We start from the raw sequence: 115,343 nt of genomic DNA, 5'->3' as shown, positions 1-115,343 counted from the left end.
TCGGCGAAAATCACCACGTCGTTGCGCAAGGTTTCGCGGTAATGCTTTATTTGGTTATAACTGGTGAGTCCGGCAGACACGATGAGTGACAAGGTGGCAATGGCCATCACAACCCAGAGAAAAAGGCTTCTTATCGATAGCTGCACGGTTGGCTGTGACATTTGTTATGAATGATTATAATTTGCGCACTCTTACGCTAAATATGGCTGAAAGAGGCGCAAAAATAAAGCGGGATGATTATTTATCTTTTTCTAATGGCTCATTGAGGCATAAAGAGCGCGATAGGCTTCCGCGGCGGTTTCCCAAGTGAAACGGGTATTCATACCGCGAATTTGCATCTCACGGAACTTCACGGGGTGCTCATAATAGAATAATAAAGCGCGACGGATACAGCTTAGCAGTGCCGCTGGACTCGGCGCATTAAACACAAAACCCGTGGCGTTGTCTTTGTCTTGATTGGTGTCGACTACTGTATCTTTTAAGCCGCCCACTGCACGTACAATAGGCAGTGTGCCATAAGCCAGACTGTACATCTGATTCAGTCCACATGGCTCGAATTGAGAAGGCATCAGGAAAAAGTCTGCGCCAGCTTCAACCAGGTGCGCATGATGAACACTAAAGCCATTGATGAAAGCAAACTGGGAAGCATGGTTTTGGGCAAACTCATCCAAATCCATACACACCTTCGGATCGCCGGTGCCTACAATAACGAGCTGCACATTGTGGTGCATGAGCTCTTGAAGAATAGGCACTAAGTAGCCGAATCCTTTTTGGTCTGTCAGGCGGCACACCATGCCGAGCAGGGGCACGTCTGCATTAAGCGGCAAATGACTGATTTCCTGTAGCGCCAGCTTACACATTTTCTTATCGTGTAAGGTGTCGGCTGAATAATTTTTGGGAAGGTATTGGTCGTCTTGCGGATTCCACTGGCCATAATCACATCCGTTTAGAATGCCGCTTAAATCTTGCTGGCGGGTAACTAACCGGTCGTGTAGCCCGTGCGAACCTAAATCGGTAAGCAGTTCCTCGGCGTAATTCGGGCTCACCGTAGTAATTTTAGTGGCGAACTCGATACCCGACTGCAGCATGTTGATATAGCCACCATGCACTTGTGAGGCAATAGCAGGGTGATGGCGTAAGTAAGGAATATCGTCTAACTTGGTTACGCCCTGAAAAGCCGCATTGTGAATAGTGAATACGGTTTTAGTGGTGTTGAAAAAACCAGAATGATCATTGTGAAGTAGGAATGGCAGCATTGCCGTGTGCCAGTCGTGGCAATGAATGACATCGGGCTGAATGCTGAGTGCTTGCAACGCATTGAGTGCCGCACCGCAAAAGAAACTGAAGCGTTCTGAATTATCGGCGTAAGCTTCATAAGTGCTGGTGTACAGGCCTTCACGGTCGAAGTATTCAGGGTAATCTATGAAATAAACGTCAATGTCATTCCAGGACAACTGCTTAATGTTGTAGTGGTAAACCTTGCCTTCTGTGAACAGCGTTTGCTGGGCGCAGGCGTCAGCAAGTTTGTACTGCTCGGCAATGGCTTTGTAATATGGCATTACAATGCTGACCTGTTCACCGGCTTTTTTAAGCGCCAGTGGCAATGCCTTTCCAACGTCGGCGAGACCGCCTGTTTTAACTAAATCTTCTACTTCCGAAATGGCGAAAACAATATTCACGGCAAGTCTCCAAACAACCCAAAGCCACGGTGCGTTTCGTACACATGCTATGTAAGTATGACACCGGTTACATTCAACTAAACGTTATCACACAGAACTAAATCTGCCTAACCTGATGTGCTCATGTAAAGGGAAAAGCGGGTGTCTTGCGCCACGGTGTGCGTTTGAGGGAACACATCGCCTAGCAAGCCAGGGTAGGGTAAAAATCGATTAGCTACCATTTGCAGAGTGCCACCAGAGGCAAGACGTCGCTTACTGTCTTCAATAAATCTGCGGGTAATGGTGTAATCGGTTTTTACGCCTGTGTGGAACGGCGGATTCGTAACAATGTGCGAAAAGTTACGCTCGATGCCATGCAGGCCGTTTGCGGCCAACAAACAAGCAGACTGCTGGTTGGCGTTTAAGGTACGCGCGGCGCAATAGATGGCCAGGGCGCTCACATCCAGCAGTTGCATATCGAGGTGAGGGAAGCGCTTAAGTAAATAAGCCCCAATAACGCCCGCACCGCACGCGAAATCCAGTACCCTGCCACGTAAACGGTCAGAGCCTTTTTTCAGCAACATGCGGGTACCTTCATCGAGCTCGCCATGGCTGAATACACCCGGTAACGACACCACTTCCCAGGTAAGTTCGTCCACTTCGTATTCTGATTCGACGAGCCAGTCTGCCGGAGAAAAAGCCGGGCCTGTCGTTTCTGGCATTACCGTAACCAAGCTGCAATGGCGGGCAGAGTCGATTTTTTGGTTAGGGCCAATTTTGTCGGTGAGTTTGGCAACGCTTTTTATGCCGCCTTTGTTTTCACCTACGATATGAATTCTGCCACCTTCAGATAACGCGCTATGGGCCATTGCCAGCAGCATTTGTGTGTGCGGCTTCGACTTGGGCATAAATATCAGAATATCTGAAAACGTCTTTTCAGCAGGAATAAACGGTGAGAACCAGTGCATATGACCACTGGCTTTTTGTTCAATACAAAACCCATGTTCCCGTTGGCTTACATCGCGACTGTCGAATTCGCAGGATGGGATCACCCGCACGCTTTCTGCAAAAATATCGAAATACTGATGCAAAAAGGTGGCTGGTTTGTTGTCGAGTAAATCAGCGAAATAGGCATCGCTGGGATTAATGAATAACCAGTTTCCAGTATCAAAAAGCTCAAGGTTCCGTTCTAATAACTGGCTTTGCGGGCTCAACATGTGGTTCTAGGTTCCGTTAGTTTTATTTATTGTTTTGTATTAATTTGCGCGCTGGTAAATCAGGTCCCAAACACCGTGACCCAGCTTCTGACCACGTACTTCAAATTTCGTGATAGGACGATAGTCCGGGCGCGGCACGTAATCGCCGTCGTTGGCGGTATTTTCATATCCTGGGGTCGCATTCATGACTTCAGCCATATGCTCAGCGTACTGTTCCCAGTCGGTTGCCATGTGAAATTTACCGCCAATAGCAAGCTTTTCACGTACCATCTGAACAAATTCAAGCTGTACTATACGACGTTTATGATGACGTTTTTTGTGCCATGGATCAGGAAAGTAGAGTTGAACCCGGGCAAGGCTGCCGTCGGGAATCATTTTCTTGAAAACTTCTACCGCGTCGTACTCCATGACACGTAAGTTTGTCAGGCCGCGTTCTCCAGCCTCAGACAAACAAGCGCCCACGCCAGGGCGATGAACTTCAATACCAATAAAGTTGGTGTTTGGGTCGTTCTCTGCCATTTCTACCAGAGATTTGCCCATTCCGAAACCAATTTCCAACACTACCGGGTTGTCGTTGCCAAACAATTCAGTAAAAGAGAGTAAGTTTGACTGAAAATCTACCCCCATGGTTGGCCAGAAGGATTCAAGCGCTTTCGCCTGACCGTTCGTTAATCTGCCTTCCCGTTTTACGAAGCTGCGAACTTTGCTGACGTAAACACCAGCCGCTTCTGCTTCTTCCTGATTTTTGTATTGACCCATGCTACGCCCATTTCTTTAGCTGTTGAAACCGGGCGGCATTATGCCCACTGCCCGGCTGATTGCAATAATCTCTGCTGTATTTTACTGCAAATCCGTGAGAAGTGGGGTGCGTTAGCCGCAAATCGCCTGAATTGATTGCGCCAGCGTGTCTGGTTGCTCTAAAAGGCACATATGTCCTGCACCTTTTACTGTGATCAGATGACAAGATGGGATTTCATCCGCGGCCTGTTGTAATGAAGAAAACGGCACCACCTCGTCATCTTCGGCGGCAATGATGTTCACCGGGAAAGTACAGGTTTTTAATTTGTCGATAATGGCTGGTCTGGGAGTAGTTGCATTAGTATGGGCAAGTAATGTGGCCGCGCCCAAATCTTTGCCCATCTCCCGTACTACACCAGCGATGTCTGGGTTGTTCTGGTGAGAAGGATGCACAAAGCGTGAAACATAAGCGGCTTTATCTGGCTGAAAACTGCCTTTTTTCAGCATAGTTACCAATTGGCCGCGGCGCTTTTCTTCTTCAGCGGTAAGGCCATAGGGTGATGCGCCAATCATAGTGAGCGACGCCACCTTAGATTGATTCTGCAAAGCCCAGGTTGCTGCCATATAACCGCCCATCGAGAAACCCACTAGGTGGACTTGCTCGTTGTCGAGCACCCGGTCTGATGTTAGTGCCAGCATGTCTTCTTTTGAGCTCGCCCACTGTAGCGGCACGTAACGGCGCTGATAAATAGAGAGTTGCCGCCATACTGGCAGCCACACGCGCTCGTCACAAAGAGTACCGGGGAGAAACAACGTAGGCTTTGACACAAAAGCTCCTGACTGGGTTTGGTATTTACTTGTGCATGTTATCATACACCGCATCAAGACCGACCGATTTTAGTATTCGATGACAAAGCCATTTTCCCGCCTCGTGCTCGACTGGTTCGATAAGCACGGCCGCAAGACATTGCCTTGGCAGCAGGATATTTCTGCTTACCGGGTGTGGGTGTCTGAAACTATGTTGCAGCAAACTCAGGTGACCACAGTAATTCCGTACTTTGAGCGCTTTATGGCGCGATTTCCTACCGTGGTAGATTTAGCTCAAGCGCCACAGGATGACGTGCTACATTTATGGACCGGCCTTGGTTATTACGCCCGAGCCCGAAACCTGCATAAAGCCGCACAGCAAATCGCCAGTGAATACGGCGGTGAATTCCCGCAAACGTTAGAAGAAGTCATGGCACTACCCGGCATAGGCCGTTCTACTGCAGGGGCGATTCTCTCTATTGCGTGTGGGCAGAACCATCCTATTCTCGATGGCAATGTAAAGCGTGTACTGGCACGCTACTATGCCGTAGAGGGCTGGCCAGGACAAAAAGCAGTAGAAAATCAGCTATGGGAATATGCCACAGCCAATACGCCGGATGAGCGCTGTAATCACTACACGCAGGTGATGATGGATTTAGGCGCTATGGTTTGCACCCGTTCGAAGCCTCGTTGTGATGAGTGCCCACTGCAATCAGGTTGTCTGGCCTATGCGCAGGGAAGACAAGCCGAATTCCCCGGAAAGAAACCAAAGAAAACGTTGCCGGTTCGCACTACGACTATGCTGGCCGTGTTCTATAACGGCAGCGTATTAATGGAACAGCGCCCACCAACCGGATTGTGGGGGGGACTGTTTGGATTTCTGGAAACACAGCTTCCTGTGGAAGATGCTATTAAAGCACTGCCTTTTGAAATATCAGACCATAAAGCGCTGGAAGGCTTTCGTCATACCTTCAGTCATTTTCACCTGGATATTCAGCCTTATCTGTTGTTTGTTAATGCTCCTGGCGGCTTGCAAGTAAATGAAAGTAATCAGCGCTGGTTCAATATTAATGAATCATTGGGAGTAGGTACCGCAGCACCAACGCAAAAAATTATCTCGCAGATAACACAAATCCTTTAGACTATGCCCATTATTGCCTGTGCATAGTGAATGGCGCAGGCATCGCAGCGCTCAGACCCGATTTAAGGAGACACCATGAGCAGACAAGTATTTTGCCAGCACTTCAATAAAGAAGCCGACGGCCTGGATTTTCAGCTTTACCCCGGCGAACTGGGCAAGCGCATCTTCGACAATATCTCCAAAGAGGCATTTTCTGAGTGGCAGAAGAAGCAAACCATGCTGATCAACGAGAAAAAGCTCAATATGATGGAACCAACCGACAGAAAATTTCTCGAAGAGCAGATGGAAGCATTTTTATTTGAAGGTAAAGAACCTTCCATTGAAGGCTACGTGCCCCCGAAAAAGTAATCTAAACCGGATGAAAAACGCGCGGGTTGCTGTTTTTTTCTCGGAATTGCGCAACTAATGCGCAGTTGAAAAAAATATGAAGAAAAACGGTTGACTTGAAGCACGGAAATCCGTTTAATACGCACCCACAGCAGGACAGGCTTCAAAAAGCCACCCGCTAAACAGTTTCAGCCTCGATAGCTCAGTTGGTAGAGCAGCGGATTGAAAATCCGCGTGTCCCTGGTTCGATCCCGGGTCGAGGCACCATTATTCAGAAAGCCCTTGCAGAAATGCGAGGGCTTTTTTGTTGTGCTGATTCGAGCCCAGCAGTCAGGTTCGATGTAGTGCTCCTTCCTAATTGCTTATCTGTTTAAGCGCAATTCGCTCAGCCTGCCAATAACTACGTTAACGTCAAGCTCACCACTATTTCATCCTCTCCCCCACTAGGGTATTGTTTTTACAAACAAGGAGATCCTGAAATGAACAAATTTTTGAAAACAGGTGTGTGTCTGGCGGTGTTAGGTTTTAGTAGTGCCAAGGCACTAGCTGAGCCGGTGGCGGTTGAATCTGCAATTCAGGATGACCTCCCTCAGCTAATGGAGCTGTATAAGCACCTCCATGCGAATCCTGAACTGAGTGGTTATGAAGTAGAAACCGCCAAGTTACTGGCAGACAAAGCGCGCAAGCTTGGCTTTGAGGTCACTGAAAAAGTGGGCGGCACCGGTGTTGTGGCAGTGATGGAAAATGGCCCTGGCCCAGTGGTACTTATTCGCGCTGATATGGATGGCTTGCCCGTGGTAGAGCAAACCGGGTTACCTTTCGCTTCTACGGTTACAGCAACGACCGATGACGGCGTGGAATCCGGCGTAATGCATGCTTGCGCTCACGATACCCACATGTCTGGCTGGATGGGCACCGCTCAGCAACTGGTGAAGTTCAAAGATCAGTGGTCTGGCACGGTGGTAATGATTCTGCAGCCCGCCGAAGAGCGGGGCAAGGGTGCACGGGATATGCTGGCTGATGGCCTTTTTGAGCGCTTCCCCAAACCTGACTACGCGTTTGCCTTCCATAACTCAGCTGCCATTCCGGCAGGCGTTATTGGTTACACCCCTGGTTTTACCTTTGCTAATGTGGATAGCGTAGATATCAATATTAAAGGCATTGGCGGCCACGGTGCGTATCCTCAGGCAACCAAAGATCCAGTAGTACTGGGCAGTCGCATTGTTACTTCACTGCAAACATTGGTAAGCCGTGAGCTGGATCCACTGGATTCTGCTGTGGTAACTGTGGGCAGCTTTATCGCTGGTTCCAAGCACAACATCATTTCTGACAAAGCCACGCTGCTGTTAACAGTAAGAAGCTACTCTGATGAAACTCGTCAGAAGTTGCTGGATGGCATCGCCCGTATCGCCAAAGGTGAGGGAATTGCCGCTGGTTTGTCTGATGATATGCTGCCGGAGGTGGTGGTGAAAGACGAATACACCCCAGCGGCCTATAACAACCCTGAATTTGCTGTTGAAATGACGGATTACTTCAAGGCCGAGATGGGCGATGAAATGGTTACCGAGGTGCCGCCAACCATGGCTGGTGAGGATTTCGGTCGTTACTACCGGGCAGATAAATCCATTAAGAGTTTGCTGTTCTGGGTAGGCGGTGTGCCAGAAGAACGCTGGGAAGCTGCGCAGAGTGGTGAGCAGAAGCTGCCGTCATTACACAGCCCGTTCTGGGCACCAGATGCTGAAAAGGTGATTAGTAGCGCCACCGAAGCGCTGACACTGGCTACGATGAAGGTGTTGGCGAAGCCTGAGTAAATTGAATGAATTTAGGAGTTGGCGGAGACCTGGTGCTTCAGTTACCTGCGGGCTCCCCACTTTTTAAGCCACTAAAAGACATACCGCAATTAATGTAAAAGCGTAGAAAGTCGCAAAAATCCATTCCCGCCGTGATTCACGTTTCATATCTACTTTGTGTTCGTTCCAACTTTTCATTACGCCCTCCGTCTGCTGCCTGTTTACCTGAAGACTAGTTCAGTGGTCAGATTAAAGCGAAAAAATATTTGCAGGTAAAATTACATTAACTACTCACAGTCCTGGTCTAGTGGCGAAAACAGACCATAAGCCCAGTTAAATTTGGTGAATGGATTAAATAGCCTGTCTAACGAAAATGACTTCTTGGCAGTTCGCAGAACAGAGGATTGTTATGAATGCGAAAACCAGCGTTACTAATATTTTGATAATATTTTTCTTTCTAACCGTTGCCGGGGTTTTGCTGGTGGCTTCAGGCTACGCGCTTGCAAAACATCAACGCTTAGCATCTGCGAGTGTTGCCGGTCTTGCTGTTATAGTATGTTTGGTTGCAACACAACGTATTGAATCCTTGAAGCTGAATAAAGAATTCTTCAAAAGGTTTATCCAGCTTATCGCTTTCCTCATTGTGTTCTTCAGTATTATTTCAACATTTACGGCGAATTAGTTAATGCCGTATTTCTCCAAATTGCGAAATCAATTCAGACAGAGCGGTGCACTGTTTATGGATACGCTCAACAGCCTGATCAATTTGCGGTATCTGTTTCCCTTCAGCCATTAACTTAATCAAATCAGCCTCAAGAGACACAACATTCAGGTCGTTTCTCATTTGATGAAGTTTTTTACGTATAGACTGTGCCTTCTGATTTGCAGATTCAGTGGGCGAATTAAAAGAGGTGTATTTCATGGCCGCTGACGGAGCAGCAAGACTGAATAAAGGCTCTTGTTTCTGATACAACACTGCATTGTTCTTACCTTTCGATTTCGCTTCATACAAAGCCGAATCTGAAGCGGAATAAAGTGCGTCCAGGGTTTGCGCGTGTTGGGGGAAACAAGCAATACCAATGCTGGCAGAGATTTTCACTGGTATTTTATTTATTGAATAAGGGGCCGAAATCACTTCAAGCAATTTATCTGCTATCCGGGTAATTTCGTCTTCAGACTCCAATGCTTCACATAGCAGAAAGAATTCGTCTCCTCCGCCTCTGGCCACATTGTCAGTAACCCGTACAGCACCTTCAATCCGTTGGGCACATTGTTGTAACAGTGAGTCTCCAGTGGGATGACCATGGGTGTCATTTACGCCTTTAAAGCCATCCAGGTCTAAACTGAACAGAGCCAAGTGAGGCTCTGCTCCACTGCCGCTCTGGGCCAGTTTAACGCTCGCTGCCGCATTAAAACCCCGTCGGTTTAACAGCCCGGTAAGGGGGTCGGTATTTGCCTCCTGTTTAAGCGAGTTAATACGCTGGTTGCGCTGAACAGCAAAGCGGAGAACTCTGTCGATGGCATCAGGGCGGAACTCCCCTTTTCTGATGAAGTCCTGTGCACCCATTCTCATGATGTCTGAGGCCAGGCGTGAGCTTGACTCACCAGTATAAATAACGACTGCCAGTTCAGGATATAGTTTGCACAGGCTAGCCGGCGCCTGCTCACCCTCTGCATCTGGCAAACCCAAATCAACCAGCGCAATGTCAAACGCAGTAGCTCCGGCGTTAAGGTGACTGAGTGCCTCTTTAACGGTACTAACATGCGTAATCTGATAATTGTGGTCAATTTCTTTTAATGCCCTAATTAAAGAATCAGCCGTAGGTTTCTGATCTTCTATTAGTAATAAGCGCAAAATACGCCTCCGTCTGGCCAATTACAGGCTGTGATACATACCTGATGTTTAACAGGGAAATAAGAACGCCACATAAGCCGTTTAAGCATAGCGTCGATATTAATGAAAGTTAATTTATAGCAACTTGCATGCAAATAAAGCGGAAATTTACAAAAAAATATTAAATTCAATGGTTTGCTACGCTTTCGTGAAAAAGTGAGACTGGTAAATGCAGAATGAGCTTATGCAATCAGGTAAAATATATACATTTTTGAGTAAGATATTTATCCCACAGCCGGGAAGCAAGCTGAGCTATCATCCCAGATCATTACATCCACCAGACAACCTGAACCAATCCATCCTCCTTCCAGTAGTAAACAGAAAGTTAAAACAATACCAACAGCACGCAACTTATCTGTCACTGACAAGGATTCTTCATGAAAGGCAAAGCGAATAGCTCTACCATTCTTCTTCCTGTATTTCTTCCGGCTGTAGCCATTATTTTATTGTTGGTGATTGGTACCATCAGTAACCCCGATATGGCGGGGGAGGCATTTGATGCCACGCTCGCCTGGATCACCAAAACCTTTGGCTGGTTCTACATGCTGTCTGTGGCCATTTTTCTGGTATTCATTGTTGCTGTGGCGTCATCGAGTTGGGGGAATATTAAGTTGGGCCCTGACCACGCCGAGCCCCAGTACAGTTTTCCCGAGTGGTTTGCCATGTTGTTTTCTGCTGGCTACGGTGTGGCGTTGCTTTACTTTGGTGTTGCGGAACCGGTTTTGCACTATTCCTCACCGCCCGCAGGTGCGGCTGAAACAGTAGACGCTGCCAAGCAGGCCATGCAGATTGCATTCTTTCATTGGGGTTTCCATATCTGGGCGATTTATGGGCTGGTGGGCCTGGTGCTAGCTTACTTTGCCTTTCGTCACGGCTTACCGCTTTCCATTCGTTCTGCGCTATATCCGCTTATCGGTGACAAAATTTACGGCCCGATTGGGCATGCTGTCGACGTGTTCGCGATTCTGGGCACACTGTTCGGTATTGCCACTACGCTTGGCTTATCGGTCACGCAGATAAACGCGGGCTTGCATTATCTTTCTGACGATATTCCCATCGACATCATGGTGCAGGTGGGCACTATTGCTATTGTCACTGTTGCGGCGACGGTTTCGGTAATTGCGGGTATGGATAAGGGCGTAAAGCGCTTATCTATTTTGAATATGATCCTCGCTGTTGCATTGATGACCACGGTGTTTATCTTCGGTGAAACGGTACATATTCTTGAAGCGTTTCTACAGAACACGGGCAGCTATCTAAGCGGCATTGTAGAGCGCACATTCAACATTCAGGCGTATAGTCGAAGCGATTGGATTGGTAACTGGACGCTGTTTATCTTTGGCTGGACCATTGCTTGGGCGCCTTTCGTCGGCATGTTCATCGCTAAAATCAGCCGCGGCAGAACCATCCGTCAGTTTGTCTTCGGAGTGATGCTGGTGCCTACCATGTTCACCTTTCTTTGGTTCTCCGTATTTGGCGATACCGCGCTGAACGCTATCATGAACGAAGGCGTGAATACATTGATCACCGATGTGCAGGATAACGAGGCCATAGCGCTATTTAAGCTTTACGACTTACTGCCGGGCTCGTCGATCATGTCTGGCCTTACGGTGCTGCTTATCATCACATTCTTCGTGACGTCTTCAGATTCTGGTTCTTTAGTCATCGATTCCCTGGCTTCAGGTGGTAAAGAAGAAAGCCCGGTATGGCAGCGTATTTTTTGGGCGTTTCTGGAAGGAACGGTTGCCGCAGTGCTATTGCTGGCAGGCGGGCTGAGTGCGTTGCAAACCATGACAATAACCAGTGCATTGCCGTTCGCCGTAATCATGCTAATGGCTGCTGCCGGGTTGTGGCGTGCGCTTATCATCGAAGGTTATCGCAACAACAGCCTGCAGGCGAACACGCTGAACCGCAATCGTGGGCGTTCTGCAAACCTCAAAGGGCGTCTGGCAGCCATGGTGGAATACCCGACCCGCAAAGAGGTGCACGAGTTTATTGAAACGACCGTGATTGAAGCCATGAAAGAAATGCAGTCTGAGCTTAAACACAAAGAGTGGGATGCAAACGTGGAATTCGATAGCGAAATGGGCCGGGCACTCTTTACCGTTGAGCGCCACGAGCACATGGACTTTATTTACGACATCCGCATGACCGAGCATCTGGTTCCAGGATTCAGCTATGCTGAGCTGCGTCACGAAGACGATGAATCAGAAAAGTACTTCCGCGCAGAGGTATTCCTGCGTCGGGGTGGCCAGGCTTACGACATTTACGGATATGACAAACAAAGTATTGCGAAGGATATTTTGGATCAGTTCGAGAATTATCTTCACTTCCTCGATACCAGCCCTGGTGAGTTGCCTTGGGAGATGGACGCACATGACGAAATGTTGAATAAACCAGAAAGTTAAACCACCAAAGCCACTGCACCTGTTATTGGTGTTCATAAGGCGCTTCATCTACGGAGCGCCTTCACTTCAAACCACACGCTCACGCCGACAACCGCATCATCTACCGCTTTCATCAGAAACCCGCCCTTTACGCACCCGTAACAGTGCTAGACTGCGTTCACGCTGCCCATACGTGCATTGGCGGCGAACCAACTCTGAACGATTACCCGGAGATAACTATGACAATAAAGGTAAAGTTGCCAGCATTTTTGCTGGCGCTAGCGGTACTGTTTTCCGCTTTTAGTGCCACGGCGGCGACGGAAGACAAACGGGCGGAATATATTCGCTCACATTATGCAAAGTATGAGTACAACGTGCCCATGCGCGATGGCAAAACCCTGTTTACCTCAGTGTATGTGCCCAACGACCAATCGAAGAAATATCCCATGCTGATGCAGCGCACGCCTTATCGTGTTGCGCCATACGGCACCGACAAATATAAAACCCGCTTAGGCCCCAGTGAGAAGTTTGAGCAGGAAGGTTTTATCTTTGTATTTCAGGACGTGCGCGGTAAGCAAATGTCCGAGGGTGAGTTCGTGAACATGCGTCCTCAGGATGCTTACAAGCGCGGCAAGAAAGCTGTGGATGATGCGACCGACGCCTACGACACCATCGACTGGCTGGTAAAGAATATCCCTAACAACAACGGCAAAGTAGGCCAGTGGGGCATTTCTTACCCCGGCTACTACACCTCTGTGTCTGCAATTAACAGCCACAAAGCATTGAAAGCGATTTCTCCACAAGCCCCGATTGCTGACTGGTTCTTCGATGATTTCCACCGTAACGGTGCGTTTTCCACACCCATGGCATTTATCTTCTTTGATTCATTCGATAAGCCTCGAGACGGCGTGTTTCCGTGGTCTGAAGAACGCCGCGATTTGCCTACACAAGACGGCTACCAGTTTTATCATGAGTTAGGTTCTCTGAAGAATGTAAATGAGAAATACTTCCACCATGAACGTCCGTTCTGGGATGAGCTAACGCAGCACCCGAACTACGATGATTACTGGAAAGCCCGTGATGTACTGCAGCATCTTGATAATGTGAAACCGGCCGTACTGGTTGTGGGTGGCTGGTACGACACCGAAGATCTGTATGGTCCTCTGGCGACTTACAAAACCATGTCTGACAACAACAATAAAGACAATGTACAACTGGTCATGGGCCCCTGGTATCACGGTCAGTGGATTCGTGACAAAGGTGAAAACCTGGGACTGGCACAGTTCGGTTTTGAAACCAGCATCTACTTCCAAGACAACATCTTGCTGCCATTCTTTAATCAACATTTAAAAGACGACAGCAAAGTGGCCTACAAGCCGCAAACCACCATGTTCGAAACCGGTGCAAACCGTTGGCGTACCTTTGAAACCTGGCCGCCAAAGCAGGTGAGCGAGAAAACCTGGTACCTAACGGCAGATGAATCAATTTCTGATAAGCCGTCTGCCGACAAACAAGGCTTTGACGAATACCTCAGCGACCCGAATAAACCGGTTCCACATTCTGCAAGTATCAGCCGCGGTTGGGATCGCCCGTACATGGCGGAAGATCAGCGTTTTGCTGCACGCCGTCCTGACGTACTGATTTACAACTCCGAGCCCATGGAATCGGACATGACCATTGCCGGTCCAGTAGATGTATCGCTGTGGGTATCTACCACCGAATCTGCGGCAGACTTCGTGGTGAAAATTGTTGATGTGTTCCCGGGTGTTGATGAAAACACCAATAAGGTCGACCGCGAGACCGACAACCGCCATGAACTGGTACGTTGGGGCATTATCCGTGGCCGTTTTCGTAACAGCTTCAGTGAGCCTGAGGCATTTACGCCAAACTCGCCTACTGAAGTGAAGTTCCAACTGTACGATGTACTGCACGACTTCAAACGCGGCCACAAACTGCAAATTCAAGTACAGAGCAGCATGTTCCCGTTCATGGACATGAACCCGCAGAAGTACGTAGAAAATATCTTTGAAGCCGATGACAGTGATTTTGTGAAAGCCTTCCACCGCGTGTATCGCACGGAAGACATGCCAAGCAATATCTCGTTTACCGTGTTGGAGAAGTAATATCTTGTTCGGTTAGCGCTTGTCCACAGCGCTAACCGTCATGATCTAAATGCTGCCTACATTAATATAAACGAGACGTTATATTTTTAGGCAGTACCCCATGCAAGTAAGAGCTTTCAAGGCGGAAGGTTTCGCTCAGCTTTCATACCTTATTTCTGAAGGAACAAAGGCCATTGTTGTCGACCCTCATTTGGATATCGGCACATACCTGAATGCTGCGGAAGGCCTTGGGGTGAAGATATGCTTTGTGTTGGAAACGCACAGAAGCCTTGATTTTGTCTCTGGGGGCCAAGCGCTCGCCGAGCTTCTGGGTATTCCTGTTTATCACGGCGTTCGCAGAGATTGCATCAATAACTACACAACAGCCGTAGAGGATGGTGACGTACTTCACGCAGGTAAGCTGAAAGTGACTGTACTTGAAACACCAGGCCATACCAAAGACAGCGTGTGTTATCAGGTTGCCAATACCCGTATTTGCGATAAGACCGAAGTCATATTTACCGGTGATACTCTTTTCGTAAATAGTGCCGGTCGAAACGATATTTACCCTGACGAAAAAGCCTACATTTCCCCAGCACTCTTTCAAAGCTTAAATAAACTTATGCACCTTCCTGATCACGTAGTCGTTTACCCCGCTTATGGCGCAGGCTCGGTGTGTGGTGGCGAACTGATGGAGCGGGAGTTTTCTACGATAGGTTATGAAAAGCAGTGTAATCCTCGTTTGCAACTCGGCATTCACGACAACTTTGCCAGAAGTGCAATTAACGGCTAACTAAATAAAAAACGGAGACCAGGCGGCCTCCGTAAAACGCTGCAGGCTTAGCTCAAAGCCCATCGCAACGGGTTCGTAACGTGCGCTTACTTCGCAATTCCCGGCATACCATTAAAACCAGGAAGCGCCTTGATGCGTGCTATCCATTTATTAATCGCAGGATAGTCGGCAAGTGAAACGCCACCTTCTGGAGCCAGTGCGACATAAGGCATAACAGCACAGTCGGCAATGGTCGGGCGAGCCAGTGCCAGCCAGTCGTTGTGCTGCAGGTGGTCTTCCAGCAGTGCCAAGATCCTTTCAGAATTCGCAATAGTGGTAGGTTTGTGAAGTTCGTAGCCAAATTTATCCACTAAGCGTGCTGCATTAGGGCCATGCTGAATTTCATTCGATGCGGTAGACAACCATTGCTGCACTTCTGCCATTTCTACTGCATTAGAAGGCAGCCAGCTTTCCAGCTCATGGAAGCGTGCCAGGTAAACAAGAATTGCCTGCGCGTCACGTAATACCACATCGTTATGCTCGAACACCGGCAGTTCGCCGAAGGGGTTCAGCGCCAGCATTTTTTCAGATTTGTGCTCGCCGCCGAGAAAATCAACGGGAATAATGTCGAGGTCGATGTTAGCCAACGCGGCGAACAGTCTTACTTTAAAGCAGTTGCCAGATAATTCTAAATCGTAGAGTTTCATCATTTTCTCCCCCAGGCGGGTGTCTTTTTAACAAGTTTCAAACAGATTAATCGGTCCGCTTTTCGCAAAAAATATGCAATAGTTGATTTCTGTAAACCGTTTTTCGCACTAATTGGAAATTCGACAAGAGGAATTGCACGTTGGACAAACTAAAAGCCATGCGGGTGTTTGTTGAAATTGCTGACGCCAATAGTCTCACCGGGGCGGCGAAAGTGCTCAGTATGTCGCTGACTTCTGTAGTGCGGAGTTTAGCCGGGCTTGAAGAGAACCTTGGGGTACGTTTGTTCAATCGAAATACCCGCAAAATTGTGATTACAGACGAGGGGCGTGAATATTACCAACGGTGCCGCACCATTCTCAGTGAAATTGAAGATGCTGAATCCATGCTGTCAGAGCGACAGGCTGAGCCCCTTGGACGTGTTTCTGTTACCGCACCGGTCACGTTTGGCAAGCGCCATGTGGCACCCAAAATAAATGCCTATCTGGGGAAGTATCCGAAAATGACGGTGGATCTGATTTTTGTCGATCGCACGGTGGATATGTTGTCTGAGGGGATTGATATTGCGGTGCGCATTGGTCGCATAGGTAATCACGACTTAGTTGCCCGGCAGTTAGGTAAAATGCGACACGTATTATGCGCTAGCCCCGATTTTCTGGCGTCGAGAGTGATGATTCGCTCCCTTGAGGACATCCGCAACCAGCCTTCTATTCAACTAAGCGCACTGGATCACAACGACGAATGGTCTTTTGAGACTAATGGAGAAGCGGTTAAAATGCCATTGCAGAGCCGACTTTCAACCAATCAGGTAGACGTTGCCTTGAATGCCTGTATTAACGGTGTCGGGCTTTGTCGTTTTTTGCACTATCAAGTCATAGATGCAGTTAAACGCGGTGAGCTTTGTATCTTGTTGGAAGACTATGAGCCACGTCCATTACCCGTGCATCTGCTGTATGCGCCAGTAAAGCTACAGACTAAGAGATTGCGCTCGATGACAGAGTGGCTAACCCGTTCGCTTCAGCGGGATCTGGAGCTTGTCAGTAGCTCTTAAGCGGCAAGTGCTGTTTTCTCTTTTGCGTCTATTGAAAAATTGGGGGCGCAGTGAAAAGCCGCCCATCGTTGTTTAACGTTAGACGGCTGTAATCTCAGTAAAAGTGTAAAGCTTCCGCTTGCGCTTTGTATCTTTCAGCCATGGCATTCGCGGCAATCATTGCTTGATAAACATCGTCTTCAGAGACTTCCATGGTCATGTTGCCCATGGTATCGCCTTCGGCACAGGCAATTTTAGCCACTGTGCGCCATTCTTCCTCAACGAAGTTTTTCAGCCCCATGTCGGACAGTGTCAGCGGTAGACGAGCGGTTTTAATGATGCGAACCACCTCATCAATTTCTGCTTTGGGCGCGTTTTCCAACACCAGTTGCGTTAACAAACCAAACACCACTTTCTCGCCGTGTTGAACTCTGTGTAAATCAGACACTGCAGACATACCGTTATTCACCGCGTGCGCTGCTGCCAAACCACCCGCTTCGGCACCCACACCGCTAAGATAAATGGTCGCTTCAACAATTTGCTGGAGTGCTGGTGTCACAATCTTATTGTCGATGGCATCCATTGCCGCATCAATGTTTTCGCGCAGCATGGTGTAACAAAGTTCTGCCAGACCAAGACCAGTGCGAGATGGCTTTTTCAAAACCAGGTTCACCCCGTCTGAGGCATAACAGGTGCGGGCTTCGAAGTAAGTGGCAAGGGCATCACCCACACCGGCAGAGAAGAATCGAGCCGGGGCTGCACTTAGAATATTCATATCCGCAATAACCGCATCTGGGTTCTGTGGCAGGAACAAATATTCGTCGAATTCGCCATCTTCTTTGTACAGGACTGCCAGCGCAGTACAAGGGGCATCAGTAGAGGCTATAGTGGGATAAAGCACAACGGGTAATTTCAGGTGATAAGCTGTGGCCTTGGCGGAATCCAGCGTTTTCCCGCCACCTATTCCCACGATTACGTTGGCATGATTTTCCTCAGAAAGCGCCGCCAGGCGTTGTACTTCCTGCTTGGTACATTCGTAATTAAATTTTTCAACGTGAGATTTAATGCTGTTTTCATTCAGGCCGGGAACGGCTTCTTCTTTTACGCGATTAAGAATGAATTCATCACTGATAATGAAAGCATTATCACCGAAGTCGCTCACATATTCACTGAGCTGACCAAGAAGGCCTTTACCGATATAGAATTTTTTAGGTGAGGTGACAGTGCGAGGTGTAACGGACATAAGTCCTCCTGATGGATTTGTAAGAAGCGTCTCCCTGAAAGGGGAGGTAGGATACAAATAACCAAATAAGGTCACCTGTACCATTTTCCATCATAAGGTGCGGTGAGTTGCCGGTATTTGACGAAGAACAAATAATCAGCAGCTTTAGGGCCGCATTTCAAGGTAGGAGCGCGAGATAAGCTGGTTATAAACCCCTTCGATATTCAGTCCTACCCATTCATCGTACATTTTCAAATCTGACCAGGCAGAAAGGGCATCTGTTTTTTGAATCTCAGAGAGGCTTTTCCCAGCAAGAATTCCGTCGAGTACGGTTTGGTGAAGGGTAACCAGATATTCGTGATAGTTTTCCACATCTTCGTAGTTGCCTGTATCTGCATGCCCGCCAACGAATTGATCGAAGGGTTCACGCAAAATGGTTTCGGTTGACGTGATCATGCCTTCAATATCGTAACCCATCAGGTTTTTATAAGGCAGGCGACCGAGCGTTATCCAATCCACCACCATCAGTAAGTTGTCTGGCTGCACTCGCACCGCAACATTGCCGTAGCCATTATTGGGGCCAAGGTATTCTAGGTTGATCTGTTTCTCCCCTGCATACAGGGTAAAACTGTCACTGAATACGTTTGAAGGAATTGTGGTTTCAGCCTGGGTTCGCACCAGATTAGCCCTCGCGTCCTCGTGACTAATGAAGACCGTTTGGCCATTATCAAAAACGTCACCTCCATAACTGTGATCAGGATGGCTATGGCTGTAAATGACGTATTTCACCGGTTTGTTAAAGCGTGTTTTCACCGTGTTTTTAAGCCACTGCGCTGCATCATGATTGAGAGGATCAACCAGAACAACGCCATCAGCCGTGTTCAAAACCAATGCGCGGTAATTGCCAGCGACATAGCGATAAACATTGTTACCTAAGTCTTCAAGCCTATATTCCTCGGTTTGCGCAAAAACAGAAAGCGAAGTAACGGCACAGCATACTGCAATGGAATATTTCATGGTGGTCCCTGTTGGTAAATGAAAAGCGTCAGAATTCTTATGGTCCACACGACGTAAAGATCAAAACATGCTACCGCTTCTTATTTTCTTTTAAACACTCACTGCAATTCCTCGTTAATACGGTCTTAATGTTATGGCTTTGTATAACTTTGTATGGGCAGGCATCCCTGCTTGCCAGCTGTGAGCTCAAAAACAACGGTTATGTTAATTTTTCTAATTAAAACAGCTTTTTATGCAGATCTATATGCTGGTGTCGCAAATGTCGCATTAAGTCTTAATGTCGCTAAGTGGTCAAAAGTATAATTTCGGAATTACACATTCAGATCATACTTTGTTTCGATGCATTATCAGAGTGAAGTGCGGGCAGTATTCAAAGTGGAGAGCACACAATGAAAGCACGGGTTTTAGTGGTAGACGACTCCGTCTCTATTCGGCAAATGGTAGAGATGACATTACGTTCGGCTGATTTCGACGTGACATTGGCCGAAGATGGACAGCATGCCCTCGAGGTCTGCTCAAACAAAGCCTTCGACTTTGTGTTAACCGATCAGAATATGCCACGCATGGACGGCCTAAGTCTTATTCGCGCGTTGCGGACTAATCAAACCTTTCAGCGTACGCCCATAGTGATGCTGACTACCGAGTCTAGTGATGACATGAAGCAGCAGGGGCGGGCAGCCGGTGCGACAGGTTGGATGGTTAAGCCCTTTGACCCCAATAAATTGATTGCGGTTTTAGGCAAGCTAATGAGCCGTTAACGGCATGTACTACGCATCTTTTTTATACCTAAATTTTACCGGAAATCAGGTGCTTTTTATTTGCTAAGCATCTTTCCTCTAGCATTCATAACGTATGTGCAGCTGCCCGAACACAGAGATCGCGGCAAATTTATTGTTATCGCGACAACAAAAATAATCCATAAAAATCAAGCGAGTCAGCTGTTTGTGATGAATCCGGCGAAGTAGGTATAAATAAACTTACCATTAAGGGTCACTTTGAAAGTCGCATTTTTTCGATTCCTCGACTAAATACTATTGAGGCACAAAAATTAAACAACGTCGTGTCAGTACCTAATCAGTAAAAAATGAGCCCAGTGGTCCCGCGAGCTTTATCACCAGTTCGCACTGGCTATGATCCCCAAGATCCAGCGCTACGACCACTCATGGCTTGGGCTGAAGTGTGAATGAGTGATTTTTAACTAACGTTAGCAAGCGCGGAAGAGGAGCTGAATGTATGAGCGAAGCCGCCGTACAACAAACCGATATGGCAGGTGACGACCGTGAGTTTCTGAGTTTTGTCCTGGGCGACGAGCATTACGCCCTCGATATCACAACGGTTAAAGAAATTCGCGGTTACGAGCAGGTAACAAAAATCGCCAATGCCCCTGACTTCATAAAAGGGGTCATGAACCTGCGGGGCGATATTGTTCCAGTGGTAGACCTGCGGATTAAGTTCAACGTTGGTGAAGCTACTTACAACGAATTCACCATAGTAATCATGCTGAATGTCGATGAGCGAATCGTCGGCATTGTGGTGGATGGCGTTTCCGACGTTATCCGCCTGTCAGATGAAGAAATGTTGCCACCCCCGGAATTTGGTGTGGCATTTGATAGTCGCTATTTACATGGTTTGGCGGATGTGGACGAAACCATGGTCATTCTTGTCAATATTGAAAGCTTAATTAACAGTAATGAACTCGGTCTGGTTGAAATTGGTCAGGCTGGCGTAGGAGAGTAATCGATGGGTGTTTTTAAATGGTTGAGTGGTGAAGATAATGCGGTCATCGGGTCGCTGGAAAGCATGCAGACGCTGGACGCATCGACTTCCAGCCTACTGATCCTAGACAGCCAAATGAATATTGTTGTGGCCAACAGAGCGTCGAAATCGCTGTTAGCGAACATTGAAGGTGATATACGCGCCAAGAACGGGGGCTTCTCTGCAGCGATGGTGGTGGGTAGCAACATTACTGCATTAGGTATACAAGCTTCTGCTGTACAACAGGCAGCCAACGCGTCTCCCGAAGGTGGTGTTACTGCATTGTCACTGCCTTCTCGAAGCGTGAAACTTAAAGTGACGCCGCTAAAAAATATTCGCGGTGAAGCAACGGCATACAGTGTCGAGCTTATCGATAACGAAGCTGACCAGCTAACCAAAGCGCTGACAGACTCACTCAATCGCGTTCAGGCTGTGATTCAGTTCGAGCCCGACGGCACCATCATTACTGCGAATGAAAACTTCTGCGGTGCGGTAGGGTATGAGCTCGAGGAGATTCAAGGTCAGCATCACCGTATGTTCTGTTTACCTGCCTATGTTTCTTCTGCGGAGTATAAAGATTTCTGGCGCAATCTGGCTAAAGGGCAAGTGTTCGCCGGTGAATTCTGTCGAATTCGCAAAGACGGCTCTGAAATCTGGATCAACGCATCTTATAATCCCGTTTACGACGAACACGGCAAAGTAATTCGGGTCGTGAAGTTTGCTACAGACATTACTGACGAAAAAATAAAGAATGCCTACTTGGGCGGGCAAATCGAAGCGATAAATCGTGCACAGGCGGTAATCGAATTCAACCTTGATGGCACCATAATTAATGCGAATGATAACTTCTGCGGGGCTATGGGCTATAAATTGGACGAGATTCAGGGCAAGCATCACAGCATGTTTGTTGATGCCGAATATCGCAAGAGTGCAGAGTACCAATCTTTCTGGGAGCAGTTGAAGAAAGGTATTTATTTCTCAGATGAGTTCCGCCGCATCAATAAAGCAGGCGATGACGTCTGGATTCAGGCGTCTTATAACCCAATTCTCGATCAGAACGGCGAACCCTACCGGGTGGTGAAATATGCTGTTGATATTACAGCCAGAGTTGAGGCGGTGCAGGCTATTCGTGCAACCATGAAAAAGCTCGTGGTGGGCGATTTGGATACGCCGCCGCTACACCTTGATGGTGATTTTGCCGAATTGGGTAACTCTATCAACCAGTTTGTGAGTGATATTAAGACCATTATCAGCCGCATCAGCGATGTGATGTCTGCTATGTCGGCGGGTGACCTTACACAGCGACTCACTGAAAATTACGAGGGAGAATTTGCGGTACTGGGAGATGCCATCAACTCCTTCTCGGAAGAAATCTCTGGCACCATTCGTTCCATTAACGATGCCGTAGATACCATTAATACCGCCTCTTCTGAAATTGCTACAGGTAACGCTGACCTCTCAAGTCGTACCGAACAGCAGGCTTCGAGTCTGGAAGAAACGGCGTCGGCCATGGAAGAGCTTACTGGCACGGTGCGCCTGAACGCAGAAAATGCAGAGCAGGCCAATATGCTGGCATCTCAGGCATCGAAAGTTGCCAACGAGGGCGGCGACTTGATTCGTCAGGTGGTTACCACCATGGGCGAAATTAATGCGTCTGCGCAGGAAATTTCCGACATCATTGGGGTTATTGATGGTATCGCTTTCCAAACCAACATTCTGGCACTGAATGCCGCGGTTGAAGCCGCAAGAGCCGGTGAGCAAGGTCGCGGGTTTGCCGTGGTTGCTTCCGAAGTTCGTACTCTGGCCCAGCGCTCAGCCGAAGCCGCGAAGGAAATTAAAGAGCTGATTTCCGACTCGGTATCGAAAGTGAACGGCGGTAACCAATTGGTGAACAAGTCTGGTGACACCATGGCAGAAGTGGTCACCGCGATTCAGCGGGTTAACGACATCATGTCCGAAATTTCCGCAGCTTCTTCTGAGCAAGCAACCAGCATCGAAGAAGTGGGTAAAGCAGTTAATAGCATGGATGAGATGACACAGCAAAACGCGGCTCTGGTTGAAGAGGCGGCAGCAGCGGCTGATAGCCTGCAACAGCAAGCCATTGGTCTGTCTGAGCGCGTGGCGATGTTTAAGCTGGATGGCGGTAGCATGCTTGCGCCACCACCTAAGCCTTCATCTAACGTTACCAGTAAACCCGCAATGCGCGTGGCTGCGAACACCGGGCGAGCGCTCAAGCCGAGTACACCTAGCGAAAACGAGTGGGAGTCGTTCTAAATGGCAACAGCATCCGCGGAGAAGACCGACAGAGAGTACGCATATAGTCAGGACGACTTCGAACGGGTGCGCGCCACCGTGTTTAAAATTGCTGGGATCAGGCTAGCAGACTCGAAAGAAACCATGGTGTATAGCCGCCTTTCCCGACGCCTTAGGGCGTTGGGAATTAAAAGCTTTCGAGATTATCTGGAGAAAGTAGAAAGAGACGATATTGAGCAGCAAGAGTTTGTGAACGCGCTCACTACCAACCTCACATCGTTTTTTCGTGAGGTGCATCACTTTGTTGCGCTGGAGAAGTTTCTCCGCACACATAAAAATGTGACCGCTATTTGGTGTGCAGCAAGCAGTACCGGTGAAGAGCCTTATTCTATTGCGATGACGGTGGCACAAGTGTTCGGTACGTTTCGCACCGGTATTAAAATTTATGCATCAGATATCGACTCTAAAGTGCTGGCGACGGCGAAAAACGGCGTTTACAAATACTCGTCTATTGAAAAAATGGACAAGAGTTTACAGAAGCAGTTTTTCTATCGCGGCACAGGGCCTAAGTCCGGTATGGTGAGAGTGGTTGATGAAGTGCGGGAAATGGTCGAGTTTCGTCAGATTAACTTGCTTCACGATGACTATGGCTTCAAAGAGAAAATGGACGTAATTTTCTGCCGTAATGTAATGATTTATTTCGATAAACCCACGCAGTACAAAGTGTTGAACAACCTTGTGGGCAATATGAAGCAAGACAGTTTATATATTGCGGGCCATTCTGAGCATTTTCAGGAGGCAACCCACTTGCTTAAACCGGTTGGCAAAACCATTTATGCACCCGTTCGGTAGACGTAACCGAACGTGCCTGACCACGATTTTAGCCGTCCACCCTCTTATTACGACTCTCGCTTCGGACGAGATGCAGTAAAGATTTTGCCCGGGCAATACTACGTTACCAGTGCAGATAAACTTATTGTTACCGTATTGGGTTCTTGCGTGGCGGTATGTTTATACGACCCCATCACCGAAGTAGGAGGCATGAATCATTTCATGCTTCCTAGCAACAATACGGTTAGCGCCGCATCGTTTGAGGCAAACCGCTACGGCGTGCATGCTATGGAAGTGCTGCTGAACGACTGCCTACGATTGGGCGCTGAAAAGAAACGTCTGGTGGCAAAGGTATTTGGTGGCGCACGGGTGCTACCAGGTTATGTGAGCAACGATATTGGGGCAACCAATGCGGCCTTTGGGCTTGAGTTTCTGCAAACAGAAAACATACCGGTACTCGCGCACGACTTATTGAAAAACTACGCCCGCAAGGTGTACTTCACGCCGTCAGATGGCTCTGTCATTATGAAACGCATATACGATATGCATAACAACACCATTTATGAGCGCGAAGCGGAATTGTCTGTAAAGGTAAATGCGGATACGAGCAAAACAGGAAGCGTGGATCTCTTTGATAACTAACGCGCGTTCCCTCACGCATTTAGCTTCTATTCAATGCAACGTCGCGCTTTAGGCTGATATACCCAACTTACTGACAAACTCACCCATTCGTTTAATGCCCAGTTCCAGTTCTTGTTCGGCAGCGGCAAATGATAAACGCACATAATCATCTCCGGTGGCCTGACCGAAGTCATTACCCGGGGTGAGGGCAACATGATGCGCTTCGAGCAATCGCTCGCAGAAATCCATGGCAGTTAGCCCCGTGGGCGTTACGTTGATGTACGCATAAAAGGCACCATCAGGTTCCACATCCACCGACAGCCCGATTCCTGCCAGACCTTCTAACACCAACTGGCGGCGATGCAGCAAAATATCACGACGACGTTCACATACATTCAGGGTTTCGGGCGTGAAACAGGCAAGAGCCGCATATTGCGCGGGTGTAGACGGGCAAATGTAGAGATTCTGCGCCAAACGCTCCATTACCGGTACCATTTCGTCTGGCACGACGCACCAGCCAAGACGCCAGCCTGTCATGCCGAAGTACTTGGAGAAACTGTTTATCACAATGGCGTCGGGATCAAATGCCAGGGCGGTTTGCCCATCATCATGATGGCTGAGGTTTAAATAGATTTCATCAACGATACGCCAGCACCCTTTTGCTTTGGCGAATTCGCAGATGGCTTGTAAATCGGCTTGGGAAACAGACGTACCGGTTGGATTAGAAGGGGAGGCCAACATGACGCCTTTGGTGGAACTCCGCCAGTTTGCTTTCACGCTCTGCGGCGTAAGTTGAAAGCGGTCTTCAGCACCCGCTGCAATACTTTGAAGCTGACCACCAAAAGCGCGGATAAACTGACGATTACAGGGATAAGCCGGGTCGGCGAGCATCACTTCATCACCTTCATTAATTAGCGCCGCGCAAACTAACAGCAGGGCGGCAGATGCACCAGCGGTTACCACCACATTATTGGGTTTCACTGCTACCCCATGACGAGTTTGATAGAACCCCGCGATGGCGTCACGAAGAGCAGGCAATCCCAGCGCAGATGTGTAGGGCAATTCGGCCTTTTCCATTAGCGCTTGCATGGCAGCCACTACAGGTTGCGGCGCACCAAAGTCTGGCTCACCGATATTGAGTCTGACAACATGAACACCCTGAGCTTCCAGCGCAGAGGCTTTTTCTGAAAATGCCATTGCATAAAATGGCGTGATGGCATTGGCGCGGTCTGAAAATTTCAACGTTTTTGCGTTCCCGTTACATGTTCTCCGATACATAGGGGCGACATCATAACAGCGCATCAAGGAAGGTGCAGCCCCGGATAATACCGTCTGTGTTATTACCGGTATTACAGGGGGCTGCTAAGGGACAGTGCTACAACTGATTATTTGTAGAGAATTTGATTAACCAGGTTTTCCAGGCCTTCCTGCTTGCCTGAAACGGGTTTTGGATCTAGCGCATTGTTACGGGCATAGTTGGCAACGTCTTCCAGAGACATAGTGCCGTTAAGCACCTGATGACCAAAGTCTTGATTCCAGTCGGCGTAGCGTTTTTCTACCGCGCTGGATAAAGCTTCAGACTCGAGCAGCGCTGCTGCTTTTTTCAAGCCCAAGGCACAGGTATCCATACCACCAATATGGCCGAGGAATAAGTCTTCAGCGTCGATGCTCTGACGACGTAATTTGGTGTCAAAGTTAAGACCGCCGCTGGTAAAGCCGCCATTTTTCAGGATCTCGTAACAGATGAGTGTCATCTCTTCTACTGAGTTAGGGAATTGGTCGGTGTCCCAGCCCAGCTGCGGGTCGCCACGGTTAGCATCAATAGAGCCGAACACACCCAACGCAAACGCGGTAGCGATTTCATGGTGGAAAGAGTGACCCGATAACGTTGCGTGGTTAGCTTCGATGTTAACGGCAAATTCTTTTTCCAAACCAAATTCAGTCAGGAAGCCGTGTACGGTGGCGGTGTCGTAATCGTACTGATGTTTAGTGGGTTCTTGTGGTTTTGGCTCAATCAGCAGCAGGCCATTAAAGCCAATTTTGTGCTTGTGCTCTACCACCATGTTCATGAAGCGACCGAGTTGCTGACGCTCTTTTTTCAGATCGGTATTCAGTAAAGTTTCATAGCCTTCACGACCACCCCACAATACGTAGTTTTCACCCCCCAGTTGTTTGGTGGCATTCATCGCATGAAACACCTGAGTGGCAGCGCGAGCAAACACGGCTGGATCGGGGTTGGTTGCCGCACCTGACATATAGCGCGGATGGCTGAATACATTCGCTGTGCCCCAAAGCAGCTTCATGCCGGTTTCTTCTTGCTTGTGGGCAAGCACTTCGGTCATCGCCGAAAAGTTGTTGATATAGTCGTTTACTGAATTTCCTTCAGGGGCCACGTCTACATCGTGAAAGCAGTAGTAGGGCGCGCCGAGTTTTTCCAGAAACGAAAAAGCGGCATCCGCTTTGGCTTTCGCTTGTGTCATTGGGTCGCCGCCAGCTAACCACGGACGATTAAACGTACCCGCGCCGAATACATCGGCACCGTCCCAGCAGAAGTTGTGCCAGTAACAGGCCGCGAAGCGTAAGTGGTCTTCCATGGTTTTACCCATGATCACTTCTTCAGGGTTGTAGTGTTTAAAAGCCAGTGGATTGGTCGATTCCGGACCTTCGTATTTAATCGCCGGAATGGCGTCGAAATAATTGCTCATGGTTATTTTCCCCGTCGAAGGAATGAGTCGTCCAGGAAATATTCCTGCACGGATAAATTGCGCTGTTAAACGTTACCAGACAGTCTGGTGTATCTCTTCGTTTGCAACAATTATGTTAATTAGTGAAAGTTTTGTGTTTTTTCGGGGCCGAGTAAAAAGGCTCAATAGCATAGTAAAGTTCACGAAACTGCTGACGCCTCAACATATACGCATTGTGAATGGCGTCGTTGGGCGAATAGCTGGCTTCGATAGCAGGCTGAAAACAAATGTCTGAAGCCGCGATATCTGGATTAACTGCCAATTGTGCCAGGCGAGCAGCGCCAAGCGCCGGGCCCACATCGCCACCTTGGCGATAAGAGAGTTTACGGCCACTCACATCGCTGAGAAGTTGTCGCCAAAACGCACTTTTCGCACCACCACCAATTAGGCTGATATCCGACACAGTAACGCCGCTTTCATCCACTGCATCCATGCCATCAGCAAGGGCCATCGACACTCCTTCCATCACTGCTCGGGCCATGTGGGCGCGGGTTGTGGAAGCTGATACGCCAAAAAAAGAGGCCTTGGCATAAGGATTATTGTGCGGTGTGCGCTCGCCGGTGAGATAAGGTAAAAACAACGGGATGGCAGCATCATCAAACGCTACGTTGCACTCGACATCGTCAATCATTTCGCCCACGTTTTCGTAGCCGCTTTGCGAGGCGTACCATTGCAGGCAGCTCGCCGCACTCAACATTACCGACATCAGATGCCAGCGGTAGGGTAGGGCATGACAAAAGCTGTGTACCGCTTGCGCTGTGTTAGTGCGAAAATCATCTGTTACCGCGAAGTACACACCTGACGTGCCTAACGACAACATGGCTTGCCCGGGCTCAACAATACCGCAACCGATGGCACCCGCCGCGTTATCGCCACCGCCACCAGCCACGGCAACTGCGTTCATGCCCCAGCGTTCTGCCAGCTCGGTGTTCAGATAACCCGTCACCTCGTTACCTTCGAACAGTGAAGGCATGTGAGATTCATCCAGACCACAGGCGCTAAGCAGGGTGTCGTCCCAGCAGCGGCCTTCAGTGTCCAGCCAGATTGTCCCGGCTGCATCAGACATATCGCTGGCGAATTCGCCGGTAAGTTTGTAACGCAGGTAATCTTTTGGAAGCAGAACTTTTTTCACTTTCGCGAACACGCCTGGCTCGTGATTTTTCACCCACAGAAGTTTGGGCGCAGTAAAACCTGCCATGACAATGTTGCCGCTACGCTGACGGGCGTCTTCAACCGTAGCTTCAATTTCTCGGCATTCGGCGTCGCAGCGGCCGTCGTTCCACAATATAGCTGGTCGAAGTATTTCGCCGTTTTCATCAAGCAGCGTAGCACCATGCATTTGGCCACTCAGGCCAATGGCTTTCACCTCTGCGAGTGATTGCTTATCTGCTAATTCATCCAGACAGGCGCAGGTGGCATTCCACCAGTCCTGCGGATTTTGTTCTGACCAAAGGGGCTTTGGCATCGACACGTCCAGTGCCGCATGAGAGGCTGCTATCACCGCGCCCTGTTCGTTGGTTAACACCACCTTAACGCCGGAGGTGCCTAAATCTATGCCCAGATACATGTCTCGTTCACTTCTTAAAATCGCTGATACCGCTATGTTGATTATCAAATGCAGTTAGGGCAATTATGAAATTTTGTAATCTTTTTGTTAATTGATGTTGACTGGTTTAGGATGCTGAAAAACAATAATCATAATCGCCTTTATGGAATTTGCTTTTATCAGGACAGAATCATGTTTGAGAAGTCGCACAGTATTACGTTGCTGTTCAATGCCAGTAAGGTTTACGACCGCCAAATCATTGAAGGAATAGGGAAATATCTGCAGACCTCCAGAGCCGACTGGGATCTGTATCTCGAAGAAGATTTCATGACTCGCTTAGAGCACCTTGATGAGTGGAGCGGCGACGGGATTATTGCTGATTTCGATAACCCGGCGATCGAGCGGGCATTGACCAAAGCAAAAGTGCCGGTGGTGGCGGTGGGTGGGTCGTACCAGAATAAATCTGACTATCCTGAAGTGCCTTATGTGGCCACTGATAACTATGCGCTGGTAGAGGCGGCGTTTGAACATCTTAAGCAAAAGGGTATTGAACGTTTTGCCTTTTATGGTGCGCCTGTCAATCCGCAGCATCGCTGGGCGCAGGAACGTGAACGCGCCATGCTTGAGCTTACACGTAAGGAAGGCTACGAATGCTATCTTTATCGTGGCCATGCCGTTCGCCCTGAAACCTGGCAGTATTCACTTAAACGTCTTACCGATTGGTTACGTAGTTTGCCTGCACCAACGGGCATCGTTGCTGTAACCGATGCCCGTGCTCGTCATCTTTTGCAAGCCTGCGATCACTTAGGATTACTTATTCCTGAACGCTTTTCCGTTATTGGCATCGATGACGACGAACTGGCCCGTTATCTTAGCCGGGTGAGTTTAACTTCCGTTAAGCAGGGCTGTTTCGATATGGGCTTTCAGGCTGCCAGAATGTTGCACCGCCAGTTGCAGGGCATGCCGGTGACAAAAGCGCCGGTGCTGGTGCCACCTGAACGAGTAGCAGAACGGCAGTCAACCGATTACAAAGCCATTAAAGATCCGCTGGTAATGCAGGCAATGCACTTCATTCAACATAATGCTTGTCGCGGGATTAAAGTGGATCAGGTGCTCGATCACGTTGGTATCTCCCGCTCTAATCTTGAAGGGCGCTTTCGTGATGAACGCGGGCACAGCATTCACACCGAAATTCATAACGAAAAGCTCAACCGTGCCTGCAAAATGTTAAAGGAAACCGAAGAACCCGCTACCGAAATCGCGGAATTGTGCGGCTATCCTTCTATTCAATACATGTACGCTATTTTTCGAAAGCATTTTAATCAAACACCGGTGGAGTACCGACAGGCAAACCGGCCGCAAAGCCTGGAAGATGTGCCGGAAAAAACACTGCCAAGATTCGCGGCACTCTGAACCTATTACAACCCTAACCCACGGAGAATAACAACAGCATGGATACAGTGATGACATCAAGTAGTAGCGAGCGAACAACCAATGGGGCGTTCATATTGTTTATCAGTATTGTTGCCACCATCGGCGGCTTCCTGTTTGGATTCGACAGTGGGGTGATCAACGGCACCGTCGACGGATTACAGGTCGCCTTCCAATCTGAAAGTGTGGGCACCGGTTTTAATGTATCGAGCATGCTGCTGGGTTGTGCCGTGGGGGCTTTTTTTGCCGGTCGCCTGGCAGACAAATTTGGCCGACGTAGTTTGCTACTGGTTGCAGCTGTACTGTTCATCATAAGTGCTTGGGGGTCTGGTATTTCTACTTCTGGCGGGGAATTCGTGGTGTACCGCATTCTCGGCGGTTTGGCGGTTGGTGCCGCATCGGTGATGGCGCCAGCTTACATCGCAGAAGTGTCTCCGGCTAAGTATCGTGGCATGCTCACTTCAATACAGCAAATTGCCATAATCAGTGGGTTATTTGCCGCGTTTCTTAGTAACTACATTCTTGCTGATGTTGCAGCCGGTTCAACCCAGCCATTGTGGTTAGATTATGCCGCCTGGCGCTGGATGTTTTGGATGGAATTGTGTCCGGCGTTTTTGTTTCTAACAATGTTGCTTTTCATTCCTGAAAGTCCGCGATTCTTAGTGGTAAAAGGGCGAACTGAAAAAGCCAGAGAAGTGCTTACTCGCCTTTATGGAGTCGAAGGGCAGCTGAAACTCAAAGAAATCCAGGATACACTGGCCTCTGATCACCAACCAAAACTGAGTGACCTGAAGCTTCCCGACACTGGCAAGGTTCGACCCATTGTATGGATTGGACTGGGACTCGCCACGTTACAGCAATTGGTGGGTATTAATGTGGTGTTCTATTATGGTGCCGTGCTTTGGCAAGCGGTCGGTTTTTCTGAAAGCGATGCACTGTTGATTAACGTTATCAGTGGCGCTATTAGCATTGCAGCTTGTTTGGTAACCCTTGCGATTATCGACAAAGTTGGCCGCAAACCACTACTCATGTGGGGTTCTGTCGGCATGACTGTTACCCTTGCCGCACTGGTTGTTGCCTTTGGTAATGCCGAACAGGGCGCTGATGGTCGCTTGATCATGGGCGACTGGGGGCCGGTGGCGCTGGTGGCAGCCAACCTCTATGTCTTCTGTTTTAACTTTTCCTGGGGCCCGGTGATGTGGGTGATGCTCGGCGAGATGTTCCCGAATCAAATCCGCGGCTCAGGGCTGGCAGTGAGCGGACTAATCCAGTGGCTGACAAACTTTGCTATCACCTGGACATTCCCAATGATGTTAGCTAGTGTGGGCCTCGCTGGTGCCTATGGTTTCTATGCCGTGTGTGCATTCGTTTCTGTGCTGTTTGTGGTGCGATACATTTATGAGACTCGCGGCCGGGAGTTGGAGGATATGCAGGGCTGAGCGAACACTTCTTCTCCAATAAAAAAGACGGTAGTATGGTGGAATCTTTCCCGCCAACTACCGTTTTTCTTTTTTAAGGCCCCCCCTTATGTCACAGCCTGTTCGACTCTTAAGTTTTTCTATTGCGTTTGCTTGTGTGCTTTTAGCACTCAACTTTGGCCTGCGCTCTTCCATGGGCTTTTTTATGGAGCCGGTGTCTTCAGAATTTGGCTATGGCAGAGAAGTGTTCGCGTTTGCATTGGCTTTGCAGAACTTGTGTTGGGGGCTGTTTCAACCGCTGGCAGGGGCGATGGCAGATCGCTACGGTACCGTGCGTACTATTATCGTTGGCGCAATCTTCTACGCTGCAGGCTTGGCAGTTACTGCGCTAACTGACAATTCAGGTGGCCTTAATGTTGGTGCGGGTTTGCTTATGGGCATGGGCATCGCCGGTTCTGGGTTAGGTGTTGTGTTACCCGCGATGGCGCGCATGGTGTCTGCAGAAAAACGCTCATTCGCGTTAGGGCTGGGCAGTGCAGCGGGTTCAGCCGGTCAATTACTGGTGGTACCTGCCGCGCAGGCGTTCATTGCCAGTTTTGGCTGGAGCAATGCATTACTCCTGATGGCGGGATGTGCGTTATTGATGGCATTGATGTCCGGTTCATTAAAAGGCAGTAGCGGACAAAGTAGTGCTACCAACAGCGCTCAGCCAAAACAAACCGTCTCGGAAGCATTAAAAGAAGCCTGTAGCTATCCACATTACTGGCTGATTGTGGTGGGATTTTATGTTTGCGGTTTTCAGCTCGCCTTTATTACCGTTCATATGCCAGCATTCCTTTCAGACAGAGGTTTCGATGCAAACGTAGCGGTGGGGAGTTTAGCGCTGATAGGTCTATTCAATATTTTTGGCTGTTTGCTTTCCGGTTCCTGGGCGGGGAAATATTCAAAGAAAAATCTACTCACATTAATTTATGCCCTAAGAGCGGTGGCTATTGCTGCATTCATGTTTTTTCCGATGACGCCCACTTCCGTTTATATTTTTTCCGTAGTCACAGGCTTGCTCTGGTTGGCAACGGTACCTCCCACTTCAGGGCTGGTGGCGCAATTGTTTGGCTTGCCGCACATGGGCTTGCTGTATGGCATTGTCTTTTTAAGCCATCAGTTGGGGTCGTTTAGCGGCGTGTGGCTTGGCGGCTATCTGTACGATCAAACGGGTTCTTACGACATGGTGTGGTGGAGTGCTTGTGTTATTGCGGCCGTCACGGCGGTTATTCATGTCTTTATCGACGAGCGCCCAGTAGCACGACTTCGTGCTGCAATAGCTTAAAAAATAATAGCTATTCCGACAGGCTCAGATGAATCTGGCCATGTCGGGATGGGCCACTTCAATCCATTGTTTCAGACAAGGCTCTTCAATAAAACTGAAATCGGCGAAATCGAATCCGGGGGCAACTGAACAACCTACCAGTGTGTAATCCCCCGTGGTTTCCGCAGCCTGAAAATTCCCCGCAGGAACAATCGCGGCGTAACCGTGTGCCGCATCACCTAAGCGCTGCTCTCTCAGTTGTTGCTGATGTATTTGATACAGTCGCAGTGGCGCACCTTCGTAGAAGTTCCACACTTCATCATGCAGCACTCGGTGAAAACGACTGATCTGTCCCGCCAATAGCAGGAAATAAATGTGCGTCATTGCTGGGCGAGCTTGCCCGTGAGAAGGCGAGTTGACTTGTTTGGAAGATTCAAAGATCTGGCGAAAATAGCCACCTTCTGGATGAGGTTCCATCTGCAACTGTTCAATGAGTGGATGTTGTCGCGATTTAGCCAGTGTCATAACCATTGATTTTTATATCCCTGGGTTAAGTGCCCTCTTCTTAATAGCTTACCGCGCTATTTAAACAAAATTATCATGATAGTTAACCAAATCGCAACAATTCACTTGTGAAGTCAGGTGAACTTTTTTTCGACGACAGTTCGTATGAATGGAAAATTATTCCAAGGGATTTCAGAACAGCGTCGTAGGTTGTTCTGGCCCATAAACTAATGTGCGATAGGTGAAAACGTGAAATATCAGAAGTTTACTACTGTTAACGTTGGTGAAAATGCATATAAGGCAATCAGCTTCGATTCCATTGGCAAGCAGTTTGACCTCGACCGTTTGCCATTTTGTATCAAGATCCTGCTAGAAAATTTAATCCGCCATGAAGATAAGGAATTTGTCAGCAGCGACGACATTGAAAAAGTGGCAAAGTGGGATACCAGCGACGATTCTCAACATGAAATTTCGTTTGTGCCAGCCCGGGTAATCCTCCAGGACTTCACGGGTGTACCTGCTATTGTCGACCTTGCTGCCATGCGTGATGCGGTAAACGACCTCGGCGGCGATGCGCAAGCAATCAACCCGCTGAACCCGGTAGAGTTGGTCATCGACCACTCCGTTATGGTGGATTATTTTGCTTCAGACGATGCGTTTGAGAAAAACGTAGACGTAGAAGTGCAGCGAAATCGCGAGCGCTATCAGTTCCTGAAATGGGGGCAATCTTCCTTTGATAACTTTAAAGTGGTGCCGCCAGGCCGAGGTATTGTTCACCAAGTGAACCTTGAATACCTTGCCCGCTGTGCATTCACCAAGCAAGAGGGTGACGACACCTTGGTTTACCCTGATACGCTGGTGGGTACCGACTCTCACACCACAATGATTAACGGCCTTGGCGTACTAGGTTGGGGTGTGGGTGGTATTGAAGCTGAAGCGGCCATGCTTGGGCAGCCTGTCACCATGCTTCGCCCTGATGTGGTGGGGTTCCGGTTAACCGGCAAGCTGAATCCAGGTGTTACCGCAACCGATATGGTGCTTACCATTACGGAACAACTGCGTAACCACGGCGTAGTGGGTAAGTTTGTAGAATTCTATGGTCCGGGTATCAAATATCTAACCACGGCCGATCGCGCGACTATTGCCAACATGGCTCCTGAGTATGGTGCGACTTGCGGTATTTTCCCCATCGACCAGGTTGCTTTAGATTACCTTAAACTGACAGGTCGTCCTGACGCACAAATTGAGTTAGTGGAAAGCTATGCGAAGAGCGCAGGTATTTGGCACGATGACCACAGTAAAGATGCTATCTATCACGAAAATATGGAGATAGATCTTTCAGAAGTTGTACCGTCTATTGCCGGGCCTAAGCGTCCGCAAGATCGCATTCCGCTGGATAGCGCCGCTGCTGCGTTCACCGATTGGTATAAGCAACAAATCGACGTGAAAGTGGTTGAAGAGGAAGCTAAGTTTGTCGCTGAAGGCGGCGATATGGCTGAAGTCGATGAAGAACAAGATTCGTTCGTAGAGTTCGACGGAGAAAAATTCAATCTGGAAAGCGGAGCGGTAGTGATTGCCGCTATTACCAGCTGTACGAACACGTCGAATCCGTCCGTTCTCATTGGGGCTGGTCTGGTGGCGCAAAAAGCCGTTGAATTAGGCCTAACTCGCAAGCCGTGGGTGAAAACATCCCTTGCGCCGGGTTCTCAGGTGGTAACGCAATACCTTGAGGATGCAGGTTTAATGGACCCGCTGGAAAAACTCGGCTTTAACCTGGTGGGCTATGGCTGTACAACCTGTATTGGTAACTCAGGCCCGCTACCGGAAGAGATTTCTCGTGCCATTAACGATGCGAAGCTCACCGTGACTTCAGTGTTATCGGGTAATCGTAACTTTGAAGGGCGTATTCACCCCGACGTAGCTGCAAACTACCTGGCATCGCCACCACTCGTGGTAGCTTATGCGCTGGCCGGAAACATGCAAATTGATATTACCAAGGAGCCACTGGGCAAAAGCAAAGATGGCAAACCCGTTTACCTGAAAGATATTTGGCCTACTGAAGAAGAAATTCAGTCGAAGATTAATGAGTATGTATCGGGCGATCTGTTTAAACAGAAATATGCTGATGTATTCAAAGGTAATGAAATCTGGAACAAGCTCGATGTATCGTCTACTTCAGTTTACGACTGGCCAGATTCGAGCTACATCAAACACCCGCCTTTCTTTGCCGAAATGGGCGGTGAACCGGCGGCGTTAAGTGCTATTGAAAGTGCTCGTTGTCTGGTTAAAGTGGGCGACTCTATTACAACCGACCACATTTCACCGGCAGGTGCCATTGCACCAGACAGTCCCGCAGGCAAATATCTTCTGGAGCAGGGCGTCGAGCCAGAAGATTTTAACTCACTGGGTTCTCGTCGAGGTAATCACGAGGTCATGATGCGTGGTACTTTCGCCAACGTACGCTTGAAAAATCAATTAGCACCAGGGACTACCGGCAGTGCGACCACTCACTTCCCAAGTGGCGAGTCGATGTCTATTTTTGATGCCGCAATGCGTTACCAACAGGAAGGTGTTCCGGCGGTGGTCATTGGTGGTAAAGAATACGGTACCGGTTCAAGCCGCGACTGGGCAGCAAAGGGACCGTCGTTGCTCGGCGTGAAAGCTGTAATGGTTGAGAGCTACGAGCGAATTCACCGTTCTAACCTGATTGGTATGGGTATTCTGCCGCTTCAGTTTAAACCCGGCGACAGTGCAACCTCGCTAGAGTTGCGCGGTGACGAAACGTATTCGATTGCAGCGGTAAGCCGCGATCAGAAAGAAGTGGAAGTTACGGTTACTGACGACTCCGGTAAAAGCCGCTCATTTATGATGGATATTCGCATCGATACCGCGAATGAATTCACCTACTTCGAGCATGGCGGTATTCTGCACTACGTCATCCGTGAATACCTGAAAAAAGGTGCCCAGTAAGTCATTGTTTGAGTAGCAACAGAAAATCCCGCACTTCGATGTGGGATTTTTTTGCTCATTTACCGTGAGGAATTTCGCGTTCATGGATCAGATGTATCGACGACGCTCAGCTAAGATCCCAAGCACGATAAACGCAGAAACAAAACCAATGCCCTGCAAATACCAGGGTAAGTACTTGATCAAATATAACAAGAACGGTGCCCCATGAATGGTAAGTAACCCGTACCCGAAGGCACAAAGCAGCACAAATAAGGTGGTGCGAATAAGGAAATGATAGGGGGCCAGCATGCGCTTGATATGTTTGTTAATCACATCGCCGTAAACCACCAATATCGTGGCCATTAACATAATGCTAAGTTGCGTAAAGTAGGGCGAAAGCCACTGACTGAACTGACCCAAGGTTTGTGTCATACGTACTTCCTGATGCTCGTTTTTATTGATTTGCATGGGGCGCAGCGTCTTTGCACTGCCATTAGCGCACAAAAATGCCCGCTATTGCGGGCATTCAATATTAAGTAGTGTAGCACTGGCGAGCATTAGCCAGCGTATCTGATTTTCAACGTGGGTATTTGAAAGCTATCAGGCGCCAAGTAGCGCTGATACTGCTTTGTAACCTTGTTGAATGGTCTTCAGCTTGTCTTGCGTTTGGTCACGTTCAACAAAACGGTGCTCGACACCCGCCTGGGCTGATGCAGCAAAAATACGGGCAAAATCGACAGTGCCGGTACCAACATCGGCAAACTGACCTTCAGCATCTTTGTCTTTTACATGCCACAGTTTGAAACGACCTGGATATTTGGCGAAATAAGCCAGTGGATCTTTACCGGCTTTGCTCATCCAGAACAGATCCATTTCCATCGCCATTTTGTCGGCATCCACTTCGTTAAGCAGAACGTCGTAAGGTTCAACGCCGTCAGTCACATGGAATTCAAAATCATGGTTGTGATAAGCCAGTTTCAGACCGTGTTTATTACAGGCTTCGCCCCACACATTGCACTGTTCAGCAAGCTTCTTATAAACATCAATGGTGGTACCGCGTTGTTCTTCAGTCAGGTAAGGAATAACCACATATTTGTGACCGACTTCCATGGCGGTGTCGATAACTTTATTGATACCGTCGTTACGGAAGGTATCTAAAGGAATGTGCGCAGACGGTGCTGACAAGCCCTCACCATCAATGATTTTACGAATTTCTTTGGTGCTGTGATTAAAGTAACCGGCAAATTCCAATTCTTTATAGCCCACAGCTGAAACCAGTTTAAGAACGGCTGGAACACTCACTGCCATCATGTCGCGCAGTGTATAAAGCTGTAAGCCAACTCGGATTTCGGGTTTAGCCTGTGCAAATGCAAAACCTGGTGCCATGGCAAGGCCAAGACCCGCAGCTCCCAGTTTGACGAATTGGCGGCGCTCCAGTTTTGAATGCGTAACCTGAGCGGCTAAACGGCTTACCGCTTTATTTGTGCCTGACATGTTTCTCTCCTTCGTCATAATGACGTTTATAATGAAAGCTGAAAATAGCTTTAGTGCAACTTTTTAGGTTTCCTGACCGTTGTAAACTTGCCCGAAATCTTCACCGCTAAACCCTTTTTTGACTTACGCCGGTGCTTTCCCGGTACTGCCCCGCAAGATCAGCTCAAAGGGCATAATGACTTTGGGCGTGGTAGTTAGTTTGCCTTCTAAAAGGTCTACCAGCAAGTTCACCGCAGTGCGACCAAATGCTTCCGCCGGTTGAGCAATGGTTGTAAGCGGCGGATCGCAGTACGCTGCAAAATCGATGTTATCGAAACCTGCAACAGAAATGTCATCAGGAACTTTTAATCCTGCTTTTTTAAAACCCTGAACCGCACCCATGGCGGTTTCGTCGTTTTCACAAAACACGGCGGTGGGACGACTATCGAGCGCGAGCATTCTGCCCGCTGCTTCGAAACCTGCCTGCAGTGTGAAGTCTCCGGCAAATAACAGAGATTCATCATATTCGATGCCCGCTGCTTGCAGGGCATCTCGGTAACCCGTTAACCGATCTTGCGTCAGTGGACTCTGTGCTGGTCCTTTAAAAATAGCGATACGTTTATGACCTAACGACAATAGGTGTTCTGTCATGGCCTTTGCCGCTGCGCGGTTATCCAGTGTAACGGTGGGAAACTTAACAGTATTCATCACCTCACAGGCGTTAACCATCGGGAGCATTGCATTATTGCTGTTATTGTCTTCGGTAAAAGGATTGTGCGCTCGCAGCTGAATGAGTCCGTCGGCCTGAGAAGTCTGTACCAGTTTGGCATAGCTGGCTTCGATTTCAGGATTACCTAATGTGTTCCCTAACAAGAGCGAATAGCCAAGTTCCGCTGCCGCTTCCTGCATACCGCTTATAACCCGGGCAAAAAATACGGTCGCAACGGTAGGAACCAGTACTACCAAATTATGGGTTTTCCCGGAGCGGAATTTCACCGCCATTAAGTTAGGTTTATAGCCCACCTCACTCACAGCAGACATCACTTTAGCCCGCGTTTTCGGTGAAACACGTTCCGGTTGTTGCAGGGCGCGCGATACAGTCGCTACAGAAACCCCAGCTAAATCAGCGACATCACGAATGTTTGACATGTTTTACTTATTAACTCTCAACACAAACAGAGACTAGGCACTTGGCCATCACAAAAACTTAATAATATGTAACGGGTTACATTAAGACTGTGAAGAATTACTCAAATGTAACAAGAAATCCAGTGTAAAATCCAAAAATGAAACAAAAAAACAACAATTGTTCTGGTAAATCAGAATAATTGTCCGTAATGTCTACTACCTTAGACTAAAAGCCGTTGACAGCCTCTAATGTAATCCGTTACATTTTTACAGTAATTACAACTTTGTAACATTAGAACTGCAGATTTGGGAGAAACCATGGCGAAATTAGAACGTGTTCGCGCGGGAATGGTCGGTGGCGGCGAAGGCGCATTTATCGGGGCGGTTCACCGTCACGCAATGGGTCTGGACGGCCAATATGACCTGATTTGTGGCGCTTTTAGTCGCGACGAAGGTAACAATCAGCGCACCGGAGATAGTCTGGGGCTGGATTCAAATCGCGTTTATGCCTCCTGGCAGGAAATGCTCGATAAAGAAAATGAACTTCCTGCGGATGAGCGCATGGAAGTGGTTATCGTGGTGACGCCAAACCACCTTCACGTTCCGGTAACCATTGCTGCATTGAAAGCGGGCTATCACGTGTTCTGTGAAAAACCTGCTGGCCTGAATCTGGAAGAAACGAAAGAACTGGCAAAAGTCGTAAACGACTCTGACAAGCTTTACGGTCTTGCGCACACCTATCTTGGTTATCCTATGGTGTGGCAGGCAAAAGCCATGATTGAAGATGGCAAGCTAGGCAACATCCGCAAAATTCTGGTGGAATATCCGCAAGGCTGGTTGAGCGGCGAAGACGACCCATCAAACAAGCAGGCTTCCTGGCGTACCGACCCGGCGCTGTCTGGTGGTGCGGGTTGTATGGGTGACATTGGTACCCACGCTTTTGGTCTGGCTGAATTTATCAGTGGTCACACAGTAACGGAACTGTGTGCAGACATGAATATTATTGTACCGAATCGTCGTCTCGACGATGACGGTGCCGCGTTTTTCCGCACAGCTGAAGGTGCTAAAGGTGTGCTAATCGCAAGCCAAATCTGCGCTGGCGAAGAGAACGCACTGAAAATCAAAGTTTACGGTGACAAAGGTGGTCTGGAATGGCACCAAATGGAACCGAACTCAGTTATCTACCGTCCGCTGGGCGATGTGTACTCTGTGTATCGCGCAGGTTCCGGTCAGCCAGGCCTGTATCCTGAAGCGTCTGATCGCTGCCGCACACCATCTGGTCACCCTGAAGGTTATCTTGAAGCGTTTGCCAACCTGTATCGCTATTTCGCCATTGCATTGCGCGAAGGCAAAAGTGGTAAAGCCGATGGCGTACCAGGCCTGAAATCAGGTCTACGCGGTATGGCGTTCATTGAAGCCATGGTGGCATCCGGTACCAGCGACGTGAAATGGCACGCTATTCCGGACACCGAGTAACCGAAACAGAATACGAATTTAGGAGATAACCATGGCAGCAATTAAAGGGCCTGCAATTTTTCTGGCACAGTTTGCCGGTGATGAAGCGCCGTTCGACACCTTAGAAGGCATGGCCAAATGGGCCGCGTCCTTGGGATACAGAGGTATTCAGGTACCCACCGATCCGAAACTGTTTGATTTGGAAATCGCGGCGGAAAGTCAGGAATACTGCGACGACATCAAAGCGAAGTGCGCGGCAGCCGGTGTGGAAATCACCGAACTATCCACGCACTTACAGGGTCAGCTTGTGGCTGTGCATCCTGCATACGACGAACTGTTCGACAACTTCGCGCCTGAGCACCTGCACGGCAAGCCAAAAGAGCGCACCGAATGGGCCATCAATCAACTGATGCTGGCGGCGAAGGCCAGTAAGCGCCTGGGTCTGACCGCTCACGTTACCTTCTCTGGTGCGCTGATGTGGCACCTGGTTTATCCGTGGCCGCAGCGTCCTGCTGGTCTGGTAGACGAAGGCTTTAAAGAACTGGCTGCACGTTGGAAGCCAATTCTGGATGCCTTCGATGAAGCGGGTGTTGATCTGTGCTACGAAATCCATCCGGGTGAAGACCTGCACGACGGCGCGACCTTCGAGCGTTTCCTTGAAGAAGTTGATAATCATCCTCGCGCCAACATCCTGTTCGATCCTAGCCACTTTGTGCTGCAACAACTGGATTACCTGGACTTTATCGATCGTTATCACGACCGTATCAAAATGTTCCATGTTAAAGATGCTGAGTTTAATCCAAATGGTCGCAGCGGTGTGTACGGCGGCTACCAAGGTTGGGTTGACCGTCCGGGACGTTTCCGTTCACTCGGCGATGGTCAGGTAGATTTTAAAGGAATCTTTACTAAGCTCACTCAATACGGCTTTGAAGGTTGGGCTGTACTGGAATGGGAATGCTGCCTGAAAGATTCTGCACAAGGTGCTGCTGAAGGCGCACCATTCATTGCATCACACATCATTGAGCCAACCAAAGTGGCATTTGATGACTTTGCTGGTGCTGGTAGCAGTACAGAACGAAACCGCCGGATCCTGGGTCTGGATAAATAATAACAACAAGGCTGGGGCGGCAGCGCCCCGAAGAGTAGTAAGAGGATATAACAATGATAATGACCCGCCTGAGCATTATGATGTTTCTCCAGTTTTTTATCTGGGGTGGCTGGTTTGTAACCTTAGGTACTTTCATGGGGACGTCGCTAGGTGCCACCGGTAGTGAAATCGGTATGGCGTTTTCGACTCAGTCATGGGGCGCAATCATCGCACCATTTATTGTGGGTTTGATTGCCGACCGCTTCTTTAATGCAGAGCGTATTCTGGGCGTGCTTCACCTTATTGGTGCCGCACTGATGTACATGATGTACACCTCCACAGACTTTGCTTCATTCTATCCTTACGTACTAGGCTATATGATTGCCTACATGCCAACTCTGGCGCTGGTTAACTCTGTGTCGTTTGGCCAGATGACCGACCCGTCGAAAGAGTTTGGTAAAGTACGTGTTTGGGGCACCATTGGCTGGATCCTTGCTGGCCTGGTAATCAGTTATGTATTCTCCTGGGATTCACAATCAGCTATCTCAGAAGGCGCACTGCGTAACACCTTTGCACTTTCTGCCATTGGCTCATTAATTCTAGGTATTTTCAGTTTCACGTTACCTGCAACACCACCTAAAGCAAAAGGCGCGGCTTCAGCAAGCATTGGCGAGATGCTGGGTCTGGATGCGCTAACGCTACTGAAGAGTCGCAGTTTCCTGGTTTTCTTCCTGTCATCGGTACTGATTTGTATTCCACTGGCGTTTTACTACCAGAATGCGAACCCGTTCTTAGCTGGCATCGGCGTAGAAAACCCTACCGGTAAAATGGCCTTGGGTCAGGTGTCTGAAGCACTATTTATTCTTGCGTTACCTGTATTCCTGAATCGCTTCGGCATCAAAGCCACGTTACTGCTAGGCATGCTGGCTTGGGTACTGCGCTACGTAATGTTCGCTTACGGCGATGCTGATGGCGGCATGTTCCTGCTGCTGATTGGTATTGCACTGCACGGTATCTGCTACGACTTCTTCTTTGTGTCTGGTCAGATTTACACCGACGCAAAAGCGGGTGAAAACATCAAGAGTGCGGCGCAGGGTCTAATCACGCTGGCTACCTATGGTGTCGGTATGCTGATTGGTTTCTGGGTTGCCGGGCAAATTACAGACGCGTACACCACCGAAGCGGGCGCGGATTGGGCAAATATCTGGCTATTCCCTGCAGGCTTTGCCGCGGTAGTGCTGGTACTGTTCTTCATCCTCTTCAAAGAAGAGAAAAAGGTTACCACCGATGCGTAATGGGCGCAGATCGGTGCTTAAAGGGCTGGCGCTGTCGGGGGTTGGGCTGACAGCGGCCAGTGCTTTATCCATGCAGGCCCGTGCACACGGGAATGCTGAACATGGAACGTTGAAAGGGAATATCAAGCACGCCGTGGCGCGCTGGACTTTCCCGGACTTTTCTTTAGATGAGCTTTGTGTAGCGATTAAAGATATGGGATTTGCTGCCATCGATTTGGTTGGTCCAGACGAATGGCACATTCTTAAAAAGCATGGTGTTGATTGCTCCATGTGTAATGGCGCAGAGCTCAATCTTGAAGACGGTTGGTGTGACGACCGTTTTCATGAGGCACTTATCGAGCGGTATATTCCGCATATCGAAAAAGTCGCCAAAGCCGGTTATACCAACCTGATTTGTTTCAGTGGAAACAAACGGGGCATGGATAACGAAACCGGACTCAAAAATGCCGTAAAAGGTTTATCTCAAATTCTGCCTCATGCTGAGAAGCATGGGGTAGTTCTGCAAATGGAACTGTTCAACAGTAAAGTCAATCATCCTGATTACATGGCCGACAATTCAGCCTGGGGTATCGAGTTGTGCCGTCGCCTGGAATCGCCTAATTTCAAACTGCTTTACGACATTTACCATATGCAAATCAGCGAGGGTGACATCATTCGCACCATTCGTGACAACCATCAGTATTTCGGGCACTACCACACTGCTGGCGTGCCGGGGCGTCACGAGATTGATGACTCTCAGGAACTGTATTATCCGGCTATCGCAAAAGCGATCCGTGATTTACCGTTCGACGGGTATCTGGCCCAGGAATTTGTTCCAACTCCAGATAACAAGGCAGGCAAACTGAATTCGCTGAACCAGGCGATCCGTATTTGTGATGTCTGAACAATAAATGCTTTTGCCGGACGTGTTTAAGGGGACAATACATGGCAAGTAATACTTATGATGCGATCGTTGTCGGATCAGGGATCAGTGGCGGCTGGGCTGCCAAAGAGCTGACCGAGAAAGGTCTGAAAGTTTTAATGCTTGAGCGTGGTCAAAATATCGAACATGTAAAAGACTACATCAACGCACACAAAGAAAGCTGGGATTATCCTCACCGTGGGCTGGCCACGCAGGACATGAAAGAAATCTATCCTGCACTTTCCCGCGATTATCCGCTGAACGAAATGACGCTCGGTATGTGGGCCAACGAGCAAGAATCGCCTTACATCGAGAAAGAGCGTTTTGACTGGTATCGCGCCTATCAAATGGGTGGACGTTCACTGTTATGGGGTCGTCAGAGCTATCGTCTGAACCCAGAAGATTTCATGGCTAACGGTAAGGAAGGTATTGCTGTTGACTGGCCCATTCGTTACGAAGACCTGTCGCCGTGGTATGACTATGTTGAAAAATATGCCGGTATCAGTGGTACTCGCGAAGGTTTGAGCGTGCTGCCTGACGGCCACTTCATGCCACCGATTCCGTTGAATGCGGTTGAAAAAGATGTTGCTGCCCGCGTGAAGAAAGCGTTTGGTGGCTCACGTCACTTCATTCACTCTCGTTCTGCCAACATTACCCAAGGGATCAACGATATCCGTGTGGGTTGTCAGTTCCGTAACAAGTGCTGGTTAGGCTGTCCATTTGGCGGCTATTTCTCTACTCAGTCTTCTACGCTGCCAGCAGCAATGGCAACCGGTAACCTGACTGTGCGTCCTTTCTCTATCGTAAAAGAAATCAAATACGATAAAGATAAGAAGCGCGCTACGGGTGTTGAAATCATTGATGCGGAAACTAACGAGACCTACGAGTTCAACAGTAAAATCGTATTCGTTAACGCTTCTGCCTTTAACTCTGCATGGCTGCTGATGAACTCAGCGACCGACGTATGGGAAGGCGGTTTGGGCAGCAGCTCTGGCGAGCTGGGTCACAACGTCATGGACCACCACTTCCGTGTAGGTGCAAGCGCCAGTGTTGAAGGGTATGAAGACAGCTATTACTTCGGCCGTCGTCCAGCGGGCTTCTATGTGCCGCGTTTCCGTAACTGGGATGGCGACAAGCGTGATTACGTGCGTGGTTTCGGTTATCAGGGTTCTGCGAGCCGTGCAGGCTGGCGTAAAGACATCGCTGAACTGGGTCTGGGTTCCAACCTGAAAGACGCGATTTCTGAGCCGGGTGACTGGACTATTGGTATGACAGCGTTCGGTGAAATGCTGCCGCATCACGACAACCGTATCTTCCTTGATAAGAACAAGAAAGATAAATGGGGTCTGCCGGTACTGACCATGGACGTTAAAATTCGTGAGAACGAATACAAAATGCGTAAAGACATGCAACAGGATGCGGTTGAGATGTTTGAAGCGGCGGGCCTTAAGAACGTTCAAGGCTACGACGTGGACTACGCACCAGGTATGGGTATTCACGAAATGGGTACTGCACGTATGGGTCGCGATCCGAAGAGTTCAGTACTTAATAAGCACAACCAGGTTTGGGATGCACCAAACGTATTTGTGACCGATGGTGCAGCAATGACTTCAGCATCGTGTGTTAACCCGTCTCTGACCTACATGGCAATGACTGCCCGTGCAGCAGACTTTGCAGTAGACGAACTGAAAAAAGGAAACCTGTAGCCATGAACCGTCGTGATTTATTAAAATTCATCACTGCTGCCACAGGTGTTGCATTTGTCGGTGGCAAAGCGCTGGCTTACGAAAATCTGCCAGTGGTGCCGCTGTCTGACACCGGTTTCAGCAAAGAAGACGTTGCCTTCTTCAACGAATTAGGCGAAGTCATCATTCCCCGTACCGACACGCCGGGAGCTAAAGACGCCGACGTAGGTAGCTGTATGGCGGTACTGGTAGCAGACTGCTATCACCCCACCATGCAGAAAACCTTTAAAGACGGTCTGGTAACGCTGAAGAAACGCTCTGAAAAAGAGTACGGCAAAGATTTCTTGCTGCTGTCTGCTGAGCAGAAAATGGAATTGCTGTCTGCCCTCGATGAAGAAGCCAAAGCTTACAATGCTAAGAAAGGCATTTATGGTGATGTGGCCATGAGCAATCCGAATGCCGGTGCGCCATGGGATGAAGAGCTGGTTGCTCCTCACTACTTCTCGCTGATCAAGCAATTGGTGTTGTTCTCATTCTTCACGTCTCAGGTTGGCGCAACCAAAGTGCTACGTTACGTTGCTATTCCAACCAAATACGAAGATATCCCTTATAAGAAAGGTGACAGAGCCTGGGCTACCTAAGGTAGTCCGCGTTTCTTCTCTTTTAAAAATAATAAGGACACAAAAAATGACGAACAGAAAAAATGCCATCGTAATGGGGCTGGCTGCATCCTTCGCGGCTTTCGGTGTGTCAGCGAAAGAGCTGACTCCTGAGCAACAGGCGGCAAAGTCTGAAGTGTGGGAGCCGGTTCCGGCTATGGTTGAAAGCGCGCCAGGTAAAGCGCCTTCAGATGCAGTGGTACTGTTTGATGGTACTGACTTGTCTGCTTTTGAATCGCTAAAAGGCGGTGCAGCGAAGTGGACGGTAGAAGACGGCACGTTAACCGTAAAACCCGGTGCGGGTGATATTGTTTCTAAGCAGTCTTTCTGTAGCGTGCAACTGCATGCCGAATGGAAAACACCGACTGACGTTGAAGGGCTGGAAAGTCAGCAGCGTAACAACTCAGGTATTTTCCTGCAGCAGCGTTACGAAGTGCAGGTATTAGACTCTTACAACAATAAAACCTACCCCAATGGACAGGCTGGCAGTATTTACAAGCAATCTATTCCGTTGGTTAACCCGGTAAATCCGCCGGGTGAGTGGCAGACTTACGACATTATCTTTAATGCACCGGAGTTTGATGGCGACAAGTTGGTAGAACCGGGTTATCTCACTGTGCTGATTAACGGCGTACTGGTTCAGAACCACACCGAAATTCTGGGTAAAACCGAATGGATTGGTGGGCCTTCTTATGAAGCTCACGGTTGTGCGCCTATTCAACTGCAAGATCACAGTAACCCTGTTAGCTTCCGCAATATCTGGGTACGTGAAATCGGCGATAACACGCTAACCGATTTCCGCTAAGTCCAGCGCTTTCAAGCATTCACTAAGCCGCGAATTATTCTCGCGGCTTTTTTGTATGCGTCGCTGCCTGCACCTGTCAAAGCGTTTAAAACCAACCCTGATCGAAAAAGTGAATAAAGTGATGGGCAGATAAATGGCTTGTTAATAAAAGGAAAGTGAGTTTTTTCGGCCCGTATATTAACTTTTCATTTATGCCAGTCGGCGATAAAACCGTTCCTGATTACCAAATTATGCTATTCAAGCGGGCACAAATCTGAGTGCCCCAGCCTGCGTGTTTCAAGCATTCTTCCCCCTTCGTATATCAGGAGTCCCTATGCGATTTTCAAAAAGAGCAATTATCGGTTGCTCGTTAGTGGCAGTGGTTGCTGCTTCATTCATCTATTCATCGGTAAAAGATGATTCTGGCAGAGACATCAAGGCCGACACAAAAGTGGATGTGCTGCTCATCGGTGGCGGCATCATGAGTGCTACGCTCGGTACTTATTTACAAGAGCTTCAACCCGATTGGTCGATGATGATGGCTGAACGCCTCGATGGCCCAGCAGAAGAAAGTTCGAACGGATGGAACAATGCCGGTACCGGCCATTCTGCGCTGATGGAGTTAAACTACACGCCACAAAGAGAAGATGGTTCTGTAAATGTGGAAAAAGCCATTAAGGTAAACGAGGCGTTTCAGATCAGCCGTCAGTTCTGGGCGTATCAGGTTGAAAATGGCGTAATGAATGACCCGCAGTCGTTTATTCGCAGCGTTGACCACATGAGCTTCGTGTGGGGCGATACCAACGTAAACTTCTTGCGCGCACGTTATGCGGAACTGCAAAAGAACAGCCTGTTCCAAAGCATGGACTACAGTGAAGATCATGCGCAGATTGCAAAATGGGCACCGCTGCTAATTGAAGGCCGTGATCCGAGTGAGACCATTGCCGCCACCCGTTCAGGGATCGGCACCGACGTGAACTACGGTGAAATTACCCGTCAGCTGGTAAACGGGTTGAAAAAGCACGATAACTTCGATTTACGTCTACGTTCAGAAGTCCGTGGAATGAGCCAGAACGAAGACGGTTCGTGGCATGTACTGGTTGCCGATTTGGCAAACAATAAAGAGTACACCGTTGATGCAGGATTCGTGTTTATTGGTGCCGGTGGTGCCTCACTGCCGCTGTTGCAGGCATCGGGCATTCCTGAAGCCAAAAACTACGGTGGTTTTCCTGTGGGTGGTCAGTTCTTGTATACCGATAATCCTGATGTGGTGGCGAATCACAAAGTGAAAGCCTATGGTCAGGCAGAAGTGGGCGCGCCGCCGATGTCTGTTCCGCATATCGACGCCCGCCGTATCGACGGAAAAGAAATCGTACTGTTTGGGCCTTTCGCCACGTTTTCGACGAAATTCCTCAAGAACGGTTCTCTGTGGGATCTGTTAGATTCAACGACAACCTCTAATATCATTCCCATGATTGAGGTGGGCCTGGATAACTTCAGCCTGGTGCAATATCTGATTAGCCAGGTCATGCTGGACGATGAAGACAGAATGGCAGAGCTGCGTAAGTACTATCCGGAAGCAAAAGCGGAAGACTGGAAATTGATCACTGCGGGCCAGCGCGTGCAGATCATCAAAAAAGATCCAGAGGAAGGCGGTAAGCTGCAGTTTGGTACAGAAGTGGTGGTGTCTGACGACCAAACGTTAACCGCATTGCTGGGCGCATCGCCAGGTGCCTCTACTGCCGCGCCAATTATGCTTAATCTGATGGAACGGGCGTTTCCGGAAAAAGTGAATGGTGAATGGTTGCCACAACTAAAAGCGATTATTCCCTCATACGGTACTAAGCTTAACGGCAACGTGAGCGCGACAATGGACGAGCTAAATCACACCAGTGAGGCCTTACAATTGAGAAAGCCTGAGGCCGCTCAAGGTAACGCGCCGATGCCAGATGCATCTGTGCCAGTGGCCGAAAAATCTGATGTCGCGGATATCGAACTGTAAGCCGAGCTGCTGCAACGGTGGCGTCTGGTCCAGGCGCCATTATCATCTTGTTGAGGTGTGCTGAAAGCATGAATTAGGCCGAAGTTCGCTGCAGGCTTGAAATTGCTTGTCTGCTGAACAATTGATCTATATAATGCGCCGCCTTACAGCCATCAAACCTAACTTAGTTCCTTGTCTCCATACAGTTGGGCTGTACTGTCGAGGCTACAACCGTAAGGAGCGTGTAATGCGTCATTACGAAATCGTATTTATGGTTCACCCTGATCAGAGTGAACAAGTACCTGGTATGATCGAGCGTTATACCACTATCCTGAAGCAAGAAGGTGGTCAAATCCATCGTCTGGAAGACTGGGGCCGTCGTCAACTGGCTTACCCAATCGAAAAGCTTCACAAAGCACACTACGTTCTGATCAACGCAGAAGCAACTGCTGAAGCTGTTGATGAGCTGGAAAATGCTTTCCGCTTTAACGATGTGATCCTGCGTAACCTGGTTATGCGCACGAAAAACGCTGTAACTGAAGCTTCTCCTATGATGAAGGAAGAGCGTCGTGAGCGTCGTGACGATTCTGCTCCACGCGGTGAACGCGCGGAAAAGAAAACTGAAACCACTGAAGATAACGCGTAAGGAGATCAATCATGGCTCGTTTTTTCAGACGTCGTAAGTTCTGCCGTTTTTCTGCAGAAGGTGTTGAGCAAATCGATTATAAAGATATTGCTACACTGAAAAACTACATCACTGAGAGCGGTAAAATCGTTCCTAGCCGTATCACTGGTACCAGTGCAAAGTATCAGCGTCAGCTGTCTACTGCTATTAAGCGCGCGCGTTTCTTAGCTCTGCTGCCGTACACAGATTCACACAACAAGTAAGCGAAGGGGTAACTTAGATGGAAATCATCTTATTAGACAAAATCGCTAACCTGGGTGGTCTGGGCGATACTGTAAACGTTAAAGCTGGTTTTGCTCGTAACTTCCTGTTTCCACAGGGCAAAGCAGTACCTGCAACTAAAGCAAACGTTGAAAAGTTCGAAGCACGTCGTGCTGAGTACGAAGCAAAAGTTGCTGAAGAGCTGTCTGCTGCACAAGCACGCGCTGACAAAGTTGCTGAGCTGGGCGAAGTAACTATCGCTGCTCCTGCTGGTGACGAAGGCAAACTGTTTGGTTCTGTTGGTACTCGCGACATCGCTGAAGCAATCACTGCTGCTGGCGTTGAGGTAGCGAAAGCAGAAGTTAAACTGCCTACCGGTACTCTGCGTGAAACTGGCGAATACGACATCGACCTGCAACTGCACTCAGAAGTAACTACTTCTGTTAAAGTTGTAATCGTTGCTGAAGCTTAATAGCTAACCAGTTAAACCGATTGAAAAAGCCGCGCTGAGCAATCAGGGCGGCTTTTTTTATGTCAGTTACTCTCTCAAACTTTAAAACACATCACCCCGTAAAGACAATTTACACCTGCCTTTACATCCCTTTAATCATCTCGTCGTATTTGTCGTTTACCATGCCGTCTTGCGTCTAAATCCAAGCTTTCACGCAAAGTGTACCAAAAGGACAAGAATGTGGACCCGGCTATAGCCAACCGACTTTCTTCAGCGAGAAGAATTCTTTACATGAGTCATATGGCCATCGGTGATTATCTTTATCAACGAACTTATCTACAAATGCTGTCGGAGCAGTATCCCAACGCAGAGATTGATCTATGGATAGATGATTTTCGCACGAAAGGGAAAGACTGGCAGAAAGGACGCTCAGATTTTCTTTCCAATTGGATGAAGGATGAGACGTTTATAAACCGTCTTTACCCTCAGGCCACCAGTATTGTTCACCGCAAGGAAATGTTGGAGGAAGCAAAAACACGAGGCTACGATGCTGTCTTGTTTATTGCCAATCTGCGTAGTGAACGCTTCGCCAGTGCGGCGAAAGAGATTGCTGGCAAATCAGGGTATTGTGCTGGTGTTGTAAATCAAAAGTCGTTGGATTGGCTACAACCCTGGAAATTTGCGGGCCTTGATGCTTGTTATCGTAATAACAAACGGGATGGGCAAAAGCCTATCCTGGCCAAATATGGTGATAATTTTGCTCAACTAGCGGGGTTACAGAGTGCACCGGCTATTGCCTCTTTAATTGTTGAAGCTGATGCGAAAACCCTAGCTGGCGAAGTGCTGCAACGCTGGCACAACAAGTTTGGCACCCAGCGGATGATGCTGGTCAATTCTATCTCCACCACGGCAAAGCGCGACTATCCCTGGGATAAAATGGAAGCGGTGATTCAGCGGTTGCATGGGCAATATCCTGACTATTTGTTTGTACTGAATGCACCTCCCCATCTCATTGAAGATTTTACGAGCAAAGCCGAAGCAATCGTATCTAACCATCAAATTCCCGCGGTGGCGTTTACTGCAATGGCAGGTATGCAGTCACTTGCGGCCATGATAAATCAGGCTGATTGTGTTCTCACCGTCGAAACTGCCATTATGCATTTTGCTGAGGCGTTATCAGTGCCGCAATGCGTGCTCATGCGCAACGCGTCTGCCCATTGGTGCCCGCCGTCGGCAAACTGTCGCTTGTTTTCAGACACTATAGTGGCCGATCTTAGTGTCGATAAAGTAGCTGATGAGGCATTGTCGCTTCTGTCAGATATCAGAGAAATCAAAAAAAACGGCGTGTTACGTTGTTGAGGACGCAGAGACAGGCTTATAAAGCACGCTCCATCTGAATATCTGCGCGGGCGTAAGGAGATGGCTTGGCATCAGTCAGTTCCTCAAACCCGAGTCTGCGGTAAAGGCGGATAGCGGTTTCAAGGCGGCGATTACTTTCCAGATAGAGTCGCTTGGCCCCCAGTTCCTTTGCCCTGGCAATCGCTGCCTGACCCAATTGCCAACCCAGACCTTTACCTTGTTCACTGTCGGTAACCGCCATTTTTGCCAGTTCATAGCAGTTGTCGCCCATATTGATTAGCGCCACGGTGCCACAAATTCGCCCGGCGTCATCCTGCAGCAATAAAATGTCGCCGCCTTTATCAATGATGTAGCCTTCCGGGTCTCCCAGGGAGGCATAGTCAGACGCTTCCATCTCGAAGTAGCGTTCAATCCAGAGCCGGTTTAGTTCGAAGAACGCGTCGCGGTGCTCACTGGAAAAGTGTATAACCCGGATACCCCCGCTGTTCAGGGCTTTCACCATGTCGAGCAGAGAGGAGGTATTCAGCAGGGTCTCTACAGCATTCAGCTGTGTAAGAAACCCGGGCGCTACCTGATTCAGTGCTGCATCAAGGGCATTGCCTATATCCGCGATTTGCTTTTCCAGCGCAGGCTGCATCGCCAGCCCTTCGGCAGTAAGTGTGAGTAATTGTACCCGTTTGTCGTCGGGGGACGGGCGCGTCTCTATCAATCCGGCGGTTTTCAGTTGTGTCACCGTCTTGCTGATAAACGGATGAGATTGCCCGGTCATCGTGGCAATACTGCCAACGCTTTGAGGCGACGCTTTCATCAGGCTGTAAATCACCGGAAACCAGCTTGGTTCCATCGGCACATGGTAGTTCTGGTAAACCTGCTGTGACTGCATTACCAGTTTTTCTGCCAGTCGGCGAAACCGGCTGCCCAATGCAGCTGCCCCTGCCTGGATCAGGATATCGTTCATCGTCATCACTCATTAATGTAACTAGTTACGGATATTATTTTATCCGATGAGAATTAGCAACAATGCATTTAGTCAGTGCTGACGATTGTGGAGTATATGCTGGTAAAGCTGACCGTATTTTTTTGCCATGATGTCTGGGGTAAACCGGGTCTGCAGATGGTGGTATGCCGCATTCCCTAACGCTCGCGCGCGTTGCGGATTATTCAACATATCAAGGATAGCTGCAGACAGCCTGTTAACGTCGCCGACAGGAACCAGCAATCCGGTCTGGTTGTGGTTAATAATTTCAGGAATTCCGCCCACCGGGCAGCTTATCATCGCGCACCTGCAGGCTGCGCCCTGCAACAGGATCACACCAAGGCCTTCGGCATGGGCCGGATGCACCATAACGTCAATAGCCGGAAGAATGCGGGCAACATCGTCGCTGAATCCACAGAGCCTGACTTTTTCGCGGAGCCCCTGTGCGTCAATTAACTGCTGATACGCATCGCGCTGTTTACCTTTGCCAAAAAGCAGACAAATTACGTCACCACGTTGCCGGACAACGCGTCCCATGGCGGCTATCAGTTCTGCCTGACCTTTGCGGGGAATGAGCTGGGCGAAATTAGCAATGACCTTGCTGCCAGGCGGTATGACGTAGTGCGCTTCCAGCCATTTTCGGGTGTTGGTATGAGTGTAATCACTGAGCTCAACGGCTGAATGAATTACTTCTACCCGATTTTCCCGACAATGCTGACTGACTACCCTGCGTACGCCCTCGGAAATACTGACGACCGTGTGGTAATAGCGATATTTCAACTTAGCCAGCCACGATTCAGGGTTGTCGACCCGGCGGGTGCACACGGCGGGTATCTGACTGTAGCGTGCGACCAGTCCGGCCCAGACATCGGCACCCCGCCGGCTATGCACATGCACGATGTCTGGCCGGTACTGCCTGATGCTGCGATTCAGCAGGAACGGAAAACGGATATCCACGTCACCGGCACAGGGAAGCGGCACCACGGTACAGTTGGGCAGCGATAATGCTGAGATTGCGCTACCCTCTGTGCAGACCAGAATATTGGCATAATGTGCCGGGTCGAGGGCGCGGATCAGGTATTCAACCTGCTTGGCACCGCCGTACAGCTGGCGCCCTAGCTCAATGTGCATAATACGCAGTGTCATATCTGCTGCTCCAGCCAGGCACCGACTTCTGCCGCAGAGATATTGCTCATACAGGTAAAGGCGCCATCACAGGTGGGTCTGCGTTTGCATGGGGCGCAGGAAAGGGCTTGGTAAATTACCCTGGCGCGGGAATTCTGCGTGTGCAGATACGGGCAGGTTGAGCCAAACAATGCGAGCACTGCACGCTCGTGAGCAATGGCCAGATGCGTGAGGCCCGTATCGACACCTACCACAGCGGTCGCGGCAGCTATCAGCGCGCCACTTGATTCAAGGCTCAGTAAACCAGCCACCACTACAACGTTATCTGCACCTGCTGCTAGTGCAACGGCATGGTCCCGATCAGCGGGCCCACCGGCTATCACCAGCGGGATCGCTGAACGGGCGCCAAAATCCCTGATAAGCTGTTGCCAGTGGCTGTCAGGCCAGTGCTTTTGCGGTCGGGTGGTGAACGGACACAGCACGATAAACGGATTGCCGCCGTTGATAAATGTGCCACACACCGCGTTAAGTGCGGCGTGCGCCGCTGGCGAAGCAGGCAGATGCATGGTGTAGGTTGATGCGCCCAGATAACGGCCCAGGGCTTTGTATTCAGAGCAGATGTCGTTACTTACCGGCTTATCAATACATTCCGTAAGCAGCCGCTCACTATGCTCTTTGCTTCTGAATCCAATTCGCCGCGGAGCGCCTGACAGCCAGCAAAGAAAGGCACTTTTGAGCAGCCCCTGAGCGTCTATGGCAAGGCTGAAATTTTGCATTCTGAGCGTGCGGCGAAATGCGCGAATTGTCCGGAACAGGGTCAGCCACTTACGTTCTTTTGCCAGTGCCGTCCATTCAGCCTTCGGCCAGGGGATAACGGCATCAATATCCGGATGCGCGGCGATAAATTTGCAGTAAGGCGCTTCGACCAGCCAGGTAATACTGACGTCACCTGAAGATGTTTTTATGTTGGCCGGTAATCCCGAGGCCATTACAATATCGCCAATCGCGCTTAACTTTACAAAAAGCACCTTTGGCCGGATTGGGGCGTCTGACATAAAATAGGCGCACAAACAGAGATCAGGCTTCGCAGTTAAGCAAATAAAAGCGACACTTTAATGACGACAGGAAGTAAATGATGACAGCCCCGCGCGATAATTACCGACCAACCCTGGGCCAGAATGCGTTTCGCTGGTTTTATTCGTTGGTATTGGCGCTTATTGTTCCCTTTGCGTTTATCAACCTGATGATTCGAGGCCGCAAGCGCAACAAAGAGTATAATCATCGCCGATTCGAGCGATTTGGTTTTGTGCGTCGCCCGGCAAAAACCGGTGGGTATCTTTTCCACTGCGTGTCGGTGGGAGAAGTAGTCGCCGCATCGGTGTTGATTAAAAAAATAATGCGCGATGAGCCAGAAACATCAATAACCATCACCACAACCACGCCAACAGGCTCTGCACGGGTACGCGATATTTTCGGTGATGCGGTACATCATTTTTATCTGCCTTACGATCTTCACATGGCCATGTCTGGTATGCTTCGCCGGGTTAAACCCAAGATGGTATTGATTACCGAAGTGGAATTATGGCCCAACTTTATTCATTGTTGTTGGCGGCGCCACATTCCAGTCGTGGTTGTGAATGCCCGCATGACGGACCGCTCAGCAAAGCGCTATAAAAAACTCAGCATACTCTTCGCTCCCATGCTGCATAAAATCAGTCATGTTTGTGCTCAGGGCCAACGGGATTATGATAACTACCTGTTCCTTGGCTTAGACAAGCAAAAGCTGACGCTTACCAACAACATCAAATTTGATCAGGCCGTGTCTGCCGGTAGCGCGTTGTCAGATTTCCATGGCGTCAGTCGCGATTCCCGCACTGTACTCATTGGTGGCAGTACCCACGATACTGAGGAACTCGCGCTGATCCGCACCTACCAGCAATTGAAAAGCGAATACCCGCCGTTGTTGTTGATCCTGGTACCCAGGCATCCAGAGCGCTTTAATGTGGTGAAAAAATTGCTGACGGAAGAAAAAATGCAGGCCGTCTTTTCCTCTGAAGGCGGGCAAGTGACACCGGGAACCGATGTGCTATTGGTGGATGAAATGGGCAAACTAAACGCTGCTTATCAGGTTGCCAGCATCGCTTTTGTGGGGGGAAGTCTGGCGGACAGAGGCGGACACAATGCCCTGGAACCCGCAGCAGTAAAGTTACCCGTCATCATGGGGCCAAATACCTATAACAACCCCGTAATTTGTCAGTACCTGCAGGACAACGGCGCGTTGTTTGTCGTTAATGACGCAACGGCACTGGCAATTTGTTGCCAATCATTGCTGACAGACCCTGCCAAAGCGAAACAGTCGGGTGAGGCGGGCTACGCTGTGTTAAGGGCTAATCAAGGCGCTGTAGAAAAAACCATCGAAGTCATTCGTTCCCTGTGACCAGCATTAGTGCGAATAGGAGTTTTATGGGCACCAATTTGGTGCGGTTGAATTTTTGATTGCTTGATTATTCATCAAATTTTTAACTACGTTTATGTTTCTTTAGGCTTTTTTACATTTGGCACTGTGTTTGCTCTTATATGGCCGACGACGCTAATCAAGCAAAAAATAAACAACAACGCATCCAATAATAATAATAGAGGGGAGCACTTGATTACTCGTTTTTCCAGGGAGAGGCACCCTGCCGAAAGGTGGGGTGCTGTTCTGGCCTCAGATCTCAGACAGGTTCACTGTCAGGTACAATAAGACTTATCAATTTCCAGTTCGCTTTAGGTTCTAGCGCTTTCCCGGAAAGGAAGGTGTGGGTACGACCATTCTCATCAAATGCAACCAAGGGTACCGCTCTGTCACCATACTGCTTAGTGTAATCGGCGAAGCTAAACTCTTCACTCAAGCGGGTAGTCTTAACTTTGGCACCGCGAGTGACCGCCGTTGCCAAATAGCCATAGGTTACACCCTCGTCAAACAATGCCATTTTCTTCGCATACTGAGTACTGACCTGATGGCTAGGTCTTGCCGTTTGCTCATTGTTGGTAAGTCCCCAAACCTTATCTTTACCCATGGTGTACTCAAAGTGATAGGCAATCATTGGATTAAGTTGTTTGTAGGGCGACATGATCAGTACCGTGCCGAAGAGGTTGAGTTCGAGGCTTCTGGCAGCATGGTCAGACATCGGGTTGCCGAAGTAAGCGGGGATATCCATCATGCGGGTTTCCCGAATGGCATCCCAGTTCGTGTCTGCTATGCAAACCGGTAAGTTGTGGCTCTGCAATTCCTTTGCTAGAAGTCGGCTGAATTTGCTACCACCAAAAATGAGAAAACCATTAGGGGCTGGCGAACGCACTTTTAGAAACGTCGCTACATATTTAGAAGACAAGCTCTGCACCACCACGGTGGCAATTATTACTACGAAAACCATTGGAACAATAACGCCTGCGCCCTCGTAACCTATTTCTTCCAACTGCAGAGAAAACAGTGCTGATACCGCAGCTGCAACAATACCACGGGGGGCTATCCAGCTAATCAGTGCCAATTCACGCCAGTTGAGTCCGGTTCCTAATGATGAAGCGAGCACTGAAAGCGGTCGCGCGACAAACATAATGGCTACCAACACCACAAATACCCCAGAACCCACTTCTATAACGGCGTTTAGGTCGAGTCGTGATGCGAGAATGATAAATAATCCGGAGATAAGCAACACGCTAAGTGTTTCCTTAAATTCCAGAATGTCCTCAACATCCACATCTTTCATATTAGCCAGCACCATACCCGCAATAGTCACTGCCAGCAGGCCTGACTCGTGGGCAAGCGCGTTTGAAATGGCGAAAATACCAAGGATAAGGGTGAGTACAGCAGTATTTTGCAGATAATGTGGAATGAGTTCTTTTCTTAGTGAAATGCCAAGCAGATAACCACCGGCAAGACCAAAAATGGTGCCCAGTCCTACCGTCTTACCAAAGGCGATGAGGGTGTGCATTAGCGCGGTGTCTTGTGACGCCACGATATACTCGTAAACCAGAACCGCTAGTAAGGCCCCGATGGGATCGATAACAATGCCTTCCCAGCGAAGAATGTTGGCGATATTACTTTTGGGCCTTACTGTCCGAATCATCGGAACAATAACCGTTGGACCCGTTACAGTGACTATGGCCCCAAAAAGTGCTGAAAGCTGCCATGAAAGATCCAGGCTAAAATGCGCGGCGAGTGCAGCGATTACCCAGGTAACCAAAACACCTACGCTACACAGGTTTCTTACCATGTTGCCATGACCGGCGATATCGCTGAACTTGAGCGTTAATGCGCCCTCGAACAGGATAATTGCTACAGACAGTGAGACCACTGGAAATAACAGATCGCCAAACAGAGCATCGGCATCGAGTAGGTGAAATGTGGGACCGACGATAATGCCGACAATGAGTAGCGGCAAGATAGCCGGTAACCGAATTTTATAGGCCAGGAACTGGCAGCAAATCGACAGCAGTCCGACGGTGACGAGGCTCAGTAGAGGGTCTGACACGTTATTTTCCTTTTTACCTTAAGTTTTCCGCCATTAAACAAATTTGGCATCTTATTGTTATATGGCTTGTTTATACTGCTTGCAGGATGAACCGGATTTACTTTCAAAAGGTTGCATAACGTCGCTACCTGCGTGCATAGTACTGAAGTTTGTTCTTATCATATTGTTTTAATTATCTATAGCTAATATAGCTTAGGCCCTTCTGTCAAAGAGAGTAATTGTGAATCGTATTTTTTTGTTATTGAGCCCTTTGTTCCTGATGACGGGTTGCTCCGTGTCAGCAGATACCCAGCGAGGGGTTGAGGTACTGTCCAGTTATTCTTTGGATAATGCACTAAAAGAAACCTCAGGTCTGTTCTGTATAGACGGAGGCGCGTTCTCAATTAACGATTCTGGCAATAAGCCGGAACTGTTCACCATAAACGAATTGGGTAAAATTACCGGAAAGGCAGAGCTGGATATCACTAACCAAGATTGGGAAACCATCACGGGAAATGAAGATTATTTGTATATCGGTGATATTGGCAATAACGCCGGTAAACGAAAAAACCTCAAGATATACAGAATAGATCGCAAAGACAGTTCGAAAACAGAAAAATTGCGCTTCACGTATACCGGTAATAAGCCTGTAGACAATGTGCCTTACGCCCACGATTACGACGGTGAAGCAATGACTATGCGTGACGGTAAACTGCAGATTTTCTCGAAGAGCTGGGCGACAGAGACCGCGCATGTGTACAACGTACAGGACATCAAAGCCAAACAAGCGCTTTCGCCAATCGCAAACGTTGAAGGGTTACCTGGTGTTGTTACTGGCGTAGACTGGAGCGAAGAGAAGCAGGAATATGCGCTGGTTGGGTATCGCAGTAACGCACTGGGCATGTTTAAGCCGTTTATCGCCACGATAAGCAATGAGTATCAAGTTACTGGCGTTCATATGCTGTCGCAATTTGCGCAAGTAGAAGGCGTTTGCCATGCGCCAAATGGCAATATCTGGATCACACAAGAAAGTTCTCCATATACTTCTGCAAAAATCGCAGTACTGAAAATCAACTAATTGTTTTAAAAATCAACAGATGCCGATTATAAGGGTATAGTTTTAGACTAATTGATAATCTAATTTTATACCCAAAGTCTCTCACCTTTTCTTATACTCAGTTCATCGATTGCAGCGACGAGCTGCGTTAACTAAATAATGAGAAGGGAGCTGGCAATGTCGAAGTTTATTGCATCTTTAGCAATTTGTGCTTCGCTGAGCACATTTCAGGTTCATGCTGGCTCTTTGTTCAGTGAGAAAACGGAGGCTTGGCTGAAAAAGCACCTCGAAGTCTCAAAGCAATTTGCCGTTTCACTTACCAAGAACAAAATCAAATTTAATGGCTGTCAGCAGAAAGACTACAAACTCAGTATGTCCTTACAGCTTTCAGATAATACAAGTGTCGAGACCCTGGCCCTTTACGGCAGAGGGGTATTAGAGTTTGGTGTTTTCAATCAACGGGTAACATCCCGTTCTTACGAAGTGATCTCGTGGTGGCATAATGAAGATTTTCGTTACGGCATCGCAACGGGTTTACGTCCAGCCCACGACCTTGATTTACCTATGAGCGGATCATTGGCGTTACCAGATAGTCGCACGCTATCCGTTTACATCGAAACCGATGGCTTCAAAGAAGATCATGTTTTGTCTTTTGCTATGCGACGTGAGACGTGGTTAGGCAATACTTCGGATTTGACGCTTAACTGGGATAAAAGTTACGACAATCAACTGCAACTGGGTTACCGAATTAGTTTTTGACATCGACTGAGAGGCCGGTTTCACTAAAAAGGGGGCGATGATTTCATCGCCCCTTTCTTATATGCAAGTGGTTACTTACTTATCTTCTGGAACCGGGAAGCCGCGGTCTCGCATCAGTGCGTCCACTTCCGCGTCGCGACCTCGGAACTTGCGATACGCCTCTGCTGGGTCCATTGCGTTACGTACAGAGAACAGGTATTTAACCAGCTTCGCAGACACTTCCTTATCGTAGAAACCGCCCGGCGCTTCACGGAAAGCTTCAGCGGCATCGGAAGACAATACATCGGCCCACATATAGCCGTAGTAACCTGAAGAATATCCTTCACCAGAGAATACGTGACCAAACTGGGTGCTGCGGTGACGCATCACGATTTCTTCTGGCATATTCAGTTTAGCTAACTGTTCGCGCTCGAAAGCATCGGGATCAATTTTGTCAGGATCTGTGGTGTGATACAGCAAATCCATAATGGCTGATGCCATGTACTCAGTGGTGCCGAAGCCTGAGTTAAACGTGGCGGCATTTTTAATTTTCTGCACCAGTTCTGCAGGGATAGGCTCGCCGGTTTTATAGTGAACCAGATAGTTGTTGATCACTTCGTCAGTGGTAAGCCAACGTTCCAGCAATTGAGATTGGAACTCGGTGTAATCACGAACGCCAGAGTGTGAGGTTGGATACTTTACATCTGCCGACAGGAAGTGCAGTGCGTGACCAAACTCATGGAAATACGTGTTGGCGTCATCCCAGGAAATCAGCGTTGGCTCGCCTTCCGGCCCTTTCACGAAGTTTGAGTTGTTAGAGGCCAATACGGTTGTTTCGCCATCGTAGGTGGTGTAACTACGATATGTGGTTGCCCAGGCGCCAGAGCGCTTACCCTGACGAGCAAACGGGTCGAGGTACCATAAACCAATCAACTTACCGCTGTCTTTGTCTTTCACTTCCCACACTTTCACGTCAGGGTGGAAAACGGGCACTTTTCCTTCTGGTACTGGTGTAAAGTCGAAGTTGAACAAACGACCGGCTACGTAGAACATCGCTTCGCGTAACTTATCTAACTGCAGATATTGTTTTACTTCATTGGAATCGAGATCGTATTTTGCCTGACGGACTTTCTCAGCATAGAAGCGATAATCCCACGGTGCGATGGTGATATCTGCGCCTTCTTCATCGGCAATGGCTTGCATGTCTGCCACTTCTTCATCGACGCGAGCAATGGCTGCAGGCCATACCTTCATCATCAGATCCATGGCATTTTCAGGTGTCTTAGCCATGCGATCTTCTAAGCGCCACTGGGCATAATTGTCGTAGCCAAGCAGTTCTACACGCTCATCACGCAACGTCAGAATTTGCTTGATAACGTCGTTGTTATCAAACTCATCACCATTGTCACCACGGTTGTAGTAGGTGTTCCACACTTTCTCACGCAGTTCGCGATTGGTGCTGTAGGTGAGGAACGGGTCCATGGATGAACGTGTGTTAGTGATTGCATACTCACCTTCATGGCCACGTTCTTTAGCCGCTGTAGCGGCACCCTTAATAAAAGAATCAGGTAATCCACCTAATTGACCTTCGGTGATGTAAGTGACATAGCTTTCTTCATCATGCAGCACGTTGCTGGAAAACTTGTTGTAGAGACCGGCTAACTCTTTGCTGATTTCAGCATAGCGCGCTTTGCCTTCGGCATCTAAAGTGGCACCATTGCGAGCGAAACCGTTATAGACATTGCTAACTACACGCTTTTCCTCTTCGCCCATGCTTTGCAGCTCTTCGCTTTCATATACGGCTTTTACACGCTCGAACAAGGCTTCGTTCTGGGTAATTTTTGTTGAATAGGCCGACAGTTCCGGAGACATCTCCGTGCGCACGGCGCGGAACTCTGGGCTCGATTTATTTGAACTGAAAATGCCATAATATTTAAACACGCGGCTAAGTGCACTGCCTGCGCGTTCCATGGCCACGATAGTATTCTCGAATGTGGGCGGCTCTGGATTATTAGCAATCGCTTCAATTTCGGCGAGGTTCAACTCCATCCCTTTGCGCAGGGCAGGTTTCACATCTTCAACCTTCATTTTGTCGAACTGTGGTACACCGCCGTATGGGCCGGGGAATTCTTGCAGTAGCACATTGCTGAATTCACTGGCTTGTTGGGTTTGTGTTGTTTGCGGTGCAGCAGCGGTAGTCGCTGTCTCATTGGCAGCCTGATCAGAACAGGCGGTAAGGGACAGGGCAACGGCCAGGGCCGTTAGTGAGGTTTTAAAGTTTCCCATGGTTCATTCCATCGTCGTTATTATCAGCACTCCAGTCTACTGGAATGCTGATAACATCGCTATATGGCGACGACGGGCACTACCTGAGGCGAGTTACTTTACCTTTACGCAAAAGCGTCTTAAGCAAAAACAACCGTCTTATTGCGATGAATGATCACCCGGTCTTCCAGGTGATTACGCACGCCGTGGGCGAGGGCATTTACTTCGCAGTCTTTACCTTTGCGCACCATATCGGCCGCACTGTCGCTATGGCTGATGCGCTTCACGCTTTGTTCGATGATTGGCCCCTCGTCGAGATCTTTGGTGACGTAGTGGCAAGTTGCACCAATCAGCTTTACACCGCGATCGTAAGCCTGCTGATACGGACGGGCACCAGCAAAAGAAGGCAGGAAGCTATGGTGGATGTTAATGGCTTTGCCCTGCAGTTTTTGGCACAAGGTATCGGGTAAAATCTGCATAAAGCGAGCGAGCACGGTTAAATCAATATTGTAAGATTCAAGCAAGGTTTCAATTTGAGAGAACGCTTGTTCTTTACCTAACGATTTGAAATCCACCCAGTGGAAAGGCACTTTGTACCAGTCAGCAAACTGTTTCATCTGCGGATGGTTACCAATGATCACCGGAATATCACAGTGAAGTTCACCGGTATGCCAGCGGTGAAGCAAATCCACCAGGCAATGTGACTCAAGGCTAGCTAGCAATGCCATGCGCTGCTTGGCGCGCGAATCCGTCAGTTTCCAGTTCATTTGGAATTCGTTGGCCAGCGGGGTGAAAGCTTCGATGAAGCTGTCGTAGTTTAGGCGAAGAGAGTCTGCGCCAATCTCGTGGCGCATGAAAAAACGACCGGTCTGCAAATCGGTATGATGGCTGGCTTCTACAATGGTACCGCCATGATCGGCTAAGAACTGGGAAACCCGGGCAACCAGGCCAACCTGATCGGGGCAATCGATAACTAAACGAAACGTATGCTGCATGATGATTATAACTCTGAAAAATATGCCTCATGTTTTACCATGCGGTGCGCATCTGTAAAGCCGAAATTAATATATCTCATAGCAGTCCCCGGCGAAGCCGCTCGCGAACAGAAATATTCGGCTCCAATGACCAGGAATGTCGGATGGGATACCGTACCCCAGAAGGTGTTGAAACCGACTCAAAAAAGTGAAAATCCTGACAGTGCAATTTTAGTGATGGCGGGAGTAGAGGTGCAGGTACCTTGCTGGTGGCTTTTCTCACCAAAGTAACGTGCGGACGATATTCCCGACTTTCTACCGGAATGCCGCTGGCCCGGGCAGCTTTGCGGATTTCCTTTGCCAGTTTCATCAGCGGCTTTTCGGGCGAAGAGGGCGCGGCAAAGAGAATTTTCGGGCCGTCCCAATAGCCGGTGGTATCCAATTTAACATCAAAAGGCTCAGCAGTGAGCTCGTCCAGAATGGAAAGTAATTCGTCATGCTGGCGGGGAGTGATGTCACCAAGAAATGCCAGCGTGATGTGATAGTTTTCTGGCGGTACCGCAACCGGCGGACTTTTCTGATTAGGCAGTAATCCTTCAGGCCGCTTGGCAGACACAGACGGCAGGGCTTTCTCACGCCATTCTGCCAGGGCAAGTTTGTTGTTAGCGGACAAGTCCAGTCCGATGAAGCTACGCATAATTGAGTTTCCACTGAATCTGAACGGGCTGATCCCAGCAAATCGAAAAGTAAGTATACCAGCCCGTGCAAAATCATGGCAGGCAGGTAAAATGCGCCATACAACAACCACACTGAAGCACTATGACTGCCGCCAGAACTGATTTGCCTGCCAGCGCCCTTATTCCTGAACTGCTCGATGCCGTCGCAACCGGCAATGTGATTGTCGGCGCGCCGCCGGGAGCGGGTAAATCAACGGTTTTACCCCTTGGTCTGTTAGAGGCGGTGGATGGGCGTATCATCATGTTGCAACCCCGTCGTGTGGTGGTACGCAATCTGGCAGCTTATCTGGCATCCCAGCTGGGTGAGAAGGTAGGAGAAACGGTGGGTTACCGTATTCGCGGTGAGAACAAAACCAGTGCGGCTACCCGCCTTGAAATAGTAACTGAAGGGGTGCTTTCCCGTCTTATTCAGAACGATCCAGAACTTACCGGCGTTTCTTTGATCATCTTCGATGAATTTCATGAACGCAGCCTGCATAGCGACTTTGGCCTGGCACTGACGCTGGAAGTGCAGGAGGGCTTGCGCGATGACTTAGGTGTTATCGTCATGTCTGCCACGCTCGATGTGGACGAACTGAAAACGCTGTTGCCCGATGCCGCAGTGTTAAAGTCGGAAGGCCGACAATTTGAGGTGGAAGAGGTCTACCTTGGACAGCCTGCTGCACATCAAATGCATGAAGCCGTGGCTCGCGCGGTGAAAAACAGCGTAGATTTGGATGATGGCGACATTCTGGTATTTTTGCCGGGCACCGGCGCTATCAGGCGGGTTGCGAATTTGCTTCATGATCGAAATGTGTCGTCTCATTGTGTGATTCATCAGCTGTACGGTGCGCTCACTAAAGATCGGCAGATGGCGGCGATTCAACCGGACGAAAATGGTAGAAGAAAAGTTATTCTTGCAACGAATGTCGCTGAGACCAGCCTGACCATTGAGGGCATTTGTGTGGTGATTGATAGTGGCCTCGAAAATGTAGCGACCTTCCATCAATCCAGTGGTTTTACCCAATTGAACACCCAATTAATTTCTCAGGCATCAGCGACTCAGAGAAAAGGCCGAGCTGGACGACTCGGGCCGGGGAAGGTGTATCGTTTATGGAGCAAAGAACAGCAAGATCGCCTGGCTGGCTTTCCCGTTCCGCAAATTCAGCGTGAAGACATCACATCGCTGTATCTCGATGCGCTGGCATGGGGCACGAAGCCTGAAGACATGGCCTTGCTTACCAAGCCTTCTAAAGCGCAGTGCAACGGTGCGATCCAGCGTTTGCAAGCCCTTGAGGCACTTGATGATAGCGGTAACCTCACGGGAACCGGGCGACAGATTGCCGAGGTGCCCGCACAACCCGCTATCGCAGCGATGCTGATGAAAGCCGAGGCGCTGGAATCGCAATTCAACGGTCTGTTTACAAAGGGCACCATCAAAGAAGCGGCATGTTGGATAGCAGCGGTTGCTGAAGAGAATATTATGCAGTCGTCAGGTATTCGCCTTTCAACATGGCTACAGCACGCAGAGGCTTCCACTGTGGAACGCATGAAAAGTCAGGCTCGACGGTACGCAAAACTGATAGCGACGGAGTTAAAACATTCGCCCGATAAGCTGCCCGCCAGAGCGCTAAGTCTATGTCTTGCGGTTGCTTTCCCATTTCGGGTGGCATATCGCCGCAAGAGTAACGAGTATAAGCTTGCCAGTGGCCGCGGCGCGAAGTTACCAGACAATGTTATTGAGAAGTCGGATTGGCTGGTAGTGTTAGATGGTCAGGTGCTGGGAAGTGACGTTACTATTCGAACTGCAGAACCGGTAACCGACTCGGATTTGCGAGCATTATTTCCCCAGCATTTTAGCGCTCGGGAAACAATGATCTTCAATGCTCAGAAGAAGCAGATGGAGGCGCGAACCACTGAAGGTTTTTATAACATTACGTTGAGTAGCGAACCCGCTACTTCGGTAAGTGAAACCGTCGTGGCTACGGCATGGTATCAGCTTCTTGAAGCGACGCTCTTGAATGACTGGCCGATGTCTGAAAGAGACCGGACATGGTGGAACAGATATCAACTAGCTTGTAAGTACTCACTACGGCAGCCGCAGGCCTTTGATGGCGACGCAAATTGGCAGCCCGCAGACTCGCCTTTATCTTTACTGCAAGCTGATGAGCTTAAAAAGCGACTTGGGAAACTCCGTCGCTGGGAGCAGCTTGAAAGTCTTAGCTGGGCAAACCTCTGCCACCAGGCATTGCCTTGGGGACAGCAGCATGCAATGGACACTTTCCTGCCAGTGAGTATTACGGTACCTGCTGGCGAGAATCGAAAGTTGGTTTATCGGTCTGATGGCGAAGTGATGCTTGCAGTAAAGTTGCAGGAAATGTTCGGGCAAACTGAGCCTGTAACGGTAGCTGACGGAAACAGAATCGTGACGATTGAGTTATTGTCGCCGGCCGGACGACCCATTCAAACCACCTCCGATCTTAAAGCGTTTTGGCAGGGCAGTTACTTCGATGTGCAGAAAGAAATGAAAGGTCGCTATCCTAAACACCGATGGCCTGACGATCCGATGAGTGAAAAACCTGGGCGTTCGATTAAAACGAGAAACAAGTAGCCCGACCGTCGCTCATAAAAAAGTTATTTCCCGTGCTGTCTACTGCTATTTAGTGGTAATTTTTCATGACTCAACCCCTTGTTTTTGAAAAAGATAATGAGGGGAATTCCATCATAAATACCCTGTATATAAATTAAGCGACTGATATTTAAGTAAATATTAGGCGGCATAGTTATTTATAAATTTTATTAGACAAAAGTCGCATAAAAAGTCTTTCTGAACCCGTTGTAAAAGTATGAATAAGCGTGTTTATATAGGCATTGTTGTACATATTTACGTCAACAATAAGAGGGAGACGAAATGAGTAAAGTTGCACTAGTCACAGGCGGTACCCGAGGAATTGGTGAAGCGATTTGCACAGTATTAAAAGATGCTGGTTATACTGTTGTGGCAAATTATGGTGGTAACGATGAAGCAGCCAAAGCGTTTACTGAGCGCACCGGCATTCCTTCATTTAAATTTGATGTCTCGAATTTTGAAAAAACCAAAGAAGCAATTGAGCAAATTGCGACTGATTATGGCCCTGTAGAAATTCTTGTCAATAACGCCGGTATCACCCGGGATGGCACCATGCACCGCATGGATTTTGAACAATGGAATGCTGTTATTCAAACGAACCTTGCTTCCTGTTTTAATACTTGTCGTGCAGTTATCGATTCTATGCGCGAGAAAGGTTTTGGTCGCATTGTGAATATCGGTTCAATTAACGGTCAGGCTGGTCAGTATGGTCAGGTAAACTATGCCGCTGCGAAATCAGGAATTCATGGTTTTACCAAAGCACTTGCTCAGGAAGGTGCGGCTAAAGGGGTAACCGTGAATGCAATTGCACCGGGTTACGTTGATACTGAAATGGTTCGCGCTGTACCAGAAGAAGTATTGAAGAAGATTATTGCTAAGATCCCGGTTGGGCGTCTTGGTACGCCAGAAGATATCGCGCGTAGCGTATTGTTTTTAATTGGCGATGAAGCGGGTTTTATTACCGGTTCAACTCTGTCGGTAAACGGTGGTCAACACATGTACTAAGCCTTTCGGCTCAGTACAGCACTTCAGGGAGCGAATGCTCGCTCTCTGAAAGATTCAAATTAGCTTTGCTTTTCTTGCTTCGGCGTTTCGCTGAAAACCCCTATCGCTTCCATCACATCTAAACCTGGAAATCCATCGGCAACCAAGTTTTTCGACAATTGGTATTCCCGAATACCTGAGCGAGTTGCAGGTCCGATAATGCCGTCAGGCTTGCCCACATCATAGCCCAATTCATTGAGCGCAGTTTGCAGCTTAATGATATCGTTGCGTTCGTAGGCGGGGAGTTCAGGTAGCGGCTTGATGAGTCCGGCTTCACCGGCAATTTGATCGGCAAGCTTCCCTACTGAAATCGCGTAAAACTCAGAATTATTCCACCGCATGATGATGCGGAAGTTGTGGTAGGCAATGAAAGCCGGACCATTATGCCCTGCTGGCACGACAACGTATCCTTTCTCGTCGCTACTACCCAGTGACCCGCCATTGGCTTTGGTAATGCCCATCTGATCCCAGTTGGTAATTGCCTGGCGGTTTTTATAACCGGTATCACGGTAGTCGAAATTTTCTGGTAAGTTAACTTCCCGGCCCCAACGGAAGCCCGGCTGCCAGCCTAACTGCGATAAGAAATTCGCTGCAGATGCCAAGGCGTCTTCTTCACTATCCCAGAGATTGATCTGTCCATCACCATCACCGTCGATAGCATAGTTCATGTAGGCTGATGGCATAAATTGCGTGTGGCCCATGGCGCCAGCCCAGGAACCGACCATTTGTGTTTGGTCGAGAGATTCCCGCTCAAGTAGCTTCACTGCAGTAATTAATTCTTTAGTGAAATAAGTACTACGACGCTCATCACACGCTAATGTTGCCAGCGAGTTTAATACGTTCATTTTGCCTTTGTAGGAGCCGAAGTTAGTTTCAAGACCCCAAAATGCAACAAGGTAGTGCGCCGGTACGCCGTACTTCTGACTCAGTTTACGAAGGAGTTCGCGATGCTTCGCGTACATCTCACGGCCTTTGCCAATCCGCCACTCGGTTACGCGCTTACCGTAATAACCCGGAAACGTTTGAACAAATTCTGGTTGGCTGCGATCGAGTGTAATCACTCTGGGCTGATATTGAATATTGGCAAACACTTTACTGGCAGTTTCGCCACTAACGCCCTGCGCAACGGCCTGTTGAGACAGTTCCGTTTTACACTGTTCAAAATCGGTGTTGGCGTAAACAGAAGAAGACGCTGCCAGTAATGACAGAACAGATAAACCAAGTTTACGCGGGATCCATTTAGACATGACAAATTACCCTTTTTGTTTAGGCGTTCATGCTACCTTAACTGTCCCTATTAGGGCGAGAGAAACATAGGGGAAAATACGAAACGCGCCTGACTGGAGATCAGGCGCGTAGAGATGGTAGTGCGTTAACCACAGAGTGATTAAGCGTATTTGTGGATGAAATCAGTGATGATAGGGCGCACACTTTGACGGAATTTAGATCCGCTGAAAATACCGTAATGACCCGCGCCCGGTTGAACATGATGCTTACGCATGCCTTTAGGGATATTCTTGCAAATATCCTGCGCAGCTTCCGTTTGGCCAAGACCGCAAATATCATCATCGGCACCTTCTACGGTAAGTAGTGCCGTATTTGTGATTGTTTCGAAATCAACCGGTTCACCCTGATAGGTAATAGCGCCGCGGGCAATTTCATTGTTCTTGAAAACGCGCTCGATGGTTTCGAGATAGAACTCAGCCGGCATATCTAAAACGGCCATGTATTCATCATAGAATGCGCGGAAGCGGTCAGCATCTTCCTCTTCGCCAAATACCAGGTTCTGGAAAAAATTCTGATATTTCTTCATGTGTGACTTCTGGTTCATACTAATGAAGCCACCGAGCTGCATAAAGCCAGGGTAGACCTGTCGACCTTCACCAGGATAGCCATAAGGCACTTTCATAATGGCAACGTTACGAAACCAGTTCATCGAGTGTTCCTGAGCGAACTCGTTTACCCTAGTTGGATTTTTTGAGCAATCTAACGGGCCGGCCATGAGTGTTAGTGACTTAGGCACACATTCATTTTTCTGCCCAGCCATAACGGCTGTTGCAATTAGCGCCTGCACGGTTGGCTGACAGATCGCCATCAAGTGCGTGCCAGGGCCAAGGAATTCGAGCATTTCGATAAGATAACCCACATAGCAGTCGAAACTGAAAGGGCCATCTTCAAGAGGTACTTCACGGGCATCAGCCCAGTCGGTCACGTAAATTTCGTGATCAGGTAATAATGCTTCAACGGTACCTTTCAATAACGTAGCAAAATGGCCTGATAACGGCGCAACCAATAATACTTTATGATGGTCGTGCACACCGGCTCGATGAAAGTGAATGAGGTCGCAAAATGGCTTACTAAATACGACCTCTTCTTTCACTTTATGCCGTTTATCGTCGATTTTTATCTCGTCGATATTAAACCCCAGCTTTTCGTAGCGTTGTGTCAGCCGCATAGCAGTTTCCAGCGAAGCGCGGGTGATGCGGCCGGGCAAGGTATGACCATAGAGATTGGAAGGATGGCTCGCAATATCGTTAAGCAGACTGAAACCCTCGTGCATAATATATGCGCCGCGTGTCAGATAATCATATGCCTGATAATTCATTACGTCTCTCCTCAAAAACTGGCTGGGGCTAAGACCTTTAGGGGAAAAAAAGGTTCACACAATGTGGAGGGGAACAAGAGCGACGAGAACGTCGCTCTGTCGGGTCTTTTACGCTTTAGCAGCGCTTTGGAACTTAGATGTCATTTCGTCGCTTAAGCCTTTAAACATTTCGCCAGCTTTTTGCTGTGCTTCTGAAATAATGGCGTAAGAGCTTTTAGCTGTATCAGTCACTGTTTCCTGAACAGTTTCTACATAAGCTTTGTTCATTTCAGCCAGTGCAGACATGTCTTTCTGTTGTGCTGCTTTCTCAAAATAAGACATGTTCTCTGATAACAGAGAGCTATACATGGCGTTTTGCTTCTCAGCCAGATCCTGCATAGTGCTCATGTTTAATGTAGCAAGGTCAGTCATAGGCTTCATTGCGCTTTTCATTTGCTCGTTCATTTGCTCAAACATTACTCTTCTCCAGTTTCTGGGTTGTTTTAACTTGTAGATTTACTTGCCGCAGGCTTTTTCGCAGCCGTACGACGGGTTCGGGTAGCAGGCTTTTTAGCCGGTGCTGCTTTGGTTTCAGTCGCAGCCTGCTTAGTTTCTTCAGCTGCAGCCTTTGTGGTTTCTGCGGCTTTCTCAACCGTTTTCTCCGTTGCCTCTGCGACCTTTTCGACGGCCTTTTCCGCTTCTTTCGTTACGGTTTCTGCTGCTTTCGCAGGTTTGGCGGCCGCTTTCGGTGTCGCTTTAGCGGCTGGCTTCGGCGTGGCTTTCTTCACTGCTTTTTTCGTTTCAGTGGTTGCCTTAGACGCCGTCTCTTTTGCTGCATCCGCCGCAGAAGTTAAGCTAGAAGCCATCACTTCTGTTACTTCTTCACGCATGGCGTTGAGCGTAGAGTAGGTATCTTTCGATGCGCTGGTCATGCGCTCACGAACTGATTCTGCCAGCTCTGAATTCGCATTCATCACACCTTTCAACTCCGTTTGCTTAGATACCGCTTCGATATAGTGCATACCGTCGCTCAGTAACCCTGTAAACAGTGTTGTCTGATGCTGAGACAGACTTTCCAATGTTTTTGTATTCACAGCAAACAGCGTATGTACCGGCTTAGTGGTACTTTTCAGCTGCTCTGAAAACTTGCCAAACATATTCTTCTCCTGACCAGTTGATGGTTTCCATCTGCTGCGTTGCAGCAATCTTTGGTTAGATATTAAGCAATCGAAATCAGGAGATCAACTAAAATGTTGCGGTGCAGCAAGAATAGTTAGACGAATAAATAATAAGCAAATAGCTTTTTATGCTGCTTTGCAGCAAAGTGGCGTTAAGGAGGGAGACAAACTTACTTTTGCGACTTTTTCCACGCTTCCATATTTTGTTCAACCATTTTATTGAACATACCAAAAGGCGTGTTATCCATCATATTCTTCATCACACCCTGAACCTGATCATGCTGCTCAATAAAGGCCACTAACGACTGTTCTAAATACTGACGAAGAAAATATTGCATGTCAGTGTCGTAATAGCGAATAAGTTGCTTAAGCAGGGTATTTGTCAGCAGAGACTGATTTTCGTTGGCTTCAGATTCACTGATGATCTGCAGGAGTAATGACTTGGTGATGTCATCTTCGGTTTTGGAGTCAATGACCTTAAATTCCTGCCGTTCATTAATCAGTGTTTTAATGTAATCAAGGTTTACATACTGACTCTGTGACGTATCGTACAGTCGGCGGTTAGGATATTTTTTAATGATGATCATGACGTTACCTCTTCGGTTCAATACGCAGAGTAGCGCATTAGACGCTCCACCGGCAACTTAAAAGGTGTGAAAAAAAGCGACACTGTTGCACAACAATTACCGGTGAAAATATATGCTCTTTTCTTAATTGTATGATATTGCTGGGTTTTGTCGGGGTGGCATGGTTATCGCTGTAGTGATGATGAGAGCCGTTTTACGCTGAGTCTTAAGGTTAGACGGCAATTCGAATCCAAATTGGAGATCAATATGAATAAATTCGTCAAATCATTAGCGCTTGGCCTGGCAGTAGCATGTTCTGTTAACTTCGCTTCACAGGCTGCCGAAGATACCAAAGAGACGGGTCTATCCAGCGCACCTACTATGCAAACTGAAAATTTTGATGACGCAACTCTGGAAAAATTTACTGTTGCGATGAATGCAGTTAGCGATGTAGCAGATAAATACCAGTCTGAAATCAGCGGCGATGAAACGCCTGAAAAAATGCAGCAAATTCAGCAAGCAGCGCAAACTGAAATGGTAAGTGAAATTGAGAAAACAGGTCTGGAAGTGCAGACCTACACCACAATTGCACAATTAGTACAAACGGATGAAAAACTGCGTTCACGTGTACTAGACATCGCTAAAGAGAAAAACAGCGAGTCATAATTTACCGCAAACCGAATAGACAAAAGCACTGGGGCCGGAAGGCCCCTTTTTTTGTGCCTGTGATCGGCGGTGTTGTGAAGGGAACTGCGCTATCGGCGGAGAGAGGGAGCGGGCTATCTGCGGAGGAGGGAAGCGAATTCTGAACGAGTGAATTGGAGAATCTTATGCGAGCTTTTGCGTATGAAGTCCGCTGTTTTCGAAAGATATTCCTAAAACACCGATACGGTTTCATGTCGAGTGTGCAAGCGCAGGTGGGGGGCTACTGTAAAATCTAAACCGTCTGCCGCAGGGATGGGTTCACGCCGTGTTTAGATTTTACAATAGCCCCACCCCGAGAGCGCTGCTCCACACCTCAGCCGAGTTGTTTTTTCACGTACGAGCCGGGCGCGGCTTCGATGACCGGGTATTTTTCGTGTTCACCGGGTTGGGGGGCGTTTACTTTGGTTTTGCGGTGGCTAATAAGCCATTCGTGCCAGTTCGGCCACCATGAACCTTCGTGCTTCACCGCACCGTCGAACCATTCACTGGCACTTTCAGGCAGATTTTCGTTCGTCCAGTGTGGATATTTGCCGGTTTCTGGCGGATTAATAACGCCAGCCAGGTGGCCTGAACCTGCCAGTACGAAACGGGTATCGCCTTTCACTAACTGCGTACCTTTGTATGCGCCTTGCCACAGTACGATATGGTCGGCCAGAGTCGTCAGGAAGTATACCGGTACATCAATGTTGCCAAGATCAATTGGAATGCCATCCACTTCCACCGCGCCCGGATCTTTCAGTTTGTTTTCCCAATAGGTGGTACGAATGTACTGCTTGAAGCAAGACGCGGTAATGTTGGTCGCATCACTGTTCCAGAACAAAATGTCGAAAGCCGCTGGGTCTTTGCCTTTAAGGTAGTTATTAATGAAGTACGACCAAAACAGGTTGTTCTCACGCAACAGGCTGAAGCTCAAACCCAGAATGCGGCCATCGTAAATACCCTTAATGTCTGCATTTTGCTCCATAATGGGCAAAGCGTCTTCAGTGAGGTAGTTGCCAACTTCACCGGGCTCGCTAAAGTCCAGTAGCGTGGTGAGCAGGGTGAGTGACTCGATCCGGGTATCTTTTTTCGCTCGCAGGTAAGACGTAGCTGCACTTAATAGTGTGCCACCAACACAAAAGCCCACCATGTTCACTTTTTTCTTACCCGTAATGTCGCAAACCACATCCAGTGCTTCTATAGGGCCTTGTTTCATGTAGTCAAAGAAGTCTTTGTCTGCCAGTGATGCATCCGGGTTTACCCAGGAAATCATGAACACTGAGAAGCCAGAATCCAGTAACCCTTTTACCGCAGACTTGCGCTCATCAAGGTCAAGAATGTAGTACTTATTAATAAACGGCGGTACAAACAGCACTGGCGTTGAATAGGTTTTCTCCACCTTAGGTTTGTAATGAATCAGCTGCATGAGCTCATTTTGGTAAATCACCTGGCCTTCCGTTGTAGCCAGGTTCACACCCACTTCAAAAGCATCCATATCGGTTTGGGTAATTTTGAAGGCTTCCAGCGGACTCTTTTCCAAATCACGCATGAAGTTCTCGATACCCTTCACCATGTTCTGGCCTTTGGTTTTAAGAATTTCTTCGCAGACTTCCGGGTTAGACAGCAGATAGTTGGTAGGAGACACCGAGTTAATATACTGGCGAGTATAGAACTTCACTTGTTCTTCTGATTTTGGATCTTTGAACTGCATGGATGAAATCATTCCCTGCAACATTTTAGAGTTAATCAGATAAGCCTGTTTCATGTAACTGAAGATAGGATTGTCTTGCCAGTCGGTGTGGGAAAAGCGGCGGTCGCTTTTTTCTTCCTGCATGACAGAATGGGAATTTTCGCCCAGCATCGCTTTTGTGGCTTGTTGCCACAATTCAGTTTGCTGACGCATAAAATCCATTTGGGTTTGAATGAGTTTGGCTGAATCAACTTCTACCGCGTCGCCTGAAAGCAATGTGCCCAGCTTCTCCGGATCGAACATAGCGGACGTCTCCTCGCTGCTATTTTTCTTGGTAAGAATATTGTGAACCATTGCATTAAACTGCTGCGCATACTGATTCAGTGTGTCCAGAATATCGTCTTTGTCCTGCTCGTGCACAAGACACCTCCATGCTTACTTTTTGCTGGTTCCTGCAGTGGCCATGCTCTCCAGCATTTTCTGATAATAGGTAAAGGCCTGCTGACTGCCATCCAGGTATGGCTTCAGCATTGACAACATTAGCTCCTGATTGCCGCTTTTGATTTGCTCTGTGAGTTGTGAGATGGTGGCTTCATGGATTTTGCTCATGTCCGGCCAGCCCATTAATTCGCGGGCTTCCTGTGGGGACAGGTCAACATCGATAGAAATTTTCATATTTCGCTCCTTTCTGGCTCATCCAGCCATCCGGATTGATGGTTCTGACGTAAAGGTTTTATCACAACAGAACGACAATGATTTTTACGGTAACATGCGGCTGGCAATTCCGCTGCGAAAACCGCAAAATCCCTTGTGACATTTTCTATATTGGCATGATAAGTGGCTAAAAAACAGACGAAAGTAACGAAACCGAAGAAAATTGGTAGTAAGCCCCGTCGGCGCTGGCCCGGGCTGCTTTTTAAATTATGCCTGGTTGGCTTTGCCGTGTTACTTGGCTACATGGTGTATCTCGACGCACAGATAAAACACACTTTCACCGGTAATAAGTGGGAAGTGCCTGCACAAATTTTTGCTCGCCCGCTGGTGCTGTCTGAAGAACAGGAAATCACTCCGAAAGAAGTCCTCGATGAGCTGAAATTACTCGGCTATCGCAGCGTAAACTCGCCTGATAGTAGCGGTGAATATCGCTATACCCGAAACAAGTTAGTGATGCAGCGCCGGGCGTTCAGTTTCCCCGACGGTGATGAGCCGCTAAGACAAATCACTATTAGCTGGAGCGGTAATCGCATTGGTTCAATTAACGACGACAGTGCCGGGCAGTCGCTGAACCGTATTCGCCTGGAGCCCTGGCTGGTCACTCGTATGGTGAGCAGCAGCCGTGAAGATCGCATGCTGGTAAAACTGGATGAAGTGCCAGCATTACTGCCCAAAGCGTTAATACTCACTGAAGACAAAGATTTTTATTCACACCATGGCGTGGCACCGCTTTCGATTTTACGGGCGTTGATAGCGAACATTCGCGCAGGCCGCACAGTGCAGGGCGGCAGTACGCTCACGCAGCAGTTAGTGAAAAATCTCTATCTTACCCGGGAAAAAGCCATTACCCGCAAAATCAAAGAAGCGCTGATGGCATTGATCATTGATGCCCGCTACAGCAAAGATGAGATCTTGCAGGCGTACCTTAACGAGGTATTCCTGGGGCAGAATGGAGACATGGCGGTGCATGGTTTTGGCCTCGCCAGTTACTTCTATTTTGACCGTCCGGCAAACGAGCTGAGTACCCCTGAAATCGCCACGCTGGTGGCAATGATCAAAGGGCCCTCTTATTACAATCCTCGTCGCTACGAAGAGCGAGTATTGGAGCGTCGTAATCTGGTATTACGCATACTGTTTGAAGCCAATGAGCTCGACCGGGCTGCCTATGAACGCGCGGTGAATTCACCTATCGGCTTGGCTTCAGGTGCGAGTTTGGCAAGTGGTAAGCATCCTGCCTTTATGGACAAGGTTCGTCGGGAGTTAACGGAAATTCTGGCCGATCCTTCGCTACGGGACTCTGGCGTTAAAGTATTTACTACGCTAGATATTTACGCGCAGCGCCGGGCAGAGAAGGCCGTTGCCAGTACCTTAAACGGTTTACAGTCAGACCGTAAGGCACAGTTGCAGGGTGCTATGGTGGTAACTGATATTGCCAGTGGCGAAATTCGCGCTATTGTTGGCAGTCGCGAAACCGGATTTAAAGGGTTTAACCGTGCGCTGGATGCCAAGCGTCAGGTGGGATCGTTGATCAAGCCTGCGGTATATCTCACTGCGCTGGAAGATCCTGTTTCGTTTAATCTGGCAACACCGCTTCAGGATGAACCCATCACGCTGGAAAATGAAAGCGGAAAAACCTGGTCACCCAAAAACGCAGACAAGAAATTCCGCGGGCAGGTACCGCTGGTGGAAGGTTTGTCTGAATCACTCAACGTACCCACGGTTAACCTGGGTATGCAGGTAGGGCTAGAAAACGTAGCAGATACCATTCATCGTTTGGGCGTGGAAAGCACATTCCGCGAAGTACCAGCAATGACGTTAGGTGCTATGTCTTTATCACCGTTGGAAACTAACCAGATGTACCAGACCATTTCTAATAATGGCCGGTATATTCCGCTTCATACTGTTACGTCGGTGGTGTCTGCAAACAACCGCTTGGTTTGGCGACATGCAGAGTATTATTCGCAGCGAGTAGACGAGGCGGCCACTTATCTGCTGAATTATGCGCTTTATAAAGTTACCACGGAAGGCACGGCGAAGCGGGTAGGGCAAACGTTCCCCAATATCAATATGGCCGGTAAAACGGGGACTACCGACGATTATCGTGATAGCTGGTTTACCGGCTTCGACCGCAACAATGTGGCCACGGTTTGGGTCGGCAACGATGACAACCAACCGGTTCTACTTACCGGTGCGGGCGGTGCGCTGCCAGTGTTTGTGAACTACCAGAAATCACAGTCTCCGAAATCGTTATCCCGTCGATTCCCGCAAGGGTTGGGGATTGCACATTTCGACAGCAAAACCGGCGCTGTTACCATTGCTGGTTGTCCGGACTCTATGAGTGTGCCAGCGATTTTGGATGTGCTGCCACCACCAAGTCAGGATTGTTATGGTCAGCCAGTAAGGCAAGAACAACAATCGGGTAAGAAAAAGAGTTGGTGGGAGCGGTTATTTGGTGGTTAAGCTAGCAATGGGTAAAGGCCATTGCTCTTCCATAACTGTAAAGACGTAAAGACGTAAAGACGCGGGCATAAAAAAGCCCTGCGGCCAGGATATATCGATTAATTAAAACTAGTACGCGATATATCAGCTGACCCAGGGAAAGGCCCTACGGGAGCGTTGGGATTAGTGAAAGCGGGCTGCGAGGCTTTGCAGTCCGCTGAAAAGTACGGCACTGGCCAGGTATGCAACAACGGGCCCAAGCGCAAGAAGTAATAAACCACCGGAAGTTATCATCGTTACTCTCCATTAACTAAGATTAGAAACTGCGCGCTGGCTGACTTCCCGGCAGTTAATTGTTTAGTCGTATTTGCGTAAGTGATAGTTGAATAGCGATAGTTGTGCCATATCGCTTAAAATTCCACTTGTATTGATTTTAAAGGAATTTTTCTTTCGAAGAGGGCGCAAATAAATAATCTTGAAAGGAAAGAAACCAAAATTTGGTGAAAATAAAAAAGCAAAAGTGGTGAAAATCACCACTTTTGTTATTTGAAAATTGATGTTTGCCCGTAAGCACCACTAGGTTTAGTCGTGAGATTTACCGCGGGTAAAAATTGATACCACGCCCACAATCAACGAGCCCGCAATCAAACCTGCTACTCCATCGATGAGCAACGGAATGATAAAGCCAAGCTGCTCAAAGCCATGACTCATACTTTCTGCAACATGATGCAGGAAAGGGATATTGTGAGTGAGTATACCGCCACCTACCAGAAACATGGCGATGGTTCCCACAAACGCGAGTACTTTCATTAAAATTGGAGCCGAAACCAAAAGCGCGCGCCCGGTAATACGTTGAAAACCATTGTAACCGCCAGTGAGAGACTTTCTGAGCAGGTACAGGCCAACATCGTCCATTTTCACGATACCGGCGACAATGCCATAAACGCCAGCCGTAATACCCACGCTAAGCGCACACAAAACACCTAATTGGGTGACTAAATCGGCACCTTGTACACTGCCGAGTGCGATTACAATGATTTCAGCAGAAAGAATAAAATCGGTACGAATTGCCCCTTTAATTTTATCCTTTTCCATTGCCACAAGGTCGACATCTTCCTGCGCCAGCTTGGCGATTCTCGCTTCCCGTTCGGCCTCGTCCTGCTTATGGAACAAGCTATGAATGACTTTTTCTGCTCCTTCAAAACACAGGTACAAGCCCCCAATAACCAGCAAGATGGTGATAAGTACAGGTATAAATACACTGATCAACATGGCTGCGGGAACCAGGAACACTTTGTTTAGCAATGAGCCTTTCGCGACCGCCCACACCACAGGCAGTTCTCGTTCAGCGCGCACGCCCTGAACCTGGTTCGCATTAAGGGCTAAATCATCACCGAGTACGCCGGCTGTTTTTTGAGCGGCGACCTTAGACATGGCTGAAATGTCATCGAGCAGGGTGGCGATATCGTCAATAAGAGCAAGTAAGTTGGCGGCTGCCATGGATATTTCCTATAAAAATTTCAGCGGGTAGATTAACCACAGTTATGGTTGTGCGCAATATGTGGGCTAGCGGTTCTCGTCGTCTTTTACACCTTTGTTCAGGTGTTTATCGATAAACTTATCGAAGCCGTTGCTTCTATTGGAACAAGCGACACGCCCGCCGGTAAAGGTGGCGATAGTGGCAAGCACATTCGTTGTTGTATCGGAACAATTTACGTTAACCGTAGGTGGAGCGTTCACTTCTTCTTCAAGTTTATCTTTGCGGGGGTCGACAATATCAGGCGATGTCTTCTGCTTTCTATATTCTTTCGATGCCATTTCAGCGTCTCGTTGCCGAGCTTGCGCTTGCTGTTGGCTAAAAAAAGCATCCAGTGCACTTCGTGATGTTAATGAGGTCGCAGGGCGACTTCCCTTTTCTGATACTACTGGGGCCGGTGCAGAAGGTGTGGCCTCCTTCGTTATCGATGTGGGGTTTTGAACCGGCTCCTGACTCACCTTTTCAGCAGGCACGGGCTCAACGGGCTCAATGTCGACTCTCTCGATTTGAGGTAAAGGTTCTTCAACAGGCTGTGTCGCCGGCGGTGACGCAATGGCGGGCTGCGGCAAATTTTCTTCGCTAGTGACTGCCGGTCTCGGTGCTTTGAACACTAATCTTGCGTTAATTGGAGGAGGCAGTTCGGGGGCTGGAATAGTCCTGTTCCTTTCAGCGGTTGCGAGAATCACAATCAGTACAGCGTGTATTACCACAGATGCAACAAATACCCCTCGTCGCTTTTTGCTGTGAGGCGTCTCAATATGTGGCCTCTGAGGCGCAAAGAAAGGGCTTTCCATTATTTCCATACGCATCAAAGACCTGAATAACTGCTTGAAGTTCCGTCATTTACAATACCATTTCCTAACAGTTTTTACCTTCGCACCAAATTGGTGCTATCGGTGTCTAGTGATCACATGTGGTGCAAAAAATTCACATTTTTTATTCATCGATTTGCATAAACATATGATTCTGTTGGATTAAAATTTATGGCATAGGACTTGTCTTAGATTGTGAAAACCCGCTTTAAGCGAACACAAACAACCATTATCTGGGAGCAACACATGAAACTAGTCACAGCTATCATCAAGCCGTTCAAGCTGGATGATGTTCGTGAAGCCATTTCAGAGATCGGAATCGACGGCCTGACCGTTACCGAAGTGAAAGGTTTTGGACGTCAGAAAGGACACACTGAACTGTACCGCGGTGCTGAATATCAAGTGGATTTCTTACCAAAAGTAAAACTGGAAGTTGCAGTTGCAGCTGATCAGGTTGAGCGTCTGGTAGAAGCCATCACCGGTGCAGCGAAAACTGGCAAAATTGGTGACGGTAAAGTATTTGTCTACGACCTTGAACATGCAGTACGTATTCGTACCGGCGAAACTGACGCAGACGCGCTGTAAAAAACAAAAAGAGAAATTGCGGAGAACACAATGGAAATCACATTCGAACTTGGGTATGCATTAGATACCTTCTATTTCCTGATTTGCGGTGCGTTGGTCATGTGGATGGCTGCGGGCTTTGCAATGCTGGAAGCGGGTCTGGTACGAGCGAAAAATACAACTGAAATCCTGACCAAAAACGTCGCGCTTTACGCGATTGCCTGTACCATGTACATGATTTGCGGTTACAGCATCATGTACGGTGGTGGTGACTTCACTTTATTCCTTTCTGGTATTGTTGGTGACGGTGCAACTGGCGTTGCTGAAGATGCAGCCACTTACGCGCCATCTGCTGACTTCTTCTTCCAGGTAGTATTTGTAGCGACTGCTATGTCTATCGTATCTGGTGCGGTTGCTGAGCGTATGAAACTGTGGGCTTTCCTTACTTTTGCGGTTGTGATGACTGGTTTCATCTACCCAATGGAAGGTGCTTGGACTTGGGGTGGCGAAGCCGTATTCGGTATGTACACGCTGGGTGATGAAGGTTTCTCTGACTTTGCAGGTTCTGGTATCGTTCACATGGCTGGTGCTGCTGCTGCGCTTGCTGGCGTACTGGTTCTTGGTGCTCGTAAAGGTAAATACACTGCAGATGGCAAAGTTAACGCTATCCCAGGTGCAAACCTGCCACTGGCAACATTAGGTACATTCATCCTGTGGATGGGCTGGTTCGGTTTCAACGGCGGTTCAGTACTGGCTACTGCTACTGTAGAAAGCGCAAACGCAGTTGCAGTTGTATTCATGAACACTAACGCTGCTGCCGCTGGTGGTGCTATTGCTGCTCTGCTGCTGGCTCGCATCATGTTCGGTAAAGCAGACCTGACTATGGTACTGAACGGTGCGCTGGCTGGTCTGGTTGCTATCACTGCAGAACCTTCTACACCTACTCCGCTGCAAGCGACACTGTTCGGTGCGCTGGGTGGTCTGCTGGTTGTAGTATCTATCCTGTTCCTTGATAAACTGAAAATCGATGATCCTGTGGGCGCTATCTCTGTTCACGGTGTTGTTGGTCTGTTAGGTCTGTTACTGGTTCCTGTTACTAACGATGGTTCTACTTTTGGTGGCCAGCTGTTAGGTGCATTAACCATCTTTGTATGGGTATTCGTTACCAGCCTGATCGTTTGGGTAGTACTCAAAGCAATCATGGGTATTCGAGTATCTGAAGAAGAAGAGTTTGAAGGTGTTGACGTTGCAGAATGTGGCCTGGAAGCTTATCCAGACTTCACTTCTGGTCGTTAATACAGACTCCAGGAGACTTGATCAGGCAATTTAAAATACAACTATAATGTCTGACTCACCAAACTTATAACCCCGCTACCCGCGGGGTTTTTTCTTTCTAATCAAAAAAACTTACTGCATAAATCACTAAATTCGATTGGTCGGTTTTCTGCCCATTGTTGTACTAAAGTAAACGTAAAAGTAAACACCACAACAGTGACACTCTGGAGACCAATGTGAGCAAGAAACCAACTCTTACTACAAGCGCCGGTGCACCGGTCGAATCGAATCAAACAACCCGTACAGCAGGGGCCCGTGGCCCGGCACTGTTAACCGACTATCAGCTTATCGAAAAGCTGGCGCACCAAAATAGGGAGCGTATTCCTGAGCGCACGGTGCACGCCAAAGGCTGGGGTCTGCAAGGCACATTCACCGTGACTCACGACATCAGCAAATATACCTGTGCAAAAGTATTCAACGAGATCGGTAAGAAGACCGAAGTACTAAGCCGTTGGTCCACGGTGGCCGGAGAGTCTGGTGCTGCTGACACCGAGCGTGATGTGCGTGGGTTTAGTTTGAAGTTTTATACTGAAGACGGAAACTGGGATATGGTAGGGAATAATACGCCAGTATTCTTTATCCGCGACGGTTACAAATTCCCTGATTTTATTCGTACACAAAAGCGCCACCCTAAAACCAACTTACGTAGTCCCGAAGCCATGTTCGATTTCTGGGCGGCGCAGCCAGAGTGTGTGCATCAGGTAACCATTTTGATGTCTGACCGGGGTATCCCTAAAAACCCCATGTATATGAATGGTTATGGTTCTCATACCTTCAGCATGTGGAACGCAGAGGGCGAACGTTTTTGGGTGAAGTTCCACTTTAAAACACAGCAGGGCCACGAGCACTATACCAATGAAGAATCTGAAAAGCTGATTGGTAAAACCCGTGAGTCGTATCAGGAAGATCTGATCAATGCGGTGGAAGAAGGTAAGTATCCAAAATGGACGCTTTATATTCAGGTAATGCCAGAAGAAGAAGCGGGCAACCAGGCTTACAATCCTTTTGATTTAACCAAAGTGTGGCCACATAAAGACTTCCCGTTAATCGAAGTGGGTGAGTTGGAAATGCACACGGTGCCTGAGAACTATTTCCAGATGATTGAAAACGCGGCTTATAGCCCGTCTAATGTGGTACCTGGTATTGGTTTTAGCCCGGATAAAATGCTGCAGGCAAGGGTCTTTTCCTATGCCGATGCCCATCGCTATCGCCTGGGTACGCACTACGAAGCATTGCCAGCTAACGCGGCTAAGAACGCCAAGGTGAATCATTATCACAAGGATGGTGCTATGCGCTTCTTCACGAATGATTTTGATAATCCAGATGCCTATTATGAACCGAATCAGCACAATGGTCCGGTAGCACAGGTTGAAAATCCTGAACCGCCATTGCGTATTGATGGTGACGCAGACCGCTATTTTCAGGAAGACGCCGATATTGATTATGTGCAACCGCGCGCGTTATACGAAATGTTCTCGGACGAACAAAAGCAACGCTTATACAACAACTATGCTGCCGCGATGGGACCTTGTTCCGATAGCGTGAAAGAGCGTTGGTATGCAGTGTTGGAAAAGGTACATCCTGATTACGCCGCCGGTGTGAGAAAAGCCAATGAAGCACTTGATTCTGACGTAAATGCCGTGCCAGTAACCGATGAGACACCGTTAGAAGACAACTAATTGCTGATAAGCTAATACAGTAAAAAGCCCGGCTGAAAAGCCGGGCTTGGTTGTTTAAACTCGCTGCTAAATGTATTAAACGGTTATGCAGCTAGTCTGTGCGCAAACACCTAGGCGGTTTGCGCTAAATCAACAGCTTGCGTTGCGTCTTCATCTGACTCTTTAACCAGATATTTCGCAAGCTCTTCGTCCGTCACTAAACGCATTACGCGCATACCTTCCTGCTCGTAATCCTGGTTAATCAAACCTAACTCAGCAAATTGGGAAAACATATCGCAGGTCGGGTAAGCGCCCCATTTCTGTTTGAATACTTCAGCGTTCGCAACGATATCGCAAAGGTGATTAACCGGCGGGTTGTAGTGAGCATGGAACTGCTTAAACACCTGTTTGCCGGTATTCAGCAGATAAAGGCCCGCTTTACTGCAACGCGCAGCAAAATCGAGGTCACCTATACCAAAACCGTGGTAATCGAGGTCGAAGCCGCCTACGCGCTCGTAATCGATACGGGTGATGCCGAAGATGTTGGTATCGAAATTAATAAACGGTACTTTCTCAGGTGCGGTCACATTCGGGGCAACCAGTGATTGCAGGTAGCGTTCATCAATGTTATCTACTTTCTGTTCAAGCTGACTGACGTTAGCGGTGACCACTTTGCCAACGCCAAGGGATTTGGTCAGATCGCCAAGTAGGGTCTCTGGACAAATGCAGTCTACATCCAGGTAAATAAATTTATCGGTTTTGCAGGTGTCAAAGCCGCGATTACGGGCTTTGGGAATGGGAAGCTCTTCGCTTGCTGCAAAACGGTGCACAATAGGGAATTGCTCGCTACTCAGCAGCGATTCATCACTGGGGGGCGCCATCCACACAATCACCATTTCTTTTGGTTGAACAGTGGAGCGCTCGATACTGCTAATCAGGTTAGACAACTGCTGGGTACGTCGCTTTACAATAGTAACAATACTAAATTCAGTGCTCATGGCGTCGTCTCTCTGTCGGTTCATGTCCTAAAGGACGGGTTTAATAGTGATCCACAGATACGGCTAGTGGTGAGTCATTTGAGCAAAACAGTCAATTGATCGAAAAGAACACTGCAAACTTAGTTCCATCTTTCAACTTTAGTATAGTTCAAATGGTAACTATGCGACTTGTCGATAATTATTCTTTTGAACACTGTAAAGGGCGAATCGATGCAAGCTTTGTAATACACCATAAAAGCCTTTAAAGTCGGTAAATATTACAGGCACAGTGCACTATGGAGAGGATAATTGAACAATAACAGAGCAACCATCAAGCAGGCAGTCAAACTGTTCTGTGCGGCATGTTTTATGACAAGTGTGAGTTACTCTGTTAGTGCTTACGACAGGGTAACCGGAAAAATGTTTGCCAGCCGCTCAGAAGTTATTGCGCAGCACGGTATGGTGGCCACTAGCCAACCGATGGCAACCCAGGTCGGGTTAGACGTGTTAAAGCAAGGCGGCAATGCGATCGACGCGGCAATAGCTGCGAATGCCATGTTAGGTTTAGTCGAACCCACCGGAAGTGGTATTGGCGGCGACCTGTTCGCCATTGTCTGGGATGCAGAAACAAAAAAGCTTTACGGGCTTAACGCTTCAGGACGTTCTCCGCAGTCTCTCACCAAAGATATCTTCCTCGATAGAGGGTTAAGTAAAATCCCGTCATTCGGGCCGCTGCCTGTATCGGTGCCTGGTGCAGTTGACGGCTGGTTCGAGCTTCATAGCCGTTTCGGCTCACTGCCCATGTCATCTATTTTGACGCCGGCTATCGAATACGCCAAGCAAGGCTTTCCCGTGAGCGAACTCATTGCTTACTACTGGGACATGAATAACAAACGAATCGGACAATATCCCGGTTTTGCCGAGACTTTCCTGCCAGACGGAAAGCTTCCACAGAAAGGTGATACCTTTAAAAACCCTCGTCTTGCTGCGACTTACGAAAAAATCGCAACGGGCGGACGTGATGCGTTCTACAAAGGAGATATTGCCCGCGTTATCGATGCGTACATGAAAGCGCAGGGCGGTTATCTGAGTTACGAAGATTTGGCTGCGCATACGTCAGAATGGGTCGAACCTGTATCGACCAATTATCGCGGCTATGATGTTTGGGAATTGCCGCCCAACGGACAAGGCATTGCTGCACTACAAATCCTCAATATTCTTGAACAGTACGATATTGCGAGTATGGGATTTGGTTCTGCTGATTACATCCATACTTTTGTCGAGGCGAAAAAACTGGCTTTCGAAGACCGCGCTAAATTTTACGCCGATATGCACTTCGCCAGCGTGCCGGTAGATTGGTTAATCTCTAAAAACTATGCTGAACAGCGCAAAGCCCTTATCAAAAATGATACCGCGGCGAAGCGCTATGATGCCGGATTGTACGACGGCGACACCATCTACCTCACTGTGGCAGACAAAAGCGGCAATATGGTTTCTCTTATTCAGAGTAACTACCGCGGCATGGGCTCGGGTATGACGCCCACCGATCTCGGTTTTATTTTGCAGAACAGAGGGGAGTTGTTCACGCTGGAAGAAGGCCACGCCAATGAATATCAGCCAGCAAAGCGTCCGTTCCATACCATCATTCCGGCTTTTGTTACTAAGAACGGCAATCCCTGGTTAAGCTTTGGCGTAATGGGCGGTGGCACGCAACCGCAGATGCACGCGCAAATCATCGTAGATCTCATCGATTTCGGTATGAACTTGCAGGAAGCGGGTGACGCGCCTCGTATTTTGCACTCTGGTTCGAGCAGCCCTACAGGCGCACTGATGACCGACGGCGGTTTCGTTCATTTAGAATCTGGCGTGAGCGCACAGGTAAAACGCGAGTTGCTGGAACGGGGCCATACACTGCAACCTGCGGTGGGAGTTTATGGCGGATACCAGGCGATTATGTGGGATAATAAGCGAAAAGTTTACTTTGGTGCCTCAGAAAGCCGAAAAGATGGACAAGCCGCGGGTTATTGAGCCAAACTAATACCTATAGGTCCGGCGGAAAACACCATAAATTCAATAACCAGCGGGCGAATGGAAGAATAAAATGAGTCAACCTCAAAAAGGGGTGTGTGCTGAACCAAACCTGCATGCGCAGTATTTGCTGCTAAATGTCGTGGATGACGATGCGGAAACGGTTAGAGGCAAACTCGCCCGGGTTTTGGATATTTTTGATTACTACGAAAATGAGCACTACGAGGCCATGCTGACGGGGATGGTCGCCATTGGTGCTAATTTCTGGACAGAGGTGTACCCCGGCTTTATTCCTACCGAGCTGGCGCCGTTTCCTGATATGCAGTGTGAAGACAGAACCGCGCCAGCGACACCCTGCGATCTTTTCATTCAAATTCGTGCCGACCGTCTCGATATCTGTCATGCCGTAGGCATGGAGGTCATGGAGCTGTTGCGGCTGCATGTCGAGCTGGTAGAGCAAGTCCGCGGCTTCCGCTATCTCGATGGCCGGGATCTCAATGGCTATATTTATGCCCCCGATAACCCGCGAGGCATGCAGCGGCGAAAAGTGGGGTTGATTAACGATGAGCAAAACGAATTTGTTGCGGGAAGTTACGTGCACGTTCAGCGTTATCGCCACGATTTGCGGCGCTGGGAAAGTTTGTCTATGAGACAGCAAGAGCAGGTGATGGGGCTCACTCGCGAACATAACCTTGTCAGTCAAGAGCAAAATCCTATGTCGCACTGCATTAGAGCAAGTGTGAAGTTCGCTGACGATGATTTACCGGGGTTAATTAAACAAGGTATGCCGTACGGCGACCTGAGCACACAGGGGCTGTTTTTCGTTAGCTGCGGTGCCAGTGCACAGCCATTTAAAGCCATGTTGCATAGCCAGGTATTTGGGACAGGCGATGGCGACTATGATCGCTGGCTGGATTACACCAGTGCAGAAAATGGGGCGGCGTTTTTTGCTCCTTCTGTCACCTTCATCCGCGAACACGCGAAACAAAGCCTCGAGTAAGTTGCAGGGGGCTTACTGGCTCAGGCTGAGGGCGCCGTCCCAGTCTTTCGGTAAGGTTAATCCGCGATATTGCAGGCACACGTCAATATGATGCTGAGCAAGCTTATCTTCAGGATTAATTTGCTGTGCTTTCATGAAGTGGGCCAGCGCATCATCCCATTCCTGACGAATTCGACAGGCTAATCCGGCGGCGATTTGCGTTTGTACTGACAGACGCGCTTTCTGCTCTGCTTCACTAAGATGTTCCAGCACTTCATACACTTCAATGGCAGACTGACGCCCTTTCACTCGCACCCAATCGAGCAAGCGTGTTTTAAGCGGATAATCGGCGCCAATGGTTTGCAGGGTTTGCGCACTCACAATGATATCGGCATTGTATTTCGGCGTTAGCGACTCGAGTCGAAACGCGATATTCACACTGTCTCCAAGTACCGTGGTATCCATACGGTCATCTGAACCTACAGTACCAATAATAACGGGGCCAAAGTGAATGCCGATGCCCATGTTGATAGGCAGATACTCGCAGTTGTCGCGATGTGAATTGTATAAAATCAGCGCTTTGCGCAGGTCGATGGCAGCCTGAATAGCATCCCGTGCTTTATCTTTTGGCGAGCCACCGGGATGGTCGAACAGCGCCATGATAGCATCGCCGATAAACTTATCGATGAAGCCGCGATTCTGGTGAATAGGGTCGTTCATACGCAGGAAGTAGGAATTCAGAAACTTCATCAATTCCTGTGGGCTTAAGCGCTCTGAAAGGCCAGTGAAACCGCGTATATCGCAGAACAGGATTGCCACTTCGTCTTCGTCAGCGTGACCCAATTCCAGGGTTGAGGCCGGCCCATGTTTTGCAAAATGCTCAACAAACTGGCGTGGGACAAACTTCTGAAACGTTTTGGTTAGCAGCATGGCCTCATTGGCTTTCTCGGCATAGCTAGCTTCCCGTTCATCGGGAGAGTCTTTGATGGGCGTGTTGCGCGGATGCGTGTTTTCTAATTCATTCTTCAGAAAACGGATTTCCTGACGCTGCTGTTGCAGCAAATACACGGCGACACCGCCAAGGGCGATAAGCAGAATTATGAGTAACCAACTTAACGTCATGGTGTCACCGCAATCCGGGTTTTACAGCGAACCCAGCACTTTGTCAGCTGCTTCGAGGGTTTTTGCTACCACATCTGCAGTATGCATGCTGGAAACAAAACCTGCTTCGTAGGAAGCTGGTGCCAAATACACACCTTCTTTCAGCATGCCGTGGTAGAACACTTTAAACTGTTCCTGATTACAGTTAATCGCCTGCTGATAGTTGGTCACCCGCTCAATATCAGTAAAGAACAGGCCAAACATGCTACCGGCCACATTGGTGCTCATGGGAATGCCATGTTTGTCGGCAATTGCTTTGAAACCGTCGGCCAGCGCCTGGGTCTGGGTGAAGATTTCTTCGTACATGGCGTCGTTATCAATTTGGTCCAGTGCGGCTAAACCTGCAGCCATCGCAACCGGATTACCTGACAAGGTGCCAGCTTGATAAATCGGGCCGGTGGGTGCGATATGTTCAATGATGTCGCGACGACCACCAAAGGCACCTACTGGCATACCACCACCAATGACTTTTCCTAAGCAGGTAAGGTCGGGTTTGACGTTATAACGAGCCTGTGCGCCACCTTTAGCCACGCGGAAGCCTGTCATCACTTCATCAAAAATCAGCACGCTGCCGTAGTCATCACAAATTTTACGCAGGCCTTCTAAGAAACCTGGTACCGGAGGAATACAGTTCATGTTGCCGGCCACCGGCTCAACGATGATACAAGCAATGTCGTCGCCGTATTCTTTGAAGATAGCTTCAACGCTTTCCAGGTTGTTATATTCAACCGTTAGCGTGTGCTGTGCTACGTCAGCAGGCACGCCAGGTGAGCTTGGTACGCCAAGCGTCAGCGCGCCCGAACCGGCTTTTACCAGCAGAGAATCGGCGTGACCATGGTAGCAACCTTCAAACTTAACCAGTCTGTTACGGCCTGTGAAACCACGGGCCAAACGAATGGCTGACATGGTGGCTTCGGTACCGGAATTCACCATGCGTACCATCTCCATAGACGGTACCAGTTGGCTGACTTTCTCAGCCATGATGATTTCTGCTTCCGTTGGCGCACCAAAGCTCAGTCCATTCTGCGCAGCGGTAACCACCGCTTCACGAATTTTGGCATTGTTGTGACCCAATACCATTGGCCCCCATGACTGCACGTAATCAATGTAACGATTGTCGTCGGCATCCCAGATATAGGCGCCGTCGGCTTTGGTGATAAACCGTGGCGTACCACCTACGGCTTTAAATGCGCGTACCGGCGAGTTCACGCCGCCAGGAATGGTTTTCTGGGCGCGGGCAAATAGGGCTTCTGATTTTGTTGTCATAGTAATTACTGGCTCTTATTTGTGTACCAAACCACGTCGCGTTCATATTTTGCGACCAAATCCTCAACGCCCAGCGTCAGGGCAAAAAGTGCCATTCTTACCAACACACCGTTATCGGTTTGACGGAAGATAGCGAGGTTTGGGTTGGAATTTAAATCGTTATCAAGCTCGTTAGCTTCCATACGGGAGTCTCGGGGAAGTGGATGCATGATCACGGTTTTTGACTGAAAGTGTTTGGTGTAAATGGTTTGATTCAGGCGGAATCGGCCACGGTATTTGTTGGCTTCTTCCTGTGAGGGGAAACGCTCTTCCTGAATACGGGTTTGATAGCAGATGTCGGCTTCAACGCGACCATCGATATGGTCGGTGATGGTGAGCTTGTGACCGGCATTTTCAATGGCATCGATAATGTAATCGGGCATCGCCAGCTCAGCAGGTGCAATCAGCGTAAAATGAATGTTGTCGAACAGACACAGTAACTTAGACAAAGAGTGTACGGTTCGGCCATAGCGTAAATCGCCAATCATGGCGATATGCAGTCCATCGATGCCTTTGCCATTGTATTCCAGCTCACGTTTAATGGTGAACAGGTCGAGCAGCGCCTGTGTGGGATGCTCGTTGGCGCCGTCACCACCATTGATAACCGGTACCCGGCTACCTTCGGCAAATTCTGCCACTGAACCGGCCTGCGGATGGCGCATGGCGATAATGTCGGAATAACCACTTAACACCCGCGCGGTATCGTACAACGATTCCCCTTTCGCCAGGGCTGAGTTACTCATGCCGGTCGTTTCTCTTACTTCACCGCCTAACAGGTTGAAAGCGGTACCAAAACTCACTCGTGTTCGGGTGCTGGGTTCGAAGAATAAATTGCCCAGAATGGCGCCATCCAGCACGGTCGTTCGTTTTTGACGACGGGCGTAAGGTTCCATTGAATGGGCCACAGCGAAAACTTTTTCGATGGCGTCACGGTCGAATTGATTAACCGAAAGAATATGATTGCCAGTAAACTGTGACATTAAGCGCTCTCAATAAATGAAACAAACCTGAATAGTTTATCAAAAACCGCTCTAGGTGTAGAGATAAGATCGCTAATTAGGATTGTGAGTTTTTCTTCATGCAATCAGATAAACTGATCCTGTTATACTCAGGAAGGTTAACGATGAAAGAGCGTAATCCTCATTCGCAGTCCCGAAAGCCCCGCTCCTGGTGGCAAACCGACTGTGTGAAATGTCAGCGTATGCGTATGATCGTGTTGTGGGCAATTATTGTTTTCGTGGTGTATTTCTATGTCTGGAACTGATTCTGATTCGATTTTTGTTCGAGCGACGTCCAAAAGCAACGGTATTACCGCCCTGGTGCTAGGCGGTGTCGGTCTTTGCGTGTCGGCAGTCTGGCTTAATGTGTTTCCTGAATGGTTATTTCTTGCCGGTATTTTTCTTACCAGCGCGTCTATTGTGTCGCTGCTAATAGGGTGGTTTAAAGTGCGTGAACCCCAGTTCAGTATCGAAATTTCGCCAGACGAAATTCGCTATCACCATCGACTGGGAAATTGGCTGTTAGATTGGGACAATGTACAGCGTGTGGGGTGTCCCCGGGTGCAGCAAGGGCTCGACCATGTTGACCTGGAAGCGGTAGGTATTCGGATTAAAGATTATGGCGCGTTTCTTAATCAGGTTTCACCGCGCCTGGCTACCCATCTGCTGATGGAGCAGCGACCACTGTTACTGCATCAAGAGAATAACTGTAAAACCGGTGCCTGCTTTGATCAGAACATGTTTGATGATAAGCATTACACCGCCGCAGACGCGCAAACCTTTACCGGGGTTAAAGCTATGTTGGCAAACCGCATGACCCAGCTTAGAGAACTGCTCGGTTATGACGTTTTTATCTCGTCTTCAGATATCGACAGAGAGCCCACAGAGTTTGCGGCTTTCTTACGCCAATGTCAGCAAGCGCGGCAAGAACGCACAGTAGGTGAAGCCTGATAATCTGAGAGGCCTGACAATGCACCAGGCCATCATTTAGCTTAGCTACGAAATGAGTAACTCATTTCTTCCATGAAGCGGCGGGCTTCGGTCATCAGAATATCGCATTCAGACAACAGCGCGGGTAAGTGTTCTGCCACTAGGAAATGCTGTTCTAGTTTAAGTGCGGTTTCCAGCTCGTTGGCCAGTTCCTGCAATCGGGGCACACCGGTATAACAACAGGCACCATGCAGCTTGTGTACTTCCGCTTTTAGTCCGTCGTAATCCTTACTTTCCCACATGAGTTTTAGCGAAGCCGTTGTAGGCGGCAGCAGCATGATGAAATCGCCCAGCATGGTGCGGGCAGCATCTGGGTTCTGGTTCGTGCGTTTCACCGCCAATTGCCAATCAAGAGTGGGTAATGCCATGGCGGCAGGTGCCACGTTCTGACACCAGCGTTTGATGAGGTCTAGCAATGCGCCCATTTCAATAGGCTTAGGCAGATAGTCATCCATGCCCGATGCCAACAAGCGCTCTTGCTCTTCTTTAAAGGCGTGAGCGGTAACCGCGATGATAGGCGTGCCCATGTTCAGTGCCGTTTTACGGATTTGTCTGGAGGCTTGTAAGCCATCCATGCCGGGCATTTGTACATCCATCAAAATGAGATCGTATTCTGTGCTGTGACAGCGGTTTACCGCGTCTTGTCCGCTCATCGAGGTGGTCAGGCTTACAGGAGAATGGTCCAGCCAGGTATGCAGCAGCTTCAGGTTCATTTCCATGTCGTCGACGGCCAGAATGCGTGCTTTCGGCAAGGAATTCGTTTTTTCCTGTAACGGGTTGCGACGTTTAGCGGTTTTTTGATGCAGCAAACTTTCCAGTTTTGTGATCGTTACCGGCATACGAACCTGTTCATGGAAATGCTGAGCAAGGCTGGGATACTGATTAAACGGCTCTGGGCCGGAGTACCAGAGAATGCGCTTCTTCGCCGGAAATTCCACGGCTTCAGAGATATATTCGTTTCTGGATGCTATACGCGAAACCGGCACGGTTGCAAACAGTAAGTCTGCCTGCATGTCCAGGCCACGCAGGCAGGCAACAGATTCTACCGAGGTCACATTAGCGCCCAAATGTTTGAGTAACGATGCCGACGCCCGACGGGTATCGGGAATAGGGTCGAGTACTATCACCCGTTTGCCAATCCAGTCTGCGTTAGGAGCCAATGTGTACTTCTGGCTAAGCTGATTAGCGCGCAAGGTAATGTCAAAGGTACTGCCAATACCCGGTACACTGGTAAGGTCTAGCTTACCGCGCATCAGTTTGATGAGCTCACGGCAAATGACTAACCCCAAACCGGTTCCCTGATAACTGCGATTCAATGCATCATCTATCTGCGAGAACGCGTTAAACAGCTTTTTCTTGTCCTGGCGGCTAATCCCGATTCCGGTATCTTCAACCCGGAAGTGCAATTCGTGAATACCATGAGGTAGCGATTTACCCTTTACCGAAAGCGTAATAGTGCCGGAGGAAGTGAACTTTAACGCGTTGCTCAACAGGTTGTTTAAGATTTGCTTTATGCGGAAAACATCGCCGATGAGTTTTTCTGGTAACGGCGCAAGATCAAACACAAATTCAATACGCTTCGCATGGGCCGATTTGGCCATCATGGTCACCATGTCTTCCAGTAACTGATTCGGTGAAAACGGCTGGTTATTGATTTGCAGCTTACCGGCCTCAATTTTCGAGAAATCGAGTACATCATTGACGATACCGAGCAGATTGTCTGCTGCTGTGTTGATTATGCGAACTTGCTCTTGTTGCTCCACAGGCAGGGCCGTGTGGGTTAATTCCTTACTGAACCCCAGAATGGCGTTGAGCGGGGTGCGGATCTCATGACTCATGTTGGCGAGGAACTGAGATTTTACGTTACTGGCTTTAATGGCATCTTTACGTGCAATATCCAGTCGAGCGTTCTGCTCTTCAATCAATTCCATGTTATTACGCAAGTCATTGGTGGCCTGATCCACTTCAGATTCCATTTGGCTGCGACTTTTTTCCATGAGCGCGAACGAAAACATGCCTGCTTCAAGGAATACCCCAACCTGAAAACAATAAGTCGTAAAGTCGTTAGACGGCAGCAGTCCTACCAAACTCAGCATGCCGATAATGGCGCTTGCCGCCAACATTGACCAGGCAATGATAAAGTAGCGAGCGGGCTTGAAATGGTTAAAGAAAGCTTCAAAACCGGCGTAGATATAACTGCAAATGGCAATCATGCCCACGCCATACACCAGATTGTTTTTCCAGATATGGGGAAGAAAATCTACCAGGCAGGTTAGCCCCACAATAAATTGAAGTAACAGCAACGACTGGATCACGGGGTGTGCCGTGGGCGCGTTGTTCTTGGTTTCCAGAAATGACAGGGTAAAAAAGCCGGAACACATTCCGATGATCACGAATATTAGCTCGGTGTGCGAGGCGAACCAGGGCGCCAGTCCATCGCTGACAAACAGGTGTAAGTGACCGCCCCAGACAAACTGCCATAACATTACAGCCAGAATGTAGCCCACATAGGCCATTAGGCTGGATTCTTTGGCATCAACAAACAATACGAAGTTGTAGATGGCGAGAATGATCAGGCCGCCGTAAAACAAGCCCCACATTAAACTGTCGAGTTGGGCTCCAAAACTGTGATGCTGTTCCGTTTCAGCGCTTAACGGCACAATTAACGCCGAAGAGGTGCTTTCAATTCTAAGATACAGCTCCATGGGGGTATTAACGGGAAGTTCTACACGCATAGTAGGAACGCGATAGATTTGCTCTGACTGCAGCTTTCCCTGGTGACTTTGCTTTACGATCTCATTGCCTTCGACCAGATAAAAGTCCACTTTATCAAGCTGACTAAAATCGATATTGAATACCCAGTCATTGGCATTGCTGGTGTTATTAATTTTTGTGACCAGCCACAGCGCGCGGGACTGAAAACCAAAATTAGGGTTCGATTCGGTATAGAGCCTGAAATCTGGACGGCGTTTGATTGCTTCACTGATGGTCAGTTGAGAATCCGTCTCAAAATAAAACTCAAGGTTATCCGTTAATTTGGTTTCGACTTCTTCATTGATGAGTTGCAGCGTAGATTGCGCCAGCGCAGGCGACAAACTCACAGACCACAAAAACACCACGGCAAACCAGGACCACAGTACTGCGCGCATTCTTAATATCAGATTGGGGTTACATGCGCCTATTAAACCACCAAGCAAGGCGTTTGTACAAAAAAGCGCATGCTTTACAAAAAAAGGATCACTTTTTTAAATAATTAACAATGTGGAAGGCGTTTTCATTAGAGTGAAAAGGGCTAGTTGTAAGCCTGATGAAACAGGGCTTGCGGCACAATGGCGCCGGCATGTTGAATGACGATACCTGCTACCTTCGCGGCCTGCTCGGCAGCAGCTCGCACTGGTTTACCTTGCAGTCGGGCGGCAAGATAAGCACCGGTAAAGCCGTCGCCGGCTGATGTGGTATCGATAACCTTTTCGACAGGCGTTACTTCCACGCTCACCATCGTTTCGTTATGCAGAATTTGAATATGGTCTGTGCCATTCTTACAGACTATTTCACTCACCCCCATGCTGGCCAATGCGTCCATGGCATCGAAACCGTCCTGATGACCAAACAATAGCTTGTGCTCTTCAATGCCGGGAAACGCAATATCCGTTAGTTGGTAAGCGCGCTTAGTCCACAGAGCAGCCTCGTCTGCAGACTGCCACAGCGCGGGGCGATAATTGGGGTCAAAGGCAACCTGAGCACCCGCTTCCCTGGCTTCACACAGCATATGAAGTAGCTGCTCCCGCTGACCGTTATCCAGCACGGCCAGCGTAATGCCGCTGAGATAGATAAGGTCGACTGCCGGCAGGAGGCTGTTTTCTTGCAACCAAAGATTCACCCATTGCTTAGCCGCAGAGTCGTTTCGCCAATACTGAAAGCTACGTTCACCGTCATCGTCGGTGTGAATTGCGTATAATCCGGGCTGCTTATTGGGGTGAGATAAAATCATCGATGTATCAATGTGTTCACACTGAATCACCGATTTCATGTGCTCGCTTAGGGTATCGCAGCCAAGGGCGGTAAGCAGGCTTATTTCACCTTCTGGCAAACAGCGCTTTAAATACACTGCTGTATTATAAACGTCGCCAGCTACACCCTGACGGAAATGACCTTTGTCCGCCTCAGAGAGCTCAATCATCACTTCTCCGGCCAGGGTACAGCGGCGGGGACGGCTATTCGATAATACTGCTGATTGCAACATGGGTTTCTCTATGGCCTGCTAGGAACTGCTAACACGGTCAAGCTGATAGGCATCTTTATAGATGCCTCGTGCCGCTTCTTTAACCATTTCGGCCACTTTCGGCACCGCGCTTTTAGGGAACACTGCCGCGGGTGCAGTAATGCCTACTGAGGCAACCACTGTTCCCAGACTGTTTCTTACCGGCACCGCCACGCAACGTACATTCTCATTGTACTCACGCTCATCAACCGCATACCCCAGGGCACGTACGCGGTTTAGCTCTTTTTTGAGATCCTGCATGTTGGTGATGGTAAACGGCGTATGCTTCTCCATGGGGTGTTCCGACAATAGCAGCTCCAGGTTGTCGTAATATAAGAACGCCAGGAACACTTTGCCGGTGGATGAGCAATGCATTTGCGCTTCTACACCGGGGCGTTTCGATACCATCAGCGGATTCGGGCTGTCGAACACTTCTACAATTAGCGCCTTGCCATGATTCGGCACCGCCAGGTGTGCCGTGTGGCCGGTACGCAGCGCCAACCGCTGAATGTGTGGAATGGCCATTTGCTGCATGCGATCGGAATGGATGATTTGCAGGCCTAGCTGCATTAGATTGGCACCGCTGAAATACACCTTTCCGCGCTTCTCCAGCATTTCTTCGGATACCAGGGTACGCAGCAGACGGAAGACCGTGGTGCGAGGTAAATTTAGTGAAGCTTCCAGCTCTTGCATGGTCATTCCGCGGTCGCGACTGGCGAGCAGGCGGAAAACTTCACATGCATGTACAACGCTTGGGATCAGATAACGTTCTGTCATGGTTGTGTCCTTGTTTATCACTTTGGCTAGCGAGCCAAAAATCCACCGTCGACAGCCAGAATGTGGCCGTTGACATAGTTACTGGCTGCGCTGGCCAGAAATACCGCCGCACCTTGCAGGTCTTCGGCTTCACCCCAGCGGTTTGCCGGAATGCGTTTTAATATTTCGGTACTGCGGTTTTCATCGTCCTGCAATGCCTGAGTGTTGTCTGTACGAATATAACCAGGAGCAATGGCGTTCACCTGCACATTGTGGGTGCCCCATTCGTTAGCTAAAGCTTTGGTGAGACCGGCAATGGCATGTTTACTGGCCGTGTAGGCAGGCACAGTAATGCCGCCGCTGTAACTCAGCATGGAGGCGATATTAATAATTTTTCCGCTACCCTGTGCCACCATGGCTTTACCAATAGCCTGAGAGAGAATGAATGCGGAGTCGATATTGACCTGCATCACCTGCTGCCATTTATCCAGTGGGAACGCTACGGCAGGGGCGCGGAAAATCGTGCCGCCATTGTTCAGTAGAATGTCCACACCGCCATACATCCCCAATGCGTCTTCGGCCAGCCTGATGGTTGCCTCTGCGTTACTGAGGTCAGCAGCCAACGCCGTAGCTTCACTACCGGCATCGCGGATGGCGGCAACGGTGTCGTCACAACCACTGGTGCGGCTGCTGGCACAAATCACTTTGGCTCCGGCTTTGGCGAAGCCAATGGCAAGCGCCTGACCAATGCCACGACTGGCTCCTGTGACCAGGGCTACTTTACCTGTTAGGTCAAAAGAAATACTCATCCTTAATTACCCTCTTTATTGTCATTCGTTTTGGCCACTTCCACGGCATAAACGTGAACCGGGCCGTGCATGTTCGAGCGGAATACCACCCATTTATTGTCAGGAGTAAACGTTACGTTGGGCTCCAGCCGGTAATCATGGTTTTCCATGTTCACCAGGCGTTCTGCTTTGAGAACCGCAGGCTTAATCAGGGACTCGGCATCCGGTGCACTTATTCCGGCCACATCGTTAATGGGTTCATCGCGAAATAGGTAAATCCACTTGCCGTCTTCAGCCCTGGCCACCATTTCCTCATCGCCACCGTCGCCGGCAAACAGGGAGCCATCTGGTGAAACGTTAAAATGCACTGACCAATAATCACGAGGCAGATGACGCCACACGCGTTTGCCGGTGTTTAAATCCACGCTGGCCAGCCAAAATACTTCGCCACGGGGCGTTTGCAGGTCATAGAAAATCCGTTCGCCGCTGGCGTCGAAAAACTCATGCCCGGCAATCTCCATATTCATGGTGCGGGTGTGCATTTTTCGAATATCGCTGCCATCCACGTTCATGGTCCAGATGCGATCGACTTTGTGCCACGGGCCTTCATGACAGAACATGATTTTATTTGGATCTGCAGGCGAGAACTGAATGTGATTGAGCCAGTCAGTTGCCTGGTGGATAGTACGTTGTTCACCGGTGCGGGTATCGACCACAAACATCTGCATAGGAATGCGTGCTTCCAGACGTTCATTGATGCGCACTTCTTTGGCATCGGCAAAACTCAGCGGATTACCGTTTTTGTCGGTGGCTTCATATCGGGCTTCAAACCGCGCGTGACGGGGGCCTGATTCCATGCTGTATTCCTGCTCAGCAAAGGCACCTATCAGCAGGGTTTCATCTTTGTTGATGGAGTGCACCTTGCCCCGGGGAACCGTAGCCACATGCTTTACTTTGCCGCTATCGATGTTGATGGCCAGTACTTCAGTGGGAGACTGTAGCTCATTATTGGCTACCACTTCGCCGGTACCGGCGCCTTCAATACGAGTCACATACACATTACGGCTCGACGGACCCATGAACAGAATGCCTACGTCCGGATCTTCAAAAATCCGTTTTACCGAACCGTCTTCCAGGTTCACCACTGCTACACCTTTAGGATTGTCCACAGAAATCACCAAGGATTTGCCGTCGGCGCTGTAGGCGTTTTGATGGAAGTATAGCGAGCGGGAGCCGGCTTCTTCCGAAAGTCTGACAACACGGTGACCGGTGTCTTTATCAATCCAGGATTTTGGAATGGATTCGTCAGCTTGGGCAGGCACCGAGGCGATGAAGCTTGTCAGCACAATGCCAGCGAACAGCTTATACATTGGCATTGTGAGTTCTCCCTGATGCTGTGCCGTCCTGCTGAACCGCACCCACCGTGTTGTTACCCCAAAGTTCTTTGTAACTAAAGCCAGAAAGGTCTTCCACAATCGCCTGGTTTTCCGGGCTGGTGGGTTGAGTATTGCCTGCTTTGAAGTGCTCGATTTCATTCATCAGCACTTCATGCGTTTCTTTACTCAGGCGGAATTTGGTGGAAACAAAGAAGCCGAACAGCAGTACCAGGATCGGGCCGATAGCCATCATCAACACAATGGTAGATATAGCCTGGCTATTTTGTGTTTCGGCATTGGAAACAAAACCACCGAACTCTAGAATGATCCCCACCGACATCACGGCAAGTGCTTGGGTGGCTTTACGGATGAAGGTCATCACGCCGGCAAAGCTGCCTTCACGACGACGTGCCGTGACTATCTGATCCACGTCGGCCATGTAATTATAGGTATTCCAGGGAATGTAGTTCAGCGCTCCCCGGCCTAAACCGGCAATAACGACACCCACAACCAGCCACACAAAGTTAAAGTTGTCGGTGGTGGCGTACATGGCAACCAGCGAGATTATCGCAATAATGTACAGTGTCACGGCGACACGATAGCTGGGGGACGGGCCAAATCGCATCACCATAGGAATGGCAACGGCAACGGCAAATAGCTGTGCAACATAAGTCACGGCCATCATTTCAGACGCAATGACTACCGAGCCGCCAATGGCGAATACCACAAAGTAAGTGAACACGGCGTTGAACACATCCTGGCTGATGTAACCACCCAGATACATGCCCAGATGCAGACGAAACGCACGGATTTTCAGGGTAGACATGAGGTTGGTATAAAGCGCCTTCATGGTACCTGATAAAGTCCAACCTTCGCCTTTTGTGAGTTCCTGCTCGCCCACTTCATCGAGGTCGCGCTCCCAGGTGAACATCCACACGGTAAACACCACAATCATGAACAGTATCGAGAAGATAATACCCATGATCAGGAAAGTCGAAGCCGATTCTTTGCCACCAACGGCGCTAACAATCCAGGCTGGCAGAATACCGGCTAGGATTGCAGACATCTGACCGGTGAGAATACGTGCGCCGGCGAGTTTTGCTTTCTTCTTGTAGTCGTCTGTCATTTCCGCTGCCAGGGTTTCATAAGGAATGATAACCGCGGCATAAACCAGCTCGAAGAATACGTAAGTGACCAGATAATAAAGGTAGTGCTGGCCGCTTACCCACATCAACGCAAAGCTAGGTAGCAGGGGAATAGAGAAAATCAGGAATACCCGACGACGGCCAAAACGGCGACCAATTCGGGTATTGCCTAAACCGTCGGATATGTGGCCGAGCAGGGGAGAGGCAACGGCGTCCAGAATACGCGCAATCGCGAAAATACTGGCAGCCTGAACAGCAGACAGGCCACAGAAGGTGGTATAGAAAAACAGGATCCAACCGCTGATAACAGCCATGGAACCGGCCCCAAGAATATCGTTGAGGCCGTAAGCGACATAGTTTATCGGTTTGAGTTCACGTCGTGCCATCGTGCTCTCCCCCTTATTATTTATCGGTTAGATGTAGGCGTTCATGTATTCAACGAGGGCGAGAATTGCCATCGACTGACCGTAAGGCATAGAAGTCAGCGGAATATCTTTGTATCCCTGCAAGGTGTCGAATACCGGCGTGCCGAAAGACACCTGTTGCAGTTCGCCGGTGTCGTCGATGTTCTCCAGCACTGCTTTAATGGCCTTTTCTGCACAAGGCAGGTATTCATCGCTGATGTAGCCTTTGCGCACAGCCTTCATGATGCCGTAGGCAAAACCAGCAGCGGCAGACGCTTCAAGATAAGAAGTCGGATCGTCCAGCAGGGTGTGCCATAGGCCGTCTTCATGTTGGGTTTTAACCAGCGCTTTAACCTGTGCTTCTAAGGTTTCAATTAAGAACATGCGGGTAGCGTCGGTTTCAGGCAGATTCAGCAACTCAATAAACTCAGGAATCGCGATGGTGACCCAGCAGTTACCACGGGCCCACAGGGCATCTGCGAAGTTGTGACGACCGTCGAATGTCCAGCCGTGGAACCACAGACCGGTTTTTCTGTCTGCCAGGTATTTGGTGTGCAGCATGAATTGGCGCTTGGCTTCTTCCACGTAGTGGGGGCGATCCATCAGTAAGCCTATTTTTGCCAGCGGCATCACGCTCATCATCAGCGTGTCGTCCCACATTTGCTGATAGTTGACTGAGTTGAAAACAATGTGCTGGATACCGTTTTCTTCGGTGCGAGGAATGCCATCCATGATCCATTCGGCCCACACATCCAGGTAGGGTAAATAGCTACGGTTACCCGTGCGCTCCTGCATGTAGGCAAGTGTGAGGAAAGGCGACATGGTATTTACGTTTTTGGTCGGTGTGCCTTCGGCGAAGCGATTGGCGAACCAGTCTTCGATGATTTCCCGGGCTTTATCGTCGCCGGTGATATCCCAGTATTTAAGCAAACCATAAAGGCCGATGCCGTGGGTCCATTCCCAGTCGTTCCAGCCCTTGGTATCAATGATTCTGCCGTCTTCCAGCTTTAGTAAGAATTCACCGGTTTCGTCGGTGATATTCACCAGGTTGTCGATGAGTTTGTTTATTTTCTGACGAACGGTGGAATAGGTGATGTCGTTAACTCGTGCAGGCATGTGAAATCCTTATTGAAACCAAACTTCGGTACCGTCATGTACCTGAAAAAATCAATTTCAATCACGTTACATCGCTTCACATCACATTAACAATCAAATTGTAAAACTACGTGACATTAATTTCACATTTGGAACACTAAGTTCAATAGGTAGTTTAATTATGAAAAAAAGGGCAGCATTGCTGCTGCCCATAAAAGTAGGTTTGATAACAAACCTCACTTCACACACTCCGTTGTTCGGTCGACCTATAACGCTGATTTAACAAGCGCTATATTTTGAATGGCGGCTAGGCCCCATTGGGCGGCGTCGTTAGTAGACACCCAAGCCGCTTCTTCAACTGGATTTAGCACATGTGGTCCATATACCCCTGTAGTTCCTATGGTCTTTTCGCCTCCCCACTCTTTAGCAAACTCTTGCCATGCGCGCTTGGCGAGGGCCGGGTCGTTTTCTTGCACTGCGACGTAAGCGGTAAGGCGGGAGTGAGCCACGGTCAGACTATTGCCCCGCATACGTTTACCCAGGGCGGCTTCCTGCTCTGCCGCTGGTGCGCTGTAAAGACGACCATATTTCAACCATGCCGCTTTATATTCAGGTACATCTAACAGTTGATTCAGCTCGGTGGACATTTCGATTAAGCCGAACACTGAGCTTAAATGTGATAGCCCTGGTTCTTTTTCAGGGTAAGGCACCAGTTCCTGCTTCTCCACGTCATAGCCGAAGGCGCCGGCAAAGAACCCTTGCGGATGATTGCCAATGACTTTCATGGCGTTTTCCAGGCGTAGCCGGTACTTATCGTCGCCGGTGCGCTCCCAGGCTGTCAGCCAGTTAGCGGCCGCTGAGCCCCAATCCGTTCCGCCGCCCATTTTGGCGATATTCGGAATGGGGTTGCTGCTGTCTACCTTACGGGTCGCGTTCAGCGCGCCCAGCGCTTTGTCTGCATCGGTAACTTCGCTAAGCACATCGCCGGTACGTTCATCGCCGGTAAGAAAATAGTGGAAGCGACGATAAGACGAGGTGCTGATCCGTAGCTGTTTGGCGCTGCAACCCCAGTGTTGTACGTTGTGTCGTGTGCCTAAACCCTTAAATCGACCTGCATGGTAAATGTCTACGTCGCGGTTGTGACGGGTCATCCGTTCGGCCAAATGGAAAGTGGTTGGGTCGCCGGTGCGGAGGAAGGAATACCACAGCCAGAGATCCGGTGATAATTCGGAATTATCCCAGGCATAGCCACCTATGTCGTAGCGCCATACATGGCGATCGGCATCGTAGGTGTGCATGATGTCGCCGAAGTTCCAAAAGCCATACCAGTGGCGCTGGTCTACCTGCCCTGCATAGTATTCCACTTGCCAGGCAAGTCGATCTTCAATCTTTTTAAGCGCCGGTGTGGAGCTATCTGGCAGGCTCCATAAACCGCCAAATACGTTAGCGTTCAGATAATCCTCTGGTGCTGCAATGAGACGGGCAGGATGGCGGATACTTTGTGCCATGTTAATGGTGCCATCCCGTGATGGCGTACTGTCCATAATGGCCAGGGTGAACTCTGTGGTGCGGGCTATGCCGTGGGCATCGCCGAAGCCCGGCTCGTAATCTTCATAGGTGATATTCAGTGCGTCGAGCTGCTTTTCGTAGGTGTCCTGGCCCATGCCGTCATGATAAAAACGTACGTCCATGGCCGGAGCTTCCGGAGAGTAAAACCAGATGGTGGCAGTGGACACATCATGCCCGGTGTCGCGTAAATCAATCTGCACGGGGTGCAGTTGCCAGAAGTCACGCATGCCAAACAGCACGCCCCCACTCACACCGCCGAGATAGCCCACGCCGCTGGCGCGATGGCCTTGATCAGAACCGATCCAGCCGTGACCGGCTTTGGTGCGCTTTCGAATTTCAAAGCCATTGGCGTTAATCTGCGTGAGGGTGATGTCGTTCCACACCGGAATGTAGTGCATACGGCTGCTAACACGTTCATCCCACTCTGAAAGTGGTGGCGTGGCGATACCAGCAATTTGTGCCTGACGTACCGCTTCGCCCGGATCACGGCGCAAACCCGTAATGCCTTTCACCGCTTCTCCCCAGAGGCCCTTATTTTCACCTACCAAACGTAAATGTCGGTTGTACAGTTCATCCCTTTGAACCACTTCAAAGCGCAGACCCAGCCCGCTGATAAAGTCGCTTTCGGCGTTACCGTCGAAGATAAATGAATGCGTGAGTTGCACAGTTTCGCCACCGGCAAAGGCATATAAGCGCAGTGTAAACGGTAGCCATTCGCGACCATTCGCTGTGCGGTTAGTGCCGGTAATTTTGATGACAGCTCTGACCGGCCCTTGTTGCTCTACTTCTGCGCTTATGATGCGGGATTCAAAATGTTCATCCTGATTGCCATTCTCCGGGGCATCACGACGCATACCCACCAGACGTGCGTTACGACCAATCTCTTTGCTTCCTCGAAACAGTGAAGTAATAAGCGCGCTGCCAGATTGCGGCACGGTGAAGCGAATAACGCCGGTATTTACAGCAATGTCGCCGTTCTGACGGCTAACGGATACCCCTTGCTGAGGCGCAGCGGGTTTGCTTTTAATAATTTTGCACGCTTCGCCGGTTACCGCGTTGGCTGGAATGGCATGGGCGGTCCATTTCACCGAGCCGTCTGGCCAATAAGCGGTTACCCAGGTTTGAAGTGGAATCGGGTTACCCTCGGCGCTAATCAGTGATAGCGGCGTGTCTTTTGCCAATTCGCCTTCAGGCCATGGGTAACCGAAGGTAGTACCTGGCTGATAAGAAGGGACTGCGCCTTCCAGCCAGCTTAATGTGCCCGGCATCCGTGATGGTGTTTTTACGGCTTGGGTTGCAGCAGCCTGTCCAGCTACCGTTGATGAACAGCCCATGGCAGTCATGGCGAGGGGTACAGAAGCCACCATGCTACTGTTTTTTATAAATTGTCTTCTGTCCATAAAGCGTCCTTAAATCCAAATTTGGAACAAAAAATATTAACCGCTTGTTAAACTTTGCTTAACTTCTATCATACGCGAATGGAAATAACACCATTTGACCGAAACTGATTCATTATGAGTTAACTAAGAGTTTCAAATATGGATTTTTCAAAGGGCGTGGAGTGATGAAGAGACAATTCTGGCAAATCCTGTTGGCGGCATTTACTGGTTTGTTTTGCCTTTTTGGTTGTGCGCAGCAATCGGGGCTCGTTGGCGGGAGAGCGATTAAGGGCGAGCTCATATACCAGAACCCACTAAGTAGTTGGACTGATGTCAGCGACTGGGTGATGGAAGGCGAAGGAGAGGTATCTTTTGATAACGGCTGGATGCAAATGTGGTCGCCGGATGAAGCGTCTCATCATGTGTTTTGGATGCCGAAAAAGCTGCCGCAGAGCTTTATTGCAGAATGGGACGCCCAGGCGTTGAAGACGGATGCCGGTCTGGTAATCGTTTTCTTTGCCGCAAAAGGAGTGAACGGCGAGGGCATTTTCGACCCGTCGCTACCGCCTCGGGACGGCACATTCAGTCAGTACACCGAAGGTCAGCTCCGTAGTTATCACATCTCCTACTATGCTAATGCCGCCCACAACCCTGATCGCGGCCATGCAAATTTACGCAAGAACAATACCTTCTCGTTACTGCAAACCGGCGAAGTAGGCATTTCCACGTTCGACAGAACGGTGCAGCGGGTTCGTCTCGAAAAAATCAGTAATCATATAAAGCTGTTTATTAACGACAGAAAGGTTATTGATTACACCGATGACAACCCTGTTGTTGAAGGGGTAAATACCGGCAAGCCACTCGGCGACGGTTATCTGGGCTTCCGGCAAATGCAATGGACCCGGTTTCAGTATCGTGATTTAGCGATCTGGGAAGTGGCAGGTGAGTAAAACAAAACGGCACTAGCAGACTGACGTACTTTAACAATGAAAATATCGGGTGTTCGCGTATTAGCGCCGTCTGACCCACATCGCTTCAGTGACGTTGAAGCATATTGATGTGGGCAAGACGAGCTACCTCTGCAAGATTGACGGTCAGGCAGAGTTGGCGGTTCAAAATATCCGGCAGGTTGACGTAAAAGCGGGCTCTTTGAGCGATGAAGCCATACAGAATAAAAACGTTATCGGATTTACGCTATCGCCCCGAGGCAGTCATTGAGATGGTTATTAGAAAATGACGGTTTCAATGACCACCAGTGCGGCAAGACCGGTTAACGCACAGTATAAGTTTGGATCAGTTAACTTCGCTTTTAGCCAGTGGCCGAAGCGGAATGAAACGTGGTTTTGTAACGTCTGTGCCATGACAATACCCTTCTGAAAAACCTGCTCACGCAGGGAAAGATGAATTATTAGTCAGTTTTAGCACGACGAAGATAGCTCGCGTATTAGTCAAAAGAATAAAATTTAACGTATTATTCACAAATGCTGCACGTCACATCCAGAATGGCTTAAAGATAAGGTGAGCTATTTTGTGAATGTCTATTTCTATCGGCATTGCCATTGATTAATCACAAATTGCTTGCTCACACATAGTCGCTATTCGAAGGGCCTATTTGCTGAATAATTCATCTCACCACATACTGAAATTTTATTTGATTCTGGGAATGGTGATGGAGCAACCTCAACCGCCTGAAAAACCGGAAAGTGATGACTGCTGCGGAAGCGGTTCATGTTATCAGTGCGTGTGGGATGTGTATTATGAAAAGCGCGCGGCATGGCGGGAGGCTATTCGTGAATCAGATTCTGAGCTGGCCAGTAGCGATGTTAAGCAATCAGAAAGTATAACGGAGTCGTACAAGCGGGACACGTAATGTGCCGCTTAGGAAAGATTCAGCTCACACGTTGATTTTTATCTGATCAAAAGCGCCTTCACCAATAATAGTACGCAAGTGTGCTTTGAGTTCTTCCTCATTGTACGGATACGAGAGGTCGTAACCACGCCCGTTACCACTTAATATCACGCCCAGATAATGATAAGAAAAATTCAGCGCGTAAATATCATCAACGCCGATCCTTAGTGGCGTCGATTCCAGGCCGGTCATTTGCTGAAATACCACCTTGTCGCCTTCTCTAATTATGAGGCTACCGAGGGGGTAGTTGTGCCGGTGACGCTCACTTCGAAGATAGCTGAATCCAAGAAAAACCAGCCCAGCGGAGCCAATTGCTGCTCCGGTAGAGACTGCGTTGTCAGCCAGTATGTTAGTGATAAACAAGGCCACCATGACGATGACAAACGCGAAATAACCCAGTTTCAGTGTTTTTAAATTCTTCATAACAATCCTTGTTCTACATATATTGCTAGTCATTAGCGAATAATCGATGGCTCAAATTTAGTTTTGCACAAGCGTTGCGCATTCTCAATGGGAATGCATTGGGCGCGTAAACAGGATTTAATTTTTCTTATATTGGAAAAAGTGTCTGAGTGCTTCTATACCTTTTCTAACAAGGAGGAAAGAGTATGCCGTTTTTTTCACGTAATGACGCAGCAGAACAAGCACTTCAACAATCCATACTTGCCGTAGTGACCATTGATGAAAATAACCTGGTTACTTTTTATAACGAAGCCGCTCAACAACTCTGGGGATACACGCCGGAAGAAGTATTAGGCCGTAATATCCAGGTGCTGGTGCCACGTGAGCACCAAAGTAACCACGACAGCTATGTAAACGCGCACCGTCAAACAGGCGTGAACAAAATCGTGGGCAGTTCAAGAGAAGTCGAGCTTGAAACCAAATCAGGAAAGCGTATATGGGTTCAACTTGCGTTGTCTCAGGTTGTCCTGAACGGCAAAAAACACTACACAGCGTTTGTTCGGGATGTTACCGAGGAACGTGAATCCCGTGAAATTGTAGAGCAAACCCTGGAGCAGGCATTGGATGCGGTTGTGTGTATTGACCACAATAACTTGGTTACCCTATTCAATGCGTCTGCTGAAAAAATGTGGGGGTATAGCCGCGACGAGGTTATTGGCCAGAACGTGAAAATGCTGGTGCCTCAAGCCATTCAGGCGAATCATGATGAATTTGTAAATGCTAACCGTCGAACGGGTCAGGATAAAATTGTAGGAACGAGTCGCGAAGTCAAAATTGAAACCAAGCACGGCGACACGCTGTGGGGAAAGCTGTCTCTTTCTAAGGTTCGCCTTGATGATAGAACGCTTTATACGGCGTTCGTAAAAGACGTAACCGAGGAAGTTGAGCAGCGTGAACTGCAGCGAATGCTCTCTCTGGTAGCGAATGAAACAGACAATGCGGTTATTATCTCTGATGCAGAGGGGCTGATTGAATACGTTAATAACGGCTTCGAAGGATTAACAGGCTGGACGTTGGCGGAAGTGAAAGGGCGTAAACCTGGAGCCATTTTACAGGGCGAAGAAACCGACCCTAAAACCGTGGATGTTATTCGGCAGAAAATAAAAAACCGGGAAGCGTTTTACGATGAGATTTTAAATTATCGCAAAGACGGTGCGCCCTATTGGACGTCGCTTTCTATTAACCCTGTATTTCAGGAAGGAAAGCTGGTTAATTTTATTGCTGTTCAGGCAGATATTACCCGCGTTAAACAGATGGCACTGGATTTTACCAACAAGCTAAAAGCAATCGGCAGTGCGCTTGTGCTAATGGAAATTGATCCCGTTGGCAAAGTGGTGGATGTGAATAAATTACTTCGTACAACGCTTTCAGGTGTTATTGCCCAGGATGTTTTTGCGCAGCGCGTTTTGCAGGCTCTGACGGCGGAAGATAAGGATTTGCTTGATCATAATGAGTTTGTCACGAAGGTTGTTGAAATTCATGAAAATAACCAATACCTCGCATTCGACGCTCGCATCAGTGCGCTAAAAAGCTTTAATGGCGATATTACGCGCTATGTATTTTTTGCCATTGATGTCAGTACCCGCAAGCAGGCGGTTAATCAAACGTTGGTTGCCATGAAGGAGCTATTAACTACCAGCCAGACGATCAGTTCTATCGTCGGTACCATCAATACCATATCGGAACAAACCAACTTGCTGGCACTCAACGCGGCTATCGAGGCCGCAAGAGCGGGTGAAATGGGGCGGGGGTTTGCTGTTGTTGCTGACGAAGTGCGAACCTTGGCTGGGAACTCAAAACAGTCCTCAGACGAAATCGACAATCTGGTAAAGACCACGGTGAGCAATATCGAAAAGCTGGATGCACTTATTCAGAAAATTGATAGTTAAATTGCGCCCTGCTTAAACATCATGTCAGGTTCAGGGCGCTCTAAAAATTAGTCTGCGTTGACGTAGCGATAAAATTCCGCCACACCGGCTTCGAGAAACGCATCTACCGGCCCGTGTTCGTCTTCACCATTGCGATATAACGCTTCCCTGCCTTGTTCCAGAATGGTACAGGCGGTTTCATCTTCTGCCGCGGTTTCCATATAGGCTTCACGCTCGGCGGTAAAATACGCCGGAGCGGCATCGTGCAGGGCTTTTGAGTAGAAAAACTCCACATGATTGATACAGTGCCGAGGGCCATCAGGATAAATGGTGCTGACTACTAACACACCCGGATACCACTCAATCATGATGTTCGGGTAAATAAAGCACCAGATAGCACCGTAGCGGGGCAGGTTACCGTTGAAATGAGTCAGAAAGGCATCCTGATAATGACGGTAATTCGGTGTTGTGGCTTTTTGTAGGTCGGAACCCAGGCCCACTTTCTGTACCGAATAATCGCTGCCAAATGCCCACTCCAAATCGTCAGCTTTTACAAACTGTTTCAGCCCCGGATGCATGGAAAACACGTGGTAGTTTTCTAGGTAAATCTCGACAAAGCTTTTCCAGTTAAACGCGTAGCGAGTGGTATCCAGTTCGGCGAAGAAATAGTCATCAAAATTGATATAACTATCGAGCCCCAGCGCACTGAGATCCATGTCTGGTGCTCGGCCGCGAAACAGCATGCCGTTCCAGTTGGTCAGTGTTTCTTTTTTCAGTGTGCCCTGATGTTTTTGCTGCATGAACGGCGTGCCCCGCAGCGTTCCCTGATTGTCATAACCCCAGCAGTGCAGCTTACAGATGATATTACGTGTACGTCCTGCGCCTTCCAGGAGTTTGGCCTGACGGTGCAGGCATACGTTCGATATCAAATCGTAATTATCGCCCTGATTAAATAGCACGTATCGATCAGAAAAATGCGGCAAAACCTGGTAGCTGAACTTCTCCGGCACCATCAGTGAATGACCGGCATAATGCAGCCCGCGTGAAAACGCAGAATCGATTTCGAGTTGGCTGGTTTCGCTATCAAAATAGCTTTTAATGGAAGGATGACGTATTGCCATCTGAGCCTCAGATTCGGTGCTGTTCATTACATCAAATGAACCGTTGCACATGGGGAATAATTAAACAGCCTTTTACTCCCCGTTTAACCTGCTGTCAATGGAATCTGCATGAAGGAATTAATGAGCTGTGTCACCTTCAATATCACGGCAGATTCAAATATTAGTTGTAGTGCTTTTAAGCCAGGTGAAACACCTTATTCAGCGGCTGGCTTACCGGACTGTTATCGTCGTTGTGTTCCATGATGTCTCCCATGTAGGCCCACCACTTTTGCATCACAGCCTGTTCCGGCAGCGCATCCATGTTGTGGTTGGCGGGTCGCTTCAGGGTGGCAAACAACTGCAGCGTTTCAGGATGAAGAAAGATTGAGTAATCCTCGACGCCCGCCTCTTTGAGTAAGGTGACCAGCTCCGGCCAGATTTCATCATGACGTTTTTCATATTCGGCTTCATAGCCGGGCAACAGCTGCATTATAAAAGCGATCGTTTCCATGTCTGTATTTCCTGATATTAACGGTGTACGAATAGTCGGTACTGATACGGTGCCACAGTTTGTGAATCGTCGCTGAGCTTTTCGTTGGTGGCGTGGTCCGAAACCGGATGAGGAAGCGAAATGGTTCCGGCGCTATCCGTCATATTCACCGCCATAGTGAGTAACGTACCGCCTTGCAGACGATGTGTGCCCGAGACGATACCCGGATCTGCCTTCGGAGCGGGGGGGACACCCGCCTCGCGGGCGTAGTGAGACAGGATAGCTGAAACCAGCTTGTCGCCTTCTTCACCATGAGGCTGACCGCCAAGCACAACCACTTTACCTTTGCCGACAGTTCTTTCGGTAAGAAAACTTCTGCCCTCGACGATTCCGGACGTCATGGTTCCCAGAGAGCGGGTACCCGGAAGCGGCTGCATCGCTGCGGTCCATCCGCTGAGGGGAACCGTCATATCCATTGCACTGCCGGTAGCACTCATTCCCGTCAGAGGCACGACAAACTCAGTGTGAACACCGGCAAATTTATCCAGCAGACCGAGTCCGGCGGTGGTGTGATTGGTATGGTTTGTATCGCGATAGCCCGTTAACGGCCCGGCTATCCAAATCCCGCCTGCCTGCACAAAAGGCAGAATGCGGGCGAGAAAAGCCTCGGTGACCACCGGCATCGCCGGGGTGACCAGCAGCTTGAGACCATCCAGTGCGGCATGTTCAAACCTGACATCCCGGGCAATACCCAGCTCAATAAAGTAGTGGTGCCATTTTGCAATAACATCCCGGTAGCGCGATGGAAATCCCTCCCGCTTGTCCATGCCTTCCGTTTCAAACATCGCTCTTGCCAGATCGGAGTAGGTCACGGCTACCTCCGGCACCTGAAACTCAGCGCCAGCCAGAACCGGGTCGAGTTTGTTGCGCAACGTGCCCACTTTACGTACTTCCTCGTAACCCACCGATGGCGCGTTCCAGGTACTTTTAATAGCGCTGTGCGGCAGTTCTGCGCCGGTGCGCTGCTGACGCCATAACCAGTAACTGAAACCTTTTCCGCCCAGCGCATAAATCAGTGCGGCTTCTGCGGCCAGATACCCGGTCGGGTGGGCCACCTGATGATTGCCCAGCCAGCCGTTATGCGACACGCTGGTTTCCATCAGCCAGAACGGTTTGCCGGGGATCGCCGCGCGGTAAAGGTCTGAGCGGAAGACCAGGGCAGACCATTGCTGGTAAGACGGGTACGCATCGAAAGAGGGAAAATCCTGCGCGTCCATAGAGGTTTCATGGTTGATGTTGAACGCCGGATTGTCATTATGTGTAACCGGGGCTGAAGAATGCATTCTGATGCGTTCCCGCTGGCCGAGCATAAAGTCGCTGATGTCCTCACGGTTAAATTCGGTGTAAGCCGTGGACAGCGAGGCGTTATGCAGGAACGGCGTGACCACCGGGGCGGGTACCTGTTCAAACGACTGGTAGTGCATGCTCCAGACATGGGTTCCCCATGCCTCATTGAGATTTTCAATGGTAGTAAAACGCTTTTTCAGCCATTGATGCCAGTTTGCCAGGGCGGCATCGGAGAAGTCATTGGCCACATGGGCTTTCATTTCATTGTCAATTTGCCAGGCGATCACCGAGGGATGCCTGCCTAATGCTGCAGCCATTTTCTCAACGATGTTGTAACAGGCCTTTCTGACCGCAGGATGAGCATAACTGGCGTGCTGGCGAGCACCATGGCTCATGATCTCACCCTTATCATTTTTATGCAGTCGTTCGGGGTGATCATGTGTCAGCCACACGGGCGGCGTGGCGGTCGGGGTACAAAGCACCACGCTGATACCGGCCTGATGCATCTTATCCATAGTGAGTTTAAGCAAGCTGAAATCGTACTCACCGGGTTCAGGCTCTGTCAGCGCCCAGGTAAATTCGCCCATGCGAACCATGTTGATGCCCAGCGTCAGCATTTCTTCGATGTCGGCATCAATATTTGATACCGGCCACAGCTCGGGGTAGTAACAGACGCCGTGAATCAGTTTATCGATGGGATAGACTCGCTGATTAGCCGCAGTGGCAGCATTCAGCGTAAAGGATTGGCCAGCCAAAAGGCCGAGCCCCAGACCGGAACCACCAGCCTGTAGTAGTTGTCTTCGGGTTAGTTTCATTGGGAGGTCTTAAAATAGAAAAAGGTGGGCACGATGGCCCACCGGAAAAATGACTAGAACTGGTAGGTCACACCTACCGCATACTCACGGCCGGACCACTGCAGGTCAGACAGGCGACGAGGCCCGGCGTTGTAAGATTTTACTTCGCCAGTCAGATTACGACCGTCTGCATAAACGCGCAGGTTCTCTGTGATGTTGTAGACAATCTTGGCGTCCAGATAACCGGAGTCATCCACAAATACCGGGTTACCTGAACGGTCAGCCGGTGATGCCAGATATTCATCACGGTAGTTGTACGCTAGACGAATGCTCCATACGTCTGTTTCGTAGAACGCGGTGAGGTTATAGCTGTTTTCAGACTGAGACGGGAACGGCAGTTCTTCACCATTTAGCTGGTTAAACAGGCCTACATCATCCGCAGACATACGGGTATAGTTCACCGCGCCCCCGAAGCCGTCAAACGGTGCGGGTAACCAGGTGAAGGTTGTTGAAGCCTGCAGTTCGATACCGTGGGTTTTTACCCCTGAACCATTCACTTTCTGGCGAACATCCCAAAGGCGACCATCACCGAAGAAATCCACATCGTAACGGGTTTCTGCATTGATGATCCAACTGGTAATGTCTTTAACAAAGTATGCAGCTGAGAGTACCGAGTTTTCATCCGGGTACCAGTTCAGCGCAACGTCGAATTGGGTAGCACGGTATGGGTTAAGTGCTGGATTACCTGCAGTACATACGTTATTGATTTGATCTTCAACAGAACGGCGTGTTTGGTAAACCGTGCAGGTTGCATTCACGTTAAGATCGGTTGTTTTAGGGCGTGACATCACTTTTGCAGCGCCCATGTAAAGTACCAGCTCATTAGGAATAATACCCAGGTTGAGGTTGATACTTGGCAATGTGTCGCTGTAATCACCATCTACGGTGCGGCGACCTTCAAACCAGTCCGGGCTATCCGGGTCTTCCACACCGGCCAGATCTTCGCCGGTATCCGGGTTTGTCATCACATTACCGTTTTCATCTAACTGGTCGACGATGATAATTTCACGTACGTCGCCGTTGGCTGCGGTGTCTGTTTCAACATAACGCACACCCACGTTACCCCAAAGGCGCATATCGCCAAAGTAAGTCTCGAAATTACCTTGCAGATAAATTGCCCGGGTTTCCACTGACACATCATAATTACCAGAGCGCACGTCAAGATCTTCGCGGGTGGTATTGTCATCGGCGATAGCCTGAATCGCATCAATGAACGGGAAGGTATCGACAGCCTGGTAACTGCCCACCGTACCTACCGGCAAGTCATAACCATCAAACAGTTCATCAGACTGGAAGGTATTTCCGGAAATCAACGCAACCTGATCATCAACAGTCCATTCAACTCCATTGTATTCTTGTCCAACATCCCGAATGATGTTGTATTGCCAGTTGGCGTTAACCATATCCTGTTTGGTGTACTGCACACCGGTTAGGATTTTAGTTACAAAGTCAGAATCTGGAATGTAGGTGAAATCCAGTTTCGCCATGGTTTCTTCCGATTCATCATGGCTTGGTGCATATTTATATCGCGAGCGTGAACGGTAGCTTGATGGATCATTCACATCGAAGCTATCTGACATGTCTGTGGGGTCGTCACTGTTGTAGAAGTAACCGTCGTTGAAATCCCACTCCGGCATCCCCTCATCATTTAGCTGCACTGCAATACCGGCAATGCCTTCGGCGGTAATGTGCGTGTCCCGTGAGTCAATATCCTGGGTGGAGTCAGACTTCGATGCCAGACCTTCAAGTGTCCAGGTATCGCCATCGTACCGGAATCCGGTTTCAAGAATAGAAGTGGTCTGTTCCCAACCGAATTTCAGTGTACGGTTCGTCACTCCAGCGAGGGCAGTTTCGAAGTAGGTAACATTGTGTTGGTCATCAACCACTACTGAGTCTGGATTCACTCTGGCTGCTGAACCGGATTCGAGATGAAGGTTAAGGTCGGTAGCCAGCTTATCCCGGTCGTTATAGGTGTAACCGATGTGAGAAGACAACCGGTCGTTCCACTGATACTGAATCATTGCATTCGCGCTGATACGGTCTTCTTCACGGCCCCAGATACCATAGCGTGGAATACGTGGTGAAAACTCATACCATTGCTGTTCGCATAGCGTGGGGTCGTCTACGTCAACACAAGCAGCTTGATCGGTTACTCCGGCATATTCGTTCTCAAATGTCTTTTCCGAGCTGTTATCGTAATCATCAAACAGCATCCATTCGGTGTTACGAATGGCGTGAATCATGGTGTTTTTGGTTTCCGACGTAAGGTTAACCAATAAACCTAAGTCGTCATTAAATTTATATACCCCAACCAAATTGAATCGGTCATTCGGTTCGCCGGTAAGGTCGTTATACTGACCTTCAGCATTCAACGACAGGTAGTTCTCTTCAAACTCGTTAGGCTTACGGGTGTTTACCTGCACGGTACCACCAATGCCACCTTCGGTGAGACGGGCTTCTGAGCCCTTAATAACGTCCAAAGAGCGAATCAGCTCGGAAGCCATGGCTCGGAAGTCAACGGCGCGCTGACCGCCAAAACCTTGAGCGGATACGTTGTTTACCTCAACCCGTAGCAGGCTGGGTTCAACACCCCGGATACTGATTGATGCACCTTCACCGAAGTCACGGTCAAGCTGAACGCCGGGAATACGCTGCAGGGCTTCACCCACGTTTTTATCTGGGAACTGACCAACATCTTCGGCGACCAGTGAGTCCATGATAGTACCGCCCATCTTTTTACGGTCGATGGCTCCTCGCTGGCTGGCGCGGATACCTTTCACCTCGATGATTTCGGTTTCGAATTCTTCTTCGTTTTCTTCTGTTGTCGTGGTATTTGCCGTGTCCGCGACTTTAACGCTGTCCTCGCGTTGCTGTTGCGTGTTGTCCTGAGCAAATGCCGGTGCAGTCATGGCCAGTGTGGCGCAAGAACCTGCAATCAACAATTGAGAAATAAGAGTGGCTAGTGGCTTGCGGGCAGTGGCGAGTGTAGGGTACTGACCGGCTTGTCTTCTGTTG

The 115,343-nt window shown here is 48.9% G+C and carries 97 protein-coding genes and 1 tRNA gene (2 of these 98 cut by a window edge); 48 read left to right on the top strand and 50 right to left on the bottom strand.

The genetic code is table 11. From position 1 onward, the window contains the following. From ACXAGX_RS01990 to ACXAGX_RS01970, 5 genes are all read right to left on the bottom strand, one after another. Positions 1 to 161 carry the 5' portion of a sensor histidine kinase gene (locus tag ACXAGX_RS01990; RefSeq protein ID WP_474819023.1) on the bottom strand. It extends 1,501 nt beyond the left edge of the window, so only the first 161 of its 1,662 coding nucleotides appear in the window; the start codon lies at positions 159 to 161; the stop codon falls past the left edge of the window. Positions 162 to 251: 90 nt separating this feature from the next. Beyond that, positions 252 to 1,679: a glycogen synthase GlgA gene (gene glgA / locus ACXAGX_RS01985; protein WP_474836220.1), complete on the bottom strand. Its 1,428-nt coding sequence runs from the start codon at positions 1,677 to 1,679 to the stop codon at positions 252 to 254. A gap of 107 nt (positions 1,680 to 1,786) precedes the next feature. After that, on the bottom strand, positions 1,787 to 2,875 hold the full coding sequence (locus ACXAGX_RS01980; protein WP_474836217.1) for a methyltransferase: 1,089 nt from the start codon (positions 2,873 to 2,875) through the stop codon (positions 1,787 to 1,789). 39 nt (positions 2,876 to 2,914) lie between these two features. Next, the gene (trmB, locus tag ACXAGX_RS01975) at positions 2,915 to 3,634 is read right to left on the bottom strand and encodes a tRNA (guanosine(46)-N7)-methyltransferase TrmB (protein ID WP_474836214.1); all 720 of its coding nucleotides are present in this window, start codon (positions 3,632 to 3,634) and stop codon (positions 2,915 to 2,917) included. A 111-nt stretch (positions 3,635 to 3,745) separates the two neighbouring features. After that, positions 3,746 to 4,441: an alpha/beta fold hydrolase gene (locus ACXAGX_RS01970; protein WP_474836212.1), complete on the bottom strand. Its 696-nt coding sequence runs from the start codon at positions 4,439 to 4,441 to the stop codon at positions 3,746 to 3,748. Between the two features lie 79 nt (positions 4,442 to 4,520). Between ACXAGX_RS01970 and mutY the strand changes: the two genes are divergently transcribed. From mutY to ACXAGX_RS01945, 5 genes are all read left to right on the top strand, one after another. After that, positions 4,521 to 5,561 carry an A/G-specific adenine glycosylase gene (mutY, locus tag ACXAGX_RS01965; protein WP_474836210.1) on the top strand — a complete coding sequence of 347 codons (1,041 nt, stop codon included), beginning with the start codon at positions 4,521 to 4,523 and terminating at the stop codon, positions 5,559 to 5,561. A 75-nt stretch (positions 5,562 to 5,636) separates the two neighbouring features. Continuing rightward, a complete protein-coding gene (locus tag ACXAGX_RS01960; RefSeq protein WP_070125101.1) occupies positions 5,637 to 5,909 on the top strand; it encodes an oxidative damage protection protein in 273 nt (90 codons plus the stop codon). 170 nt (positions 5,910 to 6,079) lie between these two features. Further along, positions 6,080 to 6,155 (top strand) — tRNA-Phe (locus tag ACXAGX_RS01955). 212 nt (positions 6,156 to 6,367) lie between these two features. Next, on the top strand, positions 6,368 to 7,699 hold the full coding sequence (locus ACXAGX_RS01950; RefSeq protein ID WP_474836208.1) for an amidohydrolase: 1,332 nt from the start codon (positions 6,368 to 6,370) through the stop codon (positions 7,697 to 7,699). Between the two features lie 388 nt (positions 7,700 to 8,087). After that, positions 8,088 to 8,360, top strand: a complete 273-nt coding sequence (locus ACXAGX_RS01945; protein ID WP_474819049.1) for a hypothetical protein — start codon at positions 8,088 to 8,090, stop codon at positions 8,358 to 8,360. Here the strand turns inward: ACXAGX_RS01945 and ACXAGX_RS01940 are convergent, their stop codons facing one another. Further along, positions 8,361 to 9,533, bottom strand: a complete 1,173-nt coding sequence (locus ACXAGX_RS01940; protein WP_474836206.1) for a diguanylate cyclase domain-containing protein — start codon at positions 9,531 to 9,533, stop codon at positions 8,361 to 8,363. It lies immediately after the preceding gene. A 416-nt stretch (positions 9,534 to 9,949) separates the two neighbouring features. Between ACXAGX_RS01940 and ACXAGX_RS01935 the strand changes: the two genes are divergently transcribed. The 3 genes from ACXAGX_RS01935 (at position 9,950) to ACXAGX_RS01925 (ending at position 14,854) form a co-directional block, all read left to right on the top strand. Then, positions 9,950 to 11,980 carry a BCCT family transporter gene (locus tag ACXAGX_RS01935; RefSeq protein ID WP_474836204.1) on the top strand — a complete coding sequence of 677 codons (2,031 nt, stop codon included), beginning with the start codon at positions 9,950 to 9,952 and terminating at the stop codon, positions 11,978 to 11,980. A 218-nt stretch (positions 11,981 to 12,198) separates the two neighbouring features. Next, positions 12,199 to 14,082, top strand: a complete 1,884-nt coding sequence (locus ACXAGX_RS01930) for a CocE/NonD family hydrolase (RefSeq protein ID WP_474836202.1) — start codon at positions 12,199 to 12,201, stop codon at positions 14,080 to 14,082. A 100-nt stretch (positions 14,083 to 14,182) separates the two neighbouring features. Then, positions 14,183 to 14,854: an MBL fold metallo-hydrolase gene (locus ACXAGX_RS01925; protein ID WP_474836200.1), complete on the top strand. Its 672-nt coding sequence runs from the start codon at positions 14,183 to 14,185 to the stop codon at positions 14,852 to 14,854. A gap of 86 nt (positions 14,855 to 14,940) precedes the next feature. On the opposite strand, the gene ACXAGX_RS01920 is transcribed toward ACXAGX_RS01925, so the two are convergent. Continuing rightward, positions 14,941 to 15,543 (bottom strand): glutathione S-transferase family protein, encoded by a 603-nt coding sequence (locus ACXAGX_RS01920; RefSeq protein WP_474819063.1) that lies wholly within the window; start codon positions 15,541 to 15,543, stop codon positions 14,941 to 14,943. Positions 15,544 to 15,680: 137 nt separating this feature from the next. Here ACXAGX_RS01920 and ACXAGX_RS01915 point away from each other — a divergent pair, with 137 nt between their 5' ends. Continuing rightward, complete coding sequence (locus ACXAGX_RS01915; protein WP_474836198.1) at positions 15,681 to 16,589, top strand: LysR family transcriptional regulator; 909 nt, start codon at positions 15,681 to 15,683, stop codon at positions 16,587 to 16,589. Between the two features lie 94 nt (positions 16,590 to 16,683). On the opposite strand, the gene ACXAGX_RS01910 is transcribed toward ACXAGX_RS01915, so the two are convergent. Together ACXAGX_RS01910 and ACXAGX_RS01905 are read right to left on the bottom strand one after the other, a co-directional pair. Beyond that, entirely contained in the window at positions 16,684 to 17,811 is a 1,128-nt protein-coding gene (locus tag ACXAGX_RS01910) for a glycerol dehydrogenase (RefSeq protein WP_474836196.1), read from the bottom strand. 144 nt (positions 17,812 to 17,955) lie between these two features. Continuing rightward, on the bottom strand, positions 17,956 to 18,807 hold the full coding sequence (locus ACXAGX_RS01905; protein ID WP_474836194.1) for an MBL fold metallo-hydrolase: 852 nt from the start codon (positions 18,805 to 18,807) through the stop codon (positions 17,956 to 17,958). A 389-nt stretch (positions 18,808 to 19,196) separates the two neighbouring features. On the opposite strand from ACXAGX_RS01905, the gene ACXAGX_RS01900 reads away from it, so the two are divergent. The 5 genes from ACXAGX_RS01900 to cheD all read left to right on the top strand — a co-directional run bounded on the left by ACXAGX_RS01900 (position 19,197) and on the right by cheD (position 24,288). Continuing rightward, complete coding sequence (locus ACXAGX_RS01900; protein WP_474836192.1) at positions 19,197 to 19,565, top strand: response regulator; 369 nt, start codon at positions 19,197 to 19,199, stop codon at positions 19,563 to 19,565. A gap of 475 nt (positions 19,566 to 20,040) precedes the next feature. Further along, positions 20,041 to 20,544, top strand: coding sequence for a chemotaxis protein CheW (locus tag ACXAGX_RS01895; protein ID WP_474819078.1), 504 nt, complete (start codon positions 20,041 to 20,043; stop codon positions 20,542 to 20,544). Positions 20,545 to 20,547: 3 nt separating this feature from the next. After that, positions 20,548 to 22,836 (top strand): methyl-accepting chemotaxis protein, encoded by a 2,289-nt coding sequence (locus ACXAGX_RS01890; protein WP_474836190.1) that lies wholly within the window; start codon positions 20,548 to 20,550, stop codon positions 22,834 to 22,836. Beyond that, positions 22,837 to 23,667, top strand: coding sequence for a CheR family methyltransferase (locus ACXAGX_RS01885; protein ID WP_474836188.1), 831 nt, complete (start codon positions 22,837 to 22,839; stop codon positions 23,665 to 23,667). Between the two features lie 12 nt (positions 23,668 to 23,679). Further along, entirely contained in the window at positions 23,680 to 24,288 is a 609-nt protein-coding gene (cheD, locus tag ACXAGX_RS01880; protein ID WP_070126423.1) for a chemoreceptor glutamine deamidase CheD, read from the top strand. A 48-nt stretch (positions 24,289 to 24,336) separates the two neighbouring features. Here the strand turns inward: cheD and ACXAGX_RS01875 are convergent, their stop codons facing one another. From ACXAGX_RS01875 to xylB, 3 genes are all read right to left on the bottom strand, one after another. Beyond that, the gene (locus tag ACXAGX_RS01875; RefSeq protein WP_474836186.1) at positions 24,337 to 25,509 is read right to left on the bottom strand and encodes a pyridoxal phosphate-dependent aminotransferase; all 1,173 of its coding nucleotides are present in this window, start codon (positions 25,507 to 25,509) and stop codon (positions 24,337 to 24,339) included. 143 nt (positions 25,510 to 25,652) lie between these two features. Then, positions 25,653 to 26,972, bottom strand: a complete 1,320-nt coding sequence (xylA, locus tag ACXAGX_RS01870; protein WP_474836184.1) for a xylose isomerase — start codon at positions 26,970 to 26,972, stop codon at positions 25,653 to 25,655. A gap of 115 nt (positions 26,973 to 27,087) precedes the next feature. Continuing rightward, positions 27,088 to 28,578, bottom strand: coding sequence for a xylulokinase (gene xylB / locus ACXAGX_RS01865; protein WP_474836182.1), 1,491 nt, complete (start codon positions 28,576 to 28,578; stop codon positions 27,088 to 27,090). A 171-nt stretch (positions 28,579 to 28,749) separates the two neighbouring features. On the opposite strand from xylB, the gene ACXAGX_RS01860 reads away from it, so the two are divergent. The 3 genes from ACXAGX_RS01860 to ACXAGX_RS01850 all read left to right on the top strand — a co-directional run bounded on the left by ACXAGX_RS01860 (position 28,750) and on the right by ACXAGX_RS01850 (position 32,733). Beyond that, a complete protein-coding gene (locus ACXAGX_RS01860) occupies positions 28,750 to 29,970 on the top strand; it encodes a XylR family transcriptional regulator (RefSeq protein ID WP_474836180.1) in 1,221 nt (406 codons plus the stop codon). Between the two features lie 38 nt (positions 29,971 to 30,008). Beyond that, positions 30,009 to 31,427 carry a sugar porter family MFS transporter gene (locus ACXAGX_RS01855; RefSeq protein WP_474836178.1) on the top strand — a complete coding sequence of 473 codons (1,419 nt, stop codon included), beginning with the start codon at positions 30,009 to 30,011 and terminating at the stop codon, positions 31,425 to 31,427. Positions 31,428 to 31,515: 88 nt separating this feature from the next. Next, the gene (locus tag ACXAGX_RS01850; protein ID WP_474836176.1) at positions 31,516 to 32,733 is read left to right on the top strand and encodes an MFS transporter; all 1,218 of its coding nucleotides are present in this window, start codon (positions 31,516 to 31,518) and stop codon (positions 32,731 to 32,733) included. A 24-nt stretch (positions 32,734 to 32,757) separates the two neighbouring features. Here ACXAGX_RS01850 and ACXAGX_RS01845 read toward each other — a convergent pair whose 3' ends face one another. Next, positions 32,758 to 33,243, bottom strand: coding sequence for a cupin domain-containing protein (locus ACXAGX_RS01845; RefSeq protein ID WP_474836174.1), 486 nt, complete (start codon positions 33,241 to 33,243; stop codon positions 32,758 to 32,760). A 222-nt stretch (positions 33,244 to 33,465) separates the two neighbouring features. Between ACXAGX_RS01845 and acnA the strand changes: the two genes are divergently transcribed. Then, a complete protein-coding gene (gene acnA, locus ACXAGX_RS01840) occupies positions 33,466 to 36,186 on the top strand; it encodes an aconitate hydratase AcnA (protein WP_474836172.1) in 2,721 nt (906 codons plus the stop codon). Positions 36,187 to 36,273: 87 nt separating this feature from the next. On the opposite strand, the gene ACXAGX_RS01835 is transcribed toward acnA, so the two are convergent. From ACXAGX_RS01835 to ACXAGX_RS01825, 3 genes are all read right to left on the bottom strand, one after another. Beyond that, positions 36,274 to 36,633, bottom strand: coding sequence for a DUF3392 domain-containing protein (locus ACXAGX_RS01835; protein ID WP_474836170.1), 360 nt, complete (start codon positions 36,631 to 36,633; stop codon positions 36,274 to 36,276). Positions 36,634 to 36,765: 132 nt separating this feature from the next. After that, positions 36,766 to 37,659: a sugar phosphate isomerase/epimerase family protein gene (locus ACXAGX_RS01830; protein ID WP_474836168.1), complete on the bottom strand. Its 894-nt coding sequence runs from the start codon at positions 37,657 to 37,659 to the stop codon at positions 36,766 to 36,768. Between the two features lie 123 nt (positions 37,660 to 37,782). Beyond that, positions 37,783 to 38,787, bottom strand: coding sequence for a LacI family DNA-binding transcriptional regulator (locus ACXAGX_RS01825; RefSeq protein ID WP_474819125.1), 1,005 nt, complete (start codon positions 38,785 to 38,787; stop codon positions 37,783 to 37,785). 297 nt (positions 38,788 to 39,084) lie between these two features. Here ACXAGX_RS01825 and ACXAGX_RS01820 point away from each other — a divergent pair, with 297 nt between their 5' ends. The 12 genes from ACXAGX_RS01820 (at position 39,085) to ACXAGX_RS01765 (ending at position 51,309) form a co-directional block, all read left to right on the top strand. Continuing rightward, on the top strand, positions 39,085 to 40,242 hold the full coding sequence (locus ACXAGX_RS01820) for a Gfo/Idh/MocA family protein (RefSeq protein WP_474836166.1): 1,158 nt from the start codon (positions 39,085 to 39,087) through the stop codon (positions 40,240 to 40,242). Positions 40,243 to 40,273: 31 nt separating this feature from the next. After that, positions 40,274 to 41,329, top strand: coding sequence for a sugar phosphate isomerase/epimerase family protein (locus ACXAGX_RS01815; RefSeq protein WP_474836164.1), 1,056 nt, complete (start codon positions 40,274 to 40,276; stop codon positions 41,327 to 41,329). 53 nt (positions 41,330 to 41,382) lie between these two features. Next, positions 41,383 to 42,603: a nucleoside permease gene (locus ACXAGX_RS01810; protein ID WP_070126447.1), complete on the top strand. Its 1,221-nt coding sequence runs from the start codon at positions 41,383 to 41,385 to the stop codon at positions 42,601 to 42,603. Next, positions 42,596 to 43,486 carry a hydroxypyruvate isomerase family protein gene (locus ACXAGX_RS01805; RefSeq protein WP_070126448.1) on the top strand — a complete coding sequence of 297 codons (891 nt, stop codon included), beginning with the start codon at positions 42,596 to 42,598 and terminating at the stop codon, positions 43,484 to 43,486. The genes ACXAGX_RS01810 and ACXAGX_RS01805 overlap by 8 nt, the downstream gene beginning before the upstream one ends. 41 nt (positions 43,487 to 43,527) lie before the next feature. Further along, the gene (locus ACXAGX_RS01800) at positions 43,528 to 45,210 is read left to right on the top strand and encodes a GMC oxidoreductase (RefSeq protein WP_474819141.1); all 1,683 of its coding nucleotides are present in this window, start codon (positions 43,528 to 43,530) and stop codon (positions 45,208 to 45,210) included. A gap of 2 nt (positions 45,211 to 45,212) precedes the next feature. Then, positions 45,213 to 45,830 carry a gluconate 2-dehydrogenase subunit 3 family protein gene (locus tag ACXAGX_RS01795; RefSeq protein WP_474836161.1) on the top strand — a complete coding sequence of 206 codons (618 nt, stop codon included), beginning with the start codon at positions 45,213 to 45,215 and terminating at the stop codon, positions 45,828 to 45,830. A gap of 73 nt (positions 45,831 to 45,903) precedes the next feature. Continuing rightward, positions 45,904 to 46,653, top strand: coding sequence for a 3-keto-disaccharide hydrolase (locus ACXAGX_RS01790; protein WP_474819285.1), 750 nt, complete (start codon positions 45,904 to 45,906; stop codon positions 46,651 to 46,653). 313 nt (positions 46,654 to 46,966) lie between these two features. Continuing rightward, positions 46,967 to 48,634, top strand: a complete 1,668-nt coding sequence (mqo, locus tag ACXAGX_RS01785) for a malate dehydrogenase (quinone) (protein WP_474836160.1) — start codon at positions 46,967 to 46,969, stop codon at positions 48,632 to 48,634. 226 nt (positions 48,635 to 48,860) lie between these two features. Next, positions 48,861 to 49,259, top strand: a complete 399-nt coding sequence (rpsF, locus tag ACXAGX_RS01780) for a 30S ribosomal protein S6 (RefSeq protein WP_474819151.1) — start codon at positions 48,861 to 48,863, stop codon at positions 49,257 to 49,259. Positions 49,260 to 49,270: 11 nt separating this feature from the next. After that, positions 49,271 to 49,501: a 30S ribosomal protein S18 gene (rpsR, locus tag ACXAGX_RS01775; RefSeq protein ID WP_070126454.1), complete on the top strand. Its 231-nt coding sequence runs from the start codon at positions 49,271 to 49,273 to the stop codon at positions 49,499 to 49,501. Positions 49,502 to 49,518: 17 nt separating this feature from the next. Beyond that, positions 49,519 to 49,971 carry a 50S ribosomal protein L9 gene (gene rplI, locus ACXAGX_RS01770; RefSeq protein ID WP_474819158.1) on the top strand — a complete coding sequence of 151 codons (453 nt, stop codon included), beginning with the start codon at positions 49,519 to 49,521 and terminating at the stop codon, positions 49,969 to 49,971. Positions 49,972 to 50,190: 219 nt separating this feature from the next. Continuing rightward, entirely contained in the window at positions 50,191 to 51,309 is a 1,119-nt protein-coding gene (locus ACXAGX_RS01765; protein ID WP_474836158.1) for a glycosyltransferase family 9 protein, read from the top strand. A 16-nt stretch (positions 51,310 to 51,325) separates the two neighbouring features. On the opposite strand, the gene ACXAGX_RS01760 is transcribed toward ACXAGX_RS01765, so the two are convergent. From ACXAGX_RS01760 to ACXAGX_RS01750, 3 genes are all read right to left on the bottom strand, one after another. Further along, the gene (locus ACXAGX_RS01760; protein WP_474836156.1) at positions 51,326 to 52,267 is read right to left on the bottom strand and encodes a bifunctional helix-turn-helix transcriptional regulator/GNAT family N-acetyltransferase; all 942 of its coding nucleotides are present in this window, start codon (positions 52,265 to 52,267) and stop codon (positions 51,326 to 51,328) included. 72 nt (positions 52,268 to 52,339) lie between these two features. After that, entirely contained in the window at positions 52,340 to 53,431 is a 1,092-nt protein-coding gene (locus ACXAGX_RS01755) for a glycosyltransferase family 4 protein (protein ID WP_474836154.1), read from the bottom strand. Further along, a complete protein-coding gene (locus ACXAGX_RS01750; RefSeq protein WP_474836152.1) occupies positions 53,428 to 54,438 on the bottom strand; it encodes a glycosyltransferase family 9 protein in 1,011 nt (336 codons plus the stop codon). Before ACXAGX_RS01750 ends, ACXAGX_RS01755 begins: the two co-directional genes overlap by 4 nt. Positions 54,439 to 54,542: 104 nt before the next feature. On the opposite strand from ACXAGX_RS01750, the gene waaA reads away from it, so the two are divergent. Beyond that, entirely contained in the window at positions 54,543 to 55,847 is a 1,305-nt protein-coding gene (gene waaA, locus ACXAGX_RS01745) for a lipid IV(A) 3-deoxy-D-manno-octulosonic acid transferase (RefSeq protein WP_474819172.1), read from the top strand. 277 nt (positions 55,848 to 56,124) lie between these two features. Here waaA and ACXAGX_RS01740 read toward each other — a convergent pair whose 3' ends face one another. After that, positions 56,125 to 57,924, bottom strand: a complete 1,800-nt coding sequence (locus ACXAGX_RS01740; RefSeq protein ID WP_474836150.1) for a cation:proton antiporter — start codon at positions 57,922 to 57,924, stop codon at positions 56,125 to 56,127. Positions 57,925 to 58,144: 220 nt separating this feature from the next. Between ACXAGX_RS01740 and ACXAGX_RS01735 the strand changes: the two genes are divergently transcribed. Beyond that, positions 58,145 to 58,981: a hypothetical protein gene (locus tag ACXAGX_RS01735; RefSeq protein WP_474836148.1), complete on the top strand. Its 837-nt coding sequence runs from the start codon at positions 58,145 to 58,147 to the stop codon at positions 58,979 to 58,981. A gap of 156 nt (positions 58,982 to 59,137) precedes the next feature. Beyond that, complete coding sequence (locus ACXAGX_RS01730; RefSeq protein ID WP_474836146.1) at positions 59,138 to 59,719, top strand: hypothetical protein; 582 nt, start codon at positions 59,138 to 59,140, stop codon at positions 59,717 to 59,719. 75 nt (positions 59,720 to 59,794) lie between these two features. Here ACXAGX_RS01730 and ACXAGX_RS01725 read toward each other — a convergent pair whose 3' ends face one another. From ACXAGX_RS01725 to thpR, 3 genes are all read right to left on the bottom strand, one after another. Next, positions 59,795 to 61,984: a M3 family metallopeptidase gene (locus ACXAGX_RS01725; RefSeq protein WP_474836144.1), complete on the bottom strand. Its 2,190-nt coding sequence runs from the start codon at positions 61,982 to 61,984 to the stop codon at positions 59,795 to 59,797. Positions 61,985 to 62,103: 119 nt separating this feature from the next. After that, a complete protein-coding gene (gene purU / locus ACXAGX_RS01720; protein WP_474819188.1) occupies positions 62,104 to 62,958 on the bottom strand; it encodes a formyltetrahydrofolate deformylase in 855 nt (284 codons plus the stop codon). Positions 62,959 to 63,034: 76 nt separating this feature from the next. Continuing rightward, positions 63,035 to 63,634: an RNA 2',3'-cyclic phosphodiesterase gene (gene thpR / locus ACXAGX_RS01715; RefSeq protein ID WP_474836142.1), complete on the bottom strand. Its 600-nt coding sequence runs from the start codon at positions 63,632 to 63,634 to the stop codon at positions 63,035 to 63,037. Positions 63,635 to 63,756: 122 nt separating this feature from the next. Between thpR and hrpB the strand changes: the two genes are divergently transcribed. Further along, positions 63,757 to 66,264: an ATP-dependent helicase HrpB gene (gene hrpB, locus ACXAGX_RS01710; protein WP_474836140.1), complete on the top strand. Its 2,508-nt coding sequence runs from the start codon at positions 63,757 to 63,759 to the stop codon at positions 66,262 to 66,264. Positions 66,265 to 66,564: 300 nt separating this feature from the next. Then, on the top strand, positions 66,565 to 67,287 hold the full coding sequence (gene phbB / locus ACXAGX_RS01705; protein WP_474836138.1) for an acetoacetyl-CoA reductase: 723 nt from the start codon (positions 66,565 to 66,567) through the stop codon (positions 67,285 to 67,287). A 59-nt stretch (positions 67,288 to 67,346) separates the two neighbouring features. On the opposite strand, the gene ACXAGX_RS01700 is transcribed toward phbB, so the two are convergent. The 5 genes from ACXAGX_RS01700 to phaR all read right to left on the bottom strand — a co-directional run bounded on the left by ACXAGX_RS01700 (position 67,347) and on the right by phaR (position 71,675). Beyond that, positions 67,347 to 68,573, bottom strand: a complete 1,227-nt coding sequence (locus ACXAGX_RS01700) for a lytic murein transglycosylase (protein ID WP_474836136.1) — start codon at positions 68,571 to 68,573, stop codon at positions 67,347 to 67,349. Between the two features lie 140 nt (positions 68,574 to 68,713). Further along, a complete protein-coding gene (locus ACXAGX_RS01695; protein ID WP_474836134.1) occupies positions 68,714 to 69,931 on the bottom strand; it encodes a polyhydroxyalkanoate depolymerase in 1,218 nt (405 codons plus the stop codon). Positions 69,932 to 70,039: 108 nt separating this feature from the next. Continuing rightward, complete coding sequence (locus tag ACXAGX_RS01690; RefSeq protein WP_070126467.1) at positions 70,040 to 70,387, bottom strand: phasin family protein; 348 nt, start codon at positions 70,385 to 70,387, stop codon at positions 70,040 to 70,042. Between the two features lie 26 nt (positions 70,388 to 70,413). Continuing rightward, entirely contained in the window at positions 70,414 to 71,067 is a 654-nt protein-coding gene (locus ACXAGX_RS01685) for a phasin family protein (RefSeq protein ID WP_474836132.1), read from the bottom strand. Between the two features lie 191 nt (positions 71,068 to 71,258). Continuing rightward, a complete protein-coding gene (phaR, locus tag ACXAGX_RS01680; protein ID WP_474819216.1) occupies positions 71,259 to 71,675 on the bottom strand; it encodes a polyhydroxyalkanoate synthesis repressor PhaR in 417 nt (138 codons plus the stop codon). Between the two features lie 246 nt (positions 71,676 to 71,921). On the opposite strand from phaR, the gene ACXAGX_RS01675 reads away from it, so the two are divergent. Beyond that, positions 71,922 to 72,320 (top strand): DUF4168 domain-containing protein, encoded by a 399-nt coding sequence (locus ACXAGX_RS01675; protein ID WP_070126470.1) that lies wholly within the window; start codon positions 71,922 to 71,924, stop codon positions 72,318 to 72,320. A gap of 352 nt (positions 72,321 to 72,672) precedes the next feature. Here the strand turns inward: ACXAGX_RS01675 and ACXAGX_RS01670 are convergent, their stop codons facing one another. Beyond that, positions 72,673 to 74,448: a PHA/PHB synthase family protein gene (locus ACXAGX_RS01670; RefSeq protein ID WP_474836130.1), complete on the bottom strand. Its 1,776-nt coding sequence runs from the start codon at positions 74,446 to 74,448 to the stop codon at positions 72,673 to 72,675. A gap of 15 nt (positions 74,449 to 74,463) precedes the next feature. Next, positions 74,464 to 74,703, bottom strand: a complete 240-nt coding sequence (locus ACXAGX_RS01665; protein ID WP_070126472.1) for a DUF6489 family protein — start codon at positions 74,701 to 74,703, stop codon at positions 74,464 to 74,466. A 162-nt stretch (positions 74,704 to 74,865) separates the two neighbouring features. On the opposite strand from ACXAGX_RS01665, the gene mrcB reads away from it, so the two are divergent. Then, complete coding sequence (gene mrcB, locus ACXAGX_RS01660) at positions 74,866 to 77,202, top strand: penicillin-binding protein 1B (protein ID WP_474819230.1); 2,337 nt, start codon at positions 74,866 to 74,868, stop codon at positions 77,200 to 77,202. A gap of 561 nt (positions 77,203 to 77,763) precedes the next feature. Here the strand turns inward: mrcB and ACXAGX_RS01655 are convergent. Next, positions 77,764 to 78,681: a DUF808 domain-containing protein gene (locus ACXAGX_RS01655; RefSeq protein WP_070126474.1), complete on the bottom strand. Its 918-nt coding sequence runs from the start codon at positions 78,679 to 78,681 to the stop codon at positions 77,764 to 77,766. Between the two features lie 66 nt (positions 78,682 to 78,747). Continuing rightward, positions 78,748 to 79,329 carry a hypothetical protein gene (locus tag ACXAGX_RS01650; RefSeq protein ID WP_474836128.1) on the bottom strand — a complete coding sequence of 194 codons (582 nt, stop codon included), beginning with the start codon at positions 79,327 to 79,329 and terminating at the stop codon, positions 78,748 to 78,750. A 447-nt stretch (positions 79,330 to 79,776) separates the two neighbouring features. Between ACXAGX_RS01650 and glnK the strand changes: the two genes are divergently transcribed. The 3 genes from glnK (at position 79,777) to ACXAGX_RS01635 (ending at position 83,108) form a co-directional block, all read left to right on the top strand. After that, positions 79,777 to 80,115 (top strand): P-II family nitrogen regulator, encoded by a 339-nt coding sequence (gene glnK, locus ACXAGX_RS01645; RefSeq protein ID WP_070126601.1) that lies wholly within the window; start codon positions 79,777 to 79,779, stop codon positions 80,113 to 80,115. Positions 80,116 to 80,145: 30 nt separating this feature from the next. Further along, entirely contained in the window at positions 80,146 to 81,390 is a 1,245-nt protein-coding gene (locus ACXAGX_RS01640; RefSeq protein WP_474822412.1) for an ammonium transporter, read from the top strand. Between the two features lie 215 nt (positions 81,391 to 81,605). Further along, entirely contained in the window at positions 81,606 to 83,108 is a 1,503-nt protein-coding gene (locus ACXAGX_RS01635) for a catalase (protein WP_474836126.1), read from the top strand. 110 nt (positions 83,109 to 83,218) lie between these two features. Here ACXAGX_RS01635 and ACXAGX_RS01630 read toward each other — a convergent pair whose 3' ends face one another. Beyond that, positions 83,219 to 84,085, bottom strand: a complete 867-nt coding sequence (locus ACXAGX_RS01630; protein ID WP_474822405.1) for a glycosyltransferase family 2 protein — start codon at positions 84,083 to 84,085, stop codon at positions 83,219 to 83,221. A gap of 348 nt (positions 84,086 to 84,433) precedes the next feature. On the opposite strand from ACXAGX_RS01630, the gene ggt reads away from it, so the two are divergent. Further along, positions 84,434 to 86,092, top strand: a complete 1,659-nt coding sequence (ggt, locus tag ACXAGX_RS01625; protein WP_474836809.1) for a gamma-glutamyltransferase — start codon at positions 84,434 to 84,436, stop codon at positions 86,090 to 86,092. 73 nt (positions 86,093 to 86,165) lie between these two features. Continuing rightward, positions 86,166 to 87,092, top strand: a complete 927-nt coding sequence (locus ACXAGX_RS01620; protein ID WP_474836124.1) for a Dyp-type peroxidase — start codon at positions 86,166 to 86,168, stop codon at positions 87,090 to 87,092. 12 nt (positions 87,093 to 87,104) lie between these two features. Here the strand turns inward: ACXAGX_RS01620 and ACXAGX_RS01615 are convergent, their stop codons facing one another. Genes ACXAGX_RS01615 through ACXAGX_RS01605 form a run of 3 tightly spaced genes read right to left on the bottom strand, consistent with a single transcriptional unit; the run spans position 87,105 to position 90,517 of the window. Further along, entirely contained in the window at positions 87,105 to 88,193 is a 1,089-nt protein-coding gene (locus tag ACXAGX_RS01615; protein ID WP_474822396.1) for an adenylate/guanylate cyclase domain-containing protein, read from the bottom strand. A gap of 21 nt (positions 88,194 to 88,214) precedes the next feature. Beyond that, a complete protein-coding gene (gene hemL, locus ACXAGX_RS01610) occupies positions 88,215 to 89,498 on the bottom strand; it encodes a glutamate-1-semialdehyde 2,1-aminomutase (protein WP_474836122.1) in 1,284 nt (427 codons plus the stop codon). Between the two features lie 5 nt (positions 89,499 to 89,503). Beyond that, positions 89,504 to 90,517 carry an aspartate carbamoyltransferase gene (locus ACXAGX_RS01605; RefSeq protein ID WP_070126482.1) on the bottom strand — a complete coding sequence of 338 codons (1,014 nt, stop codon included), beginning with the start codon at positions 90,515 to 90,517 and terminating at the stop codon, positions 89,504 to 89,506. A 143-nt stretch (positions 90,518 to 90,660) separates the two neighbouring features. Between ACXAGX_RS01605 and ACXAGX_RS01600 the strand changes: the two genes are divergently transcribed. After that, the gene (locus ACXAGX_RS01600; RefSeq protein ID WP_474822385.1) at positions 90,661 to 90,801 is read left to right on the top strand and encodes a hypothetical protein; all 141 of its coding nucleotides are present in this window, start codon (positions 90,661 to 90,663) and stop codon (positions 90,799 to 90,801) included. Beyond that, positions 90,788 to 91,486, top strand: a complete 699-nt coding sequence (locus tag ACXAGX_RS01595) for a DUF2982 domain-containing protein (protein ID WP_474836120.1) — start codon at positions 90,788 to 90,790, stop codon at positions 91,484 to 91,486. Before ACXAGX_RS01600 ends, ACXAGX_RS01595 begins: the two co-directional genes overlap by 14 nt. 41 nt (positions 91,487 to 91,527) lie before the next feature. On the opposite strand, the gene ACXAGX_RS01590 is transcribed toward ACXAGX_RS01595, so the two are convergent. From ACXAGX_RS01590 to ACXAGX_RS01555, 8 genes are all read right to left on the bottom strand, one after another. Then, complete coding sequence (locus tag ACXAGX_RS01590; protein WP_474836118.1) at positions 91,528 to 94,674, bottom strand: hybrid sensor histidine kinase/response regulator; 3,147 nt, start codon at positions 94,672 to 94,674, stop codon at positions 91,528 to 91,530. A gap of 143 nt (positions 94,675 to 94,817) precedes the next feature. Further along, positions 94,818 to 95,768, bottom strand: coding sequence for a sugar kinase (locus tag ACXAGX_RS01585; protein ID WP_474836116.1), 951 nt, complete (start codon positions 95,766 to 95,768; stop codon positions 94,818 to 94,820). Between the two features lie 18 nt (positions 95,769 to 95,786). Further along, entirely contained in the window at positions 95,787 to 96,563 is a 777-nt protein-coding gene (locus ACXAGX_RS01580) for an IclR family transcriptional regulator (RefSeq protein WP_070126486.1), read from the bottom strand. Between the two features lie 26 nt (positions 96,564 to 96,589). Then, the gene (gene kduD, locus ACXAGX_RS01575) at positions 96,590 to 97,351 is read right to left on the bottom strand and encodes a 2-dehydro-3-deoxy-D-gluconate 5-dehydrogenase KduD (protein WP_474836114.1); all 762 of its coding nucleotides are present in this window, start codon (positions 97,349 to 97,351) and stop codon (positions 96,590 to 96,592) included. Between the two features lie 2 nt (positions 97,352 to 97,353). Then, the gene (locus tag ACXAGX_RS01570) at positions 97,354 to 98,706 is read right to left on the bottom strand and encodes an oligogalacturonate lyase family protein (RefSeq protein ID WP_474836112.1); all 1,353 of its coding nucleotides are present in this window, start codon (positions 98,704 to 98,706) and stop codon (positions 97,354 to 97,356) included. Next, complete coding sequence (locus tag ACXAGX_RS01565; RefSeq protein WP_474836110.1) at positions 98,693 to 100,237, bottom strand: MFS transporter; 1,545 nt, start codon at positions 100,235 to 100,237, stop codon at positions 98,693 to 98,695. Before ACXAGX_RS01565 ends, ACXAGX_RS01570 begins: the two co-directional genes overlap by 14 nt. Positions 100,238 to 100,264: 27 nt before the next feature. After that, the gene (gene bglB / locus ACXAGX_RS01560) at positions 100,265 to 101,371 is read right to left on the bottom strand and encodes a beta-galactosidase BglB (protein WP_474836108.1); all 1,107 of its coding nucleotides are present in this window, start codon (positions 101,369 to 101,371) and stop codon (positions 100,265 to 100,267) included. Between the two features lie 245 nt (positions 101,372 to 101,616). Next, positions 101,617 to 104,319 (bottom strand): exo-rhamnogalacturonan lyase family protein, encoded by a 2,703-nt coding sequence (locus ACXAGX_RS01555; protein ID WP_474836106.1) that lies wholly within the window; start codon positions 104,317 to 104,319, stop codon positions 101,617 to 101,619. A 164-nt stretch (positions 104,320 to 104,483) separates the two neighbouring features. On the opposite strand from ACXAGX_RS01555, the gene ACXAGX_RS01550 reads away from it, so the two are divergent. Together ACXAGX_RS01550 and ACXAGX_RS01545 are read left to right on the top strand one after the other, a co-directional pair. Continuing rightward, entirely contained in the window at positions 104,484 to 105,248 is a 765-nt protein-coding gene (locus ACXAGX_RS01550) for a DUF1961 family protein (protein ID WP_474822488.1), read from the top strand. An 88-nt stretch (positions 105,249 to 105,336) separates the two neighbouring features. Next, positions 105,337 to 105,516 carry a hypothetical protein gene (locus ACXAGX_RS01545; RefSeq protein WP_474836104.1) on the top strand — a complete coding sequence of 60 codons (180 nt, stop codon included), beginning with the start codon at positions 105,337 to 105,339 and terminating at the stop codon, positions 105,514 to 105,516. An 8-nt stretch (positions 105,517 to 105,524) separates the two neighbouring features. Here ACXAGX_RS01545 and ACXAGX_RS01540 read toward each other — a convergent pair whose 3' ends face one another. After that, the gene (locus ACXAGX_RS01540; protein ID WP_474822358.1) at positions 105,525 to 105,659 is read right to left on the bottom strand and encodes a hypothetical protein; all 135 of its coding nucleotides are present in this window, start codon (positions 105,657 to 105,659) and stop codon (positions 105,525 to 105,527) included. 308 nt (positions 105,660 to 105,967) lie between these two features. Between ACXAGX_RS01540 and ACXAGX_RS01535 the strand changes: the two genes are divergently transcribed. Further along, on the top strand, positions 105,968 to 106,168 hold the full coding sequence (locus ACXAGX_RS01535) for an oxidoreductase-like domain-containing protein (RefSeq protein ID WP_474822354.1): 201 nt from the start codon (positions 105,968 to 105,970) through the stop codon (positions 106,166 to 106,168). A 24-nt stretch (positions 106,169 to 106,192) separates the two neighbouring features. Here ACXAGX_RS01535 and ACXAGX_RS01530 read toward each other — a convergent pair whose 3' ends face one another. Then, entirely contained in the window at positions 106,193 to 106,630 is a 438-nt protein-coding gene (locus tag ACXAGX_RS01530) for a hypothetical protein (RefSeq protein WP_474836102.1), read from the bottom strand. A gap of 185 nt (positions 106,631 to 106,815) precedes the next feature. Here ACXAGX_RS01530 and ACXAGX_RS01525 point away from each other — a divergent pair, with 185 nt between their 5' ends. After that, positions 106,816 to 108,558, top strand: coding sequence for a PAS domain S-box protein (locus ACXAGX_RS01525; protein WP_474836100.1), 1,743 nt, complete (start codon positions 106,816 to 106,818; stop codon positions 108,556 to 108,558). A gap of 47 nt (positions 108,559 to 108,605) precedes the next feature. On the opposite strand, the gene ACXAGX_RS01520 is transcribed toward ACXAGX_RS01525, so the two are convergent. From ACXAGX_RS01520 to ACXAGX_RS01505, 4 genes are all read right to left on the bottom strand, one after another. After that, positions 108,606 to 109,685, bottom strand: coding sequence for an aromatic ring-hydroxylating oxygenase subunit alpha (locus ACXAGX_RS01520; protein ID WP_474836098.1), 1,080 nt, complete (start codon positions 109,683 to 109,685; stop codon positions 108,606 to 108,608). A 148-nt stretch (positions 109,686 to 109,833) separates the two neighbouring features. Next, positions 109,834 to 110,148, bottom strand: a complete 315-nt coding sequence (gene rhaM / locus ACXAGX_RS01515; protein ID WP_474836096.1) for an L-rhamnose mutarotase — start codon at positions 110,146 to 110,148, stop codon at positions 109,834 to 109,836. Between the two features lie 17 nt (positions 110,149 to 110,165). Continuing rightward, on the bottom strand, positions 110,166 to 112,289 hold the full coding sequence (locus ACXAGX_RS01510; protein ID WP_474836094.1) for a beta-galactosidase: 2,124 nt from the start codon (positions 112,287 to 112,289) through the stop codon (positions 110,166 to 110,168). Between the two features lie 53 nt (positions 112,290 to 112,342). Beyond that, positions 112,343 to 115,343 carry the 3' portion of a TonB-dependent receptor gene (locus tag ACXAGX_RS01505; protein ID WP_474836092.1) on the bottom strand. Its footprint extends 17 nt past the window's final position, so 3,001 of the gene's 3,018 nt are visible here — the last part of the coding sequence; the start codon falls outside the window, past its right edge — the gene reads right to left on this strand; it ends in the stop codon at positions 112,343 to 112,345.

Source organism: Alteromonas sp. ABV4_515 (genome assembly GCF_056160345.1).
The sequence above is the reverse complement of the archived record's forward strand: the minus strand, read 5'-3'. Positions and strand labels throughout refer to the sequence as shown.

Coding starts and splice junctions, on each gene's coding strand:
- ACXAGX_RS01690 (WP_070126467.1), bottom strand. CDS start 70,387: ATGTTTGAGCAAATGAACGAGCAAATGAAAAGCGCAATGAAGCCTATG.
- mutY (WP_474836210.1), top strand. CDS start 4,521: ATGACAAAGCCATTTTCCCGCCTCGTGCTCGACTGGTTCGATAAGCAC.
- ACXAGX_RS01905 (WP_474836194.1), bottom strand. CDS start 18,807: ATGAAATATTCCATTGCAGTATGCTGTGCCGTTACTTCGCTTTCTGTT.
- ACXAGX_RS01810 (WP_070126447.1), top strand. CDS start 41,383: ATGATAATGACCCGCCTGAGCATTATGATGTTTCTCCAGTTTTTTATC.
- rpsR (WP_070126454.1), top strand. CDS start 49,271: ATGGCTCGTTTTTTCAGACGTCGTAAGTTCTGCCGTTTTTCTGCAGAA.
- ACXAGX_RS01925 (WP_474836200.1), top strand. CDS start 14,183: ATGCAAGTAAGAGCTTTCAAGGCGGAAGGTTTCGCTCAGCTTTCATAC.
- ACXAGX_RS01930 (WP_474836202.1), top strand. CDS start 12,199: ATGACAATAAAGGTAAAGTTGCCAGCATTTTTGCTGGCGCTAGCGGTA.
- ACXAGX_RS01900 (WP_474836192.1), top strand. CDS start 19,197: ATGAAAGCACGGGTTTTAGTGGTAGACGACTCCGTCTCTATTCGGCAA.
- kduD (WP_474836114.1), bottom strand. CDS start 97,351: ATGAGTATTTCTTTTGACCTAACAGGTAAAGTAGCCCTGGTCACAGGA.
- ACXAGX_RS01815 (WP_474836164.1), top strand. CDS start 40,274: ATGGCAGCAATTAAAGGGCCTGCAATTTTTCTGGCACAGTTTGCCGGT.
- ACXAGX_RS01620 (WP_474836124.1), top strand. CDS start 86,166: ATGAGTCAACCTCAAAAAGGGGTGTGTGCTGAACCAAACCTGCATGCG.
- ACXAGX_RS01850 (WP_474836176.1), top strand. CDS start 31,516: ATGTCACAGCCTGTTCGACTCTTAAGTTTTTCTATTGCGTTTGCTTGT.
- ACXAGX_RS01530 (WP_474836102.1), bottom strand. CDS start 106,630: ATGAAGAATTTAAAAACACTGAAACTGGGTTATTTCGCGTTTGTCATC.
- waaA (WP_474819172.1), top strand. CDS start 54,543: ATGATGACAGCCCCGCGCGATAATTACCGACCAACCCTGGGCCAGAAT.
- ACXAGX_RS01895 (WP_474819078.1), top strand. CDS start 20,041: ATGAGCGAAGCCGCCGTACAACAAACCGATATGGCAGGTGACGACCGT.
- ACXAGX_RS01565 (WP_474836110.1), bottom strand. CDS start 100,237: ATGGCACGACGTGAACTCAAACCGATAAACTATGTCGCTTACGGCCTC.
- bglB (WP_474836108.1), bottom strand. CDS start 101,371: ATGCCTGCACGAGTTAACGACATCACCTATTCCACCGTTCGTCAGAAA.
- ACXAGX_RS01760 (WP_474836156.1), bottom strand. CDS start 52,267: ATGAACGATATCCTGATCCAGGCAGGGGCAGCTGCATTGGGCAGCCGG.
- ggt (WP_474836809.1), top strand. CDS start 84,434: ATGACAAGTGTGAGTTACTCTGTTAGTGCTTACGACAGGGTAACCGGA.
- trmB (WP_474836214.1), bottom strand. CDS start 3,634: ATGGGTCAATACAAAAATCAGGAAGAAGCAGAAGCGGCTGGTGTTTAC.
- ACXAGX_RS01605 (WP_070126482.1), bottom strand. CDS start 90,517: ATGTCACAGTTTACTGGCAATCATATTCTTTCGGTTAATCAATTCGAC.
- ACXAGX_RS01675 (WP_070126470.1), top strand. CDS start 71,922: ATGAATAAATTCGTCAAATCATTAGCGCTTGGCCTGGCAGTAGCATGT.
- ACXAGX_RS01755 (WP_474836154.1), bottom strand. CDS start 53,431: ATGACACTGCGTATTATGCACATTGAGCTAGGGCGCCAGCTGTACGGC.
- glnK (WP_070126601.1), top strand. CDS start 79,777: ATGAAACTAGTCACAGCTATCATCAAGCCGTTCAAGCTGGATGATGTT.
- ACXAGX_RS01960 (WP_070125101.1), top strand. CDS start 5,637: ATGAGCAGACAAGTATTTTGCCAGCACTTCAATAAAGAAGCCGACGGC.
- ACXAGX_RS01730 (WP_474836146.1), top strand. CDS start 59,138: ATGTCGAAGTTTATTGCATCTTTAGCAATTTGTGCTTCGCTGAGCACA.
- ACXAGX_RS01535 (WP_474822354.1), top strand. CDS start 105,968: ATGGAGCAACCTCAACCGCCTGAAAAACCGGAAAGTGATGACTGCTGC.
- ACXAGX_RS01695 (WP_474836134.1), bottom strand. CDS start 69,931: ATGAATTATCAGGCATATGATTATCTGACACGCGGCGCATATATTATG.
- ACXAGX_RS01885 (WP_474836188.1), top strand. CDS start 22,837: ATGGCAACAGCATCCGCGGAGAAGACCGACAGAGAGTACGCATATAGT.
- ACXAGX_RS01820 (WP_474836166.1), top strand. CDS start 39,085: ATGGCGAAATTAGAACGTGTTCGCGCGGGAATGGTCGGTGGCGGCGAA.
- phbB (WP_474836138.1), top strand. CDS start 66,565: ATGAGTAAAGTTGCACTAGTCACAGGCGGTACCCGAGGAATTGGTGAA.
- ACXAGX_RS01725 (WP_474836144.1), bottom strand. CDS start 61,984: ATGGGAAACTTTAAAACCTCACTAACGGCCCTGGCCGTTGCCCTGTCC.
- ACXAGX_RS01890 (WP_474836190.1), top strand. CDS start 20,548: ATGGGTGTTTTTAAATGGTTGAGTGGTGAAGATAATGCGGTCATCGGG.
- phaR (WP_474819216.1), bottom strand. CDS start 71,675: ATGATCATCATTAAAAAATATCCTAACCGCCGACTGTACGATACGTCA.
- ACXAGX_RS01585 (WP_474836116.1), bottom strand. CDS start 95,768: ATGTTGCAATCAGCAGTATTATCGAATAGCCGTCCCCGCCGCTGTACC.
- ACXAGX_RS01510 (WP_474836094.1), bottom strand. CDS start 112,289: ATGAAACTAACCCGAAGACAACTACTACAGGCTGGTGGTTCCGGTCTG.
- ACXAGX_RS01910 (WP_474836196.1), bottom strand. CDS start 17,811: ATGTCCGTTACACCTCGCACTGTCACCTCACCTAAAAAATTCTATATC.
- ACXAGX_RS01805 (WP_070126448.1), top strand. CDS start 42,596: ATGCGTAATGGGCGCAGATCGGTGCTTAAAGGGCTGGCGCTGTCGGGG.
- ACXAGX_RS01595 (WP_474836120.1), top strand. CDS start 90,788: ATGTCTGGAACTGATTCTGATTCGATTTTTGTTCGAGCGACGTCCAAA.
- ACXAGX_RS01790 (WP_474819285.1), top strand. CDS start 45,904: ATGGGGCTGGCTGCATCCTTCGCGGCTTTCGGTGTGTCAGCGAAAGAG.
- ACXAGX_RS01655 (WP_070126474.1), bottom strand. CDS start 78,681: ATGGCAGCCGCCAACTTACTTGCTCTTATTGACGATATCGCCACCCTG.
- rplI (WP_474819158.1), top strand. CDS start 49,519: ATGGAAATCATCTTATTAGACAAAATCGCTAACCTGGGTGGTCTGGGC.
- ACXAGX_RS01845 (WP_474836174.1), bottom strand. CDS start 33,243: ATGGTTATGACACTGGCTAAATCGCGACAACATCCACTCATTGAACAG.
- thpR (WP_474836142.1), bottom strand. CDS start 63,634: ATGCGTAGCTTCATCGGACTGGACTTGTCCGCTAACAACAAACTTGCC.
- ACXAGX_RS01950 (WP_474836208.1), top strand. CDS start 6,368: ATGAACAAATTTTTGAAAACAGGTGTGTGTCTGGCGGTGTTAGGTTTT.
- mqo (WP_474836160.1), top strand. CDS start 46,967: ATGCGATTTTCAAAAAGAGCAATTATCGGTTGCTCGTTAGTGGCAGTG.
- ACXAGX_RS01800 (WP_474819141.1), top strand. CDS start 43,528: ATGGCAAGTAATACTTATGATGCGATCGTTGTCGGATCAGGGATCAGT.
- ACXAGX_RS01520 (WP_474836098.1), bottom strand. CDS start 109,685: ATGAACAGCACCGAATCTGAGGCTCAGATGGCAATACGTCATCCTTCC.
- ACXAGX_RS01935 (WP_474836204.1), top strand. CDS start 9,950: ATGAAAGGCAAAGCGAATAGCTCTACCATTCTTCTTCCTGTATTTCTT.
- ACXAGX_RS01665 (WP_070126472.1), bottom strand. CDS start 74,703: ATGAAAATTTCTATCGATGTTGACCTGTCCCCACAGGAAGCCCGCGAA.
- ACXAGX_RS01555 (WP_474836106.1), bottom strand. CDS start 104,319: ATGGACAGAAGACAATTTATAAAAAACAGTAGCATGGTGGCTTCTGTA.
- ACXAGX_RS01525 (WP_474836100.1), top strand. CDS start 106,816: ATGCCGTTTTTTTCACGTAATGACGCAGCAGAACAAGCACTTCAACAA.
- ACXAGX_RS01685 (WP_474836132.1), bottom strand. CDS start 71,067: ATGTTTGGCAAGTTTTCAGAGCAGCTGAAAAGTACCACTAAGCCGGTA.
- ACXAGX_RS01980 (WP_474836217.1), bottom strand. CDS start 2,875: ATGTTGAGCCCGCAAAGCCAGTTATTAGAACGGAACCTTGAGCTTTTT.
- xylA (WP_474836184.1), bottom strand. CDS start 26,972: ATGAGCAATTATTTCGACGCCATTCCGGCGATTAAATACGAAGGTCCG.
- ACXAGX_RS01825 (WP_474819125.1), bottom strand. CDS start 38,787: ATGTCAAACATTCGTGATGTCGCTGATTTAGCTGGGGTTTCTGTAGCG.
- hrpB (WP_474836140.1), top strand. CDS start 63,757: ATGACTGCCGCCAGAACTGATTTGCCTGCCAGCGCCCTTATTCCTGAA.
- ACXAGX_RS01830 (WP_474836168.1), bottom strand. CDS start 37,659: ATGTCAGGCACAAATAAAGCGGTAAGCCGTTTAGCCGCTCAGGTTACG.
- rpsF (WP_474819151.1), top strand. CDS start 48,861: ATGCGTCATTACGAAATCGTATTTATGGTTCACCCTGATCAGAGTGAA.
- ACXAGX_RS01550 (WP_474822488.1), top strand. CDS start 104,484: ATGAAGAGACAATTCTGGCAAATCCTGTTGGCGGCATTTACTGGTTTG.
- rhaM (WP_474836096.1), bottom strand. CDS start 110,148: ATGGAAACGATCGCTTTTATAATGCAGCTGTTGCCCGGCTATGAAGCC.
- ACXAGX_RS01855 (WP_474836178.1), top strand. CDS start 30,009: ATGGATACAGTGATGACATCAAGTAGTAGCGAGCGAACAACCAATGGG.
- ACXAGX_RS01920 (WP_474819063.1), bottom strand. CDS start 15,543: ATGATGAAACTCTACGATTTAGAATTATCTGGCAACTGCTTTAAAGTA.
- ACXAGX_RS01615 (WP_474822396.1), bottom strand. CDS start 88,193: ATGACGTTAAGTTGGTTACTCATAATTCTGCTTATCGCCCTTGGCGGT.
- ACXAGX_RS01835 (WP_474836170.1), bottom strand. CDS start 36,633: ATGCAAATCAATAAAAACGAGCATCAGGAAGTACGTATGACACAAACC.
- ACXAGX_RS01630 (WP_474822405.1), bottom strand. CDS start 84,085: ATGAGCACTGAATTTAGTATTGTTACTATTGTAAAGCGACGTACCCAG.
- ACXAGX_RS01580 (WP_070126486.1), bottom strand. CDS start 96,563: ATGACAGAACGTTATCTGATCCCAAGCGTTGTACATGCATGTGAAGTT.
- ACXAGX_RS01600 (WP_474822385.1), top strand. CDS start 90,661: ATGAAAGAGCGTAATCCTCATTCGCAGTCCCGAAAGCCCCGCTCCTGG.
- ACXAGX_RS01640 (WP_474822412.1), top strand. CDS start 80,146: ATGGAAATCACATTCGAACTTGGGTATGCATTAGATACCTTCTATTTC.
- ACXAGX_RS01795 (WP_474836161.1), top strand. CDS start 45,213: ATGAACCGTCGTGATTTATTAAAATTCATCACTGCTGCCACAGGTGTT.
- ACXAGX_RS01945 (WP_474819049.1), top strand. CDS start 8,088: ATGAATGCGAAAACCAGCGTTACTAATATTTTGATAATATTTTTCTTT.
- purU (WP_474819188.1), bottom strand. CDS start 62,958: ATGCAGCATACGTTTCGTTTAGTTATCGATTGCCCCGATCAGGTTGGC.
- ACXAGX_RS01860 (WP_474836180.1), top strand. CDS start 28,750: ATGTTTGAGAAGTCGCACAGTATTACGTTGCTGTTCAATGCCAGTAAG.
- ACXAGX_RS01590 (WP_474836118.1), bottom strand. CDS start 94,674: ATGCGCGCAGTACTGTGGTCCTGGTTTGCCGTGGTGTTTTTGTGGTCT.
- ACXAGX_RS01540 (WP_474822358.1), bottom strand. CDS start 105,659: ATGGCACAGACGTTACAAAACCACGTTTCATTCCGCTTCGGCCACTGG.
- xylB (WP_474836182.1), bottom strand. CDS start 28,578: ATGTATCTGGGCATAGATTTAGGCACCTCCGGCGTTAAGGTGGTGTTA.
- hemL (WP_474836122.1), bottom strand. CDS start 89,498: ATGACAACAAAATCAGAAGCCCTATTTGCCCGCGCCCAGAAAACCATT.
- ACXAGX_RS01700 (WP_474836136.1), bottom strand. CDS start 68,573: ATGTCTAAATGGATCCCGCGTAAACTTGGTTTATCTGTTCTGTCATTA.
- ACXAGX_RS01570 (WP_474836112.1), bottom strand. CDS start 98,706: ATGCCAATGTATAAGCTGTTCGCTGGCATTGTGCTGACAAGCTTCATC.